At 38.1% G+C, this 115,343-nt stretch carries 106 protein-coding genes and 2 rRNA genes (1 of these 108 running past the window's edge); 57 read left to right on the top strand and 51 right to left on the bottom strand.

All coding sequences use genetic code 11. The features are described from left to right. On the bottom strand, positions 1-746 hold the 5' portion of the coding sequence (locus tag BM179_RS20740; protein ID WP_092019085.1) for a T9SS type A sorting domain-containing protein. Its footprint begins 199 nt before the window's first position; 746 of the gene's 945 nt are visible here — the first part of the coding sequence; its start codon is at positions 744-746; its stop codon lies off the left edge, out of view. Positions 747-1,192: 446 nt separating this feature from the next. Between BM179_RS20740 and BM179_RS20735 the strand changes: the two genes are divergently transcribed. From BM179_RS20735 to BM179_RS20715, 5 genes are all read left to right on the top strand, one after another. After that, on the top strand, positions 1,193-2,941 hold the full coding sequence (locus BM179_RS20735; protein WP_092019084.1) for a sensor histidine kinase: 1,749 nt from the start codon (positions 1,193-1,195) through the stop codon (positions 2,939-2,941). A 53-nt stretch (positions 2,942-2,994) separates the two neighbouring features. Next, positions 2,995-3,678, top strand: coding sequence for a response regulator transcription factor (locus BM179_RS20730; protein ID WP_092019083.1), 684 nt, complete (start codon positions 2,995-2,997; stop codon positions 3,676-3,678). 46 nt (positions 3,679-3,724) lie between these two features. After that, positions 3,725-4,222, top strand: coding sequence for a DUF456 domain-containing protein (locus tag BM179_RS20725; protein WP_092019129.1), 498 nt, complete (start codon positions 3,725-3,727; stop codon positions 4,220-4,222). Between the two features lie 251 nt (positions 4,223-4,473). Then, positions 4,474-5,565 (top strand): glycine cleavage system aminomethyltransferase GcvT, encoded by a 1,092-nt coding sequence (gene gcvT / locus BM179_RS20720; RefSeq protein WP_177219470.1) that lies wholly within the window; start codon positions 4,474-4,476, stop codon positions 5,563-5,565. Positions 5,566-5,666: 101 nt separating this feature from the next. Next, the gene (locus tag BM179_RS20715; RefSeq protein ID WP_092019082.1) at positions 5,667-6,371 is read left to right on the top strand and encodes a 2-phosphosulfolactate phosphatase; all 705 of its coding nucleotides are present in this window, start codon (positions 5,667-5,669) and stop codon (positions 6,369-6,371) included. 83 nt (positions 6,372-6,454) lie between these two features. Here BM179_RS20715 and BM179_RS20710 read toward each other — a convergent pair whose 3' ends face one another. The 8 genes from BM179_RS20710 to BM179_RS20675 form a co-directional block, all read right to left on the bottom strand. Then, the gene (locus tag BM179_RS20710) at positions 6,455-6,919 is read right to left on the bottom strand and encodes a DUF6691 family protein (protein WP_092019081.1); all 465 of its coding nucleotides are present in this window, start codon (positions 6,917-6,919) and stop codon (positions 6,455-6,457) included. A 12-nt stretch (positions 6,920-6,931) separates the two neighbouring features. Further along, positions 6,932-7,495, bottom strand: a complete 564-nt coding sequence (locus tag BM179_RS20705; RefSeq protein WP_092019080.1) for a YeeE/YedE family protein — start codon at positions 7,493-7,495, stop codon at positions 6,932-6,934. A 41-nt stretch (positions 7,496-7,536) separates the two neighbouring features. Further along, positions 7,537-7,845: a thioredoxin family protein gene (locus tag BM179_RS20700; RefSeq protein ID WP_218159265.1), complete on the bottom strand. Its 309-nt coding sequence runs from the start codon at positions 7,843-7,845 to the stop codon at positions 7,537-7,539. A gap of 73 nt (positions 7,846-7,918) precedes the next feature. Further along, complete coding sequence (locus tag BM179_RS20695; protein ID WP_092019079.1) at positions 7,919-9,325, bottom strand: MBL fold metallo-hydrolase; 1,407 nt, start codon at positions 9,323-9,325, stop codon at positions 7,919-7,921. A gap of 9 nt (positions 9,326-9,334) precedes the next feature. After that, positions 9,335-9,955 carry a class I SAM-dependent methyltransferase gene (locus BM179_RS20690; protein ID WP_092019078.1) on the bottom strand — a complete coding sequence of 207 codons (621 nt, stop codon included), beginning with the start codon at positions 9,953-9,955 and terminating at the stop codon, positions 9,335-9,337. Positions 9,956-9,960: 5 nt separating this feature from the next. Further along, positions 9,961-10,548: a methyltransferase domain-containing protein gene (locus BM179_RS20685; protein ID WP_092019077.1), complete on the bottom strand. Its 588-nt coding sequence runs from the start codon at positions 10,546-10,548 to the stop codon at positions 9,961-9,963. A gap of 31 nt (positions 10,549-10,579) precedes the next feature. Beyond that, positions 10,580-11,380 carry a sulfite exporter TauE/SafE family protein gene (locus tag BM179_RS20680; RefSeq protein WP_092019076.1) on the bottom strand — a complete coding sequence of 267 codons (801 nt, stop codon included), beginning with the start codon at positions 11,378-11,380 and terminating at the stop codon, positions 10,580-10,582. 83 nt (positions 11,381-11,463) lie between these two features. Continuing rightward, complete coding sequence (locus tag BM179_RS20675; protein ID WP_092019075.1) at positions 11,464-11,772, bottom strand: ArsR/SmtB family transcription factor; 309 nt, start codon at positions 11,770-11,772, stop codon at positions 11,464-11,466. Between the two features lie 127 nt (positions 11,773-11,899). On the opposite strand from BM179_RS20675, the gene BM179_RS20670 reads away from it, so the two are divergent. After that, a complete protein-coding gene (locus BM179_RS20670; protein ID WP_092019074.1) occupies positions 11,900-13,387 on the top strand; it encodes a GH3 auxin-responsive promoter family protein in 1,488 nt (495 codons plus the stop codon). Positions 13,388-13,427: 40 nt separating this feature from the next. Here BM179_RS20670 and BM179_RS20665 read toward each other — a convergent pair whose 3' ends face one another. From BM179_RS20665 to BM179_RS20645, 5 genes are all read right to left on the bottom strand, one after another. Next, positions 13,428-14,099, bottom strand: a complete 672-nt coding sequence (locus BM179_RS20665) for a hypothetical protein (protein ID WP_092019073.1) — start codon at positions 14,097-14,099, stop codon at positions 13,428-13,430. A gap of 243 nt (positions 14,100-14,342) precedes the next feature. Continuing rightward, a complete protein-coding gene (locus tag BM179_RS20660; RefSeq protein WP_092019072.1) occupies positions 14,343-15,404 on the bottom strand; it encodes an NAD-dependent epimerase/dehydratase family protein in 1,062 nt (353 codons plus the stop codon). Between the two features lie 126 nt (positions 15,405-15,530). Next, the gene (locus tag BM179_RS20655; RefSeq protein WP_092019071.1) at positions 15,531-16,058 is read right to left on the bottom strand and encodes a gamma carbonic anhydrase family protein; all 528 of its coding nucleotides are present in this window, start codon (positions 16,056-16,058) and stop codon (positions 15,531-15,533) included. 108 nt (positions 16,059-16,166) lie between these two features. Beyond that, positions 16,167-16,727 (bottom strand): Riean_0653 family protein, encoded by a 561-nt coding sequence (locus BM179_RS20650; RefSeq protein WP_092019070.1) that lies wholly within the window; start codon positions 16,725-16,727, stop codon positions 16,167-16,169. Positions 16,728-16,887: 160 nt separating this feature from the next. After that, positions 16,888-21,618, bottom strand: coding sequence for a hypothetical protein (locus tag BM179_RS20645; RefSeq protein ID WP_143095284.1), 4,731 nt, complete (start codon positions 21,616-21,618; stop codon positions 16,888-16,890). Between the two features lie 201 nt (positions 21,619-21,819). Here BM179_RS20645 and BM179_RS20640 point away from each other — a divergent pair, with 201 nt between their 5' ends. From BM179_RS20640 to BM179_RS20580, 13 genes are all read left to right on the top strand, one after another. Then, entirely contained in the window at positions 21,820-22,338 is a 519-nt protein-coding gene (locus BM179_RS20640; protein WP_092019068.1) for a KdsC family phosphatase, read from the top strand. A gap of 65 nt (positions 22,339-22,403) precedes the next feature. Further along, a complete protein-coding gene (locus BM179_RS20635) occupies positions 22,404-23,465 on the top strand; it encodes an isoaspartyl peptidase/L-asparaginase family protein (protein ID WP_092019067.1) in 1,062 nt (353 codons plus the stop codon). Positions 23,466-23,467: 2 nt separating this feature from the next. Next, the gene (locus tag BM179_RS20630; RefSeq protein WP_092019066.1) at positions 23,468-24,121 is read left to right on the top strand and encodes an NAD-dependent epimerase/dehydratase family protein; all 654 of its coding nucleotides are present in this window, start codon (positions 23,468-23,470) and stop codon (positions 24,119-24,121) included. A gap of 14 nt (positions 24,122-24,135) precedes the next feature. Beyond that, positions 24,136-24,543: a hypothetical protein gene (locus tag BM179_RS20625; RefSeq protein ID WP_092019065.1), complete on the top strand. Its 408-nt coding sequence runs from the start codon at positions 24,136-24,138 to the stop codon at positions 24,541-24,543. A gap of 301 nt (positions 24,544-24,844) precedes the next feature. Beyond that, entirely contained in the window at positions 24,845-25,684 is an 840-nt protein-coding gene (locus BM179_RS20620; RefSeq protein ID WP_092019064.1) for a MotA/TolQ/ExbB proton channel family protein, read from the top strand. Between the two features lie 87 nt (positions 25,685-25,771). Next, positions 25,772-26,377, top strand: a complete 606-nt coding sequence (locus BM179_RS20615; RefSeq protein WP_092019063.1) for an ExbD/TolR family protein — start codon at positions 25,772-25,774, stop codon at positions 26,375-26,377. Between the two features lie 128 nt (positions 26,378-26,505). Beyond that, on the top strand, positions 26,506-27,021 hold the full coding sequence (locus tag BM179_RS20610) for an ExbD/TolR family protein (RefSeq protein ID WP_092019062.1): 516 nt from the start codon (positions 26,506-26,508) through the stop codon (positions 27,019-27,021). 122 nt (positions 27,022-27,143) lie between these two features. Further along, complete coding sequence (locus tag BM179_RS20605; RefSeq protein WP_092019061.1) at positions 27,144-27,971, top strand: energy transducer TonB; 828 nt, start codon at positions 27,144-27,146, stop codon at positions 27,969-27,971. Positions 27,972-28,167: 196 nt separating this feature from the next. Beyond that, positions 28,168-28,431 (top strand): hypothetical protein, encoded by a 264-nt coding sequence (locus tag BM179_RS20600; protein ID WP_092019060.1) that lies wholly within the window; start codon positions 28,168-28,170, stop codon positions 28,429-28,431. 57 nt (positions 28,432-28,488) lie between these two features. Continuing rightward, the gene (locus BM179_RS20595) at positions 28,489-29,433 is read left to right on the top strand and encodes a PstS family phosphate ABC transporter substrate-binding protein (RefSeq protein WP_092019059.1); all 945 of its coding nucleotides are present in this window, start codon (positions 28,489-28,491) and stop codon (positions 29,431-29,433) included. A 246-nt stretch (positions 29,434-29,679) separates the two neighbouring features. Next, the gene (locus BM179_RS20590) at positions 29,680-31,371 is read left to right on the top strand and encodes a tetratricopeptide repeat protein (RefSeq protein WP_143095283.1); all 1,692 of its coding nucleotides are present in this window, start codon (positions 29,680-29,682) and stop codon (positions 31,369-31,371) included. 161 nt (positions 31,372-31,532) lie between these two features. Beyond that, entirely contained in the window at positions 31,533-32,306 is a 774-nt protein-coding gene (locus BM179_RS20585; RefSeq protein WP_092019057.1) for an SDR family NAD(P)-dependent oxidoreductase, read from the top strand. 77 nt (positions 32,307-32,383) lie between these two features. Next, entirely contained in the window at positions 32,384-33,268 is an 885-nt protein-coding gene (locus BM179_RS20580) for a PPK2 family polyphosphate kinase (protein ID WP_092019056.1), read from the top strand. Between the two features lie 47 nt (positions 33,269-33,315). Here BM179_RS20580 and BM179_RS20575 read toward each other — a convergent pair whose 3' ends face one another. Beyond that, on the bottom strand, positions 33,316-35,037 hold the full coding sequence (locus tag BM179_RS20575; RefSeq protein ID WP_092019055.1) for a M3 family oligoendopeptidase: 1,722 nt from the start codon (positions 35,035-35,037) through the stop codon (positions 33,316-33,318). A gap of 48 nt (positions 35,038-35,085) precedes the next feature. On the opposite strand from BM179_RS20575, the gene BM179_RS20570 reads away from it, so the two are divergent. Further along, positions 35,086-36,375, top strand: coding sequence for a beta-alanine-activating enzyme beta-propeller domain-containing protein (locus BM179_RS20570; protein WP_092019054.1), 1,290 nt, complete (start codon positions 35,086-35,088; stop codon positions 36,373-36,375). A gap of 201 nt (positions 36,376-36,576) precedes the next feature. Next, entirely contained in the window at positions 36,577-37,125 is a 549-nt protein-coding gene (locus tag BM179_RS20565) for a hypothetical protein (protein ID WP_092019053.1), read from the top strand. A gap of 73 nt (positions 37,126-37,198) precedes the next feature. Here the strand turns inward: BM179_RS20565 and BM179_RS20560 are convergent, their stop codons facing one another. The 3 genes from BM179_RS20560 to BM179_RS20550 form a co-directional block, all read right to left on the bottom strand. Then, the gene (locus BM179_RS20560) at positions 37,199-38,266 is read right to left on the bottom strand and encodes a ferredoxin--NADP reductase (RefSeq protein WP_092019052.1); all 1,068 of its coding nucleotides are present in this window, start codon (positions 38,264-38,266) and stop codon (positions 37,199-37,201) included. Between the two features lie 184 nt (positions 38,267-38,450). Beyond that, positions 38,451-40,580: a ferrous iron transport protein B gene (gene feoB, locus BM179_RS20555; RefSeq protein ID WP_229632998.1), complete on the bottom strand. Its 2,130-nt coding sequence runs from the start codon at positions 40,578-40,580 to the stop codon at positions 38,451-38,453. Between the two features lie 139 nt (positions 40,581-40,719). Continuing rightward, positions 40,720-40,938 (bottom strand): FeoA family protein, encoded by a 219-nt coding sequence (locus BM179_RS20550; RefSeq protein ID WP_092019051.1) that lies wholly within the window; start codon positions 40,936-40,938, stop codon positions 40,720-40,722. A 379-nt stretch (positions 40,939-41,317) separates the two neighbouring features. On the opposite strand from BM179_RS20550, the gene BM179_RS20545 reads away from it, so the two are divergent. From BM179_RS20545 to BM179_RS20515, 7 genes are all read left to right on the top strand, one after another. Further along, positions 41,318-41,983, top strand: a complete 666-nt coding sequence (locus BM179_RS20545; protein ID WP_092019050.1) for a heme exporter protein CcmB — start codon at positions 41,318-41,320, stop codon at positions 41,981-41,983. Between the two features lie 87 nt (positions 41,984-42,070). Then, on the top strand, positions 42,071-42,730 hold the full coding sequence (gene ccsA, locus BM179_RS20540; RefSeq protein ID WP_092019049.1) for a cytochrome c biogenesis protein: 660 nt from the start codon (positions 42,071-42,073) through the stop codon (positions 42,728-42,730). A gap of 52 nt (positions 42,731-42,782) precedes the next feature. Continuing rightward, the gene (locus BM179_RS20535; protein WP_092019048.1) at positions 42,783-42,992 is read left to right on the top strand and encodes a CcmD family protein; all 210 of its coding nucleotides are present in this window, start codon (positions 42,783-42,785) and stop codon (positions 42,990-42,992) included. A gap of 85 nt (positions 42,993-43,077) precedes the next feature. After that, positions 43,078-43,515, top strand: coding sequence for a cytochrome c maturation protein CcmE domain-containing protein (locus BM179_RS20530; protein ID WP_092019047.1), 438 nt, complete (start codon positions 43,078-43,080; stop codon positions 43,513-43,515). Positions 43,516-43,603: 88 nt separating this feature from the next. Next, positions 43,604-46,177 (top strand): cytochrome c biogenesis protein CcsA, encoded by a 2,574-nt coding sequence (ccsA, locus tag BM179_RS20525; protein WP_092019046.1) that lies wholly within the window; start codon positions 43,604-43,606, stop codon positions 46,175-46,177. Positions 46,178-46,207: 30 nt separating this feature from the next. Next, positions 46,208-46,498, top strand: a complete 291-nt coding sequence (locus BM179_RS20520; protein WP_092019045.1) for a hypothetical protein — start codon at positions 46,208-46,210, stop codon at positions 46,496-46,498. Positions 46,499-46,666: 168 nt separating this feature from the next. Further along, positions 46,667-47,974 (top strand): hemolysin family protein, encoded by a 1,308-nt coding sequence (locus BM179_RS20515; protein ID WP_092019044.1) that lies wholly within the window; start codon positions 46,667-46,669, stop codon positions 47,972-47,974. Positions 47,975-48,050: 76 nt separating this feature from the next. Here BM179_RS20515 and BM179_RS20510 read toward each other — a convergent pair whose 3' ends face one another. Both BM179_RS20510 and BM179_RS20505 read right to left on the bottom strand, forming a co-directional pair. Further along, entirely contained in the window at positions 48,051-49,286 is a 1,236-nt protein-coding gene (locus tag BM179_RS20510) for a chorismate-binding protein (protein ID WP_092019043.1), read from the bottom strand. Between the two features lie 155 nt (positions 49,287-49,441). Beyond that, a complete protein-coding gene (locus tag BM179_RS20505) occupies positions 49,442-49,867 on the bottom strand; it encodes a hotdog fold thioesterase (protein WP_092019042.1) in 426 nt (141 codons plus the stop codon). 155 nt (positions 49,868-50,022) lie between these two features. Between BM179_RS20505 and BM179_RS20500 the strand changes: the two genes are divergently transcribed. From BM179_RS20500 to BM179_RS20490, 3 genes are all read left to right on the top strand, one after another. Beyond that, positions 50,023-50,661, top strand: coding sequence for a histidine phosphatase family protein (locus BM179_RS20500; RefSeq protein WP_092019041.1), 639 nt, complete (start codon positions 50,023-50,025; stop codon positions 50,659-50,661). 326 nt (positions 50,662-50,987) lie between these two features. Next, on the top strand, positions 50,988-52,082 hold the full coding sequence (locus tag BM179_RS20495; RefSeq protein ID WP_092019040.1) for a sensor histidine kinase: 1,095 nt from the start codon (positions 50,988-50,990) through the stop codon (positions 52,080-52,082). 67 nt (positions 52,083-52,149) lie between these two features. After that, the gene (locus tag BM179_RS20490) at positions 52,150-52,887 is read left to right on the top strand and encodes a LytR/AlgR family response regulator transcription factor (protein WP_092019039.1); all 738 of its coding nucleotides are present in this window, start codon (positions 52,150-52,152) and stop codon (positions 52,885-52,887) included. Positions 52,888-53,005: 118 nt separating this feature from the next. Here BM179_RS20490 and BM179_RS20485 read toward each other — a convergent pair whose 3' ends face one another. Continuing rightward, positions 53,006-54,127, bottom strand: a complete 1,122-nt coding sequence (locus BM179_RS20485; RefSeq protein ID WP_092019038.1) for an AI-2E family transporter — start codon at positions 54,125-54,127, stop codon at positions 53,006-53,008. A 174-nt stretch (positions 54,128-54,301) separates the two neighbouring features. Between BM179_RS20485 and BM179_RS20480 the strand changes: the two genes are divergently transcribed. The 4 genes from BM179_RS20480 (at position 54,302) to BM179_RS20465 (ending at position 60,657) form a co-directional block, all read left to right on the top strand. Beyond that, positions 54,302-55,027, top strand: coding sequence for a YjiK family protein (locus BM179_RS20480; protein WP_218159264.1), 726 nt, complete (start codon positions 54,302-54,304; stop codon positions 55,025-55,027). 148 nt (positions 55,028-55,175) lie between these two features. Next, on the top strand, positions 55,176-55,874 hold the full coding sequence (locus BM179_RS20475) for a response regulator transcription factor (protein ID WP_092019036.1): 699 nt from the start codon (positions 55,176-55,178) through the stop codon (positions 55,872-55,874). A 166-nt stretch (positions 55,875-56,040) separates the two neighbouring features. Further along, positions 56,041-60,054: a S8 family serine peptidase gene (locus BM179_RS20470; protein ID WP_092019035.1), complete on the top strand. Its 4,014-nt coding sequence runs from the start codon at positions 56,041-56,043 to the stop codon at positions 60,052-60,054. Between the two features lie 273 nt (positions 60,055-60,327). Then, complete coding sequence (locus BM179_RS20465) at positions 60,328-60,657, top strand: cupin domain-containing protein (protein WP_092019034.1); 330 nt, start codon at positions 60,328-60,330, stop codon at positions 60,655-60,657. A gap of 67 nt (positions 60,658-60,724) precedes the next feature. Here BM179_RS20465 and BM179_RS20460 read toward each other — a convergent pair whose 3' ends face one another. The 4 genes from BM179_RS20460 to fcl all read right to left on the bottom strand — a co-directional run bounded on the left by BM179_RS20460 (position 60,725) and on the right by fcl (position 64,009). Beyond that, positions 60,725-61,723, bottom strand: a complete 999-nt coding sequence (locus BM179_RS20460; protein ID WP_092019033.1) for a YhdH/YhfP family quinone oxidoreductase — start codon at positions 61,721-61,723, stop codon at positions 60,725-60,727. Between the two features lie 7 nt (positions 61,724-61,730). Continuing rightward, on the bottom strand, positions 61,731-62,165 hold the full coding sequence (locus BM179_RS20455) for a cyclic nucleotide-binding domain-containing protein (protein WP_092019032.1): 435 nt from the start codon (positions 62,163-62,165) through the stop codon (positions 61,731-61,733). Positions 62,166-62,247: 82 nt separating this feature from the next. Then, positions 62,248-62,976 (bottom strand): SAM-dependent methyltransferase, encoded by a 729-nt coding sequence (locus BM179_RS20450; protein WP_092019125.1) that lies wholly within the window; start codon positions 62,974-62,976, stop codon positions 62,248-62,250. A gap of 94 nt (positions 62,977-63,070) precedes the next feature. Continuing rightward, positions 63,071-64,009 (bottom strand): GDP-L-fucose synthase, encoded by a 939-nt coding sequence (gene fcl / locus BM179_RS20445; protein WP_092019031.1) that lies wholly within the window; start codon positions 64,007-64,009, stop codon positions 63,071-63,073. A 207-nt stretch (positions 64,010-64,216) separates the two neighbouring features. Here fcl and BM179_RS20440 point away from each other — a divergent pair, with 207 nt between their 5' ends. The 10 genes from BM179_RS20440 to BM179_RS20395 all read left to right on the top strand — a co-directional run bounded on the left by BM179_RS20440 (position 64,217) and on the right by BM179_RS20395 (position 75,636). After that, on the top strand, positions 64,217-65,203 hold the full coding sequence (locus tag BM179_RS20440) for a toxin-antitoxin system YwqK family antitoxin (RefSeq protein WP_092019030.1): 987 nt from the start codon (positions 64,217-64,219) through the stop codon (positions 65,201-65,203). Between the two features lie 341 nt (positions 65,204-65,544). Next, a complete protein-coding gene (locus BM179_RS20435; protein ID WP_092019029.1) occupies positions 65,545-66,570 on the top strand; it encodes a rod shape-determining protein in 1,026 nt (341 codons plus the stop codon). Positions 66,571-66,651: 81 nt separating this feature from the next. Continuing rightward, positions 66,652-67,494, top strand: a complete 843-nt coding sequence (mreC, locus tag BM179_RS20430; RefSeq protein ID WP_092019028.1) for a rod shape-determining protein MreC — start codon at positions 66,652-66,654, stop codon at positions 67,492-67,494. 47 nt (positions 67,495-67,541) lie between these two features. Next, entirely contained in the window at positions 67,542-68,048 is a 507-nt protein-coding gene (locus tag BM179_RS20425) for a hypothetical protein (protein WP_092019027.1), read from the top strand. Positions 68,049-68,353: 305 nt separating this feature from the next. Then, a complete protein-coding gene (locus BM179_RS20420) occupies positions 68,354-68,962 on the top strand; it encodes a sigma-70 family RNA polymerase sigma factor (protein WP_092019026.1) in 609 nt (202 codons plus the stop codon). A 244-nt stretch (positions 68,963-69,206) separates the two neighbouring features. Beyond that, positions 69,207-69,413, top strand: a complete 207-nt coding sequence (locus BM179_RS20415) for a phosphohydrolase (RefSeq protein WP_229632997.1) — start codon at positions 69,207-69,209, stop codon at positions 69,411-69,413. 145 nt (positions 69,414-69,558) lie between these two features. After that, on the top strand, positions 69,559-70,125 hold the full coding sequence (gmk, locus tag BM179_RS20410) for a guanylate kinase (RefSeq protein WP_092019024.1): 567 nt from the start codon (positions 69,559-69,561) through the stop codon (positions 70,123-70,125). Between the two features lie 46 nt (positions 70,126-70,171). Then, entirely contained in the window at positions 70,172-70,744 is a 573-nt protein-coding gene (nadD, locus tag BM179_RS20405) for a nicotinate (nicotinamide) nucleotide adenylyltransferase (protein ID WP_092019023.1), read from the top strand. A 53-nt stretch (positions 70,745-70,797) separates the two neighbouring features. Further along, a complete protein-coding gene (locus tag BM179_RS20400) occupies positions 70,798-72,912 on the top strand; it encodes a ComEC/Rec2 family competence protein (protein ID WP_177219469.1) in 2,115 nt (704 codons plus the stop codon). Between the two features lie 171 nt (positions 72,913-73,083). Beyond that, the gene (locus BM179_RS20395; protein ID WP_092019021.1) at positions 73,084-75,636 is read left to right on the top strand and encodes a zinc-dependent metalloprotease; all 2,553 of its coding nucleotides are present in this window, start codon (positions 73,084-73,086) and stop codon (positions 75,634-75,636) included. Positions 75,637-75,720: 84 nt separating this feature from the next. Here the strand turns inward: BM179_RS20395 and BM179_RS20390 are convergent, their stop codons facing one another. The 9 genes from BM179_RS20390 to BM179_RS20355 form a co-directional block, all read right to left on the bottom strand. Next, positions 75,721-76,950 (bottom strand): hypothetical protein, encoded by a 1,230-nt coding sequence (locus BM179_RS20390; protein ID WP_177219468.1) that lies wholly within the window; start codon positions 76,948-76,950, stop codon positions 75,721-75,723. Between the two features lie 94 nt (positions 76,951-77,044). Then, positions 77,045-77,179 carry a hypothetical protein gene (locus BM179_RS25750; RefSeq protein ID WP_262503437.1) on the bottom strand — a complete coding sequence of 45 codons (135 nt, stop codon included), beginning with the start codon at positions 77,177-77,179 and terminating at the stop codon, positions 77,045-77,047. 16 nt (positions 77,180-77,195) lie between these two features. Beyond that, positions 77,196-80,603 (bottom strand): efflux RND transporter permease subunit, encoded by a 3,408-nt coding sequence (locus tag BM179_RS20385; protein ID WP_229633003.1) that lies wholly within the window; start codon positions 80,601-80,603, stop codon positions 77,196-77,198. 124 nt (positions 80,604-80,727) lie between these two features. Continuing rightward, positions 80,728-81,846: an efflux RND transporter periplasmic adaptor subunit gene (locus tag BM179_RS20380; protein ID WP_092019018.1), complete on the bottom strand. Its 1,119-nt coding sequence runs from the start codon at positions 81,844-81,846 to the stop codon at positions 80,728-80,730. Between the two features lie 63 nt (positions 81,847-81,909). Further along, positions 81,910-83,262 (bottom strand): TolC family protein, encoded by a 1,353-nt coding sequence (locus BM179_RS20375; RefSeq protein ID WP_229632996.1) that lies wholly within the window; start codon positions 83,260-83,262, stop codon positions 81,910-81,912. Next, the gene (locus BM179_RS20370) at positions 83,252-83,869 is read right to left on the bottom strand and encodes a TetR/AcrR family transcriptional regulator (RefSeq protein ID WP_177219467.1); all 618 of its coding nucleotides are present in this window, start codon (positions 83,867-83,869) and stop codon (positions 83,252-83,254) included. The genes BM179_RS20375 and BM179_RS20370 overlap by 11 nt, the downstream gene beginning before the upstream one ends. 402 nt (positions 83,870-84,271) lie before the next feature. After that, entirely contained in the window at positions 84,272-84,790 is a 519-nt protein-coding gene (locus BM179_RS20365) for a cupin domain-containing protein (RefSeq protein WP_092019016.1), read from the bottom strand. A gap of 175 nt (positions 84,791-84,965) precedes the next feature. After that, complete coding sequence (locus BM179_RS20360) at positions 84,966-86,417, bottom strand: Gfo/Idh/MocA family protein (protein WP_092019015.1); 1,452 nt, start codon at positions 86,415-86,417, stop codon at positions 84,966-84,968. Between the two features lie 87 nt (positions 86,418-86,504). Continuing rightward, the gene (locus BM179_RS20355) at positions 86,505-87,953 is read right to left on the bottom strand and encodes a Gfo/Idh/MocA family protein (protein WP_092019014.1); all 1,449 of its coding nucleotides are present in this window, start codon (positions 87,951-87,953) and stop codon (positions 86,505-86,507) included. A gap of 160 nt (positions 87,954-88,113) precedes the next feature. Here BM179_RS20355 and BM179_RS20350 point away from each other — a divergent pair, with 160 nt between their 5' ends. Next, positions 88,114-89,235, top strand: a complete 1,122-nt coding sequence (locus BM179_RS20350) for a trans-sulfuration enzyme family protein (protein ID WP_092019013.1) — start codon at positions 88,114-88,116, stop codon at positions 89,233-89,235. A gap of 1 nt (position 89,236) precedes the next feature. Here BM179_RS20350 and BM179_RS20345 read toward each other — a convergent pair whose 3' ends face one another. Beyond that, on the bottom strand, positions 89,237-89,812 hold the full coding sequence (locus tag BM179_RS20345; protein ID WP_143095281.1) for a hypothetical protein: 576 nt from the start codon (positions 89,810-89,812) through the stop codon (positions 89,237-89,239). 240 nt (positions 89,813-90,052) lie between these two features. After that, positions 90,053-91,453: an MBL fold metallo-hydrolase RNA specificity domain-containing protein gene (locus tag BM179_RS20340; protein ID WP_092019011.1), complete on the bottom strand. Its 1,401-nt coding sequence runs from the start codon at positions 91,451-91,453 to the stop codon at positions 90,053-90,055. 140 nt (positions 91,454-91,593) lie between these two features. On the opposite strand from BM179_RS20340, the gene pbpC reads away from it, so the two are divergent. The 5 genes from pbpC (at position 91,594) to BM179_RS20315 (ending at position 97,831) form a co-directional block, all read left to right on the top strand. Next, entirely contained in the window at positions 91,594-93,903 is a 2,310-nt protein-coding gene (gene pbpC / locus BM179_RS20335) for a penicillin-binding protein 1C (protein WP_092019010.1), read from the top strand. 108 nt (positions 93,904-94,011) lie between these two features. Further along, the gene (locus BM179_RS20330; protein ID WP_092019009.1) at positions 94,012-94,893 is read left to right on the top strand and encodes a YybH family protein; all 882 of its coding nucleotides are present in this window, start codon (positions 94,012-94,014) and stop codon (positions 94,891-94,893) included. A gap of 100 nt (positions 94,894-94,993) precedes the next feature. Then, on the top strand, positions 94,994-96,112 hold the full coding sequence (nagA, locus tag BM179_RS20325) for an N-acetylglucosamine-6-phosphate deacetylase (RefSeq protein ID WP_092019008.1): 1,119 nt from the start codon (positions 94,994-94,996) through the stop codon (positions 96,110-96,112). A gap of 82 nt (positions 96,113-96,194) precedes the next feature. Continuing rightward, a complete protein-coding gene (locus BM179_RS20320) occupies positions 96,195-97,340 on the top strand; it encodes a methionine aminotransferase (protein WP_092019007.1) in 1,146 nt (381 codons plus the stop codon). Between the two features lie 107 nt (positions 97,341-97,447). Continuing rightward, positions 97,448-97,831 (top strand): hypothetical protein, encoded by a 384-nt coding sequence (locus BM179_RS20315; RefSeq protein WP_092019006.1) that lies wholly within the window; start codon positions 97,448-97,450, stop codon positions 97,829-97,831. A 56-nt stretch (positions 97,832-97,887) separates the two neighbouring features. Here the strand turns inward: BM179_RS20315 and BM179_RS20310 are convergent, their stop codons facing one another. The 9 genes from BM179_RS20310 to BM179_RS20270 form a co-directional block, all read right to left on the bottom strand. Beyond that, positions 97,888-98,226, bottom strand: coding sequence for a phage holin family protein (locus BM179_RS20310; protein WP_310586964.1), 339 nt, complete (start codon positions 98,224-98,226; stop codon positions 97,888-97,890). A 26-nt stretch (positions 98,227-98,252) separates the two neighbouring features. Next, positions 98,253-98,846, bottom strand: coding sequence for a bifunctional phosphoribosyl-AMP cyclohydrolase/phosphoribosyl-ATP diphosphatase HisIE (gene hisIE, locus BM179_RS20305; protein ID WP_092019005.1), 594 nt, complete (start codon positions 98,844-98,846; stop codon positions 98,253-98,255). 60 nt (positions 98,847-98,906) lie between these two features. Then, complete coding sequence (gene hisF / locus BM179_RS20300; RefSeq protein WP_092019004.1) at positions 98,907-99,662, bottom strand: imidazole glycerol phosphate synthase subunit HisF; 756 nt, start codon at positions 99,660-99,662, stop codon at positions 98,907-98,909. Positions 99,663-99,705: 43 nt separating this feature from the next. Further along, positions 99,706-100,428, bottom strand: a complete 723-nt coding sequence (gene hisA / locus BM179_RS20295) for a 1-(5-phosphoribosyl)-5-[(5-phosphoribosylamino)methylideneamino]imidazole-4-carboxamide isomerase (RefSeq protein ID WP_092019003.1) — start codon at positions 100,426-100,428, stop codon at positions 99,706-99,708. 79 nt (positions 100,429-100,507) lie between these two features. Next, positions 100,508-101,092, bottom strand: a complete 585-nt coding sequence (gene hisH, locus BM179_RS20290) for an imidazole glycerol phosphate synthase subunit HisH (RefSeq protein WP_092019002.1) — start codon at positions 101,090-101,092, stop codon at positions 100,508-100,510. A 267-nt stretch (positions 101,093-101,359) separates the two neighbouring features. Continuing rightward, positions 101,360-102,307: a DUF72 domain-containing protein gene (locus tag BM179_RS20285; RefSeq protein ID WP_310586962.1), complete on the bottom strand. Its 948-nt coding sequence runs from the start codon at positions 102,305-102,307 to the stop codon at positions 101,360-101,362. 23 nt (positions 102,308-102,330) lie between these two features. Next, positions 102,331-103,398, bottom strand: a complete 1,068-nt coding sequence (rlmN, locus tag BM179_RS20280; protein WP_092019121.1) for a dual-specificity RNA methyltransferase RlmN — start codon at positions 103,396-103,398, stop codon at positions 102,331-102,333. A 21-nt stretch (positions 103,399-103,419) separates the two neighbouring features. Then, complete coding sequence (locus tag BM179_RS20275) at positions 103,420-103,929, bottom strand: CvpA family protein (RefSeq protein WP_092019001.1); 510 nt, start codon at positions 103,927-103,929, stop codon at positions 103,420-103,422. A gap of 84 nt (positions 103,930-104,013) precedes the next feature. Continuing rightward, positions 104,014-104,463, bottom strand: a complete 450-nt coding sequence (locus BM179_RS20270) for a GatB/YqeY domain-containing protein (RefSeq protein WP_092019000.1) — start codon at positions 104,461-104,463, stop codon at positions 104,014-104,016. 177 nt (positions 104,464-104,640) lie between these two features. On the opposite strand from BM179_RS20270, the gene BM179_RS20265 reads away from it, so the two are divergent. Next, positions 104,641-105,366: a pyridoxine 5'-phosphate synthase gene (locus BM179_RS20265; RefSeq protein ID WP_092018999.1), complete on the top strand. Its 726-nt coding sequence runs from the start codon at positions 104,641-104,643 to the stop codon at positions 105,364-105,366. A 364-nt stretch (positions 105,367-105,730) separates the two neighbouring features. On the opposite strand, the gene BM179_RS20260 is transcribed toward BM179_RS20265, so the two are convergent. After that, a complete protein-coding gene (locus tag BM179_RS20260; RefSeq protein WP_092018998.1) occupies positions 105,731-106,102 on the bottom strand; it encodes a hypothetical protein in 372 nt (123 codons plus the stop codon). A gap of 312 nt (positions 106,103-106,414) precedes the next feature. On the opposite strand from BM179_RS20260, the gene BM179_RS20255 reads away from it, so the two are divergent. Then, positions 106,415-107,623, top strand: a complete 1,209-nt coding sequence (locus BM179_RS20255) for an acetyl-CoA C-acetyltransferase (protein WP_092018997.1) — start codon at positions 106,415-106,417, stop codon at positions 107,621-107,623. 101 nt (positions 107,624-107,724) lie between these two features. On the opposite strand, the gene BM179_RS20250 is transcribed toward BM179_RS20255, so the two are convergent. Then, the gene (locus tag BM179_RS20250; protein WP_092018996.1) at positions 107,725-109,887 is read right to left on the bottom strand and encodes a glycoside hydrolase family 31 protein; all 2,163 of its coding nucleotides are present in this window, start codon (positions 109,885-109,887) and stop codon (positions 107,725-107,727) included. Positions 109,888-110,291: 404 nt separating this feature from the next. On the opposite strand from BM179_RS20250, the gene BM179_RS20245 reads away from it, so the two are divergent. The 4 genes from BM179_RS20245 (at position 110,292) to pnuC (ending at position 112,450) form a co-directional block, all read left to right on the top strand. Further along, positions 110,292-110,891, top strand: a complete 600-nt coding sequence (locus BM179_RS20245) for an RNA polymerase sigma factor (RefSeq protein ID WP_092018995.1) — start codon at positions 110,292-110,294, stop codon at positions 110,889-110,891. A 79-nt stretch (positions 110,892-110,970) separates the two neighbouring features. Continuing rightward, positions 110,971-111,120, top strand: coding sequence for a hypothetical protein (locus BM179_RS25715; protein ID WP_229632995.1), 150 nt, complete (start codon positions 110,971-110,973; stop codon positions 111,118-111,120). A gap of 68 nt (positions 111,121-111,188) precedes the next feature. After that, positions 111,189-111,854 carry an endonuclease III gene (gene nth, locus BM179_RS20235; protein WP_092019120.1) on the top strand — a complete coding sequence of 222 codons (666 nt, stop codon included), beginning with the start codon at positions 111,189-111,191 and terminating at the stop codon, positions 111,852-111,854. 5 nt (positions 111,855-111,859) lie between these two features. After that, positions 111,860-112,450 carry a nicotinamide riboside transporter PnuC gene (gene pnuC, locus BM179_RS20230; RefSeq protein ID WP_092018993.1) on the top strand — a complete coding sequence of 197 codons (591 nt, stop codon included), beginning with the start codon at positions 111,860-111,862 and terminating at the stop codon, positions 112,448-112,450. Here the strand turns inward: pnuC and BM179_RS20225 are convergent. The 4 genes from BM179_RS20225 to BM179_RS20210 form a co-directional block, all read right to left on the bottom strand. Beyond that, positions 112,447-112,965 carry an NUDIX domain-containing protein gene (locus BM179_RS20225; RefSeq protein WP_092018992.1) on the bottom strand — a complete coding sequence of 173 codons (519 nt, stop codon included), beginning with the start codon at positions 112,963-112,965 and terminating at the stop codon, positions 112,447-112,449. The genes pnuC and BM179_RS20225 overlap by 4 nt on opposite strands. Positions 112,966-113,001: 36 nt before the next feature. Further along, positions 113,002-114,561 carry a GH3 auxin-responsive promoter family protein gene (locus BM179_RS20220; RefSeq protein ID WP_092018991.1) on the bottom strand — a complete coding sequence of 520 codons (1,560 nt, stop codon included), beginning with the start codon at positions 114,559-114,561 and terminating at the stop codon, positions 113,002-113,004. A gap of 465 nt (positions 114,562-115,026) precedes the next feature. Next, a 5S ribosomal RNA gene (rrf, locus tag BM179_RS20215) occupies positions 115,027-115,138 on the bottom strand. A 107-nt stretch (positions 115,139-115,245) separates the two neighbouring features. Then, positions 115,246-115,343 (bottom strand): 23S ribosomal RNA (locus tag BM179_RS20210); the annotation flags it as partial.

Here is a 115,343-nt window from a genome sequence, read left to right as displayed (position 1 = left end):
TTAATATTCAGTTTGCTGTTAAAAGGATTATTAGGATATACTCTTAAAGCTTTCACAGTCTTCGATTCATTCAACATAAAAGGATTGAATTCGTCGCCATTATCTCTGAAAGCCATAAAATCCTGTCCACGGCCTCTTTTAAAGTTTTTAATCATTGGTCTCAGTGAACCAATTAATTCATCATGATTAAAATTTTCATTTAATTTATCCAGATCATCAAAATTAAATGTAAAATCCTGATCGAAATTCAGGTCTTTTTCAAAAGTCTGACCTTTATCATTTTTATATCTGAATGTACCTTTTTTACCATTTTTCAGATGTTTTGGCGCTTTTGGTGCACGTGGTGCGGAAGGAGGTCTCATTTCCAGATCATCCGGAAGAGGGGGAAGTCTTAAATCCAGGTCATCCGGCAGAGGCGGTTGCGGAGGTGCGACTAATCCTAAACCTTCAGTGTCACCATCTACTCTGATTCTCATTTTCCTTCTCACTTTTCTGTCTCCGCTGTTTTTAGTAAGCAGTGAATCAGAAATTCGGTTAATCAGATTTTCTTTATCAAGTTCTGACATACCTTTGGTATCATAGGTATTTTCAAAAACCTGTAAATTGCCATTATCCTCTGTTTCGATATGAATTTTGACTTTCCCGTCTTTGTCTTCAACAATTTTCGAAACAGATTTCTGAGCCATTGACGACAAACTCATTGCCATCAGCAAAGCTGTACCTAAAGTTTTGATGTTTTTGTTCATAGCTGATATTTATTTGAATTTCAGAATATTACATGGGTAATACTATTTAAACAATGTTTTATAAAACTAAAAACGATCGAAAAACAGCGACTTATATTTATTCAGCGTCTCCCTTAGTGCTGGGTTTTACTTATTCTCTGAAAACCCGCAAACTCCCTTTGTCTTTACAGGTTAAATTACTTACCTTAAAATCTATTTCCTTTGCAAACATACTGAACCTTCTCTAAATCAAAATGTTAAAGAATGTTAAAAGAAAAGCCTATGAATATTTTGGCTGAGTTTTGCGTTAAATTTGTACGGTGAAAGATAGACACAGAAAAAAACAGAAAGATGCAAAAGCTGTAAAGTTTTCTCTGTCAATAGAATAATATAATCGGACGCTCTCAAAACCGATGATTTACTCGGTAATTGCCGGCACTGTGATTGAATAAAGATTGTCGTTAGAAATGACCAAAAGAAAAATAAAATATATCATTGCCCTGATGTCTGTTGCTTTGCTCGGGCTTATCATTTTCCAGATGTACTGGATTGGTTTTATGGTAAGAACCAAAAATGAGCAATTTGCTTCAGACGTACGAGATGCAATGCAGCAAGTGGTAAAGAAGCTGGAGAAGCAGGAATTGTTTTTTCTGACCCAACGCAAAATGGGTGTTGAAGAACAAAAAAGAAAATTGATGGCGATCTCCCGCCCGGCCCAGAATGAGATTAAAGTTGTCAGAAAGAAACCTGTTAAACATTCATCAAACATTCCGGCACCTCCTCCTCCGATACCTCCCTTGGAAGGGGTTGCCACACTCAATTTACCTTCTGACATCCTGGTTTCACGTAATATTGAGGTATTACCTAACGGAGAAGTAAGAGAAATAGAGGAATATTCATTTAATATGGACCTTGATGATATTCAAAAGAAATTAAATGAAAATAAACAATTTGAGGAAATTATCGGCAATGTCATGGTAGCTCATCAAAAGCAGTTACATCGTCAGGATTCTCTCAAAAAAGCTAATACAATTGCTCTGGCCCATAAAAAGAAACCTGAAATTCCCAAAGCTCAGGAGCATATCGACAAAGCAATGAATAAATCTGAGCTGGCCAAAGAAGTGTTTACCGATTTCCTGTTCAAGGAAAGAAGTATTTACGACAGGATTAATTACCTGTTACTGGATTCTCTCCTGAAAAGAGAAATTGCGCTGAAGGGGATTGAAATTCCATTTGAATATGGCGTAAGCACAAATGACAGCAAGAAAGACAGTGATAAATATCTGCATTTTGCCTCTTCAAGTAATTTCCGGTATAATGGTTTGAAAAAAGATGCTTTTACGGTTAATCTTTTCCCAAATGACATGGTAAATACTGAAAATTACCTGAGAGTCTATTTTCCCAATCAGGAAACTTATATCATCAGGAATATGTGGTGGACTTATGCCAGTTCCCTGATTTTGCTGCTGGTAATGATTTCCTGTTTTTATATTGCAGTCAATACGATTCTGAAGCAAAAGAAACTTGCCGACATCAAGAATGATTTTATCAATAACATGACACACGAATTCAAAACCCCGATTTCAACCATTTCTCTGGCCACGGAAATGTTGCAGGATGAAACGGTTTCTACGAGTCCGGTTATGTACAAAAGATATCTGGGTATTATCAGAGATGAAAACAAAAGACTTGGCTCTCAGGTTGAAAAAGTTCTTCAAACGGCTCAGATGGACAGAGGTGATGTTAAATTAAAGCTAAAAACTGTAGATATTCACCAGGTCATCAATAAAGTGCTGGAGAATATCAGTCCTCAGATAGAATTAAAAGAAGGTAAAATCAATCTGAAACTTGCTGCAGCAAGAACTGAAATTGAAGCGGATGAGGTACATTTGACCAATATTATCTTCAATTTACTTGATAATGCTATAAAATATTCTCCGGAAAACCTTGAAATAGAAGTAGCTACAGAAAGTACAGATAACCATATCTCCCTGAAAATTTCAGATAAGGGAATCGGGATCGGAAAAGAGTCTCAGAAAAACATTTTTGAAAAATTCTACCGGGTACCTACCGGAAATCTACATGACGTAAAAGGCTTCGGACTCGGATTGAGCTATGTTAAAAAAATGGTCGAAGAACATCATGGAAAGGTAAATGTTGAAAGTGTTTTAGGAGAAGGCAGTACTTTTGAGGTAATTTTACCTTTTCAGAGATAATATCTATTCATCACCATATCAGTAAAATAATTTACATCACATTTCAAAAACCTATGAAAAAGATATTGCTTGCCGAAGATGACCCTAATCTTGGACAATTACTTCAGGAATACCTGAACATCAAAGGCTATGAGGCCTTATTGGCAAAAGACGGGAATGACGCTTTGACAAAGTTTGTTGAAGCAGATTTCGATTTGTGTATTTTTGATGTGATGATGCCTAAAAAAGATGGTTTTACACTGGCCAAAGAAGTTAAAATGTCTGACAAAGACACTCCTATTATCTTTCTGACAGCCAAATCAATGAAGGAAGATACCTTACATGGTTTTAAAATAGGGGCTGATGATTACATTACCAAGCCTTTTTCGATGGAAGAATTACTTGCCAGAATTGAGGCAGTTCTGAGAAGAAGCCAAAAAAGTGAGGCCGCTACTCCTAAAACCGGATTGTTCAAAATCGGCTCGTTTACCTTCGAATATGAAAAGCAGATTCTTTCAACTGAAAAAGAAAACTTTAAACTGACTTCCAAAGAATCTGAATTATTGAAACTTCTTGCTGAAAACATGGGAAAACCCGTCAGCCGAAGTTTTGCTTTGAAAATGGTCTGGGGTGACGATACCTATTTTAATGCCAGAAGTATGGATGTTTATATTACAAAACTTCGTAAATTTCTGAAACAGGATCCGGCCATTCAAATTATAAATCTGCATGGAGAAGGATTTAAACTAATGACCTAAAGGTTTAAATTCATTATTGTTTCAGGTTATTTCCCTTTATGACGTAATGCAGGATATTTTATTACTGATACTTTCTATCATTTGTTTATTGGCCGGACTGGCCGGAGCGATTCTTCCGATTCCCGGTCCTCCGCTTAGTTATGCCGGTCTGATTTGTCTGCATTATACAAAATATGCAGAATTTCAGAAAAGGACATTAATTATCTTCGGACTTATTACTGCGGCTGTCTGGATTTTTGATCATTATGCTCCGATCTGGGGTACTAAAAAATTCGGAGGGACCAAAGCGGGAATCTGGGGATCCGGAATCGGCCTTATTGCCGGGCTATTTGTTATTCCGGGAGTCGGCATGTTTCTCGGAGCATTTCTGGGTGCATTTATTGGTGAAATCATAGTGGGCAGCGACTGGCAAAAATCGCTTAAATCAGCTATTGGTTCTTTCATCGGACTTATTACGGGAATTATTGCCAAAATTGTGCTTTGTCTGGCAATGATTGTATTAGCAGGAATGGCCCTCAGTGAATATTTTTTCATCATGTTTTAAAAGACCGATTCCCATTCTTCCCGACGATTCTCTCTTTTAGCATTTTTCTCCTTATTTTCCCGGCTTTTTAATTCCATGCCCTGGCATGCTTTTGAAGTCTGCTATTAATTCTCATCTTCTTCACTTACCTTTGTGCTAACATAGGTCGTGGTAAATAAAACACTCTATAACAGTCTGTAATTTCCTCATAGCACCCTTCATCAACACGAAAAAATGATTCCCTATGTAGCTATGCGGTCAAAGAAAAACTCATGGAAGAACAACTGAAACTCGTACATCTCAACGACATTCATATCTCGCTGGGAGCAAAAATGGTACCATTTGCAGGCTATTCAATGCCGGTTCTTTACTCTAATCTTATTCAGGAACACCTGGCTGTCAGAAATGCCGCAGGAGTTTTTGATGTATCTCATATGGGTGAATTTGTGGTGAAAGGAGAGCGTGCTACGGAGTTTTTGCAATATGTAACTTCAAATGATGTTTCAGTGCTTTATGATGGGAAAGTTCAATATTCCTGCCTTCCGAATGATAAAGGAGGGATTGTGGATGATTTGCTGGTTTATCGCTGGAACGAAAACGAATATTATCTTGTCGTAAATGCTTCAAACATCGAAAAAGACTGGAACTGGTTGCAACAAAACAATACATTTGGTGTAGAAATGGAAAACATTTCTGATAACCTGAGTCTGTTTGCCGTTCAGGGTCCAAAAGCGATAGAAGCCCTGAGAAAACTGACGGATCTTGATCTTGATTCAATGGAATACTATTCTTTCAAAGCCGGAACTGTTGCAGGAATTGAAGATGTAATTGTTTCTGCTACAGGATATACCGGAGCGGGAGGATTTGAAATATATGTCTGGAATAAGGACGCCCATAAAATGTGGAACGCTATTTTTGAAGCCGGAGCTGAATTCGGAATTATTCCTGTTGGTTTAGGAGCCAGAGATACCTTACGTACCGAAATGGGTTATTGCCTGTACGGGAACGACATTGATGATACGACGTCTCCTATTGAGGCCGGTCTTGGATGGATTACCAAATTCAATAAATCTTTCATCAACAGTGATTTTCACAAGCAGATCAAAGAAAATGGTGCAACGAAAAAACTGATTGGATTTGAAATGATTGACCGTGGTATTCCACGTCAGCATTATGAAATCATGGATGCGGAAGGAAATATTATCGGTGAGGTAACTTCAGGAACTCAATCTCCGTCTTTGAATAAAGGAATCGGAATGGGTTATGTAACACCATCATTTACAAAATCCGGTACGGAAATCTTTATCAATATCCGGAATAAACAATTAAAAGCTGTTGTTTCAAAACTACCGTTTTTGAAATAACTTATTTCCTGAAACCTGATGGTATTACTGTTAAAGTCAGGAAAAATGAATGTACCGATCAAATACTAATCCACTGATTAGCTGAAATTTTGAAGATTATAATGAAGAAAATTGACGTTTGCTTAACCCCTGAATTATTACATTTATACAACATAGAAAACTCGATTGTAGTAGTTGTTGATATTTTCAGAGCGACTTCCTGTATGACCACTGCTTTTGCATATGGTGTTGAAGGAATCATTCCGGTTGCCACAGTAGAAGAATGTAATGCTTTCCGTGAGAAAGGTTACCTTGCTGCCGCAGAGAGAAATGGCATTACGCCGGAAGGCTTTGATTTTGATAATTCTCCTTTCAGTTATATGACTGACAAAGTAAAAGACACCACGATCTGTGTTACTACTACCAACGGAACCCTTGCTATTACCAAGGCAAAAACTGCGGTAAAAGTAATGGTGGGCTCATTCTTAAATCTGGGAGCATTAACAAGATATCTGACAGAACAGCAATATGATGTGTTAGTATTATGTGCAGGTTGGAAGGGCAAACCCAATCTGGAAGATACACTTTTTGCCGGGGCTTTAATCGAAAGACTTCAGGAGGATTTCATGGTAGATGATGACTCTGCAACAATGGCTTTAAGGCTGTATCAAAACGGGAAAAGCGACTTATTAAGCTTTGTTTCTAATTCTTCACACGTGCGTCGTTTACAAAGGTTAGGTATTCAGAAAGATATAGCTTATTGTTTACAACATGATATCTTTGACGTACTTCCGGTTTTAAGAGGAAATACTTTGGTGAATATGTAACAAAAGCAACGGTCCTCAGGAATATGAGGACTGTTGCTTTATAATTTTGTAGTGTTTGTCAGCTCTAAGCGGTACTCTTGTATCTACTTTGGTAGTTTTTCACTGAAATATCCGTAAACCCAGGTTCCTGCAATTGCACTTAATAAACTTACAGCAACTACACCAAAACCTGCACCGATCTGCGCAAACAAAGGGCCGGGACATGCTCCGGTTAAAGCCCAGCCGAAACCAAAAAGCAGTCCGCCGTAAATCTGGCCTTTGTTGAAAACCTTGTCAGGAATTGAAATCTTTTCTCCGGAAATGGTTTTAATATTCAGTCTTTTAATCAATTGAACTGAAATAATACCCACAACCACAGCGGTACCAATTACACCATACATATGGAAACTGGTAAAACGAAACATTTCCTGGATTCTGAACCATGAAATGATTTCTGCTTTCACAAAAACGATTCCGAAGATGGTTCCTACAACGAGGTATTTCAGATTTTTAGCTACAGAAATCTTTGTTTCAGGAATTGATTTTATATTTTGAATGGTCTTTTCCATGAATATTTCATTTTAAAGGGATAATAGAAAAGGAATGCCTAACCAGGTCATCAAAATTCCTCCGACCATAAAGCAAATCGTTGCAACCAATGAAGGTAACTGAAGGTTGGAAAGCCCCATAATCGCATGACCGGAAGTACATCCTCCTGCCCATCTCGTTCCAAATCCAACCAGAAAGCCTCCGACAACAATAAAAATAAATCCCCTTAGCGAAAAAAGGCTTTCAAAACTGAATAAATCAGTTGGAAGCAGATTAGAAAACTGCGTAATCCCTTCAGAAGCTAATTGCTCTTTTGTTTTTTCAGCAATAACCATTGCATCAGGATTACTCAGAAAATGATTGGCAATAAACCCACCTAAAACTACTCCGGCTATAAAAAACAGATTCCAGGCCTCCTTTTTCCAGTCGTATTTGAAAAATGGAATATTGGCAGGCACGCACATAGCACAAATATGTCTTAAATTGGATGAAATTCCGAAGGTCTTATTTCCCAGAATCAATAAAGCAGGAACAGTTAATCCAATCAGGAAACCGGCTACCGACCAATGCCAGGGATGTCTGATAAGTTCTAACATAAGTACAATTAGTTTGAATTATTGCTCAATAGATAAAATGATTAATAAAGCGCCCCTTTTACTACCTGTTGAATTTTGTAGGAAGGCACTACTCCGGATTGCCGCCAAAGCTGTTTCCCGTTTTGGAATAACATTAAAGTAGGTACTTCTGTTATTTTAAGGTGTTTCTTTAAGGCCGGAACCCTGTCCAGATCAATTTTAATGATGCGGATCTCCTCATCAAATATATCTTTTATTTCATCCAGAATTGGCCCTACAGCCCTGCAAGGTTTACACCATGTTGTAAAAAAGTCTATCAGTACAGGCGTTTCGCTTTCGATTAATTCCTGAAAATTATCTGAAATTGTCATTGTAAGTTAATTATTGAATTGTTCCGGAATCCTCAATTTTCAGATTCCTTCTGTTAAATTTAATTTCTCCATGCTAAGATAACGTAGAAGGGCAGACAAATTCTGTTTTGGGTATATCTGTTTTTGCAATTGCAGCAAAACCTCCTTTTACATCTACAATATTATGATAACCTCTCGCTTTGAGAATACTGGCAGCAATCATTGACCGATACCCTCCGGCACAATGGATATAACTGGTGTCCTGATCGTCAAATTCAGTCATCAGCTCACTCAATTGAGCCAAAGGTATGTTCTCTGCATCTTTGATATGTTCGGCTTCAAACTCTGACAATTTTCTCACATCTTTGATTACCAGGTTATCCTTTTTATAAAGTTCAGCCAATTCTTCTGCAGAGATTGAAGTAATACTGTCCAATTCCTTACCAGCTTTCACCCAGGCTTCAATTCCACCCTCTAAATACCCAAGCGTATTATCATATCCTACTCTTGCCAGTCTTGTTACAACCTCTTCTTCCTTTCCTTCTTCAGTTATCAGAATAATCGACTGCTGAATATCGGTAATTAAAGTACCAACCCAGGGGGCAAAATCCCCTCCGATTCCAATAAAAACAGAGCGGGGAATAAATCCTTTTCTAAATTCATCCGGTTTGCGGGTATCTATTATCAGAGCTCCTTCATGATTCACCAATGTTTCTACCTCTTCCGGAGATAAGGCTGTTTTCCCGGTTCTGATTACCTCCTCAACTGATTCATATCCGGTTTTGTTCATCATTACATTCTTCGGAAAATAAAAAGGTGGCGGCGTCAGACCATCTGTAACCTGATCAATAAACTCTTCCTTTGAAGCAGCTTTCAAAGCATAATTTTCCTTTTTCTGATTTGCCAGGGTGTCAGAGGTTTCTTTCGACATGTTTTTACCGCAAGCCGAACCGGCACCATGAGCAGGATATATGATAATGTCATCCGGTAAAGTCATTACTTTCTGATGCAAAGAATCATATAAAAATCCGGCTAAATCATTCACCGACAAATCTGATTTCTGCGCCAGATCCGGACGGCCTACATCACCGATAAACAAAGTATCTCCGGAAAAAAGTGCTGTTTTTTTCCCATTTTTATCAATTAAAAGGTAACATGACGATTCCATGGTATGACCTGGTGTGTGCAAAACTTTAATTTGTATCTCACCGAGGTTAAAAATCTGCCCGTCTTCTGCTATGATGGCTTCAAAGGTAGGATTTGCATTGGGTCCGTAAACAATCGGAGCATTTGTTTCTCTGGCCAGGTCTATATGCCCTGAAACAAAATCGGCATGGAAATGTGTTTCAAAAATGTATTTGATCGTCGCACCATTTCTCTTTGCTTTTTCGAGATATGGCTTTACTTCTCTTAGGGGATCAATAATTGCGGCTTCTCCCTTGGATTCAATATAATAAGCTCCCTGCGCTAAACATCCGGTATAAATCTGCTCTATTTTCATATGATCTTTTTACTTTCTTTGAAAACTACAAAAGGTGAAATTTTGGTATGTATTAAATGGTGTAAGATGTTCCTCATTGATACACCTTATTTTCTTAAATTCTTTTTCAAACATTGAGTTCAGATCCTTTTCGGAATATTGCCGTATTTCCAGACCACTGCATTTCAACGGACCCTGATCTGAAAAAGTACCAATGTTTAAATATCCTCCGGGTTTTATACTTTTTCCAACCAGCTCAACATACTTGTCTATATCTTCTTTCCGGGTTAAAAAATGAAAAGAAGCTCTGTCATGCCAAAAATCAAAATACTGCATTTCTGATTGGTAATCAACCACATTACTGCAAATAAATTCAACTTTTGCAGCCTTTTCTCCCAGTCTTTCTTTTACGTTTTCAAGGGCTTTTGATGAAATATCAAGCAGAGAAAGATTCTCATACCCTTCTTCAAGAAGAAAATCAATCAGAAAGCTATCTCCTCCCCCAACATCTATAATTCTGGCTGTTTCAGGTAGTTTTGCTAATCTGATAAAATCTAAAGACGTTTCCGGTTTTTCCTGAAACCAGCTCATTTCTGTTGGTTTTTTGTTCAGAAAAACATTTTCCCAATGATCTTTTATTTGACTGCTCATTTTTGTTAAATCCTGGAAAAGTTAAAAAACAGCTCATTCCCTAAACGTGGTTTTACAGAATTATGTGCCATTTCCAACTTATTAATTATAAAATATTTGCTGAAAAGTTTTCTATATGAAGCCGAATCTCCTCCGAAAGGTGGTCCCGGATTTTCAAATTCCACTCCAAAAAGAAGCCCGGCAAGTTTTCCTTCGGGTACTAACAGGCTACTCATTTTACGGACATACTCTTCTCTTAAAGAGGGATCAATGGCACAAAAAAAGGTCTGTTCCAGAATAAGGTCATATGTTCCGGTATGTTTAAAAAAGTCGCCACAGGTAATTTTAAGAAGTGTATGCTCTCCCAGATGATTTTTTAACTTCCGGACTGCATTTTCAGCAATATCAATTACTTCCACCTTATGAAAACCACTTCGCAGAAGATATTCCGCTTCATAAGCATTGCCACATCCGGGAATCAATATCCTGATATCTTTATCCTCAAGCTGATCTATATAAGCCTGAAGCGGAGGGGATATTTTCCCTAAATCCCAGCCTGTCTGTCCGGATTCATATCTTTGATTCCAATAATCTCTTCCTAAAAAATCTGCCATCCTGTAAATATGTATTTAAACCCGGAATAATTTATTTAAGCAAAAGTTCTTTCAGCAGAATCCAGCAACCCATGATAAGGATAAATACCCCAAAACCCGGCTTCAGCATTCTATTACTGATAAATTTTGAGAGATAAAGGCCTATTCCAACACCAATAACCGCCAATCCTATAAAACTTGTCAGAAAAGCCCAATCCATTTCATGTTTGCCAATATCTCCCATAAAACCGATAATTGAATTAATCGCAATAATCATTAATGAAGTTCCTACAGCCAGTTTCATAGGCAGACGGATAATCGCTGTTAATACCGGAATAATCAAAAAACCGCCTCCTACGCCAACAATTCCGGTCAGTATTCCAACGAGCAAACCTTCTGAAAATACCAGTGGATAATTCAGTTTGTTTCTTGCAGAGTCTAAATCATTAATTTCTTTCCGGTTATTGCGAATCATTGAAGAACTTGCCAGCAGCAGCAGCACTGCGAAAAGAGACATAATCGCCGTATCTTTTGAAAACACAAAATTTCCGATCCGAAACAGCTCTTCAGGGATTAATGGCATCAGGTATTTCCTTGTCAGAAAAACCATAATGAACGACGGAAAAGAAAAGAACAGTGCTGTTTTAGGACTTGCCAAACCTTTTCTCATGTAATTCACCGAAGCAATCAAAGAGGTTACTCCCACAATCAACAGGGAATAAGCTGTTGCAATCTTAGGGTCAATCAGAAAGACATACACCAAAACCGGAACCGTCAGAATGGAACCACCCCCACCCAGTAAACTCAATAACAAGCCAATTAATACCGCCAAACCGTAGCCTATCAACTCCATAGATTTATATTAATAAATGATAATTTCTTCATATAGTGAATCAAAAAAATCCCCGGGCAAATGTTCAGATGAAATCCCGGGAATTAATAATTGCAATCACAATGCTCAATGCATTCAATTAGTTTGATTACGTCTTTCTCTTTTAAGGAATAAAATACATTTAATCCGTCTTTTTCAGACCTCAGGATTCCTTTCAGTTTCATGTTAATCAAATGATGGGAAAGCAGAGATTGTTCACATTGCAAAACCTCACAGATTTCATTAACTGAAAGTTTTTCGTTCTGTGAAAGCAAATCTACAATGGCCAGACGAGTCGGATGGGCAACCGTTTTTAAGATGTATGCCGCCTTTTCCAGTTTCTCTTTATTGATTTGATAAGTAACTGTTGTCATTGTTTTATATTTTAACAAGACAAATATATGAACATATTTTCATATATCAAATTTTATTGTTTTTTTATCTGCCGGATATTTTGACTGATTGATAAGTTGTATTTTTGTTCAAACCAATAATAATCTCATGGGAATCCGTTCAATTCTTGCCAAACCTTTCGCCAGATTTGTTGTTCAAAACCGAAAAAAATGGGAAGAAAATGCTGTTGATGTTCAACTATCGTTGATGAAATCTTTGGTTTCAGAAGCTTCTGGTACCTCTTTTGGAAAAGATCATAAATTCTCTGAAATATCTGATTATAAGGAGTTTCAGCATAGTGTTCCTGTGAGGGATTATGAACTTTTAAAGCCTTATGTGGAAAAGGTTGTAGCCGGGGAAAGCGATATTCTTTGGAAAGGGAAGCCTTTATACTTTGCTAAAACATCTGGAACTACTTCCGGTGTAAAATATATTCCTATCTCATCTGAATCTATAGGATTCCATATTAACGGAGCCAGAGATGCTTTGTTGAGTTATGTAAATGAGACCGGGAAATCCTCATTTTTAGATCAAAAGCTTATTTTTCTATCAGGTTCTCCTGAAATGTATGTAAAAAATGGGATTCATACGGGACGCTTGTCGGGTATAGTCAACCATCATGTTCCGGGTTATCTGCGCTCAAATCAGTTGCCAAGTTATGAAACAAACTGCATTGAAGACTGGGAAACCAAACTTGAAAAAATCATTGATGAGACAATCAGTCAGCCGATGTCATTAATCTCAGGTATTCCGCCCTGGGTTCAGATGTATTTTGACAGAATTCAGGCAAGAACCGGAAAGCAGATCAAAGATGTATTTCCGGAGTTTTCGCTTTTTGTTTATGGAGGTGTAAATTTTGAACCTTATCGGGCCAAGCTGTTTGAATCAATCGGGAAAAAGGTAGATTCAATTGAAACTTATCCTGCTTCTGAAGGTTTTATTGCCTATCAGGATAGCCAGAATGCGGAAGGGCTTTTAATGCTGCTGAATTCCGGAATCTTTTATGAGTTCATTCCGGCAGATGATTATTTCAAGCCTAATCCAAGACGTTTGCACATCGGGGAAGTGCAGCTAGGGGTAAATTATGCTGTTATCCTCAACACCAATGCCGGACTTTGGGGCTATTCGATCGGAGATACTGTAAAATTTGTTTCGCTTAATCCTTACAGAATTGTTGTTTCCGGAAGAATCAAGCATTTTATCTCTGCTTTCGGGGAGCATGTTATTGGCGAGGAAGTGGAAAAAGCCATGCAATTTGCCATGCAAAAACATCCTGAAGTAGAATTAGTTGAATTTACAGTTGCCCCGCATGTAACACCGCCTGAAGGAGGTTTGCCATACCATGAATGGTTGATTGAGTTTTCAAGAATGCCGGAAAATCTGGCAGCATTCGGAAAAGATGTTAATCAGAAATTATCTGAGCTCAATGTATATTATCAGGATTTGATGGAAGGAAATATTCTTCAGCCCCTGAAAATAAAAAGCCTTTCAAAGAATGCATTTATCAATTATATGAAATCTGAAGGGAAACTTGGCGGACAAAACAAGGTACCAAGGCTTTCAAATGACCGTAATATTGCTGATAAACTTACATAAATAAAATTCCCCTGCATCAATTGATGCAGGGGAATTTTATTTAAAACACAGTTTTCTTTTCGTAATAAGGTACATTCCCACCCTTAATTTCTATAACCGGAGGCTTCCAGCCTATTTTCTTTCCAATTTTTATCACAACACCACCACTGATTGCCCACAGATTTGTCATGCCGCTTCCTTCATAAAAAATACCGGTATGCTTAACCCTGATGTATAAGCCTATTCTGTCTATTGGATCCTGAAGCTGTAAACCAATACTTGGAGAAATACCCACATTGAAGCTGTTTTTTAAAGGAGCACCCGGGGCGACAAAAACATAGTTAGGTTCAACAGAAACCTCATAATTTGTAAAATATCCTCCCAGGTCAAAACCAATATAAGGTTTAATCATTCTCCTGGTAGAAAGATAGTATTCTCCTCCGAAAGAAACCGGAATAATCTGTTTATAAACTGCACCATAGGTTCGTTTAGTTACATCATTGACTGCCATGGCATCAAGCGCAATGCGCATTTTATTCAAGCCTAAAGTTCCACCGATGCGCAATCTTTCATTAATCTGTACCCTGCCGGCCAATTCAAGCGCCCCGCCGGTATAACGGGCATTTTTCCCAAAACTTCCTTCAGTAATAAATCCGAAGCTACTACTTATCTGTACCTGGGCTGATACATGGGTAACTATGAAAAGAAGTAAAAAAAGTAGTTGTTTTTTCATGCCGACGAAGGTTCAGTAACGTTGCAATATACCTTTAGAACTAATATTCAACCGAAAAATAAAATATGGATTTAAGGGAAGTGGGCAGGGTTTTCCTTCGTTTTCAGGAAAAGTTTTTATTATTGATCAATTTAATAATTTCCAACAAATATTCAATCATTTTAACAAGCTAATTAATTGAAAATCAAATAAATCAAAAAGCCGGCACTGATGTGCCGGCTTTTTGACTATTGATAATATTTATTATTTTAAAACATATGCTAAAGCCTCTTCATTGGCGGTAATCCATTCTGTAATTTCTGTGACAATTTGTTTCATAGAAATTTCAGGCTTCCAACCTGTCAGATTAGTTACTTTGGTGTTATCTGTCACATAAAGTCTTATATCTGCGGTTCTGTTTTCCTTTACTTCGTTAATCGGAATGGTTTTTCCGGTAACTTCCTGACAGATTTTCGTTAATTCCTGTAAAGAAGCACTTACATCTACGCCTCCTCCTGCATTCAGAATTTCACCATTTACCTGGTCTATATTATGCAGTTGGAAATCAACCAATCTATACAAATCGGCAACATGGAGCATATCCCGGGTTTGTTTTCCGGTCCCTCCGTAACCTATGTAAGCTAACTGTTGTTGCCAGAAATGCTTGGCTACCCATAATACCATTACACCCTGATCCACTTTCCCCATCTGCCAGGGACCGGTAATAACACCACAACGGTTTATGACAGTTTTTAAACCATAAAATTCATTATATTCCTGAATAATTAACTCAGACGCTAATTTGGTGGCACCATAAAGTGATCTTGCACCATCCAAAGGAAAATCTTCTGCAATCCCTTTTGACGAAACCCCGCGAACCGGTTGTTCATCAGCCAGCTGAAAACGACTTTCGGCTTCCACATAATTCAATTTTTCAATTGTTTTAATAGGATAAACACGACTTGTCGACAAGAAAATAAAGTTTGCCTTAGCACGTTTGGCATAATTAAGACAATTTATGGTTCCTACCAGGTTGGTATTGATAAGGTAATCAGGTGTTCCATCCAAACCTGCCAAAACAGAAGGCTCTGCTGAAGCTTCAATCACAGCATCAACTATTGGAAGTGCATCAAAATCTTCTTTTGAACGAATATCGCCATGAACAAATTGAATGCCTGCTTTGGCAAGTCTTGGCAGATTGAGTTCAGAGCCTTTTCTTTTAAGATTATCTAAAGAGATTACTTCATACTGAGGATAATTAGTTTTGATGGCGATTGCTAATGAAGAACCCACAAAACCAGCCCCTCCCGTGATAAGAATTTTCATATAATTTGATATTCCGAAAATACAGGCTCATAAGCCTGATTGTCTGTATGATTTATGTGTTTTAATTTCTTTATTCAAACTTAACAGGTTAATCTTTTATTTTACCTGAGGAATCTGCTGAACTTATTAAATGGTTTCCTGTGATTCCTTAAACCATCCGGCATACATGATATAATTATTGGCCGTTCTCATAAACACTTCCGAAGCCTCTTCGGACACATTTTTTAGCAATTTTGCCGGATTACCTGCATAAATCGAACCTGCCGGAACCCGTGTGTTCTGGGTAACAATTGCCCCTGCGGCAATAATAGACCCTGACTCTACAATTGCTCCATCCATTATAATTGCCCCCATTCCGATCAGGACTCTGTCTTCTATCGTACACCCGTGAACAATGGCATTATGCGCAATCGAGACATAATCACCAATTACAGTCTTTGTCTTTTGATAAGTACAATGAATTATAGCACCATCCTGAACATTGCTGTTATTCCCGATTACTACTGAATTTACATCACCCCTGATTACTGCATTAAACCAAATTGTACAATTTTCTCCGATTGTTACATCTCCGACTACCGTTGAATTTTCAGCCAGCCAGCAATTTACTCCAAATTTTGGCGCAATGCCTTTTACAGATTTGATCAATGCCATGTATTCTTCTTGTTTTTAGAACTGCAATTTACGAGTAAATGCAAAAAGAAAGGGCTATAATCTTTGAGATTTACAGCCCTTTTAATAAATCGAAATTGTTTTTGGATTTTACTGAATGCCTTTGATATCAAAACGCCCGTCAGTTATTGACAAGGTTTCATTTGTACCATTTTTCAGGAAAGTAACTTTAAATGTCCCCGAGAAAATCTTATTGTTTTCATCGATATGCGTAATTGTGACTGAATTTTCGCAGCTATCACAAATAACATACTGTGCACAATTCCCGTTTACACATTTCTGAAAAACACTGGCAAAAGGAGAAAATTCTATTGCTTTTCTCGGAAAACGAGACTGGAACTGATAAACGCCTTCACTTTTGACATTAGGAATCACAAAACTGAATGATTCATAATTGTTCTGATTGGTTACTGAAAAACGGATCTGTCCATTATCCAGCTTTCCCCAGACAGAAGGAATAGAATTGAAATTCGGAGAGGATCTGTATCGCTGAAACGGCATCCAGATTTCTCCGTTAAGTTTACATCCGAAGGTCTGCTTTCCTTCTTCTGTCGGGACTGGTAACTCTTTAGGTTTAACAGCATCATTCTCCTCACAGCTTATTGCAAGCAATGAGAACAACAGCAGCCCCAAAAGAGAGATTTTTTTCATAAGTCCACAAAAAGAAAAACTTCAAAGCCAAAAATATACATTTTTCTATAAAATTGAACTAATCAAAGAAAAAATATTTCTTTATTTTGTTATCGGTATATTAAATTTTAATGCTGTTTTTGTAAATGATGGATATTTGAGCACAGAAGCTCCGCTTCCATCAGAATCCGGTCTTTGTTTCTTCTTTCTTTTTCTCTTTTTCCTGTACTTTTTGAGGTTCTTCGGATTTAACCAGTTTTTTACCTTTTTCCGATTTCGGGCGATACGAGTCTGTGAAACGCTCTACAAATGCTACCTTTTCTTCTGCCCCGACTGAGGTAAAATTATAGCTGTTCTTTCCGTTGCTTTTTTTCGCACCTTTGGTTTTGGCTGCAACAGTATTATTAAATTCCCCGTCTGAAGAAACAACTCCCATTTCATTTTTCAGGTATCCCATGAAATACCAGATATCTTCCGTCGGTTCCAGATACAAATAAAACTCATCCCCATCTACAGATTTACGGATTTCCAGATAACCATCAAGTTCTGAATTAACATCCGTCCCTCCAATACTGGCAACACTTAATTTTCCAACAGTGTAAAATGATGAAGCGGCCTCTGAGTAGCGCAGATTCGCCTTCGAAATCACAATAGTTGTATTAAGCTTCGGATTAATTCCCGGAAACGGAACATGCTCATTTTTTATCCTTTTCTCTAAAGGATCTATTGCTTTTCCACCCAGAATATTTGCCAGTTTCGACAAAAGCCGGTCTTTATCATCCGGTTCGTCTGCACTTTTATCATTTGCCCTGGAATCAAGATTGGTTTTAACAATCTTTTCTCCCATCACTTTTAATACTTCTGCCGGAACAGGAAAATTGACTACCAGCATCTCATCAAATTTTGCTTTAGCTGTATCTGTTCTCACCTCTGCATAACCGGCAGTCTGCACAAATTCTGCCGGAGTAAAGAAATTAAATTTCCCTTCGAGTTTTACAAGTTTTTTGTCATCATCATATTCATAATGATTCCCTTCATAAGTAACCTTTTTAGGATCCTTCTCCTCATTCGATATTTCAAATTTTCCGGTATTTACGATGTCTTTCAACAAACCATTCGCCAGAAAAATATCTTCATCCTTCGGATTCTCTTTAGAGGTCAGAAACGAAGTGTAGAGTCCTGTAGAAGTTGTTCTGAAATGTAAACCTGCTACTACCGGAATATTCTGCTCTCCTTTCAGATTCTGGTCAATGACAATATTTACGCCATCTGTACTATTCCCTTTATAAGCAATCCAGTTTACAGCATCTGATTTCCCTTTGGAATAAGGTCTGACAAAACCGTCCAGTCTTAAATTCTTCTCAGAGGCAATCATAGCTATATCACCTTTGAACAACAATTTAGCAGACAAGTGGAAATTTTCGTTTTCAGCAACAGCAGCTTTGGCTACTGTCATATAACTTTTGGTTTTCTTTTTGGCATCGGCAACAGATTCCTTAGATTCAAAATTGCCCATTTTAATCGTGACCGTATCATTTGAAAGATTGACAAAACTATACGTTGCATCTCCTTCAAATCTTGATTTAGACAAAATTCTGATATTTCCCTTAATCAGGTTATGATACCCGTTTAACGTATCTATCTGTAATCTGGCATTGGTAAAAGCGCCTAATTCCGAGTCTCTTTTTACCAGAACACTTCCTTTGTCAGGAATAATCTTTGCATCGGCAGATTTAATAAACGGTACTCCTTTAATATTCAGAATCTGTTTGTCTATTTCATATAATGCTTCTGAGGCATTGAAACTCAAACCCTCCTGACTTGGTTCGGTAGAAGTAAAAGTTGATGTATTCACATCTCCTTTCATTGTAATAGTCTTCTTGTTAATATCCCAGACAGCTTTATTAATAGAAGTTTTATAAGCAGAATAAGGAAAAATCAGATTCGTGGTATCTCCGATTTTAGTATTTAGTGGTGTCAGAATAGAAACAAGACCTGTTGCCACATTAAAGCTCACATTCATATTTTTTCCTAACAAAGACGGCTTAAATGCTTTTAGATTAGTCCCGACTACTAAATCAGCCGGTTCTGCGGTAAAGGAATCTTTCCCGAATTTGAAATGCTGTGATTCTGTCTCTGAATCTGCCCTTCTTACCTTTCCATAACCCAATAAACCACTTTGTCTGATCAGCAACTCTCCTTCCAGTTTAGAGCTTGCAGCGAAGAAATCAAAGGTATTTCCTTTGGTAGAAATCAACATACTGTCCACTTTCGGCTGCCATTTCAGTGAGAAGTTCTTTATATCAACCTTGGTAAAATAAGCATTTCCGATTGCTCCTTCATTAATTTGTCCGGTAAGACCACGTGCAATCAGGGAATCAGGCATAAAATAGGCCTCTTTCGCCTGAATCTGAGCGGCTAAATGGTTAATCTCTCCCTCAGAATGCAGCCCTGTTTTATCCATTAGCAGGTTGCCGGAAAATTTCATAAAAGATTTACTGTTATAAAGGTTATATTTTCCATCTACCGCCCTGTGCCTGAAACCAAGTGTATTATCAGGCATGGAAATGAGGGTTTCTTTAAATGGAGGGAAAATACCATCAGAATTAAAGGTTCCTACAAAATCTATATCTTTTACATTCAAACTATCAAAATCAATACTTGGTACTTTAAAGAAAATCTTCTTGTTATATACGCCATTAGCTCTCCAGGAATGATCAAAATATGCCACAACTCCGGTAGGAATAACAAGACGCGGAAATTCAGGCATTCTTTGCCGGCCGGATTTATTATCAGGTTTATTGATATAGATTGTACCTGACTCATATTTCAGATCCCCCCCGATTTCAGTATTCCCCTTCCTGGCTAATTCTTTCTGAGGGACAAATGTAATGGAGTCAATTTTATTCAATTTCACACTAAAATCACTATAATTAAAAGCCAGGTCACTCCCTCTGAATCGAAAATTCCCTGTTTTCAATTCTCCGTTAATTACAAAATTCCGGTCTTTATTCACCTTAATGACCTTATCAACCGGAGTCATATACACATTTAACGAATCAGACAAATAAAACTGTTTTACACCTCTGATTATCAATTGATTATCTTTAAGATTAAAAGTGGCATTGGAAGTAGTATCTTTTGAACTGCTATTATAAAGCGAGGCAATTAAAAGATTGTCATAATCTTTTCTTGTATTGTGTGCAGCAAGATAATGCTGTCCTTTCCTTGAAATCTGAAGACTTTCTACCTCTGGATCATAAATCAGAAAACCCTTCTGCATCATTTCAAGCATGGCCGGCCGGATGGATGCCGGGTCTTTCTGATAAGATCTGGCCATTTCTGAAAGGTAAACAGTAGTCTGATTATTTTTTCGGGCATAATTTGAAACAATCAGCAAGGGATTAAAATTATTGTTTCCTGAAATGTTATCGAACCGGGCCGGATTATAGAAGTCGAAAGACTCAAACAGAGCAGGCACCACATTTTTACCGGACAGAATATAAAATTCCATTCTCTGGTCATTCAGGTTCCACCGCATTGCATCAGCAGTAATATCCAGCTTATGGTAACTATCCAGATAAGAAGCTTCTTTAAAACCACCTTCATCAACTTTTCCCACTCTTAAGCTTTTTTGAGACCTGTTATAGGCAAATTTTACAGAAGGATGTTGAAGGGAATCGCTCGTGGCTATATAAGCAGTAAACATGGCAGCAGGTGCGGTAATCAGTGAATCTGAAATCTCAAATCTTCTGCTTATGGCTTTAATGACCACCTTTCCCTCTTTTTTCACTAAAATAGTAGCGTATCTTGAATTGACAGAAGAACTGTAAATTTTACTGGCAGCAAGTGCAAAACCTCCCTTATATTCTATGTCTCCCATATTTTTCAGGGTAATGTTATTATCCTGAGACATAAACCTGGGATATTGGGAAGGAGCATTTTTCGCTCTTTTTTTACTCAGATATTCAAATATTCCTTTTACCGGAGCGGCCAGTCTGGTACCATATGTAAGTGTCGCATCATCAGAACCGATCTTTGGATTTCTCACATCCATACTGTAGTTTCCCAAAGAGGCAAACACTTCCGGTTGTCCGGCAACTTCCCAGCTAAAAGTCCCTCCATTTCCCAATAAAATGCCGTCTTTCAATGAAATACTTGCATTTGAGTTTTTAAGAGCTACGGAGTCATTGGAGGTCGCAATTACCAGATTTACACCTTTAAACTCTATAGAAGGGCCTTCCGAGAGGATCTGAGGCAGTTTTTCATCAAAGGCCGGTGCCGCCGCTGAAGGTGTTGCTGTAACAGGTGTATCCCAGTCATCAAAACCTGTCGTTTTCTTAGGGGCTTCGGGCTGAGTCGTCGCTGCCGGAGGATTCGAAACAGGTTTGTTTATTTCAACTTTCTGGTCATTATATTTAAAAAGAACCGTTCCTTTCAATATATAAAACTTATTAAAATTCGAACTGTAAATCAGCTGGTTATTAAAATAAGATCTGGACACTTCAATAAAACGAACAGCTGTTTTTGAATCTCCGGACTCCACTGCTTTTCTGAGTGTCTCCAGATAACTTTCCAGTACAGGAGAGGAAATATTGGAAGTATTGACCGCTAAAGAAACCGCATCGAATAAAGACACAAAATGCAGAGCAGGTTTGTATCCTTTTTTCAGCATCAGATTGGAAACAACTGCAAGTTTCTGCTTATTAGGCTCGGAAATCTTACCGCCAGTCCAGGCTGTTTCCAGATTTTTCCCTATACCTGCAGCCTGAGGATTCTGGGAAACCAGCAGAACATTCTGAGCATCTTTGAGAAATTCATCAGCTTTATCTGAAATTTTAAGCCCTTGACCCGATGTAGAAATTGAAAATAATATTCCCAAAAGGCTGCATAGTAAAAGTTTAGTTTTCATCTGTTTCATTGAAATCTGAAATGCCGGATGCTAATCAGTGTAATTTTCCGGAATAGGAAACCACAAACCCGGCAAACCATTTTCAGTTTAGTATAAAATGGAGATTTGGAGTAAAAATAACGACTTTTTTTAGATATTTGGTATCTGTAAGCAGGTCTATAAATCCCTGATTTATCATTAAAAGAGAATAAAAAAACATTTATGAATACAAGTACCCATAAATTCAGCCAGATTACCACTTTCGTTTTTGACATTGACGGTGTGATGACAGATGGCAATGTTCATGTACTCGAAACAGGAGAGCATTACAGAACTTTCTATATCCGTGACGGTTATGCCATAGAAAGAGCTATTCAGGCAGGTTACAGGATTTGCGTTATTACAGGAGGAAAACATGAGGGTGTCAGAAAAAGACTGAATAACCTCAAAATTCACGATATTTACATGGGATCCGGAGGAGAAAGTAAACTTCAGATTTATTTAAGATGGCTACATGATTCAGGTATTTCTGAAGAAAATATTCTATATATGGGCGATGATCTTCCAGACTATCAGGTAATGTCAAGAACCACACTTTTCAGTACCTGCCCGGCAGATGCCTGTGATGAGATTATTTCTGTTTCCAATTACATTTCCAACAAAAACGGGGGAAAAGGAGCTGTCAGAGATGTTATTGAAAGAGTTATGAGAGAAAAAGACGAATGGTTAAAATTTGAATAATCTTGAATAAAATATCCTGAACAGCAATTCTTAAGCTTTTAAAAATTCATCAATAATCAAAAAATATGAAAAAACTACTCATACTGATATCAGCCTTCTTTCTTTCTCTGACAGCTTTTGCACAAAGCAATAAAATTACCCTGGTTATACATGGCGGAGCGGGTACTATTACCCGTGCAAACATGACCCCTGAAAAGGAGAAAGCCTACCGGGCTGATCTGGAAAGGGCTATGAAAACAGGCTACGAAATCCTCAGAAAAGGTGGTACCAGTATGGATGCTGTGGAAGCAACCATCAGAGTAATGGAAGATTCACCGCTTTTTAATGCCGGAAAAGGGGCTGTTTTCACCCATGAAGGTAAAAACGAAATGGACGCCGCCTTCATGGATGGCAAAACCTTAGCCGCAGGATCAATCGCCGGTGTTACTACTATCAAAAATCCGATTTCAGCTGCAAGAACCGTTATGGAAAAGTCTGAACATGTTATGCTTGTGGGGAAAGGTGCTGAAGAATTTGCCAAATTAAAAGGACTCGAAATAGTAGATCCATCCTATTTCTATACCGAACCAAGATGGAAAGGTTTACAAAAAGCTTTGCAGGAAGAAAAAATGCAGCTGGATCATTCTGATACGTTAAAAAAATCGGGTTTTGTAAAACCTGATATATCCGGAAGTTCCGCGATTGATAAGTTAATTTTTGATGAAGGAAAGAAATACGGTACTGTGGGCTGCGTGGCATTAGATCAGTACGGAAATTTAGCAGCCGGGACTTCAACCGGAGGAATGACAAATAAACGATGGGGAAGAGTCGGCGATGCCCCGATCATCGGTGCGGGAACCTATGCCAACAATAAAACCTGCGCCGTTTCTGCAACAGGGCATGGAGAGTATTTTATCAGATCGGTCGTAGCGTATGATATCTCTGCTTTAATGGAGTATAAAGGTCTTAGTGTGCAAAAAGCTGCCGATGAAGTAGTTATGAAAAAGCTGGTAAAAATTGGCGGAGAAGGTGGTGTAATTGCGCTGGATAAAAACGGAAATTTTGCCATGCCGTTTAATTCTGCCGGTATGTACAGAGGTTTTATTAAATCTGATGGTTCATGGGAAGTGAAAATTTATAAAGACTAGTTATGGAACAATCGAAAACAGCATTAATCATAGGTGCTAACGGACTGATTGGCAACATTTTGCTAATGAATCTTTTAAATGATTCTGCTTATGAAAAAGTGGTCATTCTGGTAAGAAGATCTATGAACATTCAACATGCCAGATTAGTTGAAAAAGTTGTTAATTTTGACAAACTCCTCAGTTCTGATGTAGAGGGGGACGATGTATTCTGCTGCCTTGGGACAACCATCAAAACAGCAGGTTCTCCGGAAGCATTTTACAAAGTTGATTGTACCTATCCTGTGGAAATTGCGCGTATTGCCAGACAAAACGGTGCCAGACAATACGCAATCGTCACAGCAATGGGAGCCAATTCCCGGTCTTCCTTTTTTTATAACAGGGTTAAAGGAGATGTGGAAGAACAAATCAGTAAACTGTCTTATGAAAGCTTATTAATTTTCAGGCCCTCATTATTGCTTGGCAACAGAAAAGAAAAGCGAAGCGGTGAAATTGCTGCAACAATTATTGCCAGAATTGTCAATCCTCTGATGATCGGATTTCTCAGAAAGTATAAAGGAATTGAAGCTGCTAAAGTTGCCCGGGCAATGCAGAAAACTGCCGGACAGCATTTAGCCGGAAAGTATATTTTTGAATCAGATCAGCTACAGGATTTTTAATTTAACATATCACCTTGAATCAACCCGAAAATTTATTCTTACATATTCAGATTGCAGATAATTTTCATGATATTCCTTTCACAGATCCTTATGGAGAGTTGAAGTCGGAATTACCGGATTTTCTGTTTCTGGGTATTGATAACCATTCTGATATTTTCCTTCAGAAAAGCATTTTACAGATTCTTAAAACAGCTCCTCAAAAAATAGTCGCATTTACCTTAATCAGCGAGAGTAAACTGACAACCCTTTTGCCTTTAATAACCGAAATTATCGATAATCAGGAAAGCATATTGCTGATCGTGAATGGTCACAATACTATGCTTGAAAGGATGATTGGAGTCTTTCCTGAAGAGAAAATTCTGAGAAATGTGTCACAATTGGATTATCTATCCTTAGCAATTGCGAAATTTTTAAATAATTAAAAAAAAACTAATCAAAATTACGAAAATTAAGTATTTATACATTTCTATGAAAAATACATCAATTTCTACTCAAAATCCCCAAATTTTATTAAGATAGTACAAACATTATTTTTTGATAACATTTTTTTTTAAAAAAACTTCACAAATTGATTGCAAAAATTGAAGGAGAATTCTGTTACTTTTGTCACTACGTGAAAATGGAAAATTTGAAATTTTCTTTGGTAAAAATTTCAATTACACATTTTTTATTCCTAAAATCACCCAGAAAACATTTTTAACTTAAACCCAAATTACCAAACTAATGAGTACACAACAAGCAAAACCAGCTGCTAAGCCAGCAGCGCCAGCACCAAAAAAGTCAGGAGGTATTCCAGCGGGTCTGATTCTAGTAGCACTTTTCGTTGTAGCCCTTTGTATTTACCTTTTCATCTTTGGTAACGGTTCACACTTTGAAGGAGGAACTAATGATGGACACCCGATCCCAGGTGACTATTTCGGTATCGTTTACAAAGGTGGTCCGATTGTACCAATTCTATTAACTTGTTTCCTTACTGCTTTGACATTCTCTATCGAGCGTCTTTTCACTATCGGAAAAGCTAAAGGTACTGGTGATGTAAACGCATTCGTTCGTAAAGTTCAGGCTTTGCTTGACAAAGATGATGTTGAAGGAGCTTTGAAAGAGTGTGACAAACAAAAAGGTTCAGTAGGAAACGTAACTCAGGCTGCTGTTAAGAAATACAAACAATTAACAACAGACGGTTCTTTGGATAAAGAGCAAAAATTAGCTGCTCTTAGCAAAGAAGTTGAGGAAGCTACTTCATTGGAATTGCCTATGTTGGAGAAAAACCTTACTATTATTGCAACTTTAGCTTCAGTTTCTACCCTTATCGGTCTATTAGGAACGGTAGTTGGTATGATCAAAGCGTTCTCGGCTCTTGGTAACTCAGGAGGTTCTACCGACTCTACTGCTCTTGCAAACGGTATCTCAGAAGCCCTTATCAACACTGCATTAGGTATTGGTACTTCTGCGATCTGTATCATTGCTTATAACTTCTTCACATCTAAAATTGATGAGTTGACTTATAGCGTTGATGAAATTGGTTTGAGCGTTAACCAAAACTACGCTGCTCACCATAATTAATAGTTATTAGTTATTTGTTATTTGTTGGTTTTATCCTAAATCAACATCCTGTAACTCGATAACTCTAACTTAATAACTAACAATATTATGCCAAAAGTTAAAGCCAAAAGACAAAGCGTTTCTCTCGACATGACAGCGATGTGTGACGTGGCGTTCTTGTTGCTGACTTTCTTCATGCTTACAGCTAAATTTAAGCCGGAAGAAGCAGTTTCAATTACTCCTCCATCATCAATTTCAGAGAAGAAACTTGAGGGTTCGAAGGGGCTTATTACTATATCAGTAGGTTCCGATGGAGCCATCTATATGGGAACTGACGATAACAATGCCCGTACTGCAATGTTGGAGAGAATGGCTAACCGCTTCGGTGTAGCTGTGACTGATCAAATGAAGAAGAACTATTATGCTTCTGAAATTGTAGGTTATCCGGCAGGAGCAATGCGTCAGGTTCTTAGTATGAAACCTACCGATGCTAAAAATAAGGGCCTTTTAAAAGGCATTCCTTGCGACTCTGCTAATAACGAATTATTCCTTTGGGTGAGTTATGCAAAACTTGCTAACCCAGAACTAAAGGTAGCTATCAAAGGTGACGGTAACTCTAACTACAAAGTGTTCAACCAGATCGTTGGAACTTTGCAGGAACAGAATATCAACGTATTTCAGTTGATTACCTCTCCGGAAGGTAAACCAAAATAACAATGTTGTACTCAGTAGTTTCAAACCTTGTCTTTCTTTGAGAGGCAAGGTCTCTTTCTCACTGAGAACAATTCAGATGAAAGTTGTTTTGAACAACTTTATTTCGAAAAACTAAAACCCCAGAAAACATGGCAGAAATAGATCAGTCCGGTGGGGGCAAAAAAGGTGGTAAGAAACGTAGTAAGAAAGCGTCAACCAAAATTGACATGACACCAATGGTGGACTTAGGCTTTCTTTTGATTACTTTCTTCATGCTGACAACTACTTTGTCGAAGCCCGTAACGATGCAATTGAATATGCCTGACAAGACGGATACCAAAGAGACTTCTCCAGTGAAGTTATCTGAGACGCTGACAGTAATTCCTGACGAAAAAGGTATTTATTATTATCAGGGTATTCCAACCGAGGCAGGTACTAAATTAGAGAAAACAAACTATTCTAAGGACGGAATCAGAGCGGTATTATTTGATTTCAAAAAACGTATCGGTAATAACTTTACTATCGTAATTAAACCTTCTAAAGGAGCTAAATACAAAAACATTGTTGATTTCCTTGACGAGTGTGCAATTACAGATAATAAAAGATATGCGATTTTGGAAATTGACCCGGATACTGAAGCATTGATTAAGCGTTCAGGTTTGTAAAATTTCAAAGAGAAAATATAAAAACTAATAAAATAGTTTGAAAACTAAATAAATAGTTTTATATTCGTTCAAGAAATAAGAATCTAATTAGAAGATTTTAACAATATTAATTTTAAAGAATTATGTCAGAAGTAATAAGCTCTAATGCAACACTGGACGACATTATTTTCAAAGATAAGAACAAAGCTTATGGCGCTTATCTTTTGAGATCGACGTATCCACGTGTAATTACGAGGTCTGTATTGCTGGGGGCATTTCTGTTCACTGGTGCTTTGGCGCTGGCTTTCTTCTGGAAGCAATTGACAGCGTTTAGCAAAGAGAAAACCGAAGTGACCGCCGAGGTAATGAAAATAGACCAGCCACCACCACAGAAACAAAAGGTTGAGTTGCCACCACCTCCACCGCCGCCGCCACCAAAAGAGATTCCGAAAGTGACGACGACGAAATTCTTACCTCCTGAGATCAAGCATGATGAAGAGGTAACGAAACCGGAGCCTCCACCAGAGGAAGTAAAAGGTAACACTGCCAACGAAACTGTAAAAGGTGAAACTGAAACTTACGAGCCACCAGTTGACCCGGATGCAAAAGGAAAAGAAGAAGCTCCTGTTGAACCACCTAAGCCGGTTGAAGAAGAAATCTTTACAGCGGTAGAACAACAAGCTGAATTCCCTGGCGGAAACGCTGCTTTTGGTAAGTTCTTATCGAAAAACCTTAAGTACCCTTCTGCTGCTCAGAGAGCTAACGTTTCAGGTAGAGTATATGTACAGTTCGTTGTTAACACCGATGGTTCGATTCAGGACGTTCAGGTTTTGAAATCTGTAGGTTTCGGTTGTGATGAAGAAGCTGTACGTGTAATTAAAACTGTACCAAAATGGACTCCTGGTAAACAATCAGGTCGTCCGGTACGTTCAAGATTTACAGTACCTATCAACTTCGTGTTGTCGGAGTAATTCTGAACTATGTACAAACCCATAACAAACCTGTCAGGAATTTAAGTACTGGCAGGTTTCATTTTTCTAAGTTGACCGGATTTTTCAGATTTCAGTACTTTATCCGGTTCCCGTGGTTTCAGGATTACATCAGAAAACCACACTTATTTACATCATTAACAAATTTTGTATTTCGGTTAAATACCGTTTTTAAAAAATGCCTAAAACAATATTTGCAATTATCAATGTTTTGATGGCGCTTTCTTATGCCTTCATGGGTTTGTTCCTGATAATCTTTCCGGAATCATACTTTGCCCAGATGGTATTGCCCTCAACAACCTGGGCTTATGCTTTAGGGGGGCTGTTAGTAATATATGGTTGTTTCAGAGCCTGGAGAGTATATCAGAAACTCAAAGGGGAGGACGATGATGAGGATGAACAACAGGAGTACCGTTATTACGACGGGAAAAAAGGATTATAGAACATTATAAGGAAATTAATTCAGGTTATTCAATTTGTTCTAAAAACTATTCGGGAAATGGAAGTTCTAAAAAAAATATCGATATTATCAATTGCCGGAATAATGTTTTCATGCGGAGGAAACAATAATTCCAAAGACCTTGATACCCCGGCAAAAGGAGACATTATAGTTGCTGTAGACGAATCGTTCAAACCGATTATTGACGCCGAGAAAACCGCATTTATGGAAATGTATAAGTACACTAAAATAAATGCCGTTTATAAACCCGAAAACGAAGCTATTGCGGATATGCTAAATGATAAGGCCCGCATTGCCGTAGTAACCCGGGAGCTCAACGAGAAAGAGAAAAAAATCTTTACAGACCAGCAGATTTCATATAGAAGTTACAGGATTGCAGCAGATGGAATTGCGTTAATTACTAACAAAAGCAATCAGGATACGCTTATCAGCGTTAATGATTTGGAAGCCCTGATGAAAGGTACCAAAAAGAAATGGTCTGATATCGTTCAGGGAGGTTCCGGCGAAGATGTGGTATTAGTATTTGATAATATCAACTCAAGCAATCTTACCTTTCTGATGAACAAATTCGGTATTTCTACAAAGGCTAAAATACCTATTTATGCTGCAAAATCGAATCAGGAAGTTATTGAGTATGTTAAAACCCATTCTAATGCTATTGGTGTAATCGGCAATAACTGGGTAAGTGATGGTGACGATCCCGCTTCGCTGGGGTTCATCAGAAGTATAAATGTCATGTCTGTGACAGAAGCAAAAAATCCCCGTAAAGAGGATTATTACCAACCATTCGGATATAACCTGGCCCTGAAAAAATACCCTTTAAGAAGAGAAATCCGAGGAATTCTGAAAGAAGCTCATATGGGTCTGGGAACCGGTTTTATCAATTATATGTGTGGTGATGCCGGACAACTGATTGCCTTAAAAGGCGGTCTGATTCCTCTGACAAGACCAATTAATATTCGTCCTGTACAGATTAATAATTAGGAAATCGAAAAAGATTTTTTATATATTAGTTACAGAAATTAATATTTTTGAATGAAAAATCAATCAGGATAGATTCGTGCAAAATTTTAATGCTTTTTTACAATTTTTATAATTAATTTTGTGTTTTATCAACAATCTCCAAAATTATTGATGAAATAAATTCAAGAAGAAAAAAATAACTGTTTTCCTAATCTTATCTTTTAATAAAACTAAAAAACTATTTTTTCAATTAACCCGATTAAGAAGATGAACGTGAAGATGAAATCTCTGTTGGTGGCTGTGGGTTTATTGTTTGTTAGTGTGGCGCAGGCACAGACTATTCAAGCAGGTTTGGCTCAGTTGGATGGTGACCAACCAAGTAAAGCAAAAGCAACATTTGAAGGCTTGGCTAATTCAGCGCCGAATGCTGAAAACCTATTTTATCTCGGCTATTATCAATTGCGTACCGGTGACTACAATGCTGCAAAAGCTACCTTTGAAAAAGGTCTGGCTGCTGATCCTAAAAACCCTCTCAACAGCGTGGGCTTAGGGACTATTCAGGTGGCAAATAAAAATGTTGCTGCGGCTAAAGTAACTTTTGATAAAATCCTTGCCGATACCAAATCAAAAAATGCTGATGTTCTGGCTAAAATTGCTGAGGCTTATGTGATGTTTTATGACAACACAAAAGAAGAAGGTTTCAACAAAGGAAATAATGATCCGGGTGAAGCTATCAGATTATTGGATCTGATTCCTGAAAAAGCGAAAAAAGCGCTTACTGCTGATAACCTGATTGTTAAAGGAGATGCATTCCTTATCAAAAACGATGGAGGACCTGCTGTAAGTGCTTACGAACAAGCTTTATTGCTTGATCCGAAAAGCGCTAAAGCTAAAGTTAAAATCGGGATTGTTTACTTAAGAGGTAAAAACTATAAGGAAGCTCAGGCAAGATACAAAGAGTCTATCGAAACGGATTCTAACTATGCTCCGGGCTATAAGCGTTATGGTGAGTATTTCATCATCGGGTCTCAATATAAAAATGCTTCTAAGTATTTCAGAAAGTATCTGGAGAAAGCTGATGCAACTCCACAGGTTTTATTGGAAACAGCTAAATTGTTGTTCCTTTCTAAAGACTATGAAGGTGCGATGAAATTTACTCAGCAAGCTGAAGCAGGAGGAATTAAAGACAATGATATCTTCCGTATGAAAGGCTGGAGTAACATTGAATTAGGAAATGCTCAGCTTGGTATCGAAAACCTTGAACAAATGATCAAAGCAGGTGTAAAACCTTACCCTACTGATAACTTGTATTTTGGTAAAGGATACCAGTCTCTTGGTAAAGATTCGATTGCGTTAACTTACTACGAACAAGCCGCTCCGTTTGATACGCTTAATAACCTTAACATCAATATCCACGATATTAAATATAAGGAGAAGAAATTTAAAGAGGCAGCTGCTGCTACTGCAAAAGCTATCAAGTGGAAAGAAGCTAAAAAAGAACGTGTTTTAAGTAATGATTACTTTACTTTAGGCCGTGATTATTACTTCACAGGAGCTTACCTTCCTAAAGAGGATACATTAGGCAGATACGAAGCTGGTATGAAAGCTGATACTGCTCTTGCCGGTGCTATCGGTGTTAACGATAAATTCGCTCCATTCTACCTGTGGAGAGCCAGAGCAAATTCATTGGCCGACTATAATAACACAAAATGGTCAGCTGTTCCTTATTACCAACAGTATCTGACTGTGGTAGATTTTGCCAAAGTTGATAAAAATACGCTTTTCGAAGCTTATAAATATCTTGGTGGCCACCAATTGACTGTTGTTAAAGATAGTGCTAAAGCACAGGAATACTTTAACAAAGCGCTGGAGATCAAACCGGATGATCCAACTATTAAGGAGTATCTTGAAGCAACAACTACTCCGGCTACTGCCTCACCTGCAAAACCTAAAAAATAGGTCTGAGGATCCAGATAAAACAGAAAAGCTCTGCCTTCCGGCAGAGCTTTTCTGTTTTATCTGGATCACGGGGAATGTTAAAATTGGCCATTTGGCTATTTAAAAAGCCAAAAAACCTTAACTTTAAAATCTAATCAGAAACTAATATTATAAAATCAAATATGTCATACGCATTAGTAACCGGTGCAAGTAAAGGTATCGGAAAGGAAATAGCAGCAGAACTTGCCAGAAGAAATTTTGACTTATTGTTAGTAGCACGTTCAGAAAGTCTTTTACAAGAAGTCTCTGAAGAAATCCTGAAAACTGAGAAAGTAAAAATCAATTATCTCACAGCAGATCTTTCTGAGCCGAATGTAGCTGAAAAAGTTTACGCCTGGGTAGAACGTGAAGGATATGCCGTCTCTGCGCTGGTTAATAATGCAGGATATGGATTAGTCGGAAATTTTGACGGCTATAGTCTGGAAGAAAACCGAAATATGATGCAGCTGAATATGATCACCCTAACAGAAATGTGTCATAAATTCCTTCCCCTTCTGAAGAAACAAAAACAGGGTTATATCATGAATATCGCGAGTTCAACAGCTTATCAGGCTCTTCCGCTTATGAGTGTTTATGCCGCGACAAAAGTATACGTCCTGAATTTTACAAGAGGGCTAAGCTACGAACTGAGAAACACCTCAGTTTCTGCTACAGTAATCAGTCCCGGTGCTACAGATACAAATTTCAATGACAGAGCCAATCTGGGAGATAATGCCAGAAATGCTGCTGCTAAAGTTTCAATGACCCCTAAAGACGTAGCCAGAATTTCTGTTGATGCAATGCTTGCTAAAAAGACGGAAGTAATACCAGGCCTTGTTAATAAACTCGGAGCCTTTCTTGCCTGGATCGCACCAAAAGCTTTAACTGAAAAGGTAGCAGCTGATATTTACAAATAACAGATCTTATTCAGGTAAAACCATAAAGTATCCGGCTTGTTCATCTACTGAAACAATTTCCTAAAACCATTGATTCTATGAGTATTAAATTTGATGACTTTGAATTTAAAGGAGATACTAAATTCAATATAAAAGACGCTCCTACCAAGGTAAAGGATCTTTACAAAAATGATGAAGATTATCAGGTTTTGCTGAGCGAATACCATAAGAAAATAGATGCCCTGCAAAGCATGATGTATGCGCATGACCGTTATGGCATGCTTCTTATTTTTCAGGCTTCAGATGCAGCAGGGAAAGATGGAACCATCAAAGCGGTATTTTCAGGTATTAATCCAGCCGGAGTAAGTGTACATAGTTTTAAAAGGCCGAATGATGAAGAACTGGAACATGATTTCATGTGGAGAAATATGTTGAAAATGCCCAAGCGGGGTATGTTAACTGTATTTAACCGCTCTTATTATGAAGAGGTTTTAGTTGTTAAGGTCCACCCTGAAATCCTGAAACAATCTCAACGGATTCCGGAAGAATTAACAGAAGATCCGGAGAAAATCTGGCAGCATCGGTATGAAGACATTTCAAATTATGAAAAATTCTCACATAGAAATGGCACAAGGATTATTAAATTCTTTTTACATGTTTCCAAGAAAGAACAGGGAGAACGGTTAATTGAAAGAATACAAGATCCAACAAAAAACTGGAAGTTTGAAGAGGGTGACGTTAAGGAAAGGGAATACTGGAAAGAATACCAGAAAGCTTATGAGGAAATGATTAATCAAACAGCTTCAAAAAACGCTCCCTGGTATGTTGTTCCGGCCGACGATAAAAAGAATATGCGTCTGATTGTCGCTCAGATTATTCTCTCACATCTGGAAAGTCTGAAAATGAATTACCCGGAACCGGATGAAGCCAGGCATCAGGCGCTTCTCGGTCTTATTGAAACCATAAAGAAACAAGAAGAATAAATACAAAGGGTTGAGAAAAAAATGAAAATTCTCAACCCTTTGTCATATTAATATAATTTTGCCAGCTCAGCTCTGACAAAATTCATCAAAGAAGCAATATGTTCTTTAGAGAAATCAAAAGGAATATTGGCGGTAGCATAAATTTCTCCCATTGGTTTGGTATAACCTAATTTGAGGGCATTCAGGTATCCTTCCAGCCCTTTTTCAGGGTTTTCTTTATAATTTTTCCAAACACCAACCGCTCCTAACTGAGCAATGCCGTATTCTACATAATAGAATGGGACTTCAAAGATATGGAGTTGTTTTTGCCAGATATTAGCTTTGTGATCCTCCAGACCTGACCAATCAGTTATGCTGTCTGAAAACTTAGCATAAATTTCAACCCAGGCTGTTTTTCTATCTTCTACAGAATGGGTTGGATTTTCATACAACCAGTGCTGAAATTTATCAACCGTTGCCACCCAGGGAAGTGTATCAATGATATCTTCAAGATGTTTAATTTTAGCACGCTTCAAATCCTCCTCATTTTCGAAGAAAACATTCCAGTAATCCATTGTAATCAGCTCCATCGACATTGATGCCAACTCAGCTACTTCAGAAGGTACATTTCTGAAAGTATTAAGCATTAAGTCCTTCGTTACAATCGAATGAACAGCATGTCCTCCTTCATGCAGAAGCGTGATCATATCACGAACCTGAGAAGCTGCATTCATGAAAATAAACGGAAAACCGGATTCCTCCAATGGATAATTATACCCTCCGGGATTCTTTCCCTTACGAGACTCAAGGTCAAACCGATCCATCCGACGCATTACCTTTAAGCAATCTGCCAGAAAAGGATCCAGATTATTAAAACACTCAATCGTTTTATTCAGTAAATCCTCTCCGGTCGTGAAAGGTTTTAAGCCCGGACGGTTCTGAGGATCGACAGCTTTATCCCAGGGTCTCAACGCTGAAACGCCCAATGCTTTCTTTCTTTCAAGAGCTGTTTCATTCATTAACGGAACAATTGTTTCTGCAACAGCTTCATGAAAATCAAAACAATCCTGCGGTGTGTAGTCAAAACGTCCCATCGCAGCAAACATGTAATCTCTGTAATTCTGAAAACCCGCATTTTGTGCAATTTGATGTCTTAAAGCAATCAGTTTTGACAACAATTCATCAAGCTCTGTCTGGTTTTCCAATCTTCTGCTCCAGATCTTACGATAAATCTCTTCACGTAAACTACGATCCGGGTTTTCTAATAAAGCAGCAGCCTGTGAAAGCGTTTTTTCCTCTCCGTCAACAGTTACCATCATCGCTCCGGTAATTGCGCCGTATTGAGTTTGAAGCGTCTGCATTTCAGTGAATAAAGGAATGTTCTCTTCTCTGAAAATTTCGATAGCACGCTTCATTCCTCTGATGGTAATATCAAAACCCGTAGCCTTCAGTTCCCCCAAATAAGGACTTTCTACTACTTTTTTATTCAAAGCATCTTCATAAACTGAAGTATGTGGCATGATCTCAACTACAAACTGCTGATACGATTTTACCAGTTCTTCATTTGCATTGTCACACGACATTTTTATGTATCTCCAGGCAAGGTTTTCAGACAAATAACTTTCCAGTTCCGAACGATCAGAGAAGAGTTTCTGCAAATCATCTGCATTATCAATTTGTCTGTCTTTCAGATTCTCATAAAAATGTTGAACACTTTCCCAATTGGTAAGAACAAAATCAGCTCCTAAGAATTCCCGGATTTTAGGGCTTGTATTTATAGTTTCAGTCATTGATTTTTCGTTATTTATTAAAATCCTATTATCACAAAAGTAAATAAAATGACTAACTTTACTGCAAATCAGTCAACACTAAAGTTGGCAAAAATCTGCCTTAATTCAGGTACAGATTCCAGGCAAAGTTCTTCTTTACCCATTAAAAGACGGAAATGGCAAAATCGTCGTTATCTACACTCAAGCAAATCAGATCTCAATAACCTTTTCGTCAAAATGTTCAGAAAAATTACCTTTATTGTCATTAGTTCCCTAATCTCCTTATCTCTTTATAACTGCAGCTCAGAAGGGGATAGCCCCGTTAAATTTAATACCCAGCCCTTTGCCTATGTCACCAGTACAGACAAGTCACTTTATGCTTTTAACGGTACAACAGGTGCAATGCTATGGTCATTTGCTGCATCTGACTCCATATTTTCCGATCCTTTAGTCTATAATGGCACTGTTTATATTGCCAGTCTTGACAGTAATGTTTATGCCCTGAATGCCTTAACTGGTGTAATCAGGTGGCAATTCAAAACCAGCAGTCCTTTAAAAACGAATATTGCTGTTAATAATGTCCAACGACTACTTCATTTTGCCAGTTATGACAGTTTATATACACTTGATGCTTTTAGCGGGGTGAAGCTATGGTCAAAATCCTTCAATAACCGAAATTATACTTGTCCTGTCACCAATGACAGTCTGCTTTTTATCGGAGGAAAAGACAATATTCTATATGCATTTAACGCGAAAAACGGGAATAAAATCTGGTCCAGAGAACAAACCATTATTTCGCCTTCAACAAGTCTGAATCTCAGTGGTAATCTGATTTATCTTTCCAGCTCTGACCACAATATCTATGCGCTTGATACTTTGAACGGTACCCAGAAATGGAAATTTACGACAGGTGGCTCTGTTAATTCTACGCCGGTGGTACAATCCGGTATTCTATACATCGGAAGCACAGATAAAAATGTTTACGCCATTGATGCCAAAACCGGAAATAAAAAATGGTCCTTTCCTTTGGGAGATGTTACCTATTCAAGTCCGACGATTGCAAACGGGATAGTATATATCGGTTGTAATGACATGAATATTTATGCTTTAAATGCCAGTACAGGAGAAAAAGTCTGGACATTTCAGGCAGAAGGTCCTATTGTTTCCAGTCCTACAGTTTCAGACGATCTGCTTTATTTTGGAAGTGTTGACAAAGGGTTGTATGTTTTGGATGCCAAAACCGGAAAAAGAATCTGGTCATATTTTACGTTAAGCAGGATTTTATCCAGCCCAAGTGTTATTGATAAAAACGGGAAAGTTCATAATTTCAAAAACAGCGACTTGTCTTCACCCCTGTAAAACCAGGATAATTCACACATTTACAGCTCCTTAAACTAAACTCTTTTCACCATAAACTACCCTCAGAAAAGAGCTCTCAAACATTAACAAATCATTAACAGAGTGCCTTGTAATACCCTTGAATTTTATAGCGTTAATATGTCAAAAGAAGCAAAGAATCACAAAATGCTGTCTTCATAATAACCTTAAAATTCCAATATCATGAAAAGCAAAGTATTTTTTTTAGTGATCGCAGCCTTGGGCGTAATTGGTACAGTGAAGGCTCAAAATAACAGAGATTATCAAGACAGAAGAGATTATCAGGATAACAGAGACTATCAGCAAAACAGACAGGATTATCCACGAGATCGCAGCTATAATAATGATGATTTATATGCCCGCTGTCAGGGAAACCCTTATGGGAATTATGCATTTGATGACCGAAATCCCTTCGATACCAGAAGCCGGTATTATGATCCACAAAACCCCTTTGACCCACGTCCGGTTTATATAGCAAACCGCCATGGTCGCTGGAATGAATGGGATTACAGAAATACTGCTTCACCATATGATTTCTGTGATAATCGCCGTCGCTGGGCAGACAGATATTACCCTGTAGATCCAAGAAATCCATATGATATCAGAAACCGTTATCAAAGCTATGGATACAATCAGCCTTCAAGAGTAATTGTAGTCCCTGCTCCTGCCCCTCCGAGAGTTGTATATGCTCCGAGAGGATACGGTTACTACCGTCATCACAGAGGCTGGTAAATCTAATACCCAAAGAGGCTGTTTCAGAACAAAATTCTGAAACAGCCTCTTTGTAATACTTAATAAATTATTTCTATTCTATCTCGATAACTACGCCAGATGTCTTAGGATGAGATACACAGGTAAGAATATATCCGTTCTTAATTTCATTGTCTGTCAGACCATCTTCCTCGTCCATCTGTACTTTTCCTGACAAACATTTCCCCATACAGGCAGTACACATTCCGGCCTGACATGAATACGGCAGATCAATATCATCTCTCAAGGCTGCATCAAGAATGGTTTCATGAGGTTTTACCAATACCTGATAATCATTTCCCTCATATTGAATGGTAACCATTTGCTCTTTCAGACCTCCGCCTTCTTCTTCATCTTCCACAATTCCTTTATGGTCGTGGGCTGAAGTAAATAATTCCTTATGAATATTTTCTAAAGGCACATCAAACAATTTCAAAGCTGCCTCAATCTGATGCATCATTTCTTCCGGACCACACATGTAGTATTCCGCTCCCGGAATATTGATTCCCAGCTCCTGCTTCAGAAAAAACACTGCTGACGCTTCATTAATTCTACTTTTGTAACCTACCCAGGTATGGCTTGGCTGAGAAAGTACATGAACAACTTTTAAACGGCCCTGATATCCCAACTCCAATTGCTCAAGTTGTTTTCTGAATATAATATTTTCTTCATTTCTTGAACCGTAAATCAAATGCACTTTGGTATTCTGTTCTACAGCAAGTACAGATTTAAGAATTGACATCAATGGTGTGATACCGGAACCGGCCCCGAACATTACAATTTCTCTGTATCTCGTCGGATTAGGTTCAATGATAAAATGTCCCATTGGTTCCATTACTTCAATAGCATCTCCTTCTTTAACGCTTTCACATAAATAATTGGAAACAAGACCATTTGGAACTCTCTTAACCGTTACGGCAATTGATGCATCTTTATTAGGAGAAGAAGACATAGAATAACTTCTTCTGACTTTCTGCCCGTTGATAACAGGTATTAATGTTAGAAATTGACCTGGTTTATAGCTTATTGCCTGATGAATCGGATGCCAGAATGAAATTGTAACCGTATCAGGTGTTTCTTTAATGACTTCTTTAACAGTGAGATGATAATATTTTGCACTCATTGATTCTTAGATTTTTTATAATTTTCAAAACGAAAACTGTCTTGACCTTCCCGGGAAAAATTAAAGCACAAATTTACCCCTCTGTATCGTAACGAACTACAAAACAGAAAGTTTTCTTTTAAAAAGTAAAATCTCAGGGAAAATTTTACAGAGTGCTTTTCCCGGAAACACTCTGTAAATCATTTTATTTTAGAATCTGATAAACCAGAAATGCAGACAAATAAGCCAGTGCTGTCATATAAACAAATTGAATGACAGGATATTTCCAGGATTTTGTTTCCCGAAGGGTAGTAGCGAGTGTACTCATACACTGCATAGCAAAAGCATAAAAAATAAGTAATGAAAATCCTAAAGCAGCATCATACATTGGCTTACCGGTATCAGGATTAATCTCTGCTTTCATACGGTTTTTAATCGTAGCATTCTCATCATCAACTTCACCTCCAAGGCTATAAATTGTTGACATCGTACCAACAAATACCTCTCTGGCTGCGAAAGATGTGATTAAAGCAATACCTATTTTCCAATCGTAACCCAGGGGTTTAATTACCGGTTCAATCGTTTTTCCGAAAAGTCCGGCGTATGAATTTTCAAGTTTCTGCGATGCTACTTTATTTTCAAGCGCATGCCCCTGAAGATCCGGATTTTCCATTCTTACTTTGCTTTCAGCTCTTTCAATCGCATCGCCGGGCCCATAACTTGCCAGAACCCACAAAACAATTGAAATCGCCACAATAACTTTACCTGCCTGAAATACAAAAGCTTTTACAGAATTCCAGATAGAAAGAAATACGTGGTTAAACCTTGGTGCTTTATAAGTTGGCAGCTCCATGATGAAATAACTTCTCTCACGGGCTTTCAACACAATTTTCATTATCCAGGCAGAAAGAATAGCCATAAGAAAACCTATCAGATACAGACCGAAAAGGGCTAGTCCCTGAAGGTTAAAAATACCGAAAAGCGTACTTTTTTCAGGAACAACCAATGAAATCAAAATAGTATAAATCGGCAAACGTGCAGAACAAGACATCAGAGGGGTAACCATAATGGTAATCAGCCTGTCTTTCCAGGAACCAATACTTCTTGTACTCATAATAGCCGGAACCGCGCAAGCCACTCCTGAGATAAGCGGCACAACAGATTTACCATTCAGGCCAAACCGTCTCATCAGTTTGTCCATAATAAACATTACCCTCGACATATATCCTGTTTCTTCCAACAAGGAAATAAAAAGGAAAAGAAAAGCAATCTGAGGTACGAAAATTAACACGCCGCCAATTCCGGAGATTAACCCGTCAGTCAGTAAATCAGTGAGTTTACTGGCAGGAAGCTGTTCTTTCAGAAAATCATTTAACCAGGCAATTCCACCATCAATGGCATCCATCGGATATTGCGCCCAGGTAAATACAGCCTGGAACATCAGGAATAAGATTCCTAAAAAGACAAAATATCCCCAGAAACGATGAAGGAACACTTTATCCAGTTTTTCTGTCCAGGTACTTTCAGGTTCCTGCTCATTCTGGTTATTAACATCTATAACGCAGTGATCTACAACATCAGCAATTTGTTCGTATCGTTTAACCGTTTCAAGTGCCTGAAATTCCTTGGAATTGAAATTGTATTTTTCCTGTAAATTATCAAAACCAACCCGTTGTTGGGTATCAAACATTTTCATATTATCATGTTCACTTAACCAAAGTAAAGCATGATAATCATCCACCTCTCCATAAGTAGTTCTGATTTCATCTACCAGTTCCTCACTATAACCAACAGGTAATGAATCATTTGAGGCATATTTTGTTTCAAGCGTTTTATTAACTGCCAGCCTCAGTCCATTTACACCGATTCCTTTTTTAGCATTTACTTCAGCAACTTCGACACTTAACTCACGGCCGAGTTTCAGGGAATTTATAACAATTCCATTACTTTCTGCCACATCAATCATGTTGAGTGCCAAAACAGTAGGAATGCCAAGATCTCTTACCTGAGAAAAAAGGAGTAAGTTCCTTTTGAGGTTAGAAGCATCAGCAACCACAATGGCCATATCAGGATAATCCGGATGATTGGGATTACCTAAAATATTGATAACAACCTGTTCATCAAGCGATTTCGGATAAATGCTGTATATTCCGGGCAAGTCAAGCACCTCGGCATTTGTTTCCGGATCAAGTTTCCAAACTCCTGTAAGTTTGTCCATTGTTACACCCGGGAAGTTTCCAGTTTTCTGTCTTAAACCTGTAAGGCTGTTAAACAGTGAGGATTTCCCTGCATTTGGGTTTCCGATAAGTGCTATTTTAGGGGATTTCTTTTTCAATTTTCAATTAATGAACTATCAAAAGTAATTATAGTTAATGTATTGGTGAGTCAGGGTCCTTTATTAATTCCGGAGTGGTATGAAACACCAGCATTTAATAACAATTACAAAAAACATTTTAACTTTTCCTACGGGAATTTCAAATAAGAATAATTGTTGCCGCTTCTTCCTTTCTCATCGAAAGGGTATATCCTGAAACTTTTATGGCAATAGGATCACCAAATGGTGCAATATGACTCATAACAACCTCTGTGCCAGGCAAGCACCCCATTTCCAATAATTTCAGGGAAAGAACCTCATCCATAAATGTCCTGATTATTCCATGTTCGCCAATTTTCAAGTCTGCGATTGTCTTCATATAATTCCTTAACTAATTTCCTTAACTAATATTTTAATGCTCTGTTATAACTCTTGTAAAATCTCTTTCATGGATTCATGAAAAGCTGATTATAAATTTCTTCGGATAATTTAAGAGCACTGACCTGTTTAAGCTGAAATATCAGCAAAAATAAGTCATTTTTTGCATTTTATTTAGACTTATTCAAAACAAGTGCAAAGTAACAAAGAGTTCCTGTGCTTTGGAAATTTTCGAACATGATATTTATCACTCAAAATATTATTTGGTTTTTGAGTTTGGGGTTTATTTGTGTTGTAACTTTGTAGCCCGAAAGAATTTCGGGTTAATATTATTTGTTTTCGACAGATCGTTGGAAAAGCAAACTTTGAGCGAAAAACTGATGTTTCAAGAAGTTAAGGCACTGATTAACAAAGAAGTAAAACTGGAATGGAGGCAAAAATATGCGCTCAACGGGATGCTCCTGTATATTGTCAGTACTGTTTACATCTGTTATTTATCATTTAAACTCAAAACAAACGAGCTTAAACCGATTACCTGGAATACTCTTTTCTGGATTATTTTACTTTTTACGGCTGTTAACTCTATTGCAAAGAGTTTTCAGCAGGAAAAACACGGGAGATTGCTGTATTACTATACTTTAGCAAGTCCTGAAGGAATTATTCTTTCGAAAATTATTTATAACAGTCTGTTAATGCTGGTACTTTCTCTTGCAGGCTTTGGTTTTTATGCCATTGTTATGGGAAATCCGGTAGGAGACATAAGCTTATACCTTGGAAGTATAATTTTAGGAGCTGTTGGTTTTTCAAGTACACTAACCATGATCGCAGGAATTGCCTCAAAAGCTGACAACAGCTCAACATTAATGGCGATTTTAAGTTTTCCGGTAATTATTCCTATTCTTCTGCTGCTTTTGAAAGTTTCAAAAAATGCATTAGACGGTCTAGACAGAGGAAGCAGTGCGGATGAAGTCTTTACACTTTTGGCAATAGACTTAATTGTGGTGGTACTTTCAGTGATATTGTTTCCCTATTTGTGGAAAAGCTAGCAGGTCAGTGCAGGTCTGATGCAGAGTTGGTTGGCCGTTATTTTACAGCAAAAAATTGTTTTTATTAACAAGGCAAATTGAATTGAGATGAAAAATTGGTGGAAAATTTTGTCAGTAGTTTTACTTATGTACGTTATGATTATGGGCTTCTTAGGGGAAGTTCCTCGTCAGCCTATTCTTAACGAATCTGTAAGAAACCTTTATTTCCATGTGACGATGTGGTTTTCGATGATGGCTTTATTGATAACCTCCGTTTGGTACTCGGTAAAATACCTTCGTAATCCTTTGGAGGAATATGACGACAAAGCCGTTGAATTTGCCTACACAGGCATTCTGTTCGGAGTACTTGGGTTGATTACAGGAAGTTTATGGGCAAGATTTACCTGGGGCGCGTGGTGGACAAATGATCCTAAACTCAACTCCGTGGCAATCGGAATGCTTATTTATTTTGCTTATATTATTCTGAGAGGTTCTTTTCAGGATGAACTCCAGAGAGGTCGTATTTCAGCAGTTTACAATATTTTTGCTTTCGTAATTTTCATGGTTTTAATCTGGATTCTGCCAAGAATGACAGATTCCTTACACCCTGGAAACGGTGGAAATCCCGGATTTAAACCGATGGATACCAAAGGTACCATGCAAATCGTTTTTCGTCCGGCAATAGTTGGCTGGATTCTTTTAGGTGTCTGGATTACAACGTTGAGACTTCGTCTTAAAAAACTGGAAAGAATTCAAAAAGAACTTTGATATTTTATTAAACAACAAGAGACATTTTTAGCAATTACTGAAACATATCCGAATGAAAAAATTAATCCCATTACTAGGCTTTTTATTAGTTTCTCTGAACCTTTTCGCACAGGAAGAAGTAGAAATGGCAGATAAATTACGTGAAAATGGTAAAATCTATGTAGTAGTAGCTGTTGTTGCAGTAATTTTCGCAGGAATCATTGTCTATTTAGTAAACCTTGACAGTAAAATTTCCAAATTGGAAAAACAACTCAAGAAATAAGATATTCCGGAAGGCACTTTAAAGTGCCTCTGAAATTTTCATCATTCTGAATCATTACTTATTTTGTCGATAATCAATAAATACCATGAAAAAGATACATATTTTCGGAATTATTGTCATTGCCGTAGCCATCGGAATTATCATAACCACTTCTGCTGATGCAAGCACTTATGTTAATTTTACCCAGGCAGAAGAGCTTTCTAAAGATAACCCTTCTCAAAAAGTACATGTTGTAGGTCAGTTGAAAAAAGATCCGGCCGGAAAAGTAGTAGGACTAAACTTTAATGCCGCTTTAGACGCCAATCACTTTGAATTTCTTCTGGTAGACGATAAAGGCCGTGAGCAAAAAGTAATTTATAATGCTCCTCAGCCACAGGATTTCGGAAAGGCAGAGAAAATTGTTATCATAGGCAGCATGAACGGACAAGTTTTCCAATGTGATAAAATCTTATTGAAATGCCCTTCAAAATATCAGGACGGGAAAGCAGAGTTTGAAGAAGTGAAGAAAACCGCAGCCATTTAAAATAGTAAATACCAAAGCTGTTATCCCGGATTTGAGAAAGTCTTCTGAGACATTCCTGAATCTTGGGATATTAGCTTTTTAACATATTATGATACATTCTAATATTGGAAATATCGGTCACCTTTTACTGATTATTTCCTTCGTGACTTCTCTGGTCGCCACATTCGGCTACTTTAAGGCAACGCAATCTAAAGATCTGGCTATTGCCGCTGACTGGCGCAAATTCTCAAGATGGGCTTTTTATATCCATGCTGCTGCGGTTGTCGGAGTAGCTTCCAGCTTATTTGTTATCATTTATAACCATTATTTTGAATACCATTACGCCTACTCACATTCCTCTTTAGCTTTGCCTCTTCAGTATATGATTTCGTGTTACTGGGAAGGTCAGGAAGGAAGTTTTCTGTTGTGGATATTCTGGCAGGCAGTTCTTGGTATCGTTTTAATTAATACCAACAAAACCTGGGAGGCACCTTTAATGACTATCTTTTCGTTAGTTCAGGCCTTCTTATGTTCTATGATTCTGGGCGTAGTTCTTCCGCTCCTTGATTTTAAAATCGGTTCTTCTCCGTTCCTTTTACTCAGAGAAGCACAACCTGATCTTCCTGTATGGAAAATTAAACCGGATTTTATTCCTGTTGACGGACGTGGTCTTAATCCATTGCTTCAAAACTACTGGATGGTAATTCACCCCCCTACCCTGTTTCTTGGTTTTGCCACAACGCTTATTCCTTTTGCCTATCTAATGGCAGGACTTTGGAAAAAACAATACAGAGAATGGATTCGCCCTGCTTTACCCTGGGCTTTATTCTCCGGTGGAATTTTAGGTGTGGGTATTCTGATGGGTGCCTATTGGGCTTATGAAACCTTAAACTTTGGAGGATACTGGAACTGGGATCCGGTAGAAAATGCTTCACTGGTACCCTGGCTGGTACTTGTCGCTGCCATTCATACCATGATCGCTTATAAAAGTTCTCAAACTGCTCTTAAAGCTTCTATTATATTGGTAATCGCTACCTTTATTCTGGTTCTTTATTCTACGTTTCTTAACAGAAGCGGTGTTTTGGGAAATGCATCTGTTCACTCGTTTACAGATCTGGGACTTTCAGGACAGTTACTTATTTATATTTTCACCTTCCTGATTATTGCAGTTGCCCTGAGTATTTTCAGATGGAAAGAAATCCCTTCAGACGAAAAAGAAACTTCTGCTTACAGCAAAGAGTTCTGGATTTTCATGGGTGCTACAGTACTTTGCCTGTCTTCATTCCAGATTATTTTCACCACGTCCATTCCTGTTTACAATAAAGTTGCAGAGGTATTCGGGTTTGTGTCAAACATTGCCTTGCCTGCTGATCAGGTGGCACATTATACAAAATTTCAGGTATGGGCTTTTGTCCTTGTTGCCATGCTGAGTGGTTTCGGACAGTATTTCTGGTGGGGAAGATTCAAGAAAGAGACTATTGCCAAAGCCATTGTTTCTCCCTTGCTCATTGCTTTGGTACTGACCGCATTAGTGGTCAACTTTGCAAAGGTTTACAACATTACCTATGCAATTGTTCTTTTTGCCGGATTTTTTGCGTTGGTAACAAACGGTTCTATTTTAACCAGTATTGTCAAAGGAAATTACAAATTATCCGGAGGAGCCGTTACACACATCGGTATGGCTTTAATGCTGATGGGAATTATGTTTTCCTCAGGATACTCAAAAGTAGTTTCTTTAAACAATTCAGGCTTTGCTATTTCAAATAAAGAAGAAGCTTTTACCAAGGATGATAACAAAGAAAACAAAGAAAACCTGCCGCTTTGGATCGGGCAACCTGCCAAAATGAAAGATTATATGCTTACTTATAAAGGGCGCAGACTTGAAGTAAGAGGTGTTAAAGGCTATTTTGACAGAAAGGATTTCGATATTATTGAAGGCGATTTTCATGCAATTGCCTTAAAAAACGTTGAAAGAGATGGTAAAAAATTATTTTCCAAAGGTGATACCGTGACTGTAGAGCCGGAAAACGTTTATTATGAAATTGAATTCCGTCAACCGGATGGAAAAGTATTCAGCTTATATCCGCGCTGGCAGATTAACCCGAAAATGGGAACTGCTATTTCTCCGGACCTTACCCACTCTTTCAAAAGCGATATTTATAGCTATGTTTCTCTCGATCCGAAATTAGCAACACAGACCGGAGATGAAAAAGAATGGAGTAAGACTGAAAATTTCGTTGCCGCAGTTGGTGATACTTTATTCCTGAATGACTACGTTGCGATTCTCTCAAAAGTAGAAAGAGTACTCGAAGGAGTTGAAGGAGTGCAGCTTGGAGAAAATGATGCCGCAGTAAAAGCCCATTTCAAAGTAATAGGAAAGGAGTTTCAGAGTTATGAAATCACTCCGATCTTCATTATTAAAGATGGAATGATTGCCACACCTTCGGTGGAAAGCGAAGAAACTGGTCTGAGAATCCGTTTTACAAATATTGACCCTAAAACAGGCAAATTCGGTTTCGGTGTTAATACAACGCAAAGAGATCTGATCATTCTTAAAGCCCTTGAAAAGCCTTATATCAATGTTCTTTGGATCGGTTCTATCGTTCTGGCGATAGGATTTGCTATGGCCACTGCAAGAAGAGCAAGGGAATTCAGATTAATGAGAGATAAAGGACTTTCTTAGTCTTCGTATATTAAAACGAAAAAATATCAGATGAAATTTTCAAGAAAAGAGGTATTGTTACTTTCGGCGGGAATCGGCTTTCTGGTGATTTGGATAATCGACCTGAACAGCCCTACCCCTCCTGAGGTAAAAAATAACTTCTGGACAAATATCTTCTATCATTACGGCTGGCTGATGTTTGCCGTAGGCTTTTTATTCTTCTTTCAGTACAGTAAAAATGAGAGACTAAAAAAAGAACAGATGGAAAGAGATAATCCGAAGAACCCTAAAAATGATTTAAAATCAGAGCAAAGAAAGGCGCTGAGAAAGGGTAAAAAGTAATAATACAATATTGGGATTCTTAAACTTTTATTTATATTTGATTACAGAAACTAAGTTTCTGATACTAAAAACCGCTGATTTTCAACTTCTAATTTTCAATTCAAGCATTTTACAAGGAGTGAATATCGTTTGTCGGCAAAAAATTACTTTCGCAAAATCTGACCCTATATGGACTCCCAACAAGTCTTAGGAATAGTGCTTTCAATGGCATTTTCAGCATTCTTTTCAGGTGTTGAAATGGCCTTTGTTTCGGCCAATAAACTATATTTTGAACTTCAGGCCAAACAAGGTAATATTACAGGAGAGATCATTTCCGGTTTTATTAAAAATCCCTCACGTTTCATAGGAACCATGCTTATTGGGAACACCCTTTCCCTTGTAGCTTATGGTATTTTTATGGAAGGTTTCTTACACCATGAAATTGAAACCCTTTTCCCGGTAATCGGTACCGGCCTTATTCCGGGCATAATTGCTTCAATTGTAGGAACGATTATCATCCTTGCCACTTCTGAATTTACGCCTAAAAGTATTTTCTTATTGAATCCTGATGGGTTCCTGGAGGTACTGGCTATTCCGATCTGGATTATTTATACATTAATGTCGCCATTGGTATGGGCAATTGTAGGACTTTCAGAGTGGTTTATCAAGAAAGTGCTCCGGTTGGAATATTCGGAAGAAAAACCCGCTTTCGGACTCACCGACCTCAACCATTATCTTCAAAATCTTAACCGCAAAACTTCAACGGAAGAAGAGGCAGAAGTTGATACCAAAATATTCAATAACGCCCTTGAATTTAAACAGGTTCGTGTACGTGACTGTATGATTCCAAGAACAGAAATTACAGCAGTAAATGTTGAGGAAGGCATTGAAGAACTAAAGAAGGTATTTGTTGAAAGTGGTCACTCTAAAGTTTTAGTTTACAGAGATACCCTTGAAGATGTAATCGGATACTGCCATTCTCTGGCATTATTTAAGAAGCCTAAAGACATTATGGGAATAATCACTCCGATTCCTATTGTACCGGAAGCTATGCCTGCAAATGATCTGATGATTCGTTTTTCAAAAGAGCATAAATCTCTGGCTTTAGTGGTGGATGAATTCGGAAGTACTTCCGGGTTAGTCAGCATGGAAGATGTAATGGAGCAGATTTTCGGAGAAATTCAGGATGAATATGATGATACTGAAGACTGGGTTGAAAAGAAAATTGATGACAAAACCTATATTCTTTCTGCCCGTCATGAAATTGATTATCTGAACGAAAAATATAATTGGAATCTGCCCGATGGTGATTACGAAACTTTGGGAGGATTATTGATTAACATCAATGAAGACATTCCGGACGTAAATGAAGTAATTGTCTATCAACCTTTTAACTTTCAGATACTGGAAATGAAAGATGCCAGAATTGATACGGTAAAAGTCTCTATTATCGGCGAAGTAGAACACAAATCTGAAATTTTTTCAATCAAACACTAGATTGACTCAGCATATAAAAGAAAGAGGAGAATTTGAACCATCAAATTCTCCTCTTTCTTTTATATGCACCCAGTCCTTAAAGAATTACATCCATTAAAGTCTGGCATTTTATTTCTGTTTCATGCCATTCCTTCATAGGATTTGACTCTTCTGTGATTCCGCAGCCGGCAAAAAAAGTACCTTTATCACCTTCAATTTTCATCGTCCGCAGGTTTACAAACAAATGTGTTTCCTGATGAATGTTAATCGGGCCGAGGAATCCACTGTAGAATTCTCTCTGATGCAATTCATTTTCTGCGATAAAACGTAATGCATTCTCCTTAGGCATTCCACAAACTGCTGAAGTCGGATGCAATAATTCAAGCATCACCGTTCCCAGCTGTGAGAAATTCACCTTTTGCGTATCAACCGAATAATCCGTTCGGAGGTGCATCAGATTACCTGCCAAAACCGTTTTAGGTCCGTTTTCAACATATTCTCTCAATCTGATTTGCTTAAAACATTCTAAAATATACCGGCTGACAAATGCCTGTTCTTCAATATCTTTATGAGACCATTTTGCTTCGGAAACAGATAATTTCTCCCCGTTTTCTCCGATAGCGGACTGGGTTCCTGCCAAAGACATCGTTCTGAAAATACCGTTCCTGTCCAGGCTCACCAAAGTCTCAGGTGTAGCACAAAGCCATGTTACCTTTTGCATTGGCAGATAAACCGCAGAGATAAATGCATTCGGATAGGTTTTGCACAATTTGTTGAAAGCATCAACTACGTCAAAACTTTCCGGCAAAACAACCTGTGTTGTTCTGGAAAGTACTACCTTTTGCATTAACCCTTCCTGAATCGCCCCAATACCATGCTCAACCATTTCAGCAAAGGTAATTTCATTATACATTGAAGTACCTTCAGAATGAAATTCTCTTGAAAAATCAGCATGTTTATCAGAATCCGGAATTTGTCCCGGTGTATTTTGAAGCCAGGTTCTGACCTTATTTTCAAATATCTCTGCCTCCAGAGGTTTCACTTTAAGGCAATCTTCTATCTCATTGTTCCCACTATCAAAACAATAAAACAAATCAGCTTTCAAAAATAAAGGTTCGCCCTGAAAAGGACTGATTACAAATCCTGAAGGAAGTTCCTCCAGATCTATTTTAGTTGCCTGAATCTTACCCGACAAATCCACTGCTAATTGTTTCTCCGCCGTATTAGGCCTGCGCCATAAAGCAACAGGATAGGCCTCTGTAACAGCAGTATTCCACAATGCGGCAATTCTTTGTATTTGGGTAGAAATATGAAGTTCCGAAGTCGGATACATATCTTTAAAAAACGTATTTCGATTTTATTAAATTTCCTAACAATCTGATTAACAAAACATTAACATACAGCTCTCTGGCCAGATTTAACCAGATATTAAATATAACAAAAGTTAGAAAGATGCTGTTCTGAAAATCTGTTTTTTTTTCCTTAAAATTACTGTTTAATAGAAATTATGGCAATAGTAATTCTGCTTGCACACACCAGATCACCCTTTTCATTGGTAATTTTTATCTCCCACACATGCATAGATTTTCCAATTCTTAATGCCGTACATTTGCCATATACATATCCGCTTCTGGCAGATTTAAGGTGATTTGCATTGATTTCAACTCCCACTCCCGTTTGAGATTTCGGATCGTCCAGACAAAGCCATGAAGCAACACTTCCCAGCGTTTCAGCAAGCACCACTGAAGCTCCGCCATGCAGTAATCCCATTGGTTGTCTAGTCCTGAAATCAACCGGCATCTTAGCCACAATATAATCAGGAGTAACTTCTGTAAACTCAATTCCCAAATGTTCTCCCATATTCCCGGCACTCAATGCATTAATCTGTTCTATAGTGTATCCCGTTTTTATCATATTTTTTATTTAGTTTTGCGTTGATTTTGAGAGATTAAATTTTACACAGGTCTTTAAATCAAATATTAAGTTTAACTATTGTTTATCGTTATATCAAGCATTAGGACTAAGTTTGCATTTTTCAAAACTACGTCGCTCTTAAAAAATTACCATTCATGGCCACAAAGAAAACTATATATTTAATTCGTCACGGAGAAACCGATTATAATCGCAGAGGTGTAGTACAAGGCAGTGGCATTGATTCTGATTTGAATGCACTGGGTCTTGCCCAGGCACAGGCATTTTTCGATACATACCAAAACATCCCCTTCAGCAAAGTTTATACTTCCGGCTTGAAAAGAACACATCAATCGGTAAAAAATTTTTTAGATGCAGGATTACCCTGGGAACAATATCCGGGGCTAAATGAAATCAGCTGGGGAAGTAAAGAAGGAAGAATCCCGAATAATGAGGATAATGAATATTACAAAGAACTGATGGACAACTGGCAGGCAGGGAATGTTTCCATGCAGGCTGAAGACGGAGAAAGTCCGGTAGATGTGTTGGAACGCCAAAAACCTGTCATCGATGTAATTCTAAGCAGACCTGAAGAAGAAACCGTATTAGTAGCAATGCATGGAAGAGCGATGAGAATCCTTCTGACATACCTGCTTCAACGCCCTCTTCATGAAATGGATAATTTCGAGCACGCCAACTTATGTCTTTATAAACTCAGCTATAATTACGAAACAGAATCGTTTTCAATCGAACTGGAAAATGATCTTTCACATCTTGCTCAGTTAAGTAATTTTTAAATTTTTGATGAAATCCGGATTTTGGAAAAATCCGTAAACTCATAGCATTCAGAAGAATCAAAGAAGAAAATATTCATTAATCCTTCTTTGATTCTTCATACAATTCTCAGCACCTCAAAAAATTTCTCCTTTCAGAAATCCGTTTATCACCTACATTTTCCGTTTACTCAATTTTTGGACAATTTTAGTATCAATTTGGCCTAAATTGTTGTTAGGATGATTGTATATCGCTGGTGAAAATCATTCAGCTTAATTTGTATAAATTGATATTTCCCGATTGTAATTTAGTCTTTTGTGACCCGGGAAAAGGAAAATTATTTGTAAAAATGTCCAAAACCAAACTATATTGGCTCCTACAAACCTCAGGCTGGCTGGCCTGGGCGGTGAATGACGGACTGATTTATGCTAATGACTTTGGCTGGAAAATTGATTGGTTATACGCTGCACTGCTCAATGTTGGAATCGCAATATTTCTTACCCATAATTACAGAAAAATCATCCGTTACTGGGGTTGGGTTGAATCTCCGATTATTCAGGTAATTCCTAAAATTTTATTGTCAATTACCATCATGTCACTGATTATGGTCAGTATTAATTTACCACTTGACATTCATCTGGTAAGTGATACTTTCAAAATCAATATCACGATGTTCACGCTTCTTCAGTATATTTTAAATTTCGCTAAACCCCTCACAATCTGGACTTTATTCTATTATGCCTTTCATTATTTTGAAAGAAAGTCAGAAGCAGAAGTAGAAAAGGTAAAACTGCAATCTTCTATCAAAGAAACAGAATCTAAAGTACTGCGAGCACAAATGAATCCTCATTTTATGTTCAATGCACTAAACAGCATCAGAGCTCTGATTCTGGAAGATCCGGAAAAAGCCCAGAAAGGAATTACGCAACTTTCAAACATTCTGAGAAGTTCATTACTGGCAGATCGCAGAAAAACAGTTATGCTTAATGAAGAGTTGCGTACCGTTGATGATTACCTTGCTCTTGAAAAAATCAGATATGAAGACCGGCTTCAGATTCGTAAAAATATTTATCCGGAAACACTGAATGTTCAGGTGCCCCCAATGCTATTACAGACCCTTGTTGAAAATGCCATAAAACATGGTGTTTCCAAACCTGTAAAAGGTGGTTTTGTGAGTATTGAAACTAAAATGACCAATGATAAGCTTTTGATTATTATCAGTAATACAGGAGTGCTGGAAACCACAGAATCAGGTGGATTCGGCCTGGAAAACACTGCACACAGACTGGAACTATTATTTGGCCCCGAAGCCAAATTCCGGATCTTTCAGGCCTCCAAAGATGTCGTTACCGCAGAAATTACCATCCCGATTCCTTCGGGAGAATCAAAAGAAAATCCGTTTTCGAAAATCACCAATATTGTAAAACCTAAAATCACCATGTAGCCTGACAAGAGCCGAAGGAATAATCTCCTTCCGGATCTCTTTGAAAGCCCAAACCTCAACTTAAAAAATGAAAGCTATAATTGTTGACGATGAACGTCTGGCCAGAAACGAACTAAAAAGATTATTAGAGAATTTTCCTAAAATTAATATCGTCGGAGAGGCTGCAAATGCCGATGAGGCAATACAGTTAATCGATGAATTGCATCCGGATCTGCTGTTTCTCGATATACAAATGCCGGGCAAAACCGGCTTTGACTTACTTTCTGAACTGGAAGGGTATGTTCCGGAAGTAATTTTCACCACTGCATACGATGAATATGCCATTAAAGCATTTGAATTTAATGCCCTTGACTATTTACTGAAACCCATTGAACTTCACAGACTGAGCGAAGCCGTTCAAAAGGTTGAAGAAGAAATTCAACATCAGCAAGAGCGTACAGATACTGCCAAAGAAGGGGTAAAAGTATTGGGAGACAATGACCAGGTTTTTGTAAAAGATGGCGAAAAATGCTGGTTTGTCAGACTTGGTAAGGTAAGATTGTTTGAATCAATGGGCAATTATGTGCGATTATACTTCGATGACCAAAAACCATTGGTGCTGAAATCATTGAATGCCCTGGAAGAGCGCCTTGACTCTAAAGTATTTTTCCGGGCAAACAGAAAGCACATTATCAATTTACAATTCATTGATAAAATTGAACCCTGGTTTTCCGGAGGATTACAGGTTACATTAAGAGGAAGCGGAGAAAAAATTGAGATTTCCCGTCGTCAGGCCATTCGCTTTAAAGAATTATTAAGCTTATAGAAAAGAACTTTTTACAGTCCGTTTTGTGCATTATTTTACTGCATAATTCCTAATAAAAAAGATGAATAGTGCGCTTTGAGCAGACTATTCATCTTTTTATCTGTCAGATATTCTGACATCATTTCTGTTCTTCAGCAGAAGTCTCATTTTTTTTCGATTCCTTCGGAATCTTCTGAGGCCGGACAGGTCTGTCAAATTCCGGTTCTCCCAATACATATCCATATGGCTTTAAGGCTTCAATATTGTCAAATACTACCTTTAATATTGCAATAAATGGCAAAGCCAGTACCAAGCCGGAAATCCCCCATAATTGTCCTCCTAAAACCAATACGATCATAGCAGCCAAAGGATTGATGCTTACTTTTGAACCAACAATATGGGGGGTGATGAAGTTACCTTCCAGAAATTGTACAAATAAAAATACTCCTGCCACACCTACCGCATACAACGGAGAATCCTTCGTTATTAAAGCCATAATAATCGGCAAGAGAGAACCAATCATTATCCCGATGTATGGAATCAAAAGTAAAAATGCTGCCAGCGTTCCAAAAAACATCGCATACTCAATCCCAAGAATCATTAAACCTATTGTATTAAGGGTCGCTACAATAATTATTACCATCACAAGACCCAATAGATAACTTTGTACTACCGTATAAATCTTTTGCAGGATTGTATCTATTTTAGTCTTTTTGGAACGGAAAAACACTTTATAGAAGAAATTTCTGAAGAAGTCTCTGTAATGTAAAAAGAAGAAAACAAAGATAGGTATTAACGCCATCGAACTCAAAGAGTTAGCAATTGCAGTTAATGAATTAGTCACGATATACCCACTGTTTTTCAACAGATTAAGTGACTGATTTCTAAATTCTGTTACCTGCTTTTTCCGGCTGATATTAAAATTTTTCGCAGCCCAGGTTTGAAGATTATTCATTAAACCCTCCGCTTTTCTTTGAAACGCAGGCAATTCATCCGATAAATCGGCTAATTGCATTGAAGCCAGGGAAACAAGACCTACCACAATCGCCAGCGTAATGAGAAGACAAACAAATATGGCTAAGGTTCTTGGGAAATACCACTTTTCCAAAAAATGACACAAAGGAAAAAGCAGCATAGCAAAAAGTACAGAAAAGGAAAGAAGTATCAATATTTCCTGTAAAACAAACATCCACCACACAATAATGCTTACACAAAGCAAAGAAATCAGTAATTTGGCAGAATAAGGTAATTTAGTCTCCATTGCGAATAGAAAACCCACCCTTTCGGGCGAATCAGATTTTATTTTATGCTAAAAATGAAAGTACTCATGTGGTTATTTTACCTGAAAACTGCCACTTGCAATTGTCAATCAGAAATCAATCAATCCGGTTTCAGGAAAGGTAAGAAATTCTATAAAATTAGCCAAATCGGGAAAATGGACCGAATTGTAAATGAAAGTTCAGGTTTAGCAAAATTGACAGGAAAACAAACATTTTGGTCACATAACGACAGCGGAGGAAAAGCAGAGCTTTATGAGGTAGATTCTACCGGAAATTATATCAGTACCCTAAGTATTCCCAAAGCCAGGAACATTGACTGGGAAGATCTCGCAGGCGACAGACAAGGAAATATATTCATCGGAGATTTTGGGAATAACCGGAATAACCGAAAAGACCTGATCATCTATAAACTCCCGGAGAAAGAGCCTGAAAAAGTAAAAACAATTCAATTCAGCTACGAAGATCAGAAAGCATTTCCTCCTCCTGACAAAGAACGTAATTTTGATTGCGAGGCGATGTTTTATCATCAGGACAGCCTGTATCTTTTTTCTAAAAACCGAGGGGATAAACAGGTTAAGCTTTATGTTGTTCCGGCAGCCGAAGGGACATATTCCGCCAGACTTAAAGCCAAAATCTACCTGAAAACCATGGTTACGGGTGCAGATATCAGTCCGGATGAAAAAAAATTTGCCGTGCTGACTTACGGGAAGTTATTTATTTTCGGAATCAATGAAGGACAAATAAACTTCTCAAATCCAATTTTTTGTTTGAAAACTAAAAGAAAACAAACAGAAGCAATCGTTTTTCTTGATAATGATCGTTTACTCTTAACCAATGAACAGGGAAGTATTTATCTGATCGGGCAAAGAGCGGCTCCTTAATATGCCGGAAAGGAAATCTTAACAATTCCGTAACATTGTCTTAATTAATTTTGTGTCGAAAACTTGCACTTGGTATAACAGTTAAAAGACAATGAGAACAGCTATTCAAAATTCGTTAACACACTTTACACCAAGCAAAAAACCTTTTATGAGTGTAAATCTTCAAACTCCCAAAATTCTAGTAGTTGATGACGATCCGGATATCATCGAACTGCTGGAATACAACCTCGCAAAAGAAGGCTACGAAGTCGCATCCGCTCCAGATGGACGTAAGGCATTGGAAATTGCCAAAACTTTTAAGCCTGAGTTAGTCTTGCTAGATGTAATGATGCCTCACATGGATGGTATTGAAACAGCCAGACAACTTCGGGACTTATCGGATTTGAAAAATTCATATATCCTTTTCCTGACAGCACGTGCGGAAGAATACTCTGAAATTGCTGCATTTGAAGTAGGTGCTGACGACTATATCATTAAGCCGATCAAACCACGGGCATTAATGAGTCGTATCAAAGCTCTTTTCCGTCGTGACTCCCAGCAAAACGAGCCGGATGAGAAGATTGAAATTGGTTCTCTGGTAATAAACAGAACCAATTATTCAGTACAAAATGGTGGCCAGCAGTTGGTTTTACCTAAAAAAGAGTTTGAATTATTATCTTTTTTAGCCAGAAATCCCAATAAAGTATTCAACAGAGATGAGTTATTGGAAAAGGTATGGGGAGCAGATGTTTATGTTGTTGAACGTACAGTAGATGTTCATATCAGGAAATTGAGAGAGAAAATTCCTGAATATTATATAAAAACCTTAAAAGGTGTAGGTTACATGTTTTCCATTGAGGAAAATTAATTTGCAGAAATATGAAAAACGCTCGGAAGAATTAAATAACTTCCGAGCGTTTTTCGTTTATAGTGTTGTCTCATCTCTACATTTTATTTTTTAAACCAAAATATCCATTTATTTCCTCTATTTCCTCGAAAATGGATCGGGAATTACAATCACCAGCTTAACTACTATGAATCGCTATTGTTCCGTATTAATCTTCCTTACTTTATTTGGCACAATCAGTGTCAATGCCCAGCAATTATACAATTCTCAGACTCAGCTGCAACTCAAAAAGGTTTCAGGTGATATAGGGAAACTACAGGATCAAAACTATCAGAAAGCACTGGATCTTGCCAAAAAACTTGGAAGGCCTCTCTCCGGAATGCTTAAGGGAAGAAGCTTTCAGTTACACAGTATTTCAGAAACGGGAGAACTACTCTACATTTCACCTGAAAGTAATGCCCTGGCAGCAGGAGCAACCAAAACCACGAGTCTGTACAATAACGGTAGTTTAGGATTAAATTTAAATGGAAGCAGTGCTGTTTTATCAGGGAGATTGGGAGAATGGGACGAAGCAGCTGTATTAGCCACCCATCAGGAATTCGGAGGAAGAGTAAGTCAGCAGGATGGTGTTACAACTACTTCCCTGCACTCCTCTCACGTAGCAGGAACGTTAATCGCTTCAGGCATCAATTCGCAGGCAAAAGGAATGGCATTCGGAGCAAATCTGAAAGCCTGGGATTTTGCAAACGATAATGCTGAAATGGCGACGGCAGCTTCCAATCTGCTGATATCCAATCACTCCTATGGTTTCAATGCAGGCTGGGCCTATGATGATGTAAATAACCGCTGGCAATGGTGGGGAAATGATAAAATAAGCGTTTTCGAAGATTATAAATTCGGGTTTTATGATAGTAACACTCAAACCTGGGACAAAATCGCATACAATGCACCTTACTACCTGATTGTAAAGTCTGCCGGAAATAATAGAGGAGAAACCGGCCCCGGAGATGGTCAATTGTATTATCTGGGAACTTCAAATGATACCAGCAGAGTAGTCAGAAGTAAAAATAACGGGTATGATATCATTTCAACCACAGGAACAGCTAAAAACATCCTTACAGTCGGAGCTGTAAACCCTCTTCTTCAGGCTCCCGGACAATCTTCGGACATCAGTATTTCTGACTTCAGCAGTTTCGGGCCAACAGATGACGGAAGAATTAAACCTGATATTGTTGGGGTTGGGGTTAATATATTCTCAACAACTAATACCTCAAATACAAGTTACGGAGTCCTCAGCGGAACTTCAATGTCTTCACCTCAGGTGGCCGGAAGTATTCTTCTGCTACAGGAATTATATGCCAAACAGAACGGAAACCTGTTTATGCGTTCTGCCACCCTGAAAGGTCTCATTTTGCATACGGCTTTCGATGCCGGAAATCCAGGACCTGATTATATCTACGGATGGGGGCTATTAGATGTTGAAAAAGCAGCAAAAGTCATGATAAATGACTCCAAAGCACATTCACTTACAGAAAGAGTACTGGAAAATGGTGCGACTTACACTCAACAGGTTGTCGCTTCAGGAAAAGGCCCTTTGATCGCAACCATTTCCTGGACCGATCCGGAAGCGGCTATTACTACTGCTACAGCTGCCAATTTAAACAACCGGACGCCAAAGCTTGTTAATGACCTTGACATTCGTGTTTCTGACGGAACAACTACCTTTCAGCCCTGGGTTTTAAATCCTGATAAGCCAGCTGATAATGCAACAAAAGGTGATAATATTCGTGACAATATTGAACAGATTTACATCCCGAATGCTGTTGCAGGAAGAACTTATACCATTTCAATTAATCATAAGGGAACCTTAAAGAGAGAAACTACTACAAGCGGGACGCTAGGCAATCCTATTCCTCAGAACTATGCACTGGTAATCAGCGGCATCGGAGGTACTGCTTATTGCTCTTCTACTCCAACCGAAAAAAGCGGAGCTATCCAAAGTTTCTCTTTTGGAAATATCAATAATACTTCTACTGCTAAATCTGACTTTACTGATTTACGGGCTTCTGTTTCAATTGGTCAAAAAATCCCGCTTGATATTACTTTAACAGGAAACTCCGATAAAATTGTTAAAGTGTTTATCGACTGGAATTCCGACGGTGATTTTGATGATGCCAACGAAAATGCAGCTACTTCAAATACCATCAGCGGAACCGGTAAATTCTCCACGGTTATAACGGCCCCGGCAGGGTTAGTTGTTGGTAACAGCTCTCTAATGCGGGTAATTTGTCAGGAAAATCCTTCAAATGCACAGTTTACAGCCTGCGGCACTTATGCGAAAGGAGAAACGGAAGAATACAGCATTATTATAACCCGCCCGGCAGACGATGTCGGGGTTACCAACCTCACCTCTCCTGAAAATGCCGTTTTCTGTTCAGGAACAACTCAAACCAATATTTCAGTTACCTTGAAGAACTTTGGATTAAATACCCAAACCAATATTCCGGTAACGGTTAAAGTTTCTGACCCTAACGGACTTGTTACCACGGTTTCCGGTACTTTCAATGACTCACTGGTTTCTCTTGCTGAAAAATCATTTACCCTGGCAGGTACTTTCAACCCTGTAGCCGGAGTAAACTATTCATTTGAAGTAAGTACAGGCTTACTGATAGATCAGGATCCGACCAATAATACCAAAACGTTTGTAAGATCAGTTAATAATCCTGTTCCTCCGGCAGCACTGGCTGTTATCTGCGGAGATGGCGCTGTTGTTAATTTAACTGCCTCTGCGGCAAGCTCTACCCCGATTTGGTACGACGCCTTAAAAGCTGGCAATATCGTGGCAACCGGGCTTTCTGCTACTGCTCCTAAAAAGGCTATCGGTGAGAAATATTACGTTTCAGTAAATGATTTCTCCGGAAACTTCGGTCCTAAAGATAAATATGCCTTTGGAGGCGGTACTTATTATGAAGCATTTGGCCCTTCCCCTGTCTTTAAAACGGAAATTCCTTTAGTACTGGAAAGTGCAAGAATTTATGTGGGAACTCCGGGTAAAATAACTTTTACCGTGACAAGAGTTTCGGATCAGGCGATAGTAAGTTCAATCACAGTAGATGTTAAGGCAACAAGAACAACTGCTAACCAGACCAAAGTCAGCAGTCAGCTAATTGATGACCCGACCGATCAGGGAGTAGTAATTCCACTGAATCTTGTTATTCCTTCTCCGGGGCAATATATGATTAGTCAGGAGTGTAAAAACGGTGCTACGATTTACCGGAGTAACCGTACACTTGCTAATCCTTCAGCAGCTGTAGATAACATTGGTTATCCTTTCACATTAGCGAATATTGTTTCTATTTCAGAATCCAATTCAAGCGGATCAGTTGTAAAATCAGGTTATTATTATTTCTACGACATGAAACTCAAATCTTATGGCTGTCCCAGCCCGAGAGCAGAGGTAGTAATAACACAAGGCGCCGCTCCAACGGTGAGCATTTCTCCTAATGGAAATGTCAAAGTTTGCGACGGACAAAGCGTAAACCTTACAGCCACTTCGAGCAGCACAGCCGCAACTTATCAGTGGCTACAGAACGGGACCAGTATCAGTGGTGCAACCAATGCGACATATCAGGTAAAAACTGGCGGAAGTTTTAGTGTTCTTGTAAAGGATAGCGGTTTATGCTCCACAACTTCCCAGCCGGTAGTAGTTACTTTATTGAGTCCTTTACAACCCCTGGTTTTCTTCAGCGGGTCTCTGTTAAGTACGCAATCCGGTTCAAATCCTCAATGGTTTTTAGAAAATACTCCTATTCCGGGTGCCAACCAACTCACCTACCTTCCAATAGCATCAGGGAACTATAAGGTTCAGATTTCAGATGTTAATGGCTGTACCGCCATTTCTGATCCATTCCCGGTAACAATTACAGCTACTGAAGAGGAGATTGTCAAAGGCGACCTTCGTGTTTTCCCGAATCCAACACAAAATTCAATAACCGTGAAATGTGATTCACAAAGCCCTTTGAAGAACGGACTGGCAACAATTTATTCATTAAGCGGAGCACCGATTGCCTCCCAGAAATTAGTTGCCAAAAATCAGGCTTATGAGGCAGAATTTGATGTTTCAAAATTAAATTCAGGAACCTTTGTCGTTAGAATTGTTTCAGAGAATAATGTAAAAGTTATCCCTTTTGTAAAACAATAATTATTCATCATATTTTAGATTACCAAAACAGCCGGACTTGTTAGCAAGTCCGGCTGTTTTGGTTTAATTATATCCTGTTTCAAACAATATCCAGGGGAATGATATCGGTTTCCTGTTTCCGAAAACGTTTACGTTAAAAAATTAAACTCAGATCATAGATTATTCTGATTCATATCGTTAAACTTGCCCGTTCTATTTCAGGCTCATTGCAAAAGCTGAGATACAGAATTGCTCATTTTCACCAATTCTTTAAATAAGTCATCAAAAGAAAACATGAAAGTTTATATCAAAGATCAGGACATTGCCTGGGAAGAACTGGGAGGAGGGTTAAGCCGTAAAATTCTGGCATTTGATGCCAATTTAATGATGGTAAAAGTAGCCTTTGAAAAAGGAGGAGTTGGTACTTTACACAGTCACTATCATACTCAGATGAGCTATGTAGAAAGCGGTTCTTTCGAAATAGAAATCGGGGAAGAGAAACAGGTATTAAATCAGGGAGATGTTTATCATATTCCACCACATCTTGTTCATGGAGCCGTATGTCTTGAAAAGGGTGTTTTAGTAGATGTTTTTACACCCATGAGAGAAGATTTTGTAAAATAAATATACAGCGTTCATGCTATTTCCTGACGTGAACGCTATTCCCACCTTTTTATCATCAGCAATTTATTCAGGGGCAGATTTTAACTACCGTTTTCCCTATTAACTTTCCGGCCAGCATTAATTCCAGTCTTTGGGGAACCTCTTCAAGAGAGATCTCTGTAAAAAGATCATCCGGGTGATCAGGTTTCCATTCATTGGCCAGCTTATGCCAGATTTCTTTTCTCAAAATCATAGGACATTCTGCTGAATCAATACCGAAAAGGGCATTTCCTCTCAAAATAAAGGGGAAAACCGTAGTTGGTAACTGTGGAGAAGCAACAAGTCCGCAGGCTGCCGCTGCCCCACCATAAGTCAAAGATTTGAGGGCTGTAGCCAAAATATTCCCCCCAACGGTATCAATCACTCCGGCATAGGCAGATTTTAATAAAGGGCGTCCGGATTGGTCATCAAGCGCTTCTCTTTCAACGATTTCATCAGCACCTATTTTTGTCAGAAATTCCTTCGCTTCAGGTTTGCCGGTTACAGTAGTTACCCGAAAGCCGATTTTACTTAAAATAGCAGTCGCTAATGTTCCGACCCCTCCGGTTGAACCTGTAACCAGTATTTTACCTTTTTCAGGAGAAACACCATAATTACAAAGAGCATTGATACACATTCCGGCGGTAAAACCTGCTGTACCGTGAATCATAGCTTCCTGCATGGTCATACCCTCGGGTAAAGGCACTATCCAGGCAGCAGGAACACTGATATACTCGGCTAATCCGCCTGAAGTATTCATGCCTAAATCATAACTTGTAACAATTACTTTATCTCCCGCTTTGAAAGCAGGATCATTACTTTCCTCTACAACTCCGGCCGCGTCAATTCCGGGAGTATGCGGGTAGTTTTTAGTAACGCCTTTATTCCCTGTTGAAGATAAGGCATCTTTATAATTGAGCGCAGAGAAATGCACTTTTACCAAAACATCCCCCTGGGGTAAATCTGAAATACTTTTCTCTGAAATGTTGCAGGAATATTTACCTTCTTCGGTTGCAGATACGATTAAGGCCTTGAATTTTTGATCCATCTGAGGTTTATTTATTTCTTCTGATCATGTCCAGAAACTCAATAACTCCGTCTCTTAGTTCTTCCAGAATATAAAGGGTAATCGGAAATTCTCTTCTGATCATATCGTGCATGACATCTTTTGGAATACGAAGTATCTGGCTGTCTCTTAAAACCTTTACTGTGGCAGGAGCAATCATATCGACCATATCAATACCGCCATGCCAGGAACCGGGTTTTTCACTGATATATACATACGGCTCTCTTACTCCTCTGATTTTTCTTTCCATTAACCATTCTCCTTCCAGTAAAACTAAAAAATCACTTGGCTTTTCATCCAGTACCCTCAGATAGCTATCTTTCTGAATATTCAGTACTTTGCTGTTTAAGGCAAGAAATAAGAGCTGTTTATCAGAAAAAGCATTAAAGAGCGGATTTTGTTTCAAAAAATCTCCTGTTTCCATTTTGGTATCCGTTTGTTTCAGAAATATGATTTACATTGGAAAACTGCAACTTTCAATACCCTACTAAAAAACACAAAATGTTTTACTTTTCCAAAATAAAAATCATGCGGGATGAGCTCTCTGCCTGATATGGTTCCAGTAAATAATTACCGAACAAATGTTTAAGTGTAAGACCCGCTGAGGAGAAATACCGAAGAAAAGATTCCTGGCAGATGGCCTCAACTCTTTCCTGAAAATGATAATGATGCTTTTCTGCTTCAAAGTCAATATTCTTGATAATACAGCCATTTTCATGGCGCTTTCTGATTTCGAAATCAATCCCCTCTATACTTTTTATCTCATAAGAAACCAACTCCCTGATTACTAATGGTGTATTAAAAAAATCCAAAACAAATCGTCCTCCTTTTTTCAGACTTCTTGCGGCTGACTGGAAAGCTTTGATATTTTCAGATTCGTTTGCAAGGTAACCAAAACTGGTGAACATATTCAGGACAAAATCGAACTCTCTTTCTGCAAAAAAATCTCTCATATCATGTACATGAAAATGAAGTCTTTCATTGGCAAATTGCTGAGCATATTCAATACTTTGGGGAGAAAGATCTAATCCTGTTACATTAAATCCTTTTTGATTAAGATAAATCGAGTGACGGCCTTTCCCGCAAGCCAGATCCATAATCTGATGTTCGGGTAAAAATCCGAGAAATTCAGAGAGTTTATCAATGAATAACTGCGCCTCATCATCATCTCTGTTTTGATAAAGAATATGATAATAAGGTGAATCAAACCAATGGCTGAACCATTCCTTTTCCATGTAATTTGTACCTGATCCGATGTTCTGCACATTTGTTAAACCAAATCCCCGGAACACCGGATCTAATATTCAAGTCAATAATAATATGCGAAACTTATTTCCTTAATTCATGATTTTCCAGAAAATCATGATACGCCAGTCCGACACCCTCACCAAGTTCAATTTTATGTTTCCAGCCATAAGAATGAAGTTTTGACACATCCATCAATTTTCTGGGTGTTCCGTCAGGTTTAGTAGTATCCCAGACTAATTCTCCTTCAAAACCTACTGTTTTTTTAACAGTTTCAGCCAGTTCTTTGATGGTTACATCTGTTCCTGTTCCGATGTTCACGAAACCAGCTTCACTGAAATTCTGCATCAGATAATAACATGCTTCTGCCAGATCATCTGCATGTAAAAATTCTCTCATCGGAGAACCTGTTCCCCAAAGGTTTACTGACGGGCTGTTATTTACTTTTGCTTCATGAAACTTACGAATCATGGCAGGTAATACATGAGAGTTCTGCAAATCATAGTTGTCATTCGGCCCGTAAAGATTAGTAGGCATTACTGAAATAAAATCACAGTTATATTGACTTCTGTAGGCCTCGCACATTTTGATACCGGCAATTTTAGCAATAGCATACGGCTCATTCGTCGGCTCTAAAAATCCGCTAAGCAAATAATCTTCTTTTAAAGGTTGAGGAGCTAATTTGGGATAAATACAGGAAGAGCCTAAAAACATCAGTTTTTTAACTCCTGTCAGATAGGAAGAATGAATGACATTGTTTTGAATAGCCAGGTTTTCATAAAGAAAATCAGCTCTGTAAGTATTATTAGCAACAATTCCTCCCACTTTGGCCGCTGCCAGGAAAACATATTCCGGCTTTTCTGACTGGAAAAAATCTTCTACAGCTTTCTGATTCCTGAGGTCAAGTTCTTTTGAGGTTTTTAAGATAAAGTTCTGAAAACCTTCAGCTTGCAATTTTCTCAAAATAGCTGAACCAACCATTCCACGATGCCCGGCAATATAAATCTTAGCGCTTTTTTCCATTATTATTTATTATAAACTCTTGATGTTTCTTAAGAAAGGTGAAAATCAATTCCTTAAAAACAGCAATCTAATTTAAATCTATTTTAACTTTGAATTAGAATTAACCGTTTACTCATTAGACGAAGGAAACGATGATTCGATTCTAAAATAAATACCATTTTTTTTCGTTCACAAAAGTAACAAAATCAAATCTGAAAGCGTGCACCGATGAGAAGTTTATCTTTTTTTTTAATAACAGCTTGTATTCTGATTGGCCAATCAAATGTAAAGGCTCAATCGGATGAGTTCAAAACGAAAGAAAAGCCTAAAACTGATACATCTGCAAAAAGCAAAGGATTTTTGGGCGGGCTTATACAATCAGATATCTTAGATAACCTCAAAAAAAATAAAGATGAGGCTATTAGAATAAAAAAAGGAGTAGCAGATCTGTATTCTGACATTACCAGTACTGATCTGGGGTTGAAAATCAAGCAAAAGAAGTCCAAAGCTAAAACCAGAAAAGTACCAAAAGATGAGTATGAGGGGATAAAAATGGAGAGAAGAATCGGAAGTTACGGGAATGGAAACAGGGCTACAGTAGAAGAAATCAATGTGCTGAAATATACGGATGATGAAAAGCGCGTCAGCCCCTATGCTAAAGAAATCTGGTGGTATGATTACAAACTGGCCAGAATTGTAAATACCCCTGTCAAAGATAAAAATTACGCACAGATTTGCCATGGCCCGTATCGCAAGTATATCAATGATGAACTGGTAGAAGAAGGCTTTTTTTATGCCGGAGCAAAAGATGGCCGCTGGGAAACATACAATCAGGAGTATATTTTATTGAATAAGCAAAAATACAAAAGAGGTCAGCCGGCTGATGCCAGAATCAGCTATTACGATAAAGAAGAGACCAAAATCAAAGAAGTGATTCCTGTTAATTTTGGTAAAATTACCGGAGATTACCGGGCGTTTTACGAAGAAGGACAATTACAGGAAGAAGGTCGTTTTGATGACAGTGTAAAAGTTGGAAAATGGCGGGAGTATCATCAATTCGGCGTAGGCGGACGCCTTAAAAAAGAGGTACAATATGGCAAGGATAAATTTGATAAATCTGAGCCGTTTGTCCTTCAGGAAAGAGATACAAAAGGTAAAATCACATACGAAGCCCCCAAAGCCAAAAAGAAGGAAGAGGTTGAAGACGAAAATTAACGCTTCAATTACAAGTTATTAACTAAATTTTCCTTCATTCTCAACAACTTTCTCTGAAATTCTAACTAATTTTGCACTTTTACAAGAAACGATTACGACTAAGAAGCTTAAAAAAAGATTTACAAGTTTTTATAACTCTTTTTTCAGAAAATTAAAAATAGTGCAGAAGATACTTTTTACCTGATTCAGACCGCTTTAATCAAATGATTTCTGCCATTGAAACGGTAATCAGCAAATTTTCTGCTTTATTCCAAAGTTTTTCTAAAATCCAGCATAAATCCTCGTAACTTCATAAGCTCTTAACCCACAAATAAAACATACTTTTTTAATAGAAAAATCAAATGGGATTATTCAGTTTCCTGACTTCCGACATTGCTATTGACCTTGGTACAGCAAACACTCTCATCATCCACAAAGACAAAATTGTAGTTGATGAACCGTCTATCATTGCCCTCGACAGAGTATCCAACAAGGTGCTTGCTATTGGGAATAAGGCAATGCAAATGCACGAAAAAACCAATGAAAATATAAAAACGATCCGCCCGCTTAAAGATGGAGTTATTGCAGACTTTACTGCGGCAGAATTAATGATTCGCGGACTTATTAAAATGATTGATACCGGCAGCCGGTTATTTACCCCTTCTCACAGGATGGTAATCTGTATTCCTTCTGGTATTACTGAGGTAGAAAAAAGAGCGGTAAAAGATTCTGCAGAACACGCAGGAGCAAAAGAAGTTTATATGATTCATGAACCTATCGCAGCCGCAATAGGAATTGGTATTGATATAGAACAACCTAATGGCTCAATGATTGTTGACATCGGAGGGGGAACCACTGAAATTGCCGTTATTGCTCTTTCAGGAATTGTTTGCGAAGCATCTGTCAGAATTGCAGGTGATGTTTTCACCCGTGATATTGTTGACTACATGCGTCGTGAGCACAACCTGCTGATTGGTGAGCGTTCTGCCGAACTGATTAAAATTGAAGTTGGTTCAGCTTTACCGGAACTTGATATTCCTCCGGCAGATTATGAAATTCGTGGCCGTGACCTTATGACAGGTATTCCGAAGGAAATTAAGGTTACTTATTCAGAAATTGCTTATGCACTGGATAAATCTATTTCTAAAATAGAGGAAGCTGTAATGAAAGCACTGGAAGTATCTCCTCCTGAACTTTCTGCTGATATTTACCACAATGGTATTCACCTTACCGGTGGAGGAGCTTTATTACATGGTTTAGATAAAAGACTGGCTAATAAAACGAAACTGCCAATCCATATTGCTGATGATCCGCTTAAGGCGGTTGTTCGCGGAACCGGAGAGGTTCTGAAACATCTTGATCATTTTAAACCAATCTTAATCAGCTAAAAATTATGAAATATGGGTTATGAATGGAGAGTTGGTTTTTAGCATAACTCAACATTCGTAACTCATAATTTATAACGCCTCATGTATCAGCTTTTTCAGTTCATTTCCAGACAACGGGCTTTTATTCTTTTCGTGCTTTTGGAAGTACTGAGTCTTTGGTGTGTCTATACATACAACGACTTCCAAAATGCTATTTTCTTTAATACTTCCAATTATTACGTAGCCGAAACACTGAAATTTTCAAATGCTATCAAAGAATATTCTAATCTGAGAAATGTAAATGCTGAACTAGCGGTTGAAAATACAAAGCTACATGAAACGATTGCAAGGCTTCAGGCTCAGCAACTCATTCCTTCAAAAATCAATTACAAAGCAGATTCTATTGTAGCCACAAGATTTCAGGTAACTACGGCAAAAGTGATGGATCTTACAATCAATCAGGCCAATAATTACCTCACGATCGATAAAGGCTCTGCAGACGGGCTGGCTCCCGGTATGGGTGTTATTTCAGCTACGGGAGTAGTAGGAAAGATAAAATCCTGCTCTCAACATATTTCGAGGGTCATTTCAGTGCTTCACTCAGAATATACAGTTTCTGCTAAAATCAAAAGGAATAACGAAATCGGATATGTAAAATGGGAATCTTCTAATCCTGAGATTTTGCAGATGTTTGATGTATCAAGATATAAGGTTGTAAAAACCGGAGATACCATACTTACTTCAGATTTCAATACAGTATTCCCTCCCAATATTGCCATTGGTTATGTACAAAAAGTTGGCGTAAAACCGGATCTTACTTTTCATGACATTTCACTCAGACTGGCGACAAACTTTAACAATTTGTCATATGTGTACGTGATTAAAAATAAACTGGAGTCGGAACAGAAGCAACTTGAACAAAACGAAAATCCTGTAAAAAAATAAGCGGCACTGTCCCTTAAAACTGAATAAGTCCGATCAATAATTGAAAAATGAGTCCTAGAAATTTAACATATTACAGTTTATTCTTCGGTTTTTACTTACTGATACAAATTTTCTTTGTTCGTCAGCTGGTACTTTTCAATTATGCCTTTTGCTTTGTCTACATTGCCTCAATTCTCTTATTACCTTTCGAAATCAGTAAGATAACCTTACTTTTCCTTGGTTTCTTTGCCGGAATATTTGTTGACGTTTTTTACAATACCATGGGCATGCATGCCGCCTCAATGACTTTGATCGCCTTTTTAAGACCCTCTATTATCAAGTTACTTACCCCACAGAGAGGTTATGATGAAAGAATGATCTTAACATTAAAATCAATGGGAGCGTCCTGGTTTGTCTCCTATGTTGGTATTCTGACATTTATTCATCACCTGCTTTTATTTTTTCTGGAAGCAAGTGACTTTGGATTGTTTCTGCCAACGATGATAAAAGTATTGGCCAGTACAATATTTACAGGATTGGTTATTCTTGTTCTTCAGCTTTTCAGGAAAGAGTAATCTTCAATCAAACATTTTATACTTTTTCAGGTTTATCTGTTAAATCATTTCATTTTATACTTTTTGAAGTACTCTTTTTAGTTATTCCCCAAAGCGTTCATTTGGGAAGTCTCCCGTAATTCACGCCTTTTTGTCAGGATTATGCCAAATTTAAAGATTGGCAGGTTGTTTGATTATACATCCTTTATTGCACAACAGAAGCAGTCATTTTTACTAACCATGCTATCAGGTAAAAGAAATTCTTGGAAATCAATGTTTGTTTTCTGAGATGATTTTATAATTTTACGCAACACTCATCTAAAACTATGTCAGAAACCGAAATGCCCACTGCCTATACGGATGCCGAAAAGTACAGGGTTTTCGACAAAGAGTTTATGCCGCACATAGACTCGATGTATAACTTCGCCTTCCGCTTGACCAACGATGAGGACGATGCAAATGATTTGGTACAAGATACTTACCTTAAGGCCTTCCGTTTTATCAATTCATTTGAGGAAGGAACTAATGCAAAGGCCTGGCTGTTCCGAATCTTGAAGAATAGCTTTATAAATGATTTCAGAAAGAAAACGAAGGAACCCTCTAAAGTTGATTATCAGGACGTAGAGACAACTTATAATTCTGAAGAAGATGCGGAAACTACTCAAACAACTGACTTAAGAGTAGAAACAGTTCAGGATATGATTGGTGATGAAATCGCCAATGCGCTTAATGCCTTACCTGTTGACTTCCGTACAGTAATCATTCTTTGTGATGTGGAAGGTTTTACTTATGAGGAAATGGCTAAAATTCTTGACATTCCGATAGGTACCGTACGCTCACGTCTTCACCGTGCAAGAATGCTGTTGAAGGACAAACTTAAAACATACGCCAAGTCATTAGGCTATGACACGAATGCTGACACTATGGCAGAATAGTATCAATTTATGATAAAATAGTTGAACAGAATGAAAAAAAATGCCGGAGATGGAATCTTTTAAATTTTTGTTCTGTTCACTAACTACTTGATTGATAAATCACTTATGCAAGAATTTGGCTATTATTGATTTTTGCGTTGTAGTCCCATAAACCAAATAATTATAACAAACTAAAATTTAAGACATGTTTCCCGAGGCAGAGAAGGTTCAGAAAAAAACAAGTTGCGAGCATCATCAAGATTGTATGAAGATCATTCAACTGATTCTGGACGGACAGGCAACTGACGATCAAATTACGCATTTTAAGTCCAATGTGGACAAATGCTTACCTTGTGAAAAAGGCTATGAATTGGAAAAATGCATTAAAGAAACAATGCAGTTACGTCTTGAAAAAAAATGTGTTCCTACCAGTTTATTAGACTGTATCAAACGCAAAATTCAGGAATTGTAGTTAGTCAGCTAATCATATTTTAGGTTTCAAGGTTATTAAGTTTTATCCCATTTTTGTGATAAATACTTAATAACCTTTTAGTTTTGTATTAAATTTAGTATTTAAACAACCTCGGAAAGTCTTTCCGGGAAATTATATTAACTCATTGGAAGGTAAACTCATCATTTTTTCAGCCCCATCAGGCTCCGGCAAAACAACAATTGTTAAGCATCTTTTAGCCAATAATTCCAACCTTGGCTTCTCTATTTCAGCCTGCACCCGTGATAAACGCGGACGATCAGAAGAAAACGGTAAAGATTACTATTTCATGTCTCCTGAAGAATTCAGACAAAAGATTGATAATGACGAATTTGTGGAATGGGAAGAAGTTTATCCCGGTGCTTATTACGGTACTTTAAAATCTGAAATCGAAAGACTCTGGGCAAGCGGGAAACATGTAATCTTTGACGTGGATGTACAGGGCGGGCTAAAAATCAAGAAATACTTCCAGGATAGAGCTTTGGCTATTTTTGTAAAAGTACCAAGTATGCAGGAACTTGAAAAAAGACTGAGAGGCAGGGGAACTGAAGATGAAGACGCTATTTCAAGAAGATTGTTTAAGGTTAATTTTGAAATGTCTTTTCAAAACAAATTTGATACCATTCTTGTCAACGATGATTTGGAGCATTCTTTCGTAAAAGCTCAGAGTCTATTTGACAACTTCATCAAATAATTGATTAGCCTCAGTAAGATACGTTCAATGCATTTGGTATATTTTCATGAAAATCGGTCTTTTTTTCGGTTCTTTTAATCCCATTCATGTTGGTCATCTGATTGTTGCTAATGTTATGGCAACAACAACAGATCTTGAGCAGGTATGGTTTGTTGTTTCTCCGCAAAACCCTTTCAAAAAAAATAAATCCCTTCTGCATGAATTTGACAGATTGGATATGGTAGAAAAAGCAATTTCAGACAATCTTCAGTTTAAGGTTACTGATATTGAATTTTCGATGCCCAGGCCCTCATATACAATTGATACCTTATCTAAGTTGCAGACAAAATATCCCCAACATCAGTTTAAACTGATAATCGGGGAAGACAACCTGAGTCAGTTTACCAATTGGAAAGAATATGATAAGATTCTAACTGATTTTGGCCTATATGTTTACCCCCGTCCTGACTCCGGAAACAGTGAGCTGAAAACCCATGCCAGTGTAAGAATGGTGGCAGCACCTTTACTGGATATCTCGGCCACATTCATCAGGGAATGTATCAGGAAAGGGCAGTCTATACGATACATGACTCCGGAAGCCGTAGAAGAGTATATTTTACGGAAAAAGTTTTATATTTAAAAAGCTTGTCTGAAATTTCAGACAAGCTTTCATTTTTACAATCTACATCTGTTATGAATCTGTTTTCACCTTTTCCTTTTGTGAGGTATTCCCTTGCTCTGATTTCTGGTATCCTGATTTACCAATATCTGCCATTTTACCATTTCTCTGTCTGGTTATTCTATTCACTCCTTTTTTTTATTCATTTGTATCTGAGGAAGAAGAAAAAACACCCCGTTTTTACCGGACTCAGCTCGTTACTTTTTTTGATCATTTCCGGTTTTCTTCTGGCATTTATCAACAAAGAAAGCAACAGACCTGATCACTTTTCCCACTCAATCAATAAAGCGACTTATTATGAAGTAGCTATCAGCTCTTTCGTAGAAGAAAAGGCTAAATCATACAAGGCCGTGGCTGAGGTCAGGAAACTCTTTATCAATCATGCTTTTATTCCGGTTTCAGGAAAAGTTCTGCTCTATTTTGATCATCATATTCCTGAAAAGCCAAAATATGGAGACATTATTCTTATAAAAGGTAATCCCGTCCCTATTGAAAAGCCTAAAAATCCTGAAGAATTTGATTATAAAGAATTCATGTCTCTGCAACAAACGGACTTTCAGCAATACCTCCGGCCATCTGATTTCGAAAAGACCGGTAATGTTCCTGAAAATCTGCTGATGAATTTTGCCATAAAAGTTAATATTTCCGCAGACTCGATAATGAAAAAGTATATCGTCGGGAAACAGGAATATGGTGTAGCCAATGCAATGATTTTAGGACTCAGAGATGATCTGGACAGTGAGTTAGTTCAGGCGTATTCTGTTTCAGGAGCTATACATATCCTGTCGGTTTCAGGTCTTCATGTAGGGGTTATTTTCATCGTTTTAGAACTCATCTTTGGCTTTCTGGTCAAAAAGGGGAATGTGGGAAAAACACTTTTTCTGTTCATCATACTGTTTTCTCTTTGGTTTTATGCCATGCTGACAGGGTTATCCTCTCCGGTTTTAAGATCTGCTTCAATGTTTTCGATCATTACCATTGCTAAAATTTTCTCAAAAAACCAGAATAGCTATAATACTGTATCCATTTCAGCTTTCTTTTTACTAATCTGGAATCCATATTTCCTATTCAGTGCCAGCTTCCAGCTTTCATATCTGGCTGTTTTCGGGATGATTTATTTCCAGCCCTGGTTTAGTAGTCTGATGAAGACCGGAAAAAGAGCGACAATTCTTACCCGACTTATTGATTCTCTCTGGAAAGTCACCTCTGTAGCTCTGGCAGCTCAAGCTGCCACATTCCCGCTAACGATTTACTATTTTCATCAATTCCCCAATCCCATCTATTTTCTTCTGCTGAACCCCATCATTATTGTATGTTCGTCAATAGCTTTATGCGCAGGACTGGGATTTATGATAATTGCAGTTCCTTTGTTAAAATTTCATGCAACGCTTTTGGTTATTTATGCAGGGAAAGTGGTGTTCTGGTGCTTTAAAGTGCTCAATGAATCTATACTTTTTACAGAAAAATTACCAGAGTCTTCCATCAGATTCCTCCATCTCGAATTCTGGGAAACGGGATTCCTCTTCGGAATAATTTTTACGTTAATCTGTCTTTGGGAAACGCAAAAGTTCAAGTATGTCATTGCGTCCGGACTCATGACAATCATTCTGATCGTTTACAATATCCGGGAAAGGTTTTATGCCCGGGAGCAAAGCCTGTTTATTATCCATGCCATTCCCAAACACAGCGTTTTCTCGAAAGTTGAAGGATTAAAAGCGGAGCTGATAGCCGATTCTGGATTTTTGGAGGATAAAAATGCTGTCAGATACAGACTTGTCAATTTCTGGTCTTCAAGAAGTATCCTTGATACCCAGAAAATTAACCTTCAGCGATTCAAACATATCCCTGAAACAGCTATCATTCTCTGGAAAGGAAAAACATTTTTTTTACTAAACGAGCCTTTGAAGAAGAAGGAAATACAATTGAAATCACCGGTTATCGACTATCTTATTCTATCCGGAAAATCTGTCAGGTCTTTCAATCAGATTGAAAAAATAGCATTCAGGAATCTGGTCATTGATTGTTCTTATTCTAAATTTTATGCCAAAGGTATCCAATTGGAAGCTGCAAAGAATGGAATAAAGTGTTTTAACCTTCATGAAACCGGCGCCCTGGTGCTAAACCATTAAACCACTTATCACAAACATGCTTAACTGCTCTCATAAAAGTCTTATTTTAGCGGTTTTATTGAAATTTTAAGATAAAACAGAATATTATTTGCTCCAGTTAAGCTTTTAATACTTTTTTATATCTTATTTTCGAAGTTTTATATTACTCAACTCATCAAACCAAATTAAATTATGTTTAAAAATGTTACCCGGGTATCTGCAATGGCTCTAGCTTGCCTGGCATTCTCTGTCAGCGCACAAAAAGCAGATGTCAAAGCAACAGCTACTGCCGCTGCCACTCCTCCAAAGGCTGAAACGCCTAAAACCGGACCCAAACCCTATAAAGAAGTAATTACAGATAAGGCTAAAACTTCTAAAGGACTCTTTACTGTTCATAAAATTGAAGATAAGTACTTTTTTGAAATTGCAGATTCTCTTATGGGACGCGAAATAATGGCTGTTACCAGAGTGGCAAAATCACCAACCGTTCCCGGTTCGGTAGGTTTACCTGCCTATGGCGGAGAGCTATTGAACCGTCAGGTTATCCGTTTTGAAAAAGGTCCTGAAAATAAAGTATTTTTAAGAGCTGTTTCTTATATAAATGTAAGTTCTGACTCAACTGCTCCGATTTATAAGGCGGTTCAAAACTCAAATGTGGCCCCTATTGCTGCTGCATTTGATCTGAAAGCATTCAAGAAAGACTCTATTACAAAAGTGGGTTCTTCGGTAATTGAAGTAACGGATTTCTTTAAGGGTGATAATCAGGTGGTTTCATTAAATTCTTTAACAAAAACCATCTATAAATTAACCAGTCCGGCCGCTGACAGGTCTTATATTCAGAATATCAAGACTTTCCCGATCAATACTGAAATTCGTTCGGTAAAGACTTTTAATGCCATTCCTCCGACTCCTAATTTTGGCGGAAGCCCGGTTCCCAGTCCGATTCCATCAGTTAATTTACCTGCAGCTGCCACAACAGGAGCTGTAACGATCGAGATGAATACTTCAATGATCCTTCTTCCTACAGTACCGATGAAGAAGAGGCTTTTTGATTCAAGAGTCGGATTTTTTGCAAATGGTTATACCGTTTATGATGAAAATTCCCAACGTACTGATGACCAGACTTTCGCAGTAAGGTGGAGATTAGAGCCTAAAAATGCGGAGGATGCTGCGAAACAAAAGAAAGGAGAATTAATTGAACCTAAAAAACCTATTGTTTATTACATTGACCCTGCCACACCTGCAAAATGGAGAAAATACCTCAAATTAGGTGTGGATGACTGGCAAAAAGCTTTTGAAACAGCTGGTTGGAAAAATGCTATCAGAGCTGAAATCCTGGCAGATAACGATACGACAATCAGTCTGGAAGATGCCCGGTATTCGGCTATCCGATATTTTGCTTCTGATATTGAAAATGCTTATGGCCCGAATGTACATGATCCGCGTTCTGGAGAAATCCTTGAAAGCCATATCGGCTGGTACCATAATGTCATGAAATTATTGAAGAAATGGTATATGACACAAGCTGCTGCGGTTGATCCCCGCGCCAGAAAAAACAAGTTTGATGACGAATTGATGGGCGACCTTATTCGCTTTGTCTCTTCTCATGAAGTAGGCCATACCTTAGGTTTACGTCATAATTATGGTTCAAGCAGTACAGTCCCTGTAGAGAAACTTCGTGATCCGAAATGGATTGCAGAGCATGGACATACACCTTCTATTATGGATTATGCCCGTTTTAATTATGTGGCTCAACCGGAAGACGGGGTAAAAGATTTATATCCGCGAATAGGAGAATATGACACCTGGGCTATCAAATGGGGATATCAATCGCTTGAAGGCAACGATCCGGAACAAGATCGTAAAGCTTTAAATAAACAATTTATTGACACTTTTGCTCAAAATCCAAGAATTTGGTTTGGTACAGAAACAAACCCTTATGATCCAAGGTCTCAAAGCGAATGTCTTGGCGATAACAACATGCTGGCGAGTGATTATGGTATCAAAAACCTGAAAAGAATTTTGCCAAATCTTATTGACTGGACTAAAGAAGAAGCACAGGACTATGACATGCTGACTGAATCTTACGGAGAAGTAGTAATACAATTCAGACGCTATATGGGTCACGTTACAAAGAACGTAGGAGGTATTTATGAAACACCTAAAACCGGAGATCAGCAAGGTGTAGTATATGAGGTAACACCAAAAGCTACTCAAAAAGAAGCCGTTGCATTCTTACACCGCCAGTTGTTCGAAACCCCAACCTGGTTGTTAGATGATAAAATCCTAAGCAGAATCCGTCCTGATGCAGGGGTTGATTTCTTAAGAAATATTCAGGAAGCTACCCTTACAAGTCTGTTAGATAATAGCCGCTTAGCGAGAATTATCGAAACCAGTACCAGAAATGCGGCAGCATATAATATTGATGAATTTTTCACAGATGTAAAAAGCGGTATCTGGTCAGAACTTCGCAGCCACCGTGCTATTGATACTTATCGTCGCAACCTGCAAAAGGCATATGTTGAAAAACTAACTTCTATGCTGAATCCGGCTCCCGTAATCTCAATCGGAAACATTCAGTCTATAGATACCAGAAAAAATGACATAACCTCAGTTTCAAGAGCTAATATAACAGGTTTAAGAGATGAGATTAAGGCAAACTTACCGCTGATAAGCGATAAAATGAGCAAATATCATTTGCAGGATTGTCTGGCCAGAATTGAAAAAGCACTTAATCCGAGATAGTGTACTTTCTCTTCTTTTTCAACAAAAAAGCTCAGATCCGAAAAAGGTCTGAGCTTTTTTGTTTGACTGAAAATAATCTGCCTATCAGTAAAACAAGAAGACTCCGAGTGTGTTCATGCAAAAAGATACAAAAATCAAAGCCAATGAAATTACTTTAAACCATTTAAAAGAAAGCATGTAATTGATAAACGGCAATAAAATCAGACAAAGGAAAAGATGGAAATCCAGGGTATATCTGGCGGCAAACTGAGAGACACCTGTTCCCATAATCATCAGAATTATCAGGCCAATCAGTAATACCGAAATCAAAGCAGCCAGCACCATTTTACTTTCCACAGCGGAAATATATTTTTGTTTGCCTGCAAAGCTTTTCAGGTAAAACACACCGGCAGGAATAATCATCAGAAAAAACGGTGAGGCCCAGATAAAACCAAATCCGTTAAAATCCATTTCAATTAAAGGAATCCTGTTAATAAATTTAGGTAAACGGACAATTTCCACATAAAAATTATACGGAATATAATGCATTGACATATAACCCCAGTTCCGGAATTTATCTAAAAAATCGGCACCCATGTTATGATAATTTATCCCGTTATCAAAGGCATTTCCAAATCTGGCATAATTGTAATACAGGTTAATCAGGGAAAAAATGATAAAAAAGCTCCCAAATAAAAGCCCTCTTTTGAGAAAAAGACCTTTCAATGAATAACCGGAATCTTCAAGAATTATAATGAGAAAGAAAATTCCACCAAAAACGATGTCGTTCCGTGTATATACTGCCAAGGCAAACCAAAAACCGCTAAGCAGGTATTTTCTGATTTTTTTATTCTCTGCCATCAAACAATATACTGCCCCCAGTAAAAAAGTCTGTGCTAAAACCTGAGAAATAAACCAGACTCCACCTGACAGGCTCATATAGAAATGTACTGTTCCGAATGCCCAGAAAGCCCCAAAAATAAGTACAGATATCGTATCTATGGCATAATTATATCTTTGGCAAATTCTTCTGATTACAAGCAGGAACAGGTATATATTAGCGGCTCCCATCAGAATATTGAGAAGCCTGTCCGGTAAATCAAGACCAAAAGCGGCCACTAAAGGCATAAATACAAGCGCAGGAACAGGAGGCCAGTAAAGGTATTTTTTCTGGTTAAAAAGTACAAGATCATGTATCGCAGGGCATTCCGTTACATCAAGTCTCCCGTTTAAAAAGGATTTGGCAAGGTATCTGAAGTAGTTGTACTGAGATGATTCTGTTATAAAGCCAGGATTTAACTGCAAGGGGGCTCCTTTTAAAGTTGAACTGAGCATGCCAAAAAAGATATAAGCAAAACAGACGAAAAGGGTAAATATTATAAAAATCTTTCTTTCGGCAATGAACTTCATGTGTAAGAGTGTGTCGTGATTACTTTAGCAGAAATGCTTCTCCTGATAATGTTGTTGCAGGAGAATTGCAAATTCCGTATAAATTCCCATTATTCAAAACATAATCAGTGTTATACACAAAAGCCCTGCTTTCTTTCGAAAACAGGGCTTTCATAAAACTATTTTAAAAATCAGGCTTCTGAAGCTAAATACTCTTCTTCTGTCATCTTCGCCTTACGGCTTGCCAGTTTCTGCTTGATTCTCTCACTTACGTAATACATACAAGGCACGATTACAAGGGTAAGAACAGTAGAGAATGTCAAACCAAAAATGATTGTCCAGGCAAGAATTCCCCAGAATACTGCACTATCTCCACCAATGAAAATATGTGGGTTTAATTCAGTAAAGAGTGTAACAAAGTCAATACTAAGTCCTAATGCCAAAGGTACCAGACCAAGAACTGCTGCCGCTGCTGTAAGCAATACCGGAGTTAAACGAATACCTCCTGCTTCAATAATAGCCTCACGAAGTTCATATCCCCTTTGATGGCGGAGTTCTTCAATAAATTCGATAAGAAGGATACCATTTTTCACCACAATTCCGGCCAATGCAATGATACCAACACCAGACATAATTACTGAGAATGTCATACCAAATACCATAAATCCTAACAGCACCCCGATTAACGATAACAAGATGGTGGCAAAAATGATAAATGGTTTTACCGCAGAGTTAAACTGGGTAGCAAGAATCAGATAAATCAATAGGATTGCCGCACCGAAAGCTGAAACAAGGAAATCTGCGGATTCCTGCTGATCTTCCTGCTCTCCACCCATTTTAATAGTATATCCCTGAGGAACATCCATGTCGATAAATAACTCTGTCAACTCAGCAACGATTTCATTGGCATTATACCCTTGAACCACATCAGAACCTAAAGTTACAACCCTTTCCTGGTTCTTGCGGTTAATCTGGCTGTAAGTGGTTGAGTAGCTAATATTTGCTACAGAGTTCAAAGGAATCTGTCTTAAAACACCGCCCATGTTCATATCACGGAAAGTGATGTTCATCGAAAGGATTTTCTCAATCTGATTTCTGTCTTCACCTTTTAAGCGTAACTGTATAGGATATTCGTCCTTGTCATCACGGAATTTTGATACTTCCAATCCGAACAAAGCCGTTCTGACAGCCATTGCAATTTGTCCTGAAGAAACACCTTCTCTTGAAGCTTTCTCGCGATCTACGTCAATTACAATTTCAGGCTTATTTGTTACCAAATCGGATTTCAATTCCTGAATTCCCTTGATTCCTGCTTTATCAATTGCCTGACGAACCTGCTTCTCAAGTTTAATAAGTGTCTGGAAATCATCTCCGGCAATCTCAATTGAAATTGGTTTCCCGGTAGGAGGACCATTTGATTCTCTTTCTACAGAGATTTCCGCACTTGGAATTGGTGTTTTTCTGAAATCTTCCTGCAATGCTGAAAGCAGCTTTTCGGTTGATATATCTCCACGTTCCTCATTTTTAACAAAAGCTACCGTTACTTTACTTTTGTTAGGAGTAGCCGCACGATCCGGGTTGGTAGGATCTCCGGCGTTTTTCCCAACATTTGAAATAATTGAATTTACAATAGGTTCAGCATGATTCTGTGTAAGAACTGAACTAATTCTTTTTTCAACAATTTTAGTCAAAGAATCCGTTGCTACTGCATCTGTTCCTACCGGCAATTTCATGTAAACATACACATAATCCGGATCGCCGCTCGGGAAGAAAATCACTTTTGGTTTTACAATTCCCATCATAACCATAGTAAAAATAAACAATCCAAAAGCCAGAACGATGGCGATAATTGGTCTCCATCCGGTTATTACCCAGGAGATTAATCGACGGTATCCATTTCTAAAAGCAGGCAAGACTGTCTCCTGAAACGGCATAATTAATCTTGGTGTCAGGATAAAGTGGTTGAAGAGATATAATAGCAGGATAAATAATGAAAAATTACCCAAACCAAAATTACCCATCTTTAATCCAATCAGATAACAAAACACTGTTATTCCTGCCAGAATAAAGAATGTTGTTCTGATAGATTTGAAAGTAGTATCATGTCCTGCTGCAACCTCATCCTCATGTCTTCTCATGAAAGTCACCGCAAAAACCGGGTTCATTACATAGGCCACAAACAACGAGGCAAAAAGTGTAATAATCAGAGTCATTGGCAGGAATTTCATAAACTCTCCAACAATACCCGGCCAGAATAAAAGCGGCAGGAAGGGCGAAATAGTGGTTAATGTTCCTGTCAATACCGGGATAAATACTTCGGAGGCAGCCAGTTTTACAGCTTCAGTAATGCTAAGTTTCTTGAAGTTATTGAATAGCCTGTGAGCATTTTCAATTACCACAATTGCATCATCCACCACAATCCCCAATGCCAGTAAGAATGCAAAAAGAACTACGGTATTTAACGTAAAACCAAGACTTGGCATGAACAGGAATGTAAGTAAGGCCGAAAGTGGTACAGAAAGACCTACGAAAATCGCATCTCTTACACCCATAAAGAACATTAATACAAATACAACAAACAAGAATCCTAAAATTACGGTGTTGATAAGGTCATTAATTTCTGCACGGGTACGTTCCGACTGATCGGCTGTAATTTTTACACTCAATCCCTGCGGGAAATGGTGCTCCTTATAATCCTCAATTACTTTTTCAATTTTATCTGAAGCCGAGATAAGGTTAGACCCTGCACGTTTGATGACGTTAAGCGTAATTACACTTTTATTATCCAGACGGGCAAAATCCTGCTTTTCTTCATAGCTATCTTTCACTTCAGCAATATCTTTCAAACGAACCACTGCACCTGCACTTGAGCGAATCATGATATTGGCTAACTGATCAACAGATTTGAACTCTCCTTTTACACGCAAGGTTCTGCGAACGTTGTCAATACTTAATTCCCCTCCGGAAACGTTCACGTTTTCACCCTGAACAGCCTGCTGAATATCACTGAAAGCCAGGCCATAAGACTTCATTCGATACAAATCAAGGTTAATCTGTATTTCTCTCGTTAAAGCACCCACGATATCCACACGGGTGATTTCAGACATACCTTCTATTTCATCCTGTAAATCTTCTGCATACTTTTTAAGTTTATCTAAAGGGAAGTTTCCGGCGATATTGATGTTCATAATCGGGAATTCCGAAAAGTTCACTTCTGTAACCGAAGGATCCTGCGTTAAATCTTTAGGCAAATCCGTTTTAGCTTTGTCAACAGCATCAGAAGTACGTTGTTTGGCAACGGCCACATCTACATCGGTATTGAATTCAACCAGAATTACAGAAACATCCTGAAGTGCATTCGATTTGATTTTCTTTACCCCTGTAATTGATTTCAGTTGTTTTTCAATCGGCTTATTGATTACATTCTCAATATCTGCGGGTGTTGTTCCTGCATAAACTGTCTGAATATACATCTGAGGTACTACAATATCAGGAAACTGCTCTTTAGGCAATCCTTTGTAAATCATCATCCCAGCCATGAAAATCATGAAGGTGAAGATATAAACTGTAGTCCGGTTGGATGCCAGCCAGCCAACCATTTTATAAATCCCGCCACTTCCGTGAGGGAGCTGATCATTTTTTTGATTTTTTTCCATGTTTTTAAGCTTTTGGGCAATTAAAACCAGAGAGGTCTGCTTTGTCTGCTAATTACCAATATTCAATTTAGAAACTGATAGCTTGTCCGTCAACTAACTCCTGAAAACCTTCTGTAATAATCTGATCTCCTGTTGAAAGTCCTTCCAAAATCTCAATCTGTCCGTTATAGCTTAAACCTGTTTTAACTTTACGGGCCTTTGCCACTTTCTTTCCTGCTTCTTCGCCGGCAACATAAACAATATCCCCTGATTCTGTCTTTTGAATAATGTTCTGATTAATTACGATAGCACTATTCTTCGACTGGTCATTGATTTTAAGTACTGCCAACTGATTTGGTTTCAGCAACCCGCTTGCATTGGGGATTCTTGCCTCAACATCAAATGTTCTTGTTACGGCATTTACAGTTTTTGAAACCACTGAAATATTTGCGTCCAGTTCTTTATTAATATCCGGGAATTTAATAACGAGATTATCTCCTTTTTTCACCGAACCAAGATAAGTATCAGCTACTTTAGAGGTAATTTTCAGTTTTCCAAGATTTACCAACTGAATAATTCCCATACCCGGTGTCGCCATTTCTCCTTCTTTCAATCTTACAATTTCCACGGTTCCGGCAATTGGAGCAGTAACTCTTGTAAGGGCTAACTGAGCTTTCATGGTAGCAATTCTTCTCTCAAGAGATTCCTTGTTAGATTTCGCTGTCAGAAACTGAACTTCTGTTCCGATCTGCTGATCCCACAATGATTTCTGCTTTTCATAAAGGGTTGTTGCCAGACTCAACTGTTGTTTGATCTCTTCTAAAGATTCCTTCAGAATACTGTTATCAATCGTGGCGATCAATTGTCCTTTACTTACGGGGTCACCAACTTTAACGAGCAAACTTGTGATAGCACCTCCTGTTTGCGGACCAACATTGATTGTATTTTCAGCCTCCACAACACCCTGAACCTCTACAAAATGTTTGAAATTCTGACTGGCTAAAGGCGTTACAGTTACTGCAACAATTTTCTCATTTTCTTTTTTACCTTCTGAACCTGCTCCCAATTCTTTTTCAAGAACTTTAATCTTTCCTTCTAATTCCTTCTGTTGAGTTTTCAGAGAAGCTAATTCAGCTTTTTTATCAGTTGGTTTACTGCAAGAGGCTATAAGAAGTACAGTTGATAATAGTAAGTATTTAGTTTTCATTACTTTCGATGTTTGAATTTCTTAATTTTTTATAGAGTAAAGGACATTTTCAATATCCTGTCATTAGTCGTTATATAATTTTCCAAGAGCTTTATCCAAATCAACTTTTGCAATCAACACATTATAAAGTGTTGAGAAATAATTGGTTTGCGATTCCTTGTAAGAAGATTCAGCATTTACAACCTCAAGGTTTGAGCCGACTCCCTGCTCATATTTGATTTTTGTAACTCTTACAACTTCCTTAGCCAAATCCATATTTGCTTTTTGCTCCTGAAGTGTCTCGAATGCGTTTTTCAGGGTAATCTGGCCTTGTTTAACCTGGAAATCAATGGTATTTTCAAGAAGATTCATATTCTGCTTGATCTTTTGAAGTGCGTTCTCAGACTGGATAATTTTAAATTTCTTTGAGAAACCGTCAAATATCGGAATCTGAATCGAGAAACCTACTGAGGCTGAGTTAAACCAGGGTTTGGTAAACAAATCTCCGAATTGCGGACGGCCTGTTCCGTAGTTATAAGCAGCATTTAAAGATACTTTAGGTAAATATCCTACTTTCTGGTTCTTTACATCAAGTTGCCCCAAACGATCCTGTGTCTGCAAAAGTGAATATTCAATACGATCTGTATACTTGTAATTCTGATCAATCTGCGGTAAAAAATCAGCGATTTTAATGCTTTCCATCTTATCTGTCAAAGCAATTGATTCTTCTGTTTTCATGCCCATCTGAAATTTCAGCAAATAATAGCTTAATTCCTGTAAACGATTTACATTTTTCAGTTCTATTTTAAGGTTATTTTCCTGAACTTCAATTCTTTGCACATCAAGTTTCTCAGCAAAACCTTGTTCATTCAAACGTTTGGTTTCTCTGTATAAAGAATCTATTCTGCCGATATTCAGGTTCAACAGCTTCACACGTTCTTCATTCACCAAAATGCTGTAATAAGCTTTTGTTACGTTTTCCGCAACCTGCTGCTTCGTCTGAGTAAGTGATTTTTGAGAAAGTTCACGGTAAACATCAGCTGCTTTAAGACCTAATGTGTAAGAGCCGTCAAAGAGAATTTGATTTAAACTCACTCCTGCGGTACCACTATTTCTTACACCGAACTCTGCTGCAACCACATCACTTTCAGAAGCTGAAGGGTCAAATGTTTTCGCCGGAATAAACACCCTTTGAATAATCAGGTTATTGGTATAACCAACATTTCCATTGATTTGAGGTAAACCAATTGCTTTAATTTCATTCACTCTGGCTGATGCACTGTGAATATCTGTCTGGGCATTCTTTACATTAATATGATTTTTTACTGCATAATCAACAGCTTCCTTCAAAGTAAAGGCCTGTTGTGCCCTGGCATAAGTTGAAAAAAAGAGTAAAACACCCGAAAGTAGCATCTTACCCGAATAATTATTTGTCATGTTTCTGCTGATTTTTGTATTGATTATAGATTTTGAGTCCTTCTTCAGTCATTACTCCCCTGGTAAAGTGATCCAAAAATTCCAGTTGTATGTCCAGAATATTGAATTTTTCAGGAGGAAATATTTCATCATTAAACGCCAGCTCTACCTGCTCAAGCCGAAGCAATGCCAGCACGTCGAGGTTTATTTCAGAGCGAATCAGCCCTTCGGCAATTCCTTCTCTTAATTCGTTTGTAATCTGCTCAAGAATGAAGTCTTTTTTGTGTTTTCTGAAAAGATCCCATGAACGCGGATAGTATCTCTTTATATCAAACACAGTACAGGGGTTCATATTTGCAATATGAAGTCTGAGCAAGTCTGACATTTTGATTAACTTTTCAATAACATTTTTAGTAACTTCAGACAAATGCATATACTGGCATTTATCATCCTCAAGCTCCATGAGCATTACCTGATAGACAATCTCATCTTTATCGTTGAAGTTCTGATAAATGGTCTTTTTGGAAATACCCAAATCGTGGGCAATGTCGTCCATCGTAACAGATTTGACACCGTAACGAAAAAAAAGCTCTTTGGACTTTTTTATAATTCTTTCTTTGATTTCCACTTTAATTTGATTCGTTGGGACAAGAAACTTTTTAGGTTTACAAAGTTTCCAATAACGAAACTATGGAAACTTTACTTTAGTTCAAAGTTTTTTGTGATTTTTTGCGGTATAATCTGATGAGTGGTAAAGCGGAAAATGGCTATCTTTCTTATGGCCAAAATAATATCAAAAAAGTCATAAAATATCCCTCAGGAAGAAAAGACGTAACTTTACTTTTTTGTCAAAAATAGCGTTTTTTAAAAAGATTTTTGGAGAAATTGTGATAAAAGGATAGCTGATAAGCTATTGATAATAATTTAGTTACAAAAACTTTTATTTTAATTAAAGAAAAAAGCCATTTGGAAGACTTCACAGAATTCCAAATGGCTTTTTCAGGATATATTTAACTGACAAAGTTGAATTTTAACGACCAAAATCATCCTGTAAACGAACGATATCATCTTCATCAGATGGCAATTCCGGGTCTGTATGCTGCCAGATTTCGGCTACAATTCCCCAGCTCTCCAATCCGATAAGACGGTGTCTTTCTCCTTTATCCATTTGAATGAAAGTTTCCGGAACGAGTTGTTTTACTTCTTCGCCTTCTTCATCAGTCGGACTGATTTTTACCCCTACGATACCGGAAAGTACTTTCCATATTTCGGCTCTTCTGAAGTGATATTGCCATGAAAGACGTTTCTGAGGCGCTACGATCAAAATTTTCGGACTAAGTTTATTTGTAATCTGGATTTCAGACATTTCCAGATGTGGAAAATACTTCGCAGCAAAAGCTGGAGCCTGTTCTTCATCAAGTACAAAAAAACCTCCCCATGGACGAGTCTGATCCTGCTTGATCACCTTGAAGTTTTCTTTGGCCAATTCTGAGGCTACTTGTTCAAAAACATTTGATTTCTCTGAGTTCGAAGAGATATTTAAATTCATTGTTTAGGGGAATTTGTTGGAAATACAAAAATAATGACTTTTCTGTGCAATAAGCCAAATGGTCTTTTACAAAACCCATTTATTTCGCTCAAATTTAACGGAATCATTCAATAATGAAAAAAAAGTCCGGGAAACATATTCCCGAACTTTTCAACATTTTATTGTCCATTTAAACTTACAATTTCCAACCAGTGCGATATTCGCGTTTTACATATTGATTGGCTTCTTCAAAGTTGGTAATTTTCATGTTTGCGCCATCCCATAACAACTTTTTACGGCCAGGGAAGGACAACTTACCATCTGAGCTGGTGGTACGCATCATGTAGCTTCTGATAGCCAGATTTCCCATCAAAACGGTCTCAGTAAATGGTCCGGCATATTCAAACGGAGAGCTTACTTCCATATTGCCAAAACCAGCCTTACATGCTTTTACCCACTGATAATTATGACCATTATCTCCATTTTCTACCCTTGCAATAGATGGTTTAGGCAATTCAGATTCAGGTACTCTTTTACCATTTTTGAAAACTTTAGGTGTTTTTCCATAAGTCCCGCAAACCATGATACCTTTCGTTCCGATCAGAATTGCACCATTTGTACCATCCGGATCACCTAAAATTTCATTGGCATCAACTCCTTCAGGGTGAGGCGGGCGAAGACCTCCGTCATACCAGGTAAGATTAACCGCAGATTTATTCTTACTGCTTGCATCAAATTTCAAATTAACAATCGAAGACGGCGGACAGCCTTCAGGAATATATTCCGGATTCCAGTCTTTTACAAATACCGATCCGACGCTGCATTCAACTTCAGTTGGAGAACCTAAACCTAAAACTCTGACAGGAGGGTCTAACAGGTGACAACCCATATCTCCAAGTGCACCGGTACCATAATCCCACCAGCCTCTCCATTTAAACGGCACAAAAGCTGAATTAAACTCTCTCCAAGGCGCAGGGCCTAACCATAAATCCCAATCTAATTCAGAAGGAACGTCCATTTTAGCAACAGGATAATTGATACCTTGTGGCCAAACAGGACGGTTTGTCCAGACATGAACCGTATGAACTTTACCAATAACACCACCGTTAAACCATTCCTGCATCTGACGAACACCGTCTCCAGAAGAACCCTGGTTTCCCATTTGTGTTACTACTTTATACTTTTTAGCAGCATCTGCTAAAACTCTTGCCTCAAAAATATCATGAGTTAAAGGCTTTTGCACATACACATGTTTTCCCATTGACATGGCAGCCATCGCAATTGTAGCGTGCGTATGGTCAGGAGTAGATACAATTACAGCATCAATACTTTTTTCCTTTTCCAGGGCAATTCTAAAATCACGGTAACGTGTTGCACCAGGGAATTTTGACACAATCTTTGCAGCCTGACGATCATCTACATCCACAATAGAACCGATGTTTTCTGCACCGTTATTCCATGAGTTCATAATGTCTGAATAGCCCTTTCCACCGCCTCCGATGCCCATGATATTCAATTTATCGCTTGGTGCAACAAATCCTTTACCCAGGACATGACGGGGAACGATGTAAAAGCCAGCCATAGCCATTGAGGCATTTTTGATAAAGCTCCTACGAGAGTTTTCTGTTTTTTGATTATCCGAATTCATTGTTAATTGGGTTTTGTAAGCTTGTAAAGTTTATATGGATTTTATGAAAGAGTCTCAACCCTCCTCTTTCTCCCGGGTATTCAAAAATTATAAAGTCCAGCCATTTCTATACTCTCTCTTTACAAACTGATTGGCTTCGTCAAAATTGGTGATTTTCATGTTTACACCGTCCCAAAGAAGTTTCTTGCGTCCCGGATAATCAAAGTCTTGCAGCCATTGCTTATCTTTTTTAGGCGTTCTGTAGAAATAACTTCTGATAGCAAGATTCCCCATTAAAACAGATTCAGACATTGGTCCAGCATAATCAAAAGAAGAACTTAACGGCTTATGCTTGCCATACCCCTCTTTACAGGCAGCAAGCCATTGCTGGTAATGTCCTTCATTATCAGCTCCGACTACTCTCGGAAGACTTACCGGAAGTTTTTCTCCGGCAGCTTTCAGTTTATTTTCAGGCCAAAGTGTAGGATTTGAACCATACACGCCGCACATCATAACACCTTTTGTACCAATTAAAAGAACTCCTCCGCTCCAGTCACCTAATTTTACGTCAGCAGGAATCTCTTCCGGACGTTCAGGTAAAAGTCCTCCGTCATACCAGGTCATCTTTACGTCCGACTTTCCTTTTCTCGGGAATTTCAGATGAATCATTGAAGATGCCGGGTAACTTTCAGGAAAATATCCCTGCTGGAATGAGCCAACCCAGTTTTCCGTCATACTGCATTCTACTTCAGAAGGGTAACCTAAACCTAATACTCTGTAAGGAGGATCCATCATATGACAAGCCATATCTCCAAGCGAACCAGTACCATAATTTACCCATCCACGCCAGTTGAAAGGATGATAAGCAGGATTGTAGTCTTCCCATTTCGCAGGGCCTAACCACAAATCCCAGTCAAGTTCCTTTGGAACATCAAACTTTCCGGTAGGTCTGGCAATTCCCTGTGGCCAGACAGGGCGATTTGTCCAGACATGAACTTTACTTACCTCTCCGATGAGTCCGGCATTATACCATTCCATCATTCTGCGAACGCCATCTCCGGAAGCACCCTGGTTTCCCATTTGTGAAACAACTTTGTACTGACGGGCAGCTTCAGTCATTTTACGTACCTCGTAAATATTATGTGCGAGAGGTTTCTGAACATAAACATGTTTTCCCTGCTGCATGGCAGCCATTGCCACTACATAGTGAGTATGATCTGGAGTTGAAACAGTTACAGCATCAATATTATTTTTCTCGGCTTCCATCATTACACGGAAGTCCTTATATCTTTTTGCATCAGGAAATTTCTTATACGCTTCCTGCGCCTGACGATCGTCTACGTCACAAAGTGAAACAATATTATTTTTGCCATTATCCCAGGCGCCATTAATATCACTCCAGCCTTTTCCTCCACATCCGATGGCAGCAATATTCAGTTTGTCAGAAGGAGCTGTAAATCCTTTTCCACCTAAAACATGACGGGGAACTATATAAAAACTCGTAGCAGCTAAAGAGGCTTTTTTCAGGAAATCTCTCCTGGAATTATTTTGATTCATCGTTTTAACAAAGTATTTATGTTGACTTTTTCTGTGTAAAATTATGACAGAATCTATAATATGCAAATCTAATTTTTGATACCTGTGCCCCTACCCTGTAATATGCTGTTTTACATCTCTTTTTATATATTGCAATTGTAAATCAACAAACCATAATCCAATGAGAATAGAGACTTTAGCAATTACCAGTACCCGGTTTGAGGATAAAAATGCAGGATCTGTGGCTTCCCCGATTTTCCTCTCGACTACATTCGAACGGGAAACTGATGGCAGCTATGCAAATGGCTATATTTATACCCGGGCAGATAATCCGAACAGACAAACACTGGAAAAAAGTATTGCCTCACTGGAAAATGGGGCTGTTGGTTTCGCTTTCGCCTCAGGCATGCAGGCAACCACGGCTTTATTTCAGTCTCTGGAGCCGGGCAATCATATTATAACACCCAACGATGCCTATTTTGCTACCAATGTCTTAATTCAGGAAGTATTCAGCAGATGGGGGCTGGAAATGACAATGGTCGATATGACAAATCCTGAAAATATAAGAGCAGCAATTCGTCCGAATACCCGATTAGTCTGGATTGAAACGCCTTCCAATCCTCAATTAAAAATCTCAGATATCACTGCCATTGCTGCAATAGCGCATGAAAACGATGCGCTGTGTGTAGTAGATAATACCTGGGCATCACCAGTTGGGCAGCAGCCTCTGAATCTGGATGCAGATATTGTTATGCATTCTACTACCAAATATTTTGGCGGCCATAGCGATGTCCTCGGAGGAGCTTTAGTATTGAAAAAGGATAATGAATTAGCCCAAAAACTCAGAGATATTCAGAAGCTCACCGGAGGAGTTCCTTCTCCTTTTGACTGCTGGCTAATTACCCGGGGAATAAAAACATTACCATTAAGGGTAAAGGCGCAAACGGAAAATGCATACAAACTATCTCTTTTTCTGGAAAATCACCCTGAAATTGAAGCCGTACACTATCCGGGTCTCCCTTCACACCCTCAATATGCAATCGCCAAAAAACAGATGCTTGGATTCGGAGCAATGCTCTCTGTTCAGGTGAAGGGAAATGAGCAAAAAGCCATGGAAATTACCGGAAAGCTAAAATTGTTTACCACTGCAACCAGCTTGGGAGGTGTAGAAAGTCTTGTTGAACATCGGAAATCGGTGGAAGGTATTCATAGTTCAACGCCTGAAAATTTACTCAGGGTTTCGGTTGGACTGGAAAATATCGACGACATGATTGAAGACTGGAACAATGCGCTGGCATTGTAAGTTAATCATACTTCAGTTTAATCGTAATTTTTTGAGGGGCCGCCTCATCCCCGCCAAAGTAAGGATAAAGCATGTATCTGCTGTTTACAGTACCTGTACAAAATCTGGGAAGAGAATCTGATTTGTTATTAATTGTACAGTAATACTCAGAATTAACCACTTTTATTTTACCCGTTACAACCCTCCCGATTTCAACAGTTGAAATCTCTTTTTCAATCATTTTTCCATCATTATGGGCAAAAGCAAATAACCTGAGGGAATCATCACTAAACCGCCATCCAATCCGGATACTATTTTCAAGGTGTCCGGTATTACAGTCTGAAAAGCCGATAAGTTTATTAATATCATGCTGATTTTCAGGAATAACATTTTTGTAAACAGCACTGCTGTCAAAAATGACCTGAAAATCTAAACTATCCTTATTAAGAATTGCAATTCCGGCATTATCGCTATAATGATCCCCTTCTTTTATGGTAAAAACTTTATACTCATTTTGAGGATTTTCCGGATCTACAATTGGCCGCTCTTCATTTTTACAGCCATAGCAAACCGCCATAAGAATGAAGAGTAAAGACACAAATATTTTATGATTTTTTATAAACACGGTGTGTTTGCTTTAGGATCTTACATTTATAAAATCATATTTCTCATTAACGAAATGCTTTATAAATATGTTAAAACCTTTTTCATTTCAATACGCTGACAACAGTATCCCTTTCTAAAATGCCGAGAAACTGCAATTTACTGATTTTGAAAATGCTCCGGTTCTGCATTATATGATTTTTTCATTAATTCCGGAGTTTTTCAGAAAAACTGATCAATTCAATATTACCTCTTCACGCATGGCGGGAATTGTTACATTATTCCAGCCTATATCAATAAGTTTCTGTCTGAAAATTTGCTGGGTTTCGTATTCTCCGTGTACAAGAAAAACTTCTTTAACCTGGCTTTGCTCCTGGCAGGATAGAAATTCAATAATTTCCTGATAATCAGCATGAGCTGAAAAAGAGTCCATTACTACAACTTCCGCCCTCACATCATATTGATCTCCAAAAATTGTCACTTTTTTATTACCCGCTTTCAATTGCCCACCCAGGCTATCGGCGGTAGTGTAACCTACCAGTAAAATACAGCAGCGGATATCTTCGATATTGTTGGCAATATGATGTTTGATTCTACCTGCTTCAGCCATTCCTGAAGATGAAATTATAATACAGGGTTCTTTAAGATCATTCAACTTTTTTGAATCGTCTGTGGAAGAAACGTAGTATAAATTAGGAAAGCCGAAGGCATCTCCGTCTCCATGTTTTAAATATTCTAAAATTTCCGGATTAAAGCATTCCGGATGTTTTTTCATAACATATGTGGCATTTACTGATAAGGGAGAATCCACAAAAACTTTGATCGGAGGTAACTGGCCTTCCTGCGCCAATTGATCCAAAGCATAAACCAGTTCCTGAGTCCGGTCCACCGAAAAGGCAGGAATCAGTAATTTTCCTTTCTGTTCGACGCAAACTCTTTGAACAATAGACTGCAAATGAGCTTTTACATCTGTCTCTTTTTCGTGTAATTTCGCCCCATAAGTTGATTCACAAATAATATAATCGGCCTGAGGAAATGCCTCAGGATTCTTTAAAATCTTATCATTTGGCCGGCCAATGTCACCGGAGAAAAACAACTTAATATCTTTCTCTCCTTCCTTAATAGTCAGAGAAACTGCTGCGGAACCTAAAATATGTCCTGTATCTGTAAAATAAGCACTCACCTCCTCACAAATCTGCACTTTTTCCCTAAAATTCACCGAAATCATCTGGCTGATTGTCTGTTCAACATCGTCTGCTGAATAAAGGTTTTCCAGTAGCTCTTCTCCTCTGTTGGCACGTCTTTTATTTATCCTGTTCAGGTCATTCTCCTGAATCCGGGCAGAATCACCCAATAGAATCACAGCCAAATCTTTTGTAGCATCAGTACAATAAATCGGACCGGAAAACCCTTTTGCAACTAAGCGGGGTAACAGGCCTGTATGGTCGATATGCGCATGAGAGAGAATCACATAGTCAATCTCTTCCGGATTAAAAGCAAAATTCTGATTCAGTTCATGTGTATTCAATCCTTGGAAAAGTCCGCAATCCAATAGAATCCGGGTTCCCTGCTCTGTAATAATCAAATGTTTGGAACCCGTTACCTGTCTGGCTGCTCCGTGAAATTGAATTTTCATAAATCAATATTTTAAGATCGTTTATCTATCAGGTTTTTTTGCAAATTGCAAAAAATATAACAAACAATTAGACCCGAAATATAGTGAAGAGTTCTGCCAATATTCAAACATTCCCTGCTTTTTCTGGCTTTATACGAAAGATGTTTGGAAACAGGTTCTTCCGGAATAAATTTATCCGGGGATTTTTTTTGATTATTATCCTGATTTTTAGCCTTGACCTGATTTTTCCTCTTCAGACTAATCCACAATATTCTACCTTAATTACTGATTCTGATGGAAGAGTTCTTCATGCTTTTCTAAATTCTCAGGATAAATGGCGAATGTTTACGGAATTGCAGGAAATTTCGCCCAAACTTGAAAAGGCTATTATTTTTAAAGAAGATAAATGGTTTCGCTGGCATTTTGGTATTAACCCGATTGCCATTTTCCGTGCAGGTTTCAGAAATGTCATAACAGGCCGCAGAACATCCGGAGCAAGTACCATCAGTATGCAGGTGGTTCGCCTGCTTTACCCGAAAGAAAGAACCTATCTCAATAAACTGACCGAGATTTTCAGGGCTTTGCAATTAGAACTGCATTATTCAAAAGATGAAATACTCCAGCTCTACGTCAATCTGGTACCCTTCGGTTCCAATATAGAAGGCATTAAATCTGCTTCTATTCTTTATTTTAAGAAATCCCCGGAAGTACTCAGCCTGGCAGAAATTACAACCCTGACCATTATTCCCAACCGCCCCTCAAGTCTGAGATTAGGAACGAAAAATGCCTTGATTCTTAAAGAAAGAAATAAGTGGCTAAAATCCTTTCAGCAAGCCGGTATTTTTGACAGCCAGACGATTGAAGACGCACTTTCCGAACCATTAAATGCGGTCAGGAATGAAGCGCCTAAATTAGCCCCTCATTTATCGGTCAGGTTACAAAAGGAATATAAAACCATTCCCAATATTCATACTTCCATTATTCGGAACAAACAACTTCAGATTGAACAGATTGTTAAAAATTATGTAAGCAGGTTATTTTCGATGAATATTCATAATGCTGCTGCTATTGTCATTAATAACCAAACCCATCAGGTAGAAGCCTATGTCGGCTCTTCGGATTTTTATAATCCGGCAGATGGCGGACAAGTGGACGGGATTCAGGCGATCCGTTCTCCCGGAAGTACGTTAAAACCTTTGTTATATGCCACAGCTTTTGACAAAGGTATCATTACTCCCAAAACTGCTATTAATGATGTTCCGACTAATTTCGGAGGATTTGAACCTGAAAACTTTGACAAACTTTTTCATGGAAAAGTCTCCATAGAATATGCACTTGCCAATTCACTGAATATTCCTGCGGTAAAAGTACTTAAAGAAGTCTCAACACCCGTTTTCATAGAAAAACTGAAGAAATCAGACTTTCAGGCAATCCGGAAAAATTCCTCTAAACTTGGTTTGTCCTTAATTCTTGGCGGATGTGGGGTAACGTTGGAAGAACTGAGTAATTTATATGCCTCTTTTGCGAATCAGGGTTATTATGCAAAAGCAAAATTCCTGAAAAACTTTTCAGATGAAGCCGTAAAAGGAGAAGCCATTGTTTCACCTGAATCTTCATTCCTTATCACACAGATTTTGAATCAGGTTACAAGGCCTGATTTACCCAATAATTACGACTATACTTACAGAATGCCTAAAATTGCCTGGAAAACCGGAACCTCTTTTGGCAAAAAAGATGCCTGGAGCATAGGATACAATGCTAAATACACGATAGGTGTCTGGGTTGGCAACTTTTCAGGGCAGGGTGTCCCGGAGCTTTCGGGAGCGAATATTGCAACCCCTTTACTGTTCGACATCTTCAATTTCACCGATTATAATTCTTCTGAAAAATGGTTTCGAACCCCAGAAAATGTTTCAATGAGAAAAGTTTGTGCAGAAAGCGGAGATCTTCCTGAAGATTTCTGTACACATCAGATTATTGATTATTATATTCCCGGTGTTTCAAAAATGACACGATGCAGTCATCTGAAAAACATCTGGGTAAATCCTTCTGAAACGATGAGCTTTTGTAATCGCTGCCTTCCCTCAGAAGGAGTTATTCAAAAATTATATCCGAATCTAAGTCCTGAATTGGTCAGATTTTATGAAACCAGGCATATCAACTACCAGAAAATTCCTCCGCATAATCCGGATTGTACCCGAATTTTCAATGACAATGCTCCGGTTATTTCCTTTCCCACAGATGGTTCAGAATATTTCATGAGTAAAGAAGACAATCCTGAATTATTGCTTGATTGCCAGGTCAATAATGGCGTTAAGGAAGTATATTGGTATATTAATGATAAATTATTTAAAAAAGTCCCGGCGAATCAGAATGTATTTTTTAAACCGGAGGCCGGAAAAATCAAAATCTCCTGCTCGGACGACAGAGGAAGAAATACCGATATCTGGATTACCGTTAAATGGCAATAGAACTCTAAGCAGGATTTCCAGACAAAATGAACTGCTTTAAAACTCGTTTTAATAAAAATGAAGGTTTTTAAGTATTTTTAAGTCTTCGATTACTCTAATTTAATTTTTATGACTCATTTGCCCATTTCAAACATAAAACTTCATTTCAGGTTTTTACTTGTATTATCTTTTTCCCTTTTCTCATTTGGCATATCCGCTCAATCGAATGCCAGGGAGGGTATCAGGCAAATGGTTGCAGCAGAACTTGAATTCGCACAATTCTCTGCAGAAAAAGGCACAAAAAATGCCTTTGTGAATTTTCTCAGTGATGATGCGGTTGATTATGAAAAAGGTCAGCCCAGAAATACCAAAACCTTTTGGCAGAACCGTGATTTTAAAGGTGTTTTAACATGGCAACCCTATTTCGCTGAAATTTCAGACAGCGGTGACCTCGGATACACTGTTGGCAACTGGCAATATCATCCATCTGCTTCAAGTGACAAACCTACTGCTTTCGGAACATTTTCCACCTTCTGGAAAAAACAAAGTAATGGTGCATGGAAGGTCGTTTTTGACCTTGGCTCAACTCATACAAAACCCCTTGACCCATATCCGGGCACTATTACAGAAGCATTTTCATCATTTTCATCACCATTGCCTAAAAATCAGGGAATTGCAGAAAGGTTTGTTTTCATGGCAGATCATTATTACAGCAAAAATGCCAAAACAGCTGTTAATCCATATGAACCACACTTATCAAAAAACGCCAGGTTATTGTACAATGGTCAGGTTTCTGTGTATGGAATCAAAGAAGCTACCGATTTTCTGAGCAAAAAAGCAGATAAAAGTCTGGTCTTTACAGGTATGAAAACAACGCTTGCAAGCTCGGGAGACCTTGCCTGTGTTCAGGGAATAGTACAAACCAAAGGGAAATACGGCAGTTATTTCAGAATCTGGAAACAGGAAAGTAAAGGTAGCTGGAAAATAGTACTTGAGGTAGTAAATATCTGAAACCAGGAACATTTTATTCCGGAAGAAAAGGATAAGGTTTCCATACTTCTTCATTAAATTTATCAGGAAAAACAATCAACTAACGTTTCAGATATCTCACATGCAGGCGCTCAAAAACGGCAAAATATTCAGTTCGGATCAGATACATCAGCAAAAAGCAGTTTTAACGGAAGGGAATAAAATCATTGGAATTATTGATGAAAATGAGATTCCTTCCCATGCGGAAATCATAGATTTAAAAGGACTTTCCGTCTCTCCCTCTTTTATCGATTTGCAGGTATATGGCGGGGGCGGAAGCCTTTTCTCAAGTAAACCAACAGAGGATTCTATTGAGAAAACATATATTCAGCATCGCAAAACCGGAACTTCTCATTTTCAGATTACGCTTAACTGTTCCCCGACAGAAATGATGTGGGAAGCCATTGAATCTTGTAAAAATTATCAGAAATCCGGAAAAAAAGGCTTACTGGGTTTACATTTGGAAGGCCCGTTCTTTAATCCTGTAAAAAAAGGGGCACATATTGAGTCATTTATTCAAAAACCAACCGAGGCTTTTATTCAACAGATTTTAGAGGCAACAGAAGGACTGAATACTTATATGACCATCGCTCCTGAAATGTTTACTGATGCTGCCTTGAAATTGCTGTTGGATAGTCCGGTTAAATTATCCGCCGGGCATTCTAATGCTACTTATTATCAGGCAAAAGAAGCTTTCAGTAAAGGAATCAAAAGAGTTACCCACCTTTTCAACGCCATGTCGCCATACCAAAGCCGGGAATTAGGACTGGTTGGTGCAGCATACGATTCTGATGTTTGGGCTAGTATTATTGCCGATGGCTTTCATTGTGATTTTCCGGCTGTCAGAGTTTCCAAAAAAATTAAAGGAGATAAACTATTTCTTATCACCGATGCTGTAACGGAAGATACTTCCGGAGATTATAAATTTACCTTAGCTAACGGTAAATTTGTAGATAGTAAGGGAACACTTTCAGGTTCTGCCCTTTCTATGATTGAAGCCATTCAGAATTGTGTGGAAAAAGCAGGTATTTCCCTGGAAGAATCGCTGAAAATGGCTTCCGCTTATCCCGCTCAGGTTGCTTCAGTTGATCATGAATTAGGGAAAATTGCACCCGATTATCTGGCTTATTTAGTATTATTTACCGACGACTTTCAGGTGAAAGGGCTGATGGAAAATGGTGTTTTGGAATGGTTTGATTAATACATTTTAAAACATCTGTAATTTTGCTTACTCAAAAAATAATTTAGTCTATAGATTCAATTTTGAATCAAAGGTTTTTACCATGAAAATCCAGTCAAAGCAGCCCGATACCGGAACCACCATTTTCACAGTAATGTCTAAACTTGCCGGCGACTATGGTGCGCTGAATCTTTCTCAGGGATTTCCGAGTTTCAATTGTTCCGAGAAACTTACGGATCTGGTTGCTTTTTATCTGAAAAAAGGCATGAATCAATATGCTCCAATGGCCGGGATTCAACCTTTGAGGGAAATCATTTCTCAGAAAACTTTTGAACTTTACGGGGTAAATTATCATCCTGATTCTGAAATAACTATTGTCTCAGGAGCTACAGAAGCTCTTTATGCAGCAGTTACCACAATTGTACATGAAGGAGATGAGGTAATTTTACTGGAACCTTGTTATGATTCTTACACACCTGCCATTACGCTGAACGGAGGTATTCCTGTTTATATCACACTTTCCCCTGAAAATGCCTACAAGATTGACTGGGAGCTTGTAAAATCGAAAATTTCTGAAAAGACCCGACTGATAATGCTCAATACCCCTCATAATCCAACCGGAACAGTTATGAGCAGGGAAGATCTCAATCAACTGGCTGAAATTGTAAAAGACACGGATATTTTTATCATTGGTGATGAAGTTTATGAACATATCATTTTTGATGAGCATGAACACTGGTCTCTTCTGAGAAATCCGGTTCTGAAAGAACGGAGCTTTATCTGTAATTCCTTTGGCAAAACCTTTCATGTTACCGGATGGAAAGTAGGATACTGCCTTGCACCCAAACAATTAACGGAAGAATTCAGGAAAGTTCACCAATGGCTTACTTTTTCAACCGTCACTCCAATTCAGTATGCTTTGGCTGACTTTTTGAAAGACCCTGACAATTATCTTTCCATTCCTAAATTTTATCAGGATAAACGGGACAAGTTTCTCGACTGTATTAAGGGCTCCAGATTCTCATATACTCCTGCGCAGGGAAGTTTCTTCCAATGCCTTAATTACCAGAACATTACCAATGAAAATGATTTTAATCTGGCAGTTCGGCTTACAAAAGAAATCGGCGTAGCCTCTATTCCTGTTTCCGTATTTTATCATCAGAAAAACGATTTTAAAATTCTTCGTTTCTGTTTTGCCAAAGACGATGAAACCCTGGAAAAAGCCGGGGAGCAGTTATTGAAATTATAGTTTTTCCATGGAAATTCCGGAGGACGTTTTTCAGATATTTTGATACCTTATTTCCAGGAATTTGTTGCTACAGGTTTCTGACGTAAATTCGTGAAAAATTACAAATCATGAAATACATTCAATATTTATTCCTCTCCTTGCTATTTTGTATATCCTCTTGTACAAAAAAACCTAAATTAGAGGGATTTGATCTGGAGAAGTGGCAAGCCGATAAAGGTGGCTGCAAAGGAGACAGAGTACAAATGATTGAGCAGCTGAAAGCCTTGAAACAAGAGTTGAAAGGAGTGAGTTCAAACGATATGGAAGATTATCTGGGCAAACCTGACATACAACAGCTGGCCGACCGAAATCAGGAATATTATGTCTATTTTCTTGACAAAGGAACCCACTGCGAAGACATTAAAAAACATTCTGATGCCCCGACAATTGCAATTCGTTTCAGCGCAATGGGACTGGCCACAGAAGTAACTTTTCAAAAAGGCACACCATAAAAGAATCCGGTAAATGTAGCATTTCCACTGCTTTTACCGGATTTCTTCTTCAAATCTTAATCAAAAAACCATCCCAGGATAGTAGAAACCAAGGAAATTCCGAAACTAAATAACAATGGGGGGATAAAACCGTGAACGGTAAAACCTTGTACGAAATACGAAACTACATATACCAGCACTACGTTAATCACCAGTAAAAATAGTCCCAATGTCAGAATTGTAATAGGAAAGCTCAGCAATTTCAATACCGGTTTAATGAAGGTATTCAGAAAACCCATTGCCAGAGCAACCAGTAATGAAGTAGTAAAGGAATCAACTGCAATTCCCTGAATGTACTTTGCCAATACCATAATGGCCACGGCAATAAGCAGATAGCGAATAATAAAGTTAATCATAGTTTAGTATTTAGTTGTTAGAGCTGTTATTTATGTCTCGCACGGAGTACATCAATGATTTCATCAAAATCAATTCCTCTTTGTTCCAATAGCACCAGATAATGGAAAAGCAAATCTGAAGCCTCCTCTTTAAACAAAGTATCATTATTATCCATTGCTTCAATTACCAGTTCCACTGCTTCCTCTCCAACTTTCTGAGCAATTTTATTGGTTCCTTTCTGAAAAAGGCTTGCTGTATATGATTTTTCAGAAGGGTTATTTTTCCGGTCACGAATTACTCTTTTTAAGTGATTCAACCAGGCGGCTTTCCCCTGGTTGCTTTCATTAAAGCAGGTATCTGCTCCGGTATGACAGGTTGGTCCGGCAGGATTTACCTTAATTAAAAGTGTGTCATCATCACAATCTTTCAATATCTCAACGACATGCAGAAAATTATCAGAAGTTTCTCCTTTTGTCCAGAGCCTTTGTTTTGAGCGGCTAAAAAAAGTAACCACTCCTTCTTTCTCCGTTTTTTCAAGTGATTCCTGATTCATATAACCCAGCATCAATACTTTGTCTGTCAGGGCATCCTGAATAATGGCGGGAATGAGTCCATCCTGTTTATTAAAATCTAATTCCATGATCTCTTTAAAGCTATTTTATTCTTTTCTTTATTTTCTACTCGTCAATCAGGCCATTGACTACAGCCGGATAGAAATTCCCTTTTCTTTCAGGTATTTTTTTAATTCAATAATATCGATTTCCTTAAAATGGAAAATACTGGCAGCCAGTCCGGCATCAGCTTTACCATCGGTAAAAACATCATAAAAATGTTCCATACTTCCTGCACCGCCAGAAGCGATAATGGGAATGGAAGAATTGTCCGAAATTTCGGACGTCAGTATATTCGCAAAACCAGCTTTTGTTCCGTCGGTATCCATCGAAGTCAAAAGTATTTCTCCGGCCCCACGGTCTTCTACTTCTTTTGCCCATTGAATTGTCCGAAAATCAGTAGGTTTTCTGCCTCCGTGTGTATGTACAATATGCTCTCCTCCCACAAAACGTGTATCGATTGCAACGATAATACATTGAGATCCGAACTGCAATGCAAGTTCATTAATCAAGGCCGGATTTCTTACGGCAGAAGAATTAACAGACACTTTATCAGCACCGGCATTTAAAAGTGCCGAAACATCTGCGACAGAAGATATTCCTCCTCCAACCGTAAAAGGGATATTCACATTCCGGGCCACATTTCTGACTAAATCAACCAATGTTTTTCTGTTATCAACTGTAGCCGTAATATCCAGAAACACTAATTCATCAGCTCCCTGTTCTGCATAAACTGCTCCTAATTCTACCGGATCTCCAGCATCTCTCAGATTTACAAAATTAGTTCCTTTTACCGTTCTTCCGTCTTTAATATCCAGACAAGGAATAATTCTTTTTGCTAACATTTTTATACTTTTTACGATATACTGAAGTATTAAATTAAAGAAGCTATTTATAAAAGTCTGCCAGTTGCTTTAACGTAACCCTTCCTTCATAAATCGCTTTCCCGACAATCACTCCGAAAATATTCATTTCGTTGAGTTTAATAATATCATCCATTACCGAAACGCCTCCACTGGCAATGATATGAAGCATTGGAAACTTTTCCTGAAGTCTGGCATACAGATCAAAACTCGGGCCTTGTAAAAGTCCGTCCTTGGCCACATCAGTAGAAATGGTATATTTTGCACCTTTCTCAATATATTCTCCGACAAAATCGTAAACAGATTTCTCTGTAGCTTCTTCCCAGCCTGAAATTGCTATTTTCTCATCACGGGCATCAGCACCAAGAATAATTTTTTCCCCTCCGTAATTTTTCAGCCATTCTTCAAAAAGTACAGGATTCTTAACAGCTACACTTCCCCCTGTTACCTGACGTGCCCCACATTCAAAGGCAATTTTTATCATTTCATCAGACTGCACACCTCCGCCAAAATCAATAAGCAAATTAGTGTGGGAGGCAATTGTTTCCAGCACTTTGTGATTAACAATACGTTTTTGCTTAGCTCCGTCTAAATCCACTAAATGCAAGCGCTGAATCCCTGAATCTTCGAAAGATTTGGCCACTTCCAAAGGATTCTCATTATAAGTCTTTTTCTGAGAATAATCTCCCTGGGTCAAACGAACACATTTCCCGTCAATCAGGTCTATAGCTGGTATAATTTGTATCATGGGTTTATTTTAATTTTCAGGCAAAAATTAAAGACATTTACATTTTATTCAATCAAATGTCTTTTAATCATGCTTTAACTCAAAGTCTTAAAAAATTATTCAAAATGGCTGCTCCTTCTTTGCCACTGATTTCTGCATGGAATTGTGCGGCATAAAAATTGTCTTTATGAAGCATGGCGGAAAAAGGTTGTACGTAATCGCATTCCGCAATGGTATAATCACTTAGTTCCGCATAATAACTATGTACAAAATACATATAGCTTTGCTCGGTCAATCCTGCTGTCAGTTCGCTTTTGAAATTGTAAATATTATTCCAGCCTACATGCGGGACTTTGAACGATGATGAGTCGAATCGTTTAACATTGATGTCAAATATCCCCATGCAATCGGTATTATTCTCTTCTGAATGTTTACACATTAATTGCATTCCCACACAGGTTCCCAAAACCGGTTGTTTGAGCCCTGGAATTACTTTATCTAGGCCTTTTTCTTTTAAATAAGCCATTGCGGTACTTGCCTCGCCTACGCCCGGAAAGATTACCTTATCAGCTGAGCAGATTTCATTTTCGTCATCTGTCCATAGATAATTTACTCCAAGCCGGTCAAGTGCATACATTACCGACTGAACATTTCCTGCGTTGTATTTGATAATTACGGTCTTCATTTAATCAATTTTGAAAGGAAGAATGAACAGAACCTGCATTTCAATAATCAAATCGGTTATTTGTTCATTCAAAATTGAAAAAGCCTGATCCTTTACAGGAATCAGGCTTTTAGATATTGTTGAATGTTTTGTGTCTTGTTAAAATCCGGCACAATATTCATCAGCCCTTTCCTATTCGGAAATTACGTGGTGATGGATATGATGTGTGCCTGAATAAATCATGTTGCAAAAGTAATGTTTTTCAATGATTTGCAAAATTGTTGTGTACTAAAATAGCGATAATTGATCTGTTTTTGGAAAAAAGACAGGTTCTTTAAGTGACAATTGCAATTCAGCATTTAGCTTTTTTATCCAGTAATGGCACAATTCCGGAGCCAGAATATTATCACTGATATGAACAAAAATATAAATATCCTGAAGCCCTTCAGCAACCCATTGCTTTAATCTGTGAATCCATGCATCAATTCTGTCATAATCAGACTCATGATCATTACCAACCCAACGTAACATGATTGATGAATTTGAAAGTCCCTGATGAACAACATCCCGGCGCCCGGCAACATCCGTGATAACCGTTCCCATATCAAGAGATTGCAGCATAAGGAGTGTTTCCTCCCAGATTCTGTCATTTTTAAACCAGTCTTCATGACGAAACTCAACAGAAACAGGTAATCTGGCAGGAAGAGCCCTCAGAAATTTTTCTAATTCAGGAAATTGCCTCGGGGAAAAAAACGGAGAAAGCTGAAGAAATGAACTTCCCAGTTTACCACCCAGATCAAGAACTCTCTCACAAAATTCTCCGGTTTCAGGATCTGCATTTCTTAATTTTTTATCATGAGAAATAATCTGAGGAAATTTCGGACAGAATTTAAAGCCATCTGCTGTTTGTGTATTCCATTTAAGAATATCTGATTCCGTTGGGATTCTGTAATGGGTAAGATTTAACTCTATCGTATTAAATTGCCTGGCATAATGTGAAAGAAAATCAGGAGATTTTGCATTCCCCGGGTAAATCTTCCCTTTCCATTCAGTAATCGACCATTCGGGACAACCTACATACACATTAGGTTTCCACTCATTTTCTGAATGAACTTGCTCATTTCGACTTTTCACTTCAGATAATACTCTTGCATTAAGAGAATTGTCTGATTTTAATGCAAAATCTATTGTTTTCAGATTTTCTTTCGGAACTCTACCAAACTCCATATTTTCCATTTTTGTAAGCAGTTCAAAACTACTTACTCAGCTATTTCTTCTTTCTTTTTTCCGGCTAATTGTCCACAGGCAGCATCAATGTCCTTCCCTCTCGAACGGCGAACATTTACAATCATTCCTTTTTCCTCCAAAAATCCGGCAAACTTATCTAAGGTTTGAGGATCCGTATTTGTAAAATTTGCTTCAGAAATAGGATTGTATTCTATAATATTGACTTTACAAGGAAATTGTTTCGCAAACTTCCAGAGCTCTTTCGCATCTTCCAGGGAGTCGTTGAAGCGATAAAAAACTATATATTCTAAGGTAATCCTATTCCCCGTTTTCTTATAAAAATATTGCAAAGACTCCTTCAATGCCTCCAATGTATTTGATTCGTTGATCGGCATGATGGTATTCCTCTTTTCATCATTTGCAGCATGCAAAGACAAAGCAAGATTGAATTTCACTTCATCGTCACCAAGCTTTTTAATCATTTTGGCAATTCCGGCGGTAGAAACAGTAATACGTTTCGGTGACATTCCCAGTCCTTCTGAAGAAGTTATATACTCTACTGATTCCAGAACATTGGCATAATTAAGTAAAGGCTCTCCCATTCCCATATACACGATATTAGTCAGAGGAGTCTGATAATGACTTTCAGCCTGTTCCTTTATTCTTACAACCTGATCATAAATTTCGGCAGCGTCAAGATTCCTTTTGCGATCCATGTATCCTGTAGCACAGAACTTACAGGTAAGAGAACAGCCAACCTGCGAGGAAACACAGGCCGTCATACGATCATCCGCCGGAATTAATACCCCTTCTACCAGGTTTTCATCAAATAGTCTGAATGAAGATTTGATTGTTTTATCAGAACTTACCTGTTTTTCTGAAACCTTTACAGCCCGTATTTCGAAATGTTCTTCCAATAACTCTCTGGTTTTCTTAGAAAGGTTTGTCATTTCTTCGAAACTCTGTACAGACTTTTTCCAAAGCCATTCATAAACCTGTTTAGCCCTGAAACCTTGCTCACCTTTTTCAACCAAAAAGTCTTTCAGTTGAGAGATTGACAATTTTCTAATGTCCTTTTTATTTACAGCCACTGCTTCCATCTTCATTTTTGATATACTTAATTACTGCCTTAAGCGGTCTATCTGCTTTGGCACAATATCTATTGCTTTTTCTATTATTCCGGGGGCAAGAGGTTTTATTAAAGGATAAAGAAAGGTTCCTTTTGTATCCTCAACGGGAATCCTGATTCCTATTGAAGTAATGAGCCAAATAAAGATACTGATGCCGAACGACCAGGTAAAAGCCCCGACAATGGCTCCTGCGAAACTATCAAAACTTCCTAAGACAGTATATTTAATAGATCTTCTTAACAACCACCCCAACTTGTTAATAAGAAACACAATCGGGAAAAAAACTGCCCCAAAACCTATGTAAGGCATGATTCGCTCAGTCAACCGATTATTCATATAAGGAGAAACCCAATCGGTAGCATAACCCAGGGCTCTAAAACCGATGATTACCGAAATGATAAAAGCGGCGATAGAGATAACTTCAATAATTATGCCTCTCTGGTAACCGATAAAGCCACCCCATAAAATTGGCAATAGGATCAGAATATCAATGAGTTTCATTTACTTTATTTTGAATAATTGAACGGGAACCTGTTCTGAAAGAACGCTTTATTTTCCATTCAATTATTCTATATTTTGCTCATTTTATTGCAAAAGACTTTTTACCGTTGCTGAGATTGCTTTTCCATCAGCCAGACCTGCAAGTTCCTTAGTTGCAACTCCCATTACTTTGCCCATATCTGAAGGAGCAGAAGCTCCGGTTTTAGCAATAATTTCAGCAATCTTCGCTTTCAATTCATCTTCAGAAAGCTGCTTTGGAAGGTACTCTTCAATTACCGATAACTCTGCCTGCTCTTTTTCAGCCAAATCACTTCTGTTCTGAGCCAAAAAGACTTCCAGCGAATCTTTACGCTGCTTGGCTGCTTTCATCAATAATTTCATTTCAACATCTGAAGAAAGCTCTCCTGAATTTGCTCCTGAAGTCTCTTCTAATAAAATTAACGATTTAATTGCGCGTAATGCTCGTAAACGATCCTGATCTTTAGCTCTCATAGCATCTTTAATGCTATTTTCGATATTGGTTTTAAGCGACATGGTTTTCTTTTTTGAATTTTGAATGAACGAATGACAGAATATTGAGGTTTTTTAACTGCATAAATTCTGCCATTGCGGTATATTTGTGAACATACATTATAACAAATACGTTCGTTTTACAAAATTACGAAACTATTATTCATACATTATATAATTCTCAATTCTATCGCAGAAAAGATGACTAAATTAAGTGTAAATATCAATAAAATAGCTACTCTCAGAAACTCAAGAGGCGGAGATAACCCAAATGTCGTTAAAGTGGCCATTGATTGTGAACGTTTTGGTGCAGAGGGTATTACAGTGCATCCAAGGCCGGATGAAAGACATATCCGTTATCAGGATGTGTATGATCTGAAAGAGATTGTTACAACAGAATTCAATATTGAAGGAAATCCTTCTGAAAGAAAGTTTGTAGAACTGGTTCTGGCTAATAAGCCCACTCAGGTTACCTTAGTTCCGGATGCACTCGGAGCCATTACTTCCAATGCCGGCTGGGATACCATTACACACAAAAGCCTTTTGATTGATCTGATCTCTGAATTTAAAGAAGCAGGAATCCGTACCTCAATTTTTGTTGATCCGGATTTAAAAATGGTTGAAGGTGCCAAAGAAACAGGAACAGACAGAATCGAACTCTATACTGAACCTTATGCGGAAGGATATACTAAAAACCGTGAATCAGCGATAAAGGACTTTGTTCTGGCCGCCGGACGTGCAAATGAATTAGGGCTTGGTCTTAATGCAGGCCACGACTTAAGCCTGGAAAATCTGAGATACTTTCAGCAAAATATCCCCAACCTTCTTGAAGTTTCGATCGGACATGCTTTAATCTGCGATTCTATCTATCTGGGACTGGAAAATACTATTCAGTTATACCTGCGTGAAACCAAAGCTAAAATTTAGATTTTAACGATAATACTCCAGAAATAGGTTGAAAAATGATGAGAATTTGATTTTTAAGCGAAGTAAAATGTAAATAGTGTATTTTTTACATTCTTTTTTTTGACTTAATACATAATTTTATTCGCTTGTAAAAATTATCAAAAAAAACAATGATTGTCTTTCGTTAATTAATGTACATACAGATAACTTTACCAGCATAAATACCAACCACAGTTTCAAGACTCAGTTTTGGTAACGAACTTCTGTAAGTTTTGAAACGAAAGAATAATTATCTCCTGACTGAAGGATCTTCGTTTATTTCAGTTTCAAAGTGGCGGCTTTGACTCTGATTTATCAAGTTCAGTCAGGATTTTTTATATCTTCACTACATTTCTTTCTCGCCTTCAAGCTCTTGTCCCTGCACCAGAATTTTCAACCCTGTCACATCACTTCCATTTTTTCTTAAGAAAATAACTTTTGCTTCAAAAGCAGTCAACAAAAACTCATCTCCTTCTTTTTCACGGGTAAGTGGTGCCTCCTGCGGATATTCTTTAGATTGAATTGTCAATTGTCCATCCTTAAAACTGATTTTCACTTTTTCAACATAAGGATTTGCCGCCATTTTAAAAGAACCATAATAATCTTTGAAAGCTAAAGAATCTGCAGCTATTTTAACAGAAGGACTGACACCGGAATTTGCTTTGGCAAGACAAACAGACAACAAAAGAAAGATAAAGAGGAAAACATTTTTTTTCATGGTTGTTCAATATTTAATTGTTTTAGAAATAAAAAAGGTATCTGAAATGTTAAACTTTTCATAAAAACAGCAACTCACCAATTTCCGGAAAATCGAATAATTTTGAACGATTTGAACATTATTTTTCCGTAAAAACAAAATCTCTAAGACCCTGTATTTGAGAAAATAATAAGAATACTTCAAATTAAAAGTAAAAATATTCTAAAATTTTCAATTAACAGTATGCTTGCATAATAATTTTATATAAATTTGCATGATTGATTTGGAATCATTGAACGATCTGTATCACTTAGAAAAGACCTTTTTCGGATTATGAATGAAGCCTACATTTTTGATGCCGTAAGAACTCCCAGAGGGAGAGGTAAATCTGATGGTTCATTGCATGATATTGAACCCGTAAATCTTGCAGTTCAGGTATTAAAGCAACTTAAGGAAAGAAATCAATTCGATAGTTCTTTGATAGATGATGTCATATTAGGCTGTGTTACTCCGGTTGGGGAACAGGGTTCAGACATTGCCAGAACGGCTGTCCTTGCAGCAGGTTATTCTCAATCAGTGGCAGGAGTTCAGGTAAATCGGTTCTGTTCTTCCGGGCTTGAGGCAGTCAATATGGCTGCTGCCTATATCATGTCAGGTCAGGAAGATCTGCTCATTGCCGGAGGGATTGAATCAATGTCGAGAGTTCCGATGGGTTCAGACGGTGGTGCCATGATGATGAGTCCGCAATTAATTGCTCAGCATAAATTCGTTCCACAGGGAATTTCTGCAGATTTGATTGCAACAAAATACGGTTATTCAAGAACGGATGTGGATAGTTTTGCGGTAGAATCTCAAAGAAGAGCAGCTATTGCACATAAGGAAAATCGTTTTGCCAGATCAATGTTCAGCTTTAAAGATGAAATAGGCATCGATGTCCTGAATTTTGATGAAGGAATGCGTCCGGAAACATCTCTTGACACTTTGTCTAAATTAAAACCCTCATTTGAAATGATAGGTAAAATGGGAGGGCTGGATGAGCTGGCATTAATGAAATATCTTGAACTTACTGAAATTAATCATGTCCATCATGCAGGAAATTCTTCTCAGATTGTAGATGGGGCAGCTGGTATATTAATCGGTAACAAATCAGTTGGTGAAAAACTTGGCTTAAAACCAAGAGCCAAAATAAAAGCCTTCAGTGTTTGCGGCTCAGAGCCGACAATTATGCTTACAGGTCCGATTCCGGCGACTAAAAAAGTTTTGAGTCGGAATGGCATGAACGTGAATGACATCGATTTATTCGAAATAAATGAGGCTTTTGCTGCGATTCCCATGTTGTTTATGGATATTTTGGGAGTAGAGCATTCAAAAGTAAATGTTAACGGAGGAGCAATCGCCTTAGGTCATCCTCTCGGAGCAACAGGTGCCATTATTTTAATGACCTTGCTTGACGAGCTGGAGCGAAGTGGTAAAGGCACCGGCTTAGCAAGCCTTTGCATCGGTGGCGGAATGGGAATCGCTACAATAATTGAAAGAGTCTGACTAAATTCTATTTCATTTTTATAAAACAACAACTTCTTTTACAACAAACTTTAAATCCCGGCATAGCTTCAACTGAAGCTATGCCTTTTATTTTTCATTTATTAATTATCCTTAGTCATAAATGACCAGGAAACCTTTCCGATTGTATTTGGTTTTCCTGCTGCGGGAGCTGAGATTTTCCCGAAATATTTTCCATCGGCCTGCTTTTCTACTGTAACCTCTCTCCATGAATATTCTCCTTTTTCATAATTATAAGATTCCCCATCATCATCGTACAATTGGTACTTAGCATTTTTTTGTCCATAATACCTGATTTCCAGATCTACTTTTTCTCCGGCTTTAGGGGCATGTAATAAAGGAGGCATCATGGGTATAATTCCGCCATCTTTTACATAAACCGGAATATTTCCCAGATTTGAACCAACTGTAATTACTTCTCCATCTCCGGCAAATTTGCCGGTATAAAAATCAAACCATTTGCCTTTTGGCAGAACTACTTTTCTGGAGGTCTGTCCTGTAAAGAAAGGCGCAACCAAAAGATATTCACCTGCCATATACTGATCCTTTATTTCTTTAGAAACAGCTTCTTCGTACGGGTTTTCTTCGAGGTTTGAATTAGTCTTTTCTGTTTTATTTTCTATGAAAAAACCTGTTTCCAGATTCATTGCACGAAAAGGAGGGGTTCCTTCAAAGTGATATTTTGCAAATTCAGAGTACCAGTAAGGCATCATTTGCATTCTTAATAAGGCTACTTCCTTAACTTTATCTGCTACATCCGGAAAAGACCAGGGCTTGGTAGCACTTGCCCAGGCATTAATCATAGCCATAGGCGAAAAGCAAACCGTTTGCATTCTTCTCAGCCATTCTTCGGAGGTTTTGGAAGCCCTGACTTCAGGCGTCCATAAAACGCCGGAAAAACCACTGTTTATTAAGCCTGTAATAAAATCCTGATGGCTGTAATTATCATTGTAAATAACATATGGAAATGACACACCTCCGGCATTTGAAGCGCGAATCAAACCATATGTTCTTGAGTTTTTCTGATGAAAAAGCTCCGTGCTGTATTTCTGCATTAAGACACCATAAGTCTGTCTCATCTGTTCAGCACTAATTCCGGACGGAAATGTTGCCACATCCGGCCATAAATAAGAATCCCCGCCATCTACTTCATCTATCTTATATCCGCTGATGCCAATATCAATATGATCCTTTTTGAATTTTGAAAACAATATATCTCGCGCTTCAGGTTTTAACAGATCAGGAACTGCTCCGACCCAAACAGAGTGAGAGCCAGTAAAAGGGGCTATTTTAGGGTAAATTGAGGCCTCCGGGGAAACATAGGGGTTTGTCCAAAGATTAAGTCTCACTCCCATTTGTCCTAATTCTTTGACGAGCAGTGCAGGATTTGGGAAACGGGTATTGTCCCATTCAAAAGTGCAGGGATAAGATTTACTTTGCCAGCCGGGTTCTAATCCTATAAAATCAAGGGGAAAATGCTGATCAGCAAACGCTTGTGCCTCATTTTTCACTTGTTCCGCATTATACAATCTTTCAACTCTCTGCGTAAAACCAAGTCCCCATCTTGGTGGAAGACAGCCCCCTCCATTAAACAGGTTGAATCTTCTCACTACTTCCAGCGGACCAGGGCCACTGAAAACGTAAAATTCGACACCATTTGCAGGTATCAAAATTTCAACCGCATCAGAATATGGCCTGGCGCTCCAGTTTTTATCAGTATTACGATCCTGGATTTTCGGAGGATTTTTACTGTCTTTCCGAACAGCAGATCCGGCATAAACATCAAGATATCTTGCGGAATTAATGAAAATACCATATCCGTTAGAAGAAACAAAAAAAGGAACCGGAGCGTGGGTTCTGCCATTATCGGTATTTCCGTAATGGTCTGTGTGCAACCTCAAAATTCTTCCCCGCTGGTGGATTGTCTGGAAATTAAGACCAAATCCATAAATCTGTTCTCCTTTTTGTAAAGGAAATCTCAAATAAGTCTTCCCATCCTGTATATTGGCAAAAATCCCAGCTTTTGCAGAAACGAGTTCAGTCTTCTGCATTTTTTGTAAGGCGGCAATTTCAGGTTTCACCCCTGATGCACTTAGGAGGTTATAATTTTCAGGTTTGCCTACAGATACTTTCCACACGCCGTTGCCAACTTCTGTCCAGACAAGCTTCTCCTGTGCACTGACAGAATTATCAACGGAGATTCCAAATAAAACTAAAATACTTAAAGTAAAAGAACGAAATTTCATAGCCTTTTTAGAGTTGGGAGGATATTTTTCAACAATAAGTACGGGAGACAGTGATAATACTCAAATAATTGGTAGGATTATTGTTGATAAAATAGTGGAAAAGGCATAGTATATTAGAATGACTGAATAGCTATGCAAAGTAAATCCAAATAAACTATTGATTAAGCGGTACAAAACCGTGAAATATTCTGTATATTAACACAATACAGTTTCCACAAACGGTTATTGACTAAAATATATTGTTAATATTTGTTAATGTATGTTAAAAAAACTGGTAGTTTTTTTGGATTTTATTTCATTCTGCATAACTTTGAAATATCCTTTCAAGAAAACTACTAAAATAAAATCGCAATAGGAGGCACAATATGGTATAAAGCTTTACGTTAACTAAATAGATTATCACAATGGCAAAGACCCATGTTAACGACAGTGAGCTTATATCACTTTACATCAACGGTAATGAGCGTGCTTTTGAATCTCTTGTTTTAAGATACAAATCTAAAGTATATACTACCATATATCTGATTGTTAAAGACACTTATGTGGCGGAGGATTTGATGCAAGACACTTTCATCAAGGCAGTTGACGTTTTGCGCTCAGGCAAATACAACGAAGAAGGTAAATTTCTGCCTTGGGTTCTTAGAATCGCACATAACATGGCGATTGATTATTTCCGGCGTGATAAACGTTACCCTAATATCGTATTAGAAGACGGTAGCAGTGTTTTCAATACCTTTGATTTTGCTGAAGATTCTTACGAAGAACGCCAAATTCGAGAGGAAACACACGCTCATCTTCGAGATTTGATTAAACGCCTGCCTGATCAACAAAGAGAAGTGCTCGTAATGAGACACTATGAGGACATGAGCTTTCAGGAGATTGCTGATGCAACCGGCGTGAGTATCAACACGGCATTAGGAAGAATGCGTTATGCGTTAATTAATCTACGCAAAATGATGAGCAAACATTCTCCGAGCTATGATACAAACTTTTACACAAGATGACGTTATCCGTTATGTCTACGACGAAACAACGGAAGAAGAAAACAGTTTAATCCAGGACGGACTCGTCCACGATACTGAAATGTTAGAATTTTATCTTGACATGCTGGATGTGAAGGCAAGTCTTGATAAAAGTTACAGGGATCCTTCTCCCAAAAGTTTAGACGCCATTTTTGCGTATTCACGAAATTCAAGTACAAATCCAAAACGCCAGTCCGCATCTATAAAATAGATTCGGATTGGCGTTTTTTGTGGGTTTAATAGATGTTTTCCGTATTTTTGGGAAAATGCAATATTTTTATGCTCAAAAAAGAACGGTATCAGCTTCTGATTAAATACTTTACAGAAAACTTTCCGGTCGCAGAGACAGAATTAAACTATTCCAACCCGTATGAACTATTGGTTGCGGTAATTCTGTCTGCTCAATGCACTGATAAACGTATAAATCAGGTTACTCCGGCTTTATTCAAACGATTTCCAGACGCAGCATCTCTTTCCAAAGGAGAATTTGAGGAAGTATTTCAATACATCCGATCTGTTTCTTACCCCAACAACAAAGCCAAACATTTAATTGGCATGGCTAAAATGCTTGAACAGGATTTCAATTCTGAAGTTCCTTCTACCATTGAAGAACTACAGAAAATGCCAGGAGTTGGGCGTAAAACTGCTAATGTAATTGTTTCCGTAATTTATAATCAACCGGCTATGGCTGTGGATACACATGTTTTCAGGGTATCTCACCGGATTGGTTTGGTTGCTAAATCCGCCACAACGCCTCTGGCTGTTGAGAAGGAACTGATCAGGCATATTCCTGAAGAACTTGTTCCTGTAGCTCATCATTGGCTTATTTTACATGGCCGCTACATTTGCGTAGCCAGATCTCCTAAGTGTGCTGAATGTAAATTGACACATTTATGTAAGTTTTACGAAAAGAGTATTCCCAAAGTCCCGATTATAAAAAGTTAAGATTCATGCTAAATTTAATTGACTATCTTCAAAAGAATTGGCTTGAGGATTTAGGTATTTTAACCACTTTGATTTGTGTCTGGCTAAATACCAGACAAAATGTTTGGGGATGGTTTTGGGCAATTATTGCTTCCGGAATTTATGGAGTGATTTACTGGCAGTTTCAACTCTATTCCGATATGGAGTTGCAGGTAGTTTTTATTGCTATAAGTATTTACGGCTGGTATCAGTGGTTATTTGGAGGCGAGAAAAAAACGGAATTGACTGTAAGTAACTTACCTTCAAAATACTACATTCCCTGCATATCTGTATTACTTATATTTACTGCTTTTTCAGGTTTTATGCACGGTAAATATACAAATGCCAGCCTTCCTTATGTAGATTCATCCCTTACCGCAATAAGTTTAATTGCACAATGGATGATGGCAAAGAAATATGTTCAAAACTGGTTATTATGGATTACAGCAAATATAGGATACATTGGCATGTATTTCTTTAAACATCTGTATGGTACAAGTGTCCTCTATATTTTACTACTTATTCTGGCGATAATAGGGTACAGGGAATGGAAGAGTACAAAAGTATCAGTAAACTAACGTGTAAAGTCAATTATCTCATTAAAGATTCCTCTTTTTGCCTGCCATTCCTGAACCGCCTTCCCGGTTCCTAAAGGCCATGGTTTAATTTCAAAATCTTTCAATCTCTTATAATCCACCAACTCTTCGCTTAAGGTTATTTCTCCACTTGCTCTGACATAATAGGCTATAATTAACTGATTCATTCTGTGAAATTCGTACAGACCTACAAATTCTATAATTTCGCCATCAAGATTTAATTCTTCCTTTATTTCTCTTAAAATTCCTTCTGAGGGAGTTTCTCCTGCCTCAAGGAAGCCTGTAATTAAGGCATACCAGGTAGGTGGCCATGCTGCATTTCTTGCCAGAATAATCTCACCTTCATGCTCTACAATTGCTGCTACTACCGGTGTGGGATTATTCCAGAAAACATAACCACAATCTTCTTCATCCGGACAAAGAATCCTTTCTTTTCCATCTTTTTCCCTGGTAGTTAATGTCTTCCCGCATTGCGGGCAAAAATTCATCTTTGACATCTTATATATCGCAATTTCTTAAAGCAAAAGCATTGATCAGGCATGAACATTTTTGTCAGAATTAGAGATAAATCTCTGCCCGGAAACAACTGAAAGAATTTCCTCAATGTACTCACGGGTATTACTTAGTCTCGGGACCTTGTGTTGTCCGCCTAACTTGCCTCGTATCCGCATCCACTCATAAAATGTACCTTGCTCTACTATTTGGATTTTGGGCATTCTTAAAACCATATCATTGTATCGTTTGGCATCATAATCGGAATTATTTTCTCTTATTGTTTCATCCAATACCTTCCTGAAAACCTCTTCATCATCGGGCAGTTGAGAAAATTCAATAATCCATTCATGACAGCCATTTTCGCCCCCTTTCATATATTCAGGAGCAGCAGTATAATCGGTAATCTTGGCACCTGTTACCTCACAAGCTCTGGTAATAGCCTGTTCGGCATTCTCTATAATAACTTCTTCTCCAAAAGCATTTATAAAATGCTTTGTACGTCCGGAAATCTTAATTCTGTGAGGATATCTTGAGGTAAACCTTACGGTATCACCAATTTTATATCGCCATAATCCGGCATTGGTAGAAATGACTACTGCATAGTTTTTGCCTAACTCAACTTCATCTAGTGTTAATGCTTTCGGATTTTCAGATTCTATCTCGTCCATCGGAATAAATTCATAGAAAATTCCGTAGTCCAGCATTAACAATAACTCATCTTGCCTTGTAAGGTCATCCTGAATTCCAAAAAAGCCTTCTGAGGCATTATATATCTCAAGATAGCTGACACTATCAGAGGGAAATATTTTGTTCGTAAATAGCTCGCGATAAGGCTGAAATGCTACGGCACCATGAATAAAAAACTCAAAGTTTTCCCATACTTCCAGAATATTGGATTTCCCCGTTATTTCCAGAACTTTTTCAATAAGTACTAAAGTCCAGGTTGGTACACCCAGAATACTTGTCACATTCTCCTGAGCTGTCACCTCTGCCATTTTCTGGATCTTCTCTTCCCACACATCCATCAGAGCAACATCTAAAGATGGGGTTCTGATTAACTGGGCCCAGATCGGAAGGTTTTTCATTACTACTGCGGAAACATCTCCGGCAAAACTCTTGGCATTCAGGGAATTTGATGATAAACTTCCTCCGATTGACAAACCCTTCCCTTCAAAAACCTGTGTATTCGGTTTATTATTAGCCAAAAGAGTCATCATGTCTTTTCCTCCCATGAAATGACAGTCTTCAAGGGATTCTTTCGAAACAGGAATATATTTGCTTCTTGCGTTTGTAGTTCCGGAAGATTTTGAGAACCATTGAATTTCAGAATGCCACAGGACGTTCTCTTCGCCCTTCATCATTCTTTCTATATAAGGATAAAGGTCTTCATATGAAGAGATCGGGACTCTTTCCTGAAACTGTTTAATTGAAAATATACTTTGGTAATCGTATTTTTTCCCCCACAAAGTATACTTGGCATCATCTATCAATGACCAAAACATTTGCTCCTGAGCATCCATTGGTCGTTCCATGAACGACTGGATTCTGGGCAGACGCCTTTTCATAAGCCATATTAGTGTCTCATTGAGTAGAGTCATTTGTTCAGTAATTTAAAGGAAGCAGAGCATTTTTGGTTTATTTAACAAACATATAGTTTTATTCTGAATCATTCAACTGTTTTGTCAAATCCGGGCAGCCATATCCATAAAGAGTATGATCAGACATTCATTATCGCTTAATAATCTTCTGTTTGTACTCTTTTTAATAAACAAAACTATGACTGATGCTGTTCCTGAACAATCTAAAAGAAGTCTGAAGCTTCTTTATCCCGGAAATTAAAATATCACAAGTATTTCTCAAAATAAGAAAAATATTTCAGAATTAGAAATTATGAAGTCAGGGAAGGAATTTTTAGGAAAAGATAAAGAAAGGCAAATGGAGACAAATTCGGGGAGTGATTCTAACTGTTTCAGATCATCCTTCTGAACTTGCTGTTTACATGTAGTGGTATAAAAACAAATAAGCCTTGATAACAGTGTTGTTACCAAGGCTTGTTAATAATAATTTGGCACTTACTTACTTTCCCGCATTTGACTGCAGTATCATCAGCGGAACTGGGCTTAACTACTCTGTTCGAGATGGGAAGAGGTGAACACCAGTCCTATCGGTGCCATAAAGTCTTTCAGGTTTATTTTTTATCAACCTCATACTTAATGACTCTAAGGTTCTTTCTCTTGATATATTGTGAAAAATAGTAAACAATCTCCTAAGTAAAATTAAAAAAACAGGAAGCTTTCGGGTAATTAGTACTACTCGACTTTGACATTTCTGCCTTTACATCTGTAGCCTATCAACGTCGTCGTCTACAACGTCCCTCATG

This window comes from Pseudarcicella hirudinis, from assembly GCF_900115665.1.
Taxonomy (GTDB): Bacteria; Bacteroidota; Bacteroidia; order Cytophagales; family Spirosomataceae; genus Pseudarcicella; species Pseudarcicella hirudinis.
The sequence above is the reverse complement of the archived record's forward strand: the minus strand, read 5'-3'. Positions and strand labels throughout refer to the sequence as shown.

Bases quoted from the DNA above. Each gene is read 5' to 3' on its own strand.
- BM179_RS20735 (WP_092019084.1), top strand. From the start codon at position 1,193: ATGACCAAAAGAAAAATAAAATATATCATTGCCCTGATGTCTGTTGCT.
- BM179_RS20730 (WP_092019083.1), top strand. From the start codon at position 2,995: ATGAAAAAGATATTGCTTGCCGAAGATGACCCTAATCTTGGACAATTA.
- BM179_RS20725 (WP_092019129.1), top strand. From the start codon at position 3,725: ATGCAGGATATTTTATTACTGATACTTTCTATCATTTGTTTATTGGCC.
- gcvT (WP_177219470.1), top strand. From the start codon at position 4,474: ATGGAAGAACAACTGAAACTCGTACATCTCAACGACATTCATATCTCG.
- BM179_RS20715 (WP_092019082.1), top strand. From the start codon at position 5,667: ATGAAGAAAATTGACGTTTGCTTAACCCCTGAATTATTACATTTATAC.
- BM179_RS20710 (WP_092019081.1), bottom strand. From the start codon at position 6,919: ATGGAAAAGACCATTCAAAATATAAAATCAATTCCTGAAACAAAGATT.
- BM179_RS20705 (WP_092019080.1), bottom strand. From the start codon at position 7,495: ATGTTAGAACTTATCAGACATCCCTGGCATTGGTCGGTAGCCGGTTTC.
- BM179_RS20700 (WP_218159265.1), bottom strand. From the start codon at position 7,845: ATGACAATTTCAGATAATTTTCAGGAATTAATCGAAAGCGAAACGCCT.
- BM179_RS20695 (WP_092019079.1), bottom strand. From the start codon at position 9,325: ATGAAAATAGAGCAGATTTATACCGGATGTTTAGCGCAGGGAGCTTAT.
- BM179_RS20690 (WP_092019078.1), bottom strand. From the start codon at position 9,955: ATGAGCAGTCAAATAAAAGATCATTGGGAAAATGTTTTTCTGAACAAA.
- BM179_RS20685 (WP_092019077.1), bottom strand. From the start codon at position 10,548: ATGGCAGATTTTTTAGGAAGAGATTATTGGAATCAAAGATATGAATCC.
- BM179_RS20680 (WP_092019076.1), bottom strand. From the start codon at position 11,380: ATGGAGTTGATAGGCTACGGTTTGGCGGTATTAATTGGCTTGTTATTG.
- BM179_RS20675 (WP_092019075.1), bottom strand. From the start codon at position 11,772: ATGACAACAGTTACTTATCAAATCAATAAAGAGAAACTGGAAAAGGCG.
- BM179_RS20670 (WP_092019074.1), top strand. From the start codon at position 11,900: ATGGGAATCCGTTCAATTCTTGCCAAACCTTTCGCCAGATTTGTTGTT.
- BM179_RS20665 (WP_092019073.1), bottom strand. From the start codon at position 14,099: ATGAAAAAACAACTACTTTTTTTACTTCTTTTCATAGTTACCCATGTA.
- BM179_RS20660 (WP_092019072.1), bottom strand. From the start codon at position 15,404: ATGAAAATTCTTATCACGGGAGGGGCTGGTTTTGTGGGTTCTTCATTA.
- BM179_RS20655 (WP_092019071.1), bottom strand. From the start codon at position 16,058: ATGGCATTGATCAAATCTGTAAAAGGCATTGCGCCAAAATTTGGAGTA.
- BM179_RS20650 (WP_092019070.1), bottom strand. From the start codon at position 16,727: ATGAAAAAAATCTCTCTTTTGGGGCTGCTGTTGTTCTCATTGCTTGCA.
- BM179_RS20645 (WP_143095284.1), bottom strand. From the start codon at position 21,618: ATGAAAACTAAACTTTTACTATGCAGCCTTTTGGGAATATTATTTTCA.
- BM179_RS20640 (WP_092019068.1), top strand. From the start codon at position 21,820: ATGAATACAAGTACCCATAAATTCAGCCAGATTACCACTTTCGTTTTT.
- BM179_RS20635 (WP_092019067.1), top strand. From the start codon at position 22,404: ATGAAAAAACTACTCATACTGATATCAGCCTTCTTTCTTTCTCTGACA.
- BM179_RS20630 (WP_092019066.1), top strand. From the start codon at position 23,468: ATGGAACAATCGAAAACAGCATTAATCATAGGTGCTAACGGACTGATT.
- BM179_RS20620 (WP_092019064.1), top strand. From the start codon at position 24,845: ATGAGTACACAACAAGCAAAACCAGCTGCTAAGCCAGCAGCGCCAGCA.
- BM179_RS20615 (WP_092019063.1), top strand. From the start codon at position 25,772: ATGCCAAAAGTTAAAGCCAAAAGACAAAGCGTTTCTCTCGACATGACA.
- BM179_RS20610 (WP_092019062.1), top strand. From the start codon at position 26,506: ATGGCAGAAATAGATCAGTCCGGTGGGGGCAAAAAAGGTGGTAAGAAA.
- BM179_RS20605 (WP_092019061.1), top strand. From the start codon at position 27,144: ATGTCAGAAGTAATAAGCTCTAATGCAACACTGGACGACATTATTTTC.
- BM179_RS20600 (WP_092019060.1), top strand. From the start codon at position 28,168: ATGCCTAAAACAATATTTGCAATTATCAATGTTTTGATGGCGCTTTCT.
- BM179_RS20595 (WP_092019059.1), top strand. From the start codon at position 28,489: ATGGAAGTTCTAAAAAAAATATCGATATTATCAATTGCCGGAATAATG.
- BM179_RS20590 (WP_143095283.1), top strand. From the start codon at position 29,680: ATGAACGTGAAGATGAAATCTCTGTTGGTGGCTGTGGGTTTATTGTTT.
- BM179_RS20585 (WP_092019057.1), top strand. From the start codon at position 31,533: ATGTCATACGCATTAGTAACCGGTGCAAGTAAAGGTATCGGAAAGGAA.
- BM179_RS20580 (WP_092019056.1), top strand. From the start codon at position 32,384: ATGAGTATTAAATTTGATGACTTTGAATTTAAAGGAGATACTAAATTC.
- BM179_RS20575 (WP_092019055.1), bottom strand. From the start codon at position 35,037: ATGACTGAAACTATAAATACAAGCCCTAAAATCCGGGAATTCTTAGGA.
- BM179_RS20570 (WP_092019054.1), top strand. From the start codon at position 35,086: ATGACTAACTTTACTGCAAATCAGTCAACACTAAAGTTGGCAAAAATC.
- BM179_RS20565 (WP_092019053.1), top strand. From the start codon at position 36,577: ATGAAAAGCAAAGTATTTTTTTTAGTGATCGCAGCCTTGGGCGTAATT.
- BM179_RS20560 (WP_092019052.1), bottom strand. From the start codon at position 38,266: ATGAGTGCAAAATATTATCATCTCACTGTTAAAGAAGTCATTAAAGAA.
- BM179_RS20550 (WP_092019051.1), bottom strand. From the start codon at position 40,938: ATGAAGACAATCGCAGACTTGAAAATTGGCGAACATGGAATAATCAGG.
- BM179_RS20545 (WP_092019050.1), top strand. From the start codon at position 41,318: ATGTTTCAAGAAGTTAAGGCACTGATTAACAAAGAAGTAAAACTGGAA.
- ccsA (WP_092019049.1), top strand. From the start codon at position 42,071: ATGAAAAATTGGTGGAAAATTTTGTCAGTAGTTTTACTTATGTACGTT.
- BM179_RS20535 (WP_092019048.1), top strand. From the start codon at position 42,783: ATGAAAAAATTAATCCCATTACTAGGCTTTTTATTAGTTTCTCTGAAC.
- BM179_RS20530 (WP_092019047.1), top strand. From the start codon at position 43,078: ATGAAAAAGATACATATTTTCGGAATTATTGTCATTGCCGTAGCCATC.
- ccsA (WP_092019046.1), top strand. From the start codon at position 43,604: ATGATACATTCTAATATTGGAAATATCGGTCACCTTTTACTGATTATT.
- BM179_RS20520 (WP_092019045.1), top strand. From the start codon at position 46,208: ATGAAATTTTCAAGAAAAGAGGTATTGTTACTTTCGGCGGGAATCGGC.
- BM179_RS20515 (WP_092019044.1), top strand. From the start codon at position 46,667: ATGGACTCCCAACAAGTCTTAGGAATAGTGCTTTCAATGGCATTTTCA.
- BM179_RS20510 (WP_092019043.1), bottom strand. From the start codon at position 49,286: ATGTATCCGACTTCGGAACTTCATATTTCTACCCAAATACAAAGAATT.
- BM179_RS20505 (WP_092019042.1), bottom strand. From the start codon at position 49,867: ATGATAAAAACGGGATACACTATAGAACAGATTAATGCATTGAGTGCC.
- BM179_RS20500 (WP_092019041.1), top strand. From the start codon at position 50,023: ATGGCCACAAAGAAAACTATATATTTAATTCGTCACGGAGAAACCGAT.
- BM179_RS20495 (WP_092019040.1), top strand. From the start codon at position 50,988: ATGTCCAAAACCAAACTATATTGGCTCCTACAAACCTCAGGCTGGCTG.
- BM179_RS20490 (WP_092019039.1), top strand. From the start codon at position 52,150: ATGAAAGCTATAATTGTTGACGATGAACGTCTGGCCAGAAACGAACTA.
- BM179_RS20485 (WP_092019038.1), bottom strand. From the start codon at position 54,127: ATGGAGACTAAATTACCTTATTCTGCCAAATTACTGATTTCTTTGCTT.
- BM179_RS20480 (WP_218159264.1), top strand. From the start codon at position 54,302: ATGGACCGAATTGTAAATGAAAGTTCAGGTTTAGCAAAATTGACAGGA.
- BM179_RS20475 (WP_092019036.1), top strand. From the start codon at position 55,176: ATGAGTGTAAATCTTCAAACTCCCAAAATTCTAGTAGTTGATGACGAT.
- BM179_RS20470 (WP_092019035.1), top strand. From the start codon at position 56,041: ATGAATCGCTATTGTTCCGTATTAATCTTCCTTACTTTATTTGGCACA.
- BM179_RS20465 (WP_092019034.1), top strand. From the start codon at position 60,328: ATGAAAGTTTATATCAAAGATCAGGACATTGCCTGGGAAGAACTGGGA.
- BM179_RS20460 (WP_092019033.1), bottom strand. From the start codon at position 61,723: ATGGATCAAAAATTCAAGGCCTTAATCGTATCTGCAACCGAAGAAGGT.
- BM179_RS20455 (WP_092019032.1), bottom strand. From the start codon at position 62,165: ATGGAAACAGGAGATTTTTTGAAACAAAATCCGCTCTTTAATGCTTTT.
- BM179_RS20450 (WP_092019125.1), bottom strand. From the start codon at position 62,976: ATGGAAAAGGAATGGTTCAGCCATTGGTTTGATTCACCTTATTATCAT.
- fcl (WP_092019031.1), bottom strand. From the start codon at position 64,009: ATGGAAAAAAGCGCTAAGATTTATATTGCCGGGCATCGTGGAATGGTT.
- BM179_RS20440 (WP_092019030.1), top strand. From the start codon at position 64,217: ATGAGAAGTTTATCTTTTTTTTTAATAACAGCTTGTATTCTGATTGGC.
- BM179_RS20435 (WP_092019029.1), top strand. From the start codon at position 65,545: ATGGGATTATTCAGTTTCCTGACTTCCGACATTGCTATTGACCTTGGT.
- mreC (WP_092019028.1), top strand. From the start codon at position 66,652: ATGTATCAGCTTTTTCAGTTCATTTCCAGACAACGGGCTTTTATTCTT.
- BM179_RS20425 (WP_092019027.1), top strand. From the start codon at position 67,542: ATGAGTCCTAGAAATTTAACATATTACAGTTTATTCTTCGGTTTTTAC.
- BM179_RS20420 (WP_092019026.1), top strand. From the start codon at position 68,354: ATGTCAGAAACCGAAATGCCCACTGCCTATACGGATGCCGAAAAGTAC.
- BM179_RS20415 (WP_229632997.1), top strand. From the start codon at position 69,207: ATGAAGATCATTCAACTGATTCTGGACGGACAGGCAACTGACGATCAA.
- nadD (WP_092019023.1), top strand. From the start codon at position 70,172: ATGAAAATCGGTCTTTTTTTCGGTTCTTTTAATCCCATTCATGTTGGT.
- BM179_RS20400 (WP_177219469.1), top strand. From the start codon at position 70,798: ATGAATCTGTTTTCACCTTTTCCTTTTGTGAGGTATTCCCTTGCTCTG.
- BM179_RS20395 (WP_092019021.1), top strand. From the start codon at position 73,084: ATGTTTAAAAATGTTACCCGGGTATCTGCAATGGCTCTAGCTTGCCTG.
- BM179_RS20390 (WP_177219468.1), bottom strand. From the start codon at position 76,950: ATGCTCAGTTCAACTTTAAAAGGAGCCCCCTTGCAGTTAAATCCTGGC.
- BM179_RS25750 (WP_262503437.1), bottom strand. From the start codon at position 77,179: ATGAAAGCCCTGTTTTCGAAAGAAAGCAGGGCTTTTGTGTATAACACT.
- BM179_RS20385 (WP_229633003.1), bottom strand. From the start codon at position 80,603: ATGGTTGGCTGGCTGGCATCCAACCGGACTACAGTTTATATCTTCACC.
- BM179_RS20380 (WP_092019018.1), bottom strand. From the start codon at position 81,846: ATGAAAACTAAATACTTACTATTATCAACTGTACTTCTTATAGCCTCT.
- BM179_RS20375 (WP_229632996.1), bottom strand. From the start codon at position 83,262: ATGACAAATAATTATTCGGGTAAGATGCTACTTTCGGGTGTTTTACTC.
- BM179_RS20365 (WP_092019016.1), bottom strand. From the start codon at position 84,790: ATGAATTTAAATATCTCTTCGAACTCAGAGAAATCAAATGTTTTTGAA.
- BM179_RS20360 (WP_092019015.1), bottom strand. From the start codon at position 86,417: ATGAATTCGGATAATCAAAAAACAGAAAACTCTCGTAGGAGCTTTATC.
- BM179_RS20355 (WP_092019014.1), bottom strand. From the start codon at position 87,953: ATGAATCAAAATAATTCCAGGAGAGATTTCCTGAAAAAAGCCTCTTTA.
- BM179_RS20350 (WP_092019013.1), top strand. From the start codon at position 88,114: ATGAGAATAGAGACTTTAGCAATTACCAGTACCCGGTTTGAGGATAAA.
- BM179_RS20340 (WP_092019011.1), bottom strand. From the start codon at position 91,453: ATGAAAATTCAATTTCACGGAGCAGCCAGACAGGTAACGGGTTCCAAA.
- pbpC (WP_092019010.1), top strand. From the start codon at position 91,594: ATGTTTGGAAACAGGTTCTTCCGGAATAAATTTATCCGGGGATTTTTT.
- BM179_RS20330 (WP_092019009.1), top strand. From the start codon at position 94,012: ATGACTCATTTGCCCATTTCAAACATAAAACTTCATTTCAGGTTTTTA.
- nagA (WP_092019008.1), top strand. From the start codon at position 94,994: ATGCAGGCGCTCAAAAACGGCAAAATATTCAGTTCGGATCAGATACAT.
- BM179_RS20320 (WP_092019007.1), top strand. From the start codon at position 96,195: ATGAAAATCCAGTCAAAGCAGCCCGATACCGGAACCACCATTTTCACA.
- BM179_RS20315 (WP_092019006.1), top strand. From the start codon at position 97,448: ATGAAATACATTCAATATTTATTCCTCTCCTTGCTATTTTGTATATCC.
- BM179_RS20310 (WP_310586964.1), bottom strand. From the start codon at position 98,226: ATGATTAACTTTATTATTCGCTATCTGCTTATTGCCGTGGCCATTATG.
- hisIE (WP_092019005.1), bottom strand. From the start codon at position 98,846: ATGGAATTAGATTTTAATAAACAGGATGGACTCATTCCCGCCATTATT.
- hisF (WP_092019004.1), bottom strand. From the start codon at position 99,662: ATGTTAGCAAAAAGAATTATTCCTTGTCTGGATATTAAAGACGGAAGA.
- hisA (WP_092019003.1), bottom strand. From the start codon at position 100,428: ATGATACAAATTATACCAGCTATAGACCTGATTGACGGGAAATGTGTT.
- hisH (WP_092019002.1), bottom strand. From the start codon at position 101,092: ATGAAGACCGTAATTATCAAATACAACGCAGGAAATGTTCAGTCGGTA.
- BM179_RS20285 (WP_310586962.1), bottom strand. From the start codon at position 102,307: ATGGAAAATATGGAGTTTGGTAGAGTTCCGAAAGAAAATCTGAAAACA.
- rlmN (WP_092019121.1), bottom strand. From the start codon at position 103,398: ATGGAAGCAGTGGCTGTAAATAAAAAGGACATTAGAAAATTGTCAATC.
- BM179_RS20275 (WP_092019001.1), bottom strand. From the start codon at position 103,929: ATGAAACTCATTGATATTCTGATCCTATTGCCAATTTTATGGGGTGGC.
- BM179_RS20270 (WP_092019000.1), bottom strand. From the start codon at position 104,463: ATGTCGCTTAAAACCAATATCGAAAATAGCATTAAAGATGCTATGAGA.
- BM179_RS20265 (WP_092018999.1), top strand. From the start codon at position 104,641: ATGACTAAATTAAGTGTAAATATCAATAAAATAGCTACTCTCAGAAAC.
- BM179_RS20260 (WP_092018998.1), bottom strand. From the start codon at position 106,102: ATGAAAAAAAATGTTTTCCTCTTTATCTTTCTTTTGTTGTCTGTTTGT.
- BM179_RS20255 (WP_092018997.1), top strand. From the start codon at position 106,415: ATGAATGAAGCCTACATTTTTGATGCCGTAAGAACTCCCAGAGGGAGA.
- BM179_RS20250 (WP_092018996.1), bottom strand. From the start codon at position 109,887: ATGAAATTTCGTTCTTTTACTTTAAGTATTTTAGTTTTATTTGGAATC.
- BM179_RS20245 (WP_092018995.1), top strand. From the start codon at position 110,292: ATGGCAAAGACCCATGTTAACGACAGTGAGCTTATATCACTTTACATC.
- BM179_RS25715 (WP_229632995.1), top strand. From the start codon at position 110,971: ATGTTAGAATTTTATCTTGACATGCTGGATGTGAAGGCAAGTCTTGAT.
- nth (WP_092019120.1), top strand. From the start codon at position 111,189: ATGCTCAAAAAAGAACGGTATCAGCTTCTGATTAAATACTTTACAGAA.
- pnuC (WP_092018993.1), top strand. From the start codon at position 111,860: ATGCTAAATTTAATTGACTATCTTCAAAAGAATTGGCTTGAGGATTTA.
- BM179_RS20225 (WP_092018992.1), bottom strand. From the start codon at position 112,965: ATGTCAAAGATGAATTTTTGCCCGCAATGCGGGAAGACATTAACTACC.
- BM179_RS20220 (WP_092018991.1), bottom strand. From the start codon at position 114,561: ATGACTCTACTCAATGAGACACTAATATGGCTTATGAAAAGGCGTCTG.